At 61.8% G+C, this 110,520-nt stretch carries 113 protein-coding genes, 3 tRNA genes and 2 pseudogenes (1 of these 118 cut by a window edge); 42 read left to right on the top strand and 76 right to left on the bottom strand.

Annotated features, from left to right (window positions below):
- Positions 1 to 238: 238 nt before the first annotated feature.
- From minE to NKJ80_RS05470, 11 genes are all read right to left on the bottom strand, one after another.
- Positions 239 to 511, bottom strand: a complete 273-nt coding sequence (gene minE, locus NKJ80_RS05520; RefSeq protein WP_023684809.1) for a cell division topological specificity factor MinE — start codon at positions 509 to 511, stop codon at positions 239 to 241.
- Positions 508 to 1,323 carry a septum site-determining protein MinD gene (minD, locus tag NKJ80_RS05515; protein ID WP_023670342.1) on the bottom strand — a complete coding sequence of 272 codons (816 nt, stop codon included), beginning with the start codon at positions 1,321 to 1,323 and terminating at the stop codon, positions 508 to 510. Before minD ends, minE begins: the two co-directional genes overlap by 4 nt.
- Positions 1,324 to 1,372: 49 nt before the next feature.
- Entirely contained in the window at positions 1,373 to 2,212 is an 840-nt protein-coding gene (gene minC / locus NKJ80_RS05510; protein ID WP_352497204.1) for a septum site-determining protein MinC, read from the bottom strand.
- A 187-nt stretch (positions 2,213 to 2,399) separates the two neighbouring features.
- Complete coding sequence (locus NKJ80_RS05505) at positions 2,400 to 3,356, bottom strand: DNA-processing protein DprA (protein WP_352497203.1); 957 nt, start codon at positions 3,354 to 3,356, stop codon at positions 2,400 to 2,402.
- Between the two features lie 25 nt (positions 3,357 to 3,381).
- A complete protein-coding gene (locus NKJ80_RS05500; RefSeq protein WP_352497202.1) occupies positions 3,382 to 4,812 on the bottom strand; it encodes an HAD-IA family hydrolase in 1,431 nt (476 codons plus the stop codon).
- A gap of 16 nt (positions 4,813 to 4,828) precedes the next feature.
- Positions 4,829 to 5,572, bottom strand: a complete 744-nt coding sequence (locus tag NKJ80_RS05495; protein WP_352497201.1) for a PaeR7I family type II restriction endonuclease — start codon at positions 5,570 to 5,572, stop codon at positions 4,829 to 4,831.
- Positions 5,562 to 7,295 carry an Eco57I restriction-modification methylase domain-containing protein gene (locus tag NKJ80_RS05490; protein ID WP_352497200.1) on the bottom strand — a complete coding sequence of 578 codons (1,734 nt, stop codon included), beginning with the start codon at positions 7,293 to 7,295 and terminating at the stop codon, positions 5,562 to 5,564. Before NKJ80_RS05490 ends, NKJ80_RS05495 begins: the two co-directional genes overlap by 11 nt.
- A gap of 271 nt (positions 7,296 to 7,566) precedes the next feature.
- Positions 7,567 to 7,860: a DUF2934 domain-containing protein gene (locus NKJ80_RS05485; RefSeq protein WP_352497199.1), complete on the bottom strand. Its 294-nt coding sequence runs from the start codon at positions 7,858 to 7,860 to the stop codon at positions 7,567 to 7,569.
- A gap of 87 nt (positions 7,861 to 7,947) precedes the next feature.
- The gene (locus NKJ80_RS05480; RefSeq protein WP_352497198.1) at positions 7,948 to 8,538 is read right to left on the bottom strand and encodes a BA14K family protein; all 591 of its coding nucleotides are present in this window, start codon (positions 8,536 to 8,538) and stop codon (positions 7,948 to 7,950) included.
- Between the two features lie 191 nt (positions 8,539 to 8,729).
- Positions 8,730 to 12,539, bottom strand: coding sequence for a methionine synthase (metH, locus tag NKJ80_RS05475; protein ID WP_352497197.1), 3,810 nt, complete (start codon positions 12,537 to 12,539; stop codon positions 8,730 to 8,732).
- 150 nt (positions 12,540 to 12,689) lie between these two features.
- Positions 12,690 to 13,811, bottom strand: coding sequence for a KamA family radical SAM protein (locus NKJ80_RS05470; RefSeq protein WP_352497196.1), 1,122 nt, complete (start codon positions 13,809 to 13,811; stop codon positions 12,690 to 12,692).
- Positions 13,812 to 14,013: 202 nt separating this feature from the next.
- On the opposite strand from NKJ80_RS05470, the gene NKJ80_RS05465 reads away from it, so the two are divergent.
- The 3 genes from NKJ80_RS05465 (at position 14,014) to NKJ80_RS05455 (ending at position 19,682) form a co-directional block, all read left to right on the top strand.
- The gene (locus NKJ80_RS05465; RefSeq protein WP_352497195.1) at positions 14,014 to 15,660 is read left to right on the top strand and encodes an acyl-CoA synthetase; all 1,647 of its coding nucleotides are present in this window, start codon (positions 14,014 to 14,016) and stop codon (positions 15,658 to 15,660) included.
- A 244-nt stretch (positions 15,661 to 15,904) separates the two neighbouring features.
- Positions 15,905 to 16,798, top strand: coding sequence for a hypothetical protein (locus tag NKJ80_RS05460; RefSeq protein WP_352497194.1), 894 nt, complete (start codon positions 15,905 to 15,907; stop codon positions 16,796 to 16,798).
- 262 nt (positions 16,799 to 17,060) lie between these two features.
- Complete coding sequence (locus tag NKJ80_RS05455) at positions 17,061 to 19,682, top strand: bifunctional diguanylate cyclase/phosphodiesterase (RefSeq protein WP_023827696.1); 2,622 nt, start codon at positions 17,061 to 17,063, stop codon at positions 19,680 to 19,682.
- Between the two features lie 45 nt (positions 19,683 to 19,727).
- On the opposite strand, the gene NKJ80_RS05450 is transcribed toward NKJ80_RS05455, so the two are convergent.
- The gene (locus NKJ80_RS05450; protein WP_023670331.1) at positions 19,728 to 21,350 is read right to left on the bottom strand and encodes an ABC-F family ATP-binding cassette domain-containing protein; all 1,623 of its coding nucleotides are present in this window, start codon (positions 21,348 to 21,350) and stop codon (positions 19,728 to 19,730) included.
- A gap of 226 nt (positions 21,351 to 21,576) precedes the next feature.
- Between NKJ80_RS05450 and NKJ80_RS05445 the strand changes: the two genes are divergently transcribed.
- Positions 21,577 to 21,891, top strand: coding sequence for an EthD family reductase (locus NKJ80_RS05445; RefSeq protein ID WP_023814884.1), 315 nt, complete (start codon positions 21,577 to 21,579; stop codon positions 21,889 to 21,891).
- 52 nt (positions 21,892 to 21,943) lie between these two features.
- On the opposite strand, the gene NKJ80_RS05440 is transcribed toward NKJ80_RS05445, so the two are convergent.
- Positions 21,944 to 22,687, bottom strand: a complete 744-nt coding sequence (locus NKJ80_RS05440; protein ID WP_023705198.1) for a 2OG-Fe(II) oxygenase — start codon at positions 22,685 to 22,687, stop codon at positions 21,944 to 21,946.
- Positions 22,688 to 22,752: 65 nt separating this feature from the next.
- On the opposite strand from NKJ80_RS05440, the gene NKJ80_RS05435 reads away from it, so the two are divergent.
- Positions 22,753 to 23,211, top strand: a complete 459-nt coding sequence (locus NKJ80_RS05435) for a hypothetical protein (RefSeq protein WP_050586866.1) — start codon at positions 22,753 to 22,755, stop codon at positions 23,209 to 23,211.
- A gap of 46 nt (positions 23,212 to 23,257) precedes the next feature.
- Here NKJ80_RS05435 and NKJ80_RS05430 read toward each other — a convergent pair whose 3' ends face one another.
- Complete coding sequence (locus NKJ80_RS05430; protein WP_023695530.1) at positions 23,258 to 23,797, bottom strand: carboxymuconolactone decarboxylase family protein; 540 nt, start codon at positions 23,795 to 23,797, stop codon at positions 23,258 to 23,260.
- A 44-nt stretch (positions 23,798 to 23,841) separates the two neighbouring features.
- Positions 23,842 to 24,264 carry an OsmC family protein gene (locus NKJ80_RS05425; protein ID WP_023814886.1) on the bottom strand — a complete coding sequence of 141 codons (423 nt, stop codon included), beginning with the start codon at positions 24,262 to 24,264 and terminating at the stop codon, positions 23,842 to 23,844.
- A 201-nt stretch (positions 24,265 to 24,465) separates the two neighbouring features.
- On the opposite strand from NKJ80_RS05425, the gene NKJ80_RS05420 reads away from it, so the two are divergent.
- The 8 genes from NKJ80_RS05420 (at position 24,466) to NKJ80_RS05385 (ending at position 31,571) form a co-directional block, all read left to right on the top strand.
- A complete protein-coding gene (locus NKJ80_RS05420; RefSeq protein WP_352497193.1) occupies positions 24,466 to 25,191 on the top strand; it encodes a 3-keto-5-aminohexanoate cleavage protein in 726 nt (241 codons plus the stop codon).
- Positions 25,192 to 25,363: 172 nt separating this feature from the next.
- Positions 25,364 to 26,407 carry an acyltransferase family protein gene (locus NKJ80_RS05415; RefSeq protein WP_084558235.1) on the top strand — a complete coding sequence of 348 codons (1,044 nt, stop codon included), beginning with the start codon at positions 25,364 to 25,366 and terminating at the stop codon, positions 26,405 to 26,407.
- A gap of 318 nt (positions 26,408 to 26,725) precedes the next feature.
- Entirely contained in the window at positions 26,726 to 27,235 is a 510-nt protein-coding gene (locus NKJ80_RS05410; protein WP_023670324.1) for an Lrp/AsnC family transcriptional regulator, read from the top strand.
- Positions 27,232 to 28,395, top strand: a complete 1,164-nt coding sequence (locus NKJ80_RS05405) for a saccharopine dehydrogenase family protein (RefSeq protein ID WP_023695533.1) — start codon at positions 27,232 to 27,234, stop codon at positions 28,393 to 28,395. The genes NKJ80_RS05410 and NKJ80_RS05405 overlap by 4 nt, the downstream gene beginning before the upstream one ends.
- A gap of 109 nt (positions 28,396 to 28,504) precedes the next feature.
- Positions 28,505 to 29,293: an ABC transporter substrate-binding protein gene (locus NKJ80_RS05400; RefSeq protein WP_023670322.1), complete on the top strand. Its 789-nt coding sequence runs from the start codon at positions 28,505 to 28,507 to the stop codon at positions 29,291 to 29,293.
- 129 nt (positions 29,294 to 29,422) lie between these two features.
- Positions 29,423 to 30,100, top strand: coding sequence for an amino acid ABC transporter permease (locus tag NKJ80_RS05395; RefSeq protein ID WP_023695534.1), 678 nt, complete (start codon positions 29,423 to 29,425; stop codon positions 30,098 to 30,100).
- Positions 30,097 to 30,771, top strand: coding sequence for an amino acid ABC transporter permease (locus tag NKJ80_RS05390; protein WP_023684787.1), 675 nt, complete (start codon positions 30,097 to 30,099; stop codon positions 30,769 to 30,771). Before NKJ80_RS05395 ends, NKJ80_RS05390 begins: the two co-directional genes overlap by 4 nt.
- 71 nt (positions 30,772 to 30,842) lie before the next feature.
- The gene (locus tag NKJ80_RS05385; protein WP_023670319.1) at positions 30,843 to 31,571 is read left to right on the top strand and encodes an amino acid ABC transporter ATP-binding protein; all 729 of its coding nucleotides are present in this window, start codon (positions 30,843 to 30,845) and stop codon (positions 31,569 to 31,571) included.
- A gap of 208 nt (positions 31,572 to 31,779) precedes the next feature.
- Here the strand turns inward: NKJ80_RS05385 and NKJ80_RS05380 are convergent, their stop codons facing one another.
- From NKJ80_RS05380 to NKJ80_RS05340, 9 genes are all read right to left on the bottom strand, one after another.
- Positions 31,780 to 32,847 (bottom strand): cyclic nucleotide-gated potassium channel, encoded by a 1,068-nt coding sequence (locus NKJ80_RS05380; protein ID WP_352497192.1) that lies wholly within the window; start codon positions 32,845 to 32,847, stop codon positions 31,780 to 31,782.
- Between the two features lie 145 nt (positions 32,848 to 32,992).
- Positions 32,993 to 34,063, bottom strand: a complete 1,071-nt coding sequence (locus NKJ80_RS05375; protein WP_352497191.1) for an adenylate/guanylate cyclase domain-containing protein — start codon at positions 34,061 to 34,063, stop codon at positions 32,993 to 32,995.
- Positions 34,064 to 34,066: 3 nt separating this feature from the next.
- Complete coding sequence (locus NKJ80_RS05370) at positions 34,067 to 34,561, bottom strand: Rab family GTPase (RefSeq protein WP_023670316.1); 495 nt, start codon at positions 34,559 to 34,561, stop codon at positions 34,067 to 34,069.
- An 11-nt stretch (positions 34,562 to 34,572) separates the two neighbouring features.
- Positions 34,573 to 37,251, bottom strand: a complete 2,679-nt coding sequence (locus tag NKJ80_RS05365; protein ID WP_352497190.1) for an OmpA family protein — start codon at positions 37,249 to 37,251, stop codon at positions 34,573 to 34,575.
- 7 nt (positions 37,252 to 37,258) lie between these two features.
- Positions 37,259 to 37,924, bottom strand: a complete 666-nt coding sequence (locus NKJ80_RS05360) for a hypothetical protein (protein ID WP_023670314.1) — start codon at positions 37,922 to 37,924, stop codon at positions 37,259 to 37,261.
- A gap of 196 nt (positions 37,925 to 38,120) precedes the next feature.
- On the bottom strand, positions 38,121 to 38,522 hold the full coding sequence (locus NKJ80_RS05355; protein WP_352497189.1) for a GFA family protein: 402 nt from the start codon (positions 38,520 to 38,522) through the stop codon (positions 38,121 to 38,123).
- A gap of 21 nt (positions 38,523 to 38,543) precedes the next feature.
- Positions 38,544 to 39,602: a Gfo/Idh/MocA family protein gene (locus NKJ80_RS05350; protein WP_023684783.1), complete on the bottom strand. Its 1,059-nt coding sequence runs from the start codon at positions 39,600 to 39,602 to the stop codon at positions 38,544 to 38,546.
- 103 nt (positions 39,603 to 39,705) lie between these two features.
- Positions 39,706 to 40,491, bottom strand: coding sequence for a ThuA domain-containing protein (locus tag NKJ80_RS05345; RefSeq protein WP_352497188.1), 786 nt, complete (start codon positions 40,489 to 40,491; stop codon positions 39,706 to 39,708).
- Positions 40,492 to 40,643: 152 nt separating this feature from the next.
- The gene (locus NKJ80_RS05340) at positions 40,644 to 42,206 is read right to left on the bottom strand and encodes a DUF2778 domain-containing protein (RefSeq protein WP_502902183.1); all 1,563 of its coding nucleotides are present in this window, start codon (positions 42,204 to 42,206) and stop codon (positions 40,644 to 40,646) included.
- Positions 42,207 to 42,687: 481 nt separating this feature from the next.
- Between NKJ80_RS05340 and NKJ80_RS05335 the strand changes: the two genes are divergently transcribed.
- From NKJ80_RS05335 to NKJ80_RS05325, 3 genes are all read left to right on the top strand, one after another.
- Complete coding sequence (locus tag NKJ80_RS05335; protein ID WP_245271863.1) at positions 42,688 to 43,239, top strand: cytochrome c; 552 nt, start codon at positions 42,688 to 42,690, stop codon at positions 43,237 to 43,239.
- 129 nt (positions 43,240 to 43,368) lie between these two features.
- A complete protein-coding gene (locus NKJ80_RS05330; RefSeq protein ID WP_023670308.1) occupies positions 43,369 to 43,791 on the top strand; it encodes a hypothetical protein in 423 nt (140 codons plus the stop codon).
- Between the two features lie 212 nt (positions 43,792 to 44,003).
- Positions 44,004 to 44,189, top strand: a complete 186-nt coding sequence (locus NKJ80_RS05325) for an FCD domain-containing protein (protein ID WP_023834744.1) — start codon at positions 44,004 to 44,006, stop codon at positions 44,187 to 44,189.
- Between the two features lie 324 nt (positions 44,190 to 44,513).
- Here NKJ80_RS05325 and NKJ80_RS05320 read toward each other — a convergent pair whose 3' ends face one another.
- On the bottom strand, positions 44,514 to 45,446 hold the full coding sequence (locus NKJ80_RS05320) for a dimethylarginine dimethylaminohydrolase family protein (RefSeq protein ID WP_023711883.1): 933 nt from the start codon (positions 45,444 to 45,446) through the stop codon (positions 44,514 to 44,516).
- A gap of 37 nt (positions 45,447 to 45,483) precedes the next feature.
- Positions 45,484 to 47,067, bottom strand: coding sequence for a zinc-binding metallopeptidase family protein (locus tag NKJ80_RS05315; RefSeq protein ID WP_352497186.1), 1,584 nt, complete (start codon positions 47,065 to 47,067; stop codon positions 45,484 to 45,486).
- Positions 47,068 to 47,150: 83 nt separating this feature from the next.
- Between NKJ80_RS05315 and NKJ80_RS05310 the strand changes: the two genes are divergently transcribed.
- The 6 genes from NKJ80_RS05310 (at position 47,151) to NKJ80_RS05285 (ending at position 52,824) form a co-directional block, all read left to right on the top strand.
- Positions 47,151 to 48,047 carry a LysR substrate-binding domain-containing protein gene (locus NKJ80_RS05310; protein ID WP_023684774.1) on the top strand — a complete coding sequence of 299 codons (897 nt, stop codon included), beginning with the start codon at positions 47,151 to 47,153 and terminating at the stop codon, positions 48,045 to 48,047.
- Between the two features lie 103 nt (positions 48,048 to 48,150).
- A complete protein-coding gene (locus NKJ80_RS05305) occupies positions 48,151 to 49,242 on the top strand; it encodes an ABC transporter ATP-binding protein (RefSeq protein ID WP_352497185.1) in 1,092 nt (363 codons plus the stop codon).
- Between the two features lie 83 nt (positions 49,243 to 49,325).
- Entirely contained in the window at positions 49,326 to 50,441 is a 1,116-nt protein-coding gene (locus NKJ80_RS05300; RefSeq protein ID WP_023754686.1) for an ABC transporter substrate-binding protein, read from the top strand.
- A gap of 21 nt (positions 50,442 to 50,462) precedes the next feature.
- Positions 50,463 to 51,296 carry an ABC transporter permease gene (locus tag NKJ80_RS05295; RefSeq protein WP_023670301.1) on the top strand — a complete coding sequence of 278 codons (834 nt, stop codon included), beginning with the start codon at positions 50,463 to 50,465 and terminating at the stop codon, positions 51,294 to 51,296.
- Positions 51,296 to 52,102 carry an ABC transporter permease gene (locus NKJ80_RS05290; protein ID WP_352443694.1) on the top strand — a complete coding sequence of 269 codons (807 nt, stop codon included), beginning with the start codon at positions 51,296 to 51,298 and terminating at the stop codon, positions 52,100 to 52,102. Before NKJ80_RS05295 ends, NKJ80_RS05290 begins: the two co-directional genes overlap by 1 nt.
- Positions 52,103 to 52,209: 107 nt before the next feature.
- Positions 52,210 to 52,824: a LysE family translocator gene (locus NKJ80_RS05285; RefSeq protein WP_245261757.1), complete on the top strand. Its 615-nt coding sequence runs from the start codon at positions 52,210 to 52,212 to the stop codon at positions 52,822 to 52,824.
- A 46-nt stretch (positions 52,825 to 52,870) separates the two neighbouring features.
- Here the strand turns inward: NKJ80_RS05285 and NKJ80_RS05280 are convergent, their stop codons facing one another.
- Together NKJ80_RS05280 and NKJ80_RS05275 are read right to left on the bottom strand one after the other, a co-directional pair.
- Entirely contained in the window at positions 52,871 to 53,761 is an 891-nt protein-coding gene (locus NKJ80_RS05280) for an alpha/beta fold hydrolase (protein ID WP_023742343.1), read from the bottom strand.
- The gene (locus NKJ80_RS05275) at positions 53,761 to 54,096 is read right to left on the bottom strand and encodes an antibiotic biosynthesis monooxygenase family protein (RefSeq protein ID WP_023670297.1); all 336 of its coding nucleotides are present in this window, start codon (positions 54,094 to 54,096) and stop codon (positions 53,761 to 53,763) included. The genes NKJ80_RS05280 and NKJ80_RS05275 overlap by 1 nt, the downstream gene beginning before the upstream one ends.
- A 166-nt stretch (positions 54,097 to 54,262) precedes the next feature.
- Here NKJ80_RS05275 and NKJ80_RS05270 point away from each other — a divergent pair, with 166 nt between their 5' ends.
- The gene (locus tag NKJ80_RS05270; RefSeq protein WP_023743836.1) at positions 54,263 to 54,643 is read left to right on the top strand and encodes a hypothetical protein; all 381 of its coding nucleotides are present in this window, start codon (positions 54,263 to 54,265) and stop codon (positions 54,641 to 54,643) included.
- A 66-nt stretch (positions 54,644 to 54,709) separates the two neighbouring features.
- Here the strand turns inward: NKJ80_RS05270 and NKJ80_RS05265 are convergent.
- The 4 genes and pseudogenes from NKJ80_RS05265 to NKJ80_RS05250 all read right to left on the bottom strand — a co-directional run bounded on the left by NKJ80_RS05265 (position 54,710) and on the right by NKJ80_RS05250 (position 55,609).
- Positions 54,710 to 54,768, bottom strand: a tRNA-Arg gene (locus NKJ80_RS05265).
- 15 nt (positions 54,769 to 54,783) lie between these two features.
- A pseudogene (locus NKJ80_RS05260) lies at positions 54,784 to 55,107 on the bottom strand (HigA family addiction module antitoxin).
- Between the two features lie 59 nt (positions 55,108 to 55,166).
- Positions 55,167 to 55,243: transfer RNA gene (locus NKJ80_RS05255), tRNA-Arg, on the bottom strand.
- A gap of 60 nt (positions 55,244 to 55,303) precedes the next feature.
- Complete coding sequence (locus tag NKJ80_RS05250; RefSeq protein WP_023670294.1) at positions 55,304 to 55,609, bottom strand: ETC complex I subunit; 306 nt, start codon at positions 55,607 to 55,609, stop codon at positions 55,304 to 55,306.
- A 173-nt stretch (positions 55,610 to 55,782) separates the two neighbouring features.
- On the opposite strand from NKJ80_RS05250, the gene NKJ80_RS05245 reads away from it, so the two are divergent.
- The 4 genes from NKJ80_RS05245 (at position 55,783) to NKJ80_RS05230 (ending at position 58,205) form a co-directional block, all read left to right on the top strand.
- Positions 55,783 to 56,967, top strand: a complete 1,185-nt coding sequence (locus tag NKJ80_RS05245) for a flavin-containing monooxygenase (protein WP_352497184.1) — start codon at positions 55,783 to 55,785, stop codon at positions 56,965 to 56,967.
- Positions 56,968 to 57,018: 51 nt separating this feature from the next.
- Positions 57,019 to 57,095: transfer RNA gene (locus NKJ80_RS05240), tRNA-Pro, on the top strand.
- Positions 57,096 to 57,275: 180 nt separating this feature from the next.
- A complete protein-coding gene (locus NKJ80_RS05235) occupies positions 57,276 to 57,587 on the top strand; it encodes a hypothetical protein (protein ID WP_023670292.1) in 312 nt (103 codons plus the stop codon).
- Between the two features lie 375 nt (positions 57,588 to 57,962).
- Entirely contained in the window at positions 57,963 to 58,205 is a 243-nt protein-coding gene (locus NKJ80_RS05230; RefSeq protein ID WP_352497183.1) for a hypothetical protein, read from the top strand.
- Between the two features lie 307 nt (positions 58,206 to 58,512).
- Here NKJ80_RS05230 and NKJ80_RS05225 read toward each other — a convergent pair whose 3' ends face one another.
- The 5 genes and pseudogenes from NKJ80_RS05225 to NKJ80_RS05205 form a co-directional block, all read right to left on the bottom strand.
- A complete protein-coding gene (locus NKJ80_RS05225; RefSeq protein WP_023684763.1) occupies positions 58,513 to 58,929 on the bottom strand; it encodes a type II toxin-antitoxin system VapC family toxin in 417 nt (138 codons plus the stop codon).
- On the bottom strand, positions 58,926 to 59,180 hold the full coding sequence (locus NKJ80_RS05220) for a FitA-like ribbon-helix-helix domain-containing protein (protein ID WP_023670289.1): 255 nt from the start codon (positions 59,178 to 59,180) through the stop codon (positions 58,926 to 58,928). Before NKJ80_RS05220 ends, NKJ80_RS05225 begins: the two co-directional genes overlap by 4 nt.
- A gap of 123 nt (positions 59,181 to 59,303) precedes the next feature.
- On the bottom strand, positions 59,304 to 60,008 hold the full coding sequence (gene hdaA / locus NKJ80_RS05215) for a DnaA regulatory inactivator HdaA (protein ID WP_023670288.1): 705 nt from the start codon (positions 60,006 to 60,008) through the stop codon (positions 59,304 to 59,306).
- A 2-nt stretch (positions 60,009 to 60,010) separates the two neighbouring features.
- Positions 60,011 to 61,204, bottom strand: coding sequence for an AI-2E family transporter (locus NKJ80_RS05210; protein WP_023711891.1), 1,194 nt, complete (start codon positions 61,202 to 61,204; stop codon positions 60,011 to 60,013).
- Positions 61,176 to 61,731: pseudogene (locus NKJ80_RS05205) on the bottom strand (CDP-alcohol phosphatidyltransferase family protein). Before NKJ80_RS05205 ends, NKJ80_RS05210 begins: the two are co-directional and overlap by 29 nt.
- A 187-nt stretch (positions 61,732 to 61,918) precedes the next feature.
- Between NKJ80_RS05205 and purM the strand changes: the two are divergent.
- From purM to NKJ80_RS05190, 3 genes are read left to right on the top strand one after another with little or no spacing between them, the layout of a single operon-like run.
- Positions 61,919 to 62,998: a phosphoribosylformylglycinamidine cyclo-ligase gene (gene purM, locus NKJ80_RS05200; RefSeq protein WP_023689059.1), complete on the top strand. Its 1,080-nt coding sequence runs from the start codon at positions 61,919 to 61,921 to the stop codon at positions 62,996 to 62,998.
- Complete coding sequence (purN, locus tag NKJ80_RS05195; protein ID WP_023689060.1) at positions 62,995 to 63,702, top strand: phosphoribosylglycinamide formyltransferase; 708 nt, start codon at positions 62,995 to 62,997, stop codon at positions 63,700 to 63,702. Before purM ends, purN begins: the two co-directional genes overlap by 4 nt.
- A 6-nt stretch (positions 63,703 to 63,708) precedes the next feature.
- Positions 63,709 to 64,233, top strand: a complete 525-nt coding sequence (locus NKJ80_RS05190; RefSeq protein WP_023705321.1) for a SixA phosphatase family protein — start codon at positions 63,709 to 63,711, stop codon at positions 64,231 to 64,233.
- A gap of 193 nt (positions 64,234 to 64,426) precedes the next feature.
- On the opposite strand, the gene NKJ80_RS05185 is transcribed toward NKJ80_RS05190, so the two are convergent.
- The 6 genes from NKJ80_RS05185 to NKJ80_RS05160 all read right to left on the bottom strand — a co-directional run bounded on the left by NKJ80_RS05185 (position 64,427) and on the right by NKJ80_RS05160 (position 70,252).
- Positions 64,427 to 64,660, bottom strand: a complete 234-nt coding sequence (locus NKJ80_RS05185) for a DUF680 domain-containing protein (RefSeq protein WP_023689062.1) — start codon at positions 64,658 to 64,660, stop codon at positions 64,427 to 64,429.
- 237 nt (positions 64,661 to 64,897) lie between these two features.
- The gene (gene dapB, locus NKJ80_RS05180; protein ID WP_023689063.1) at positions 64,898 to 65,671 is read right to left on the bottom strand and encodes a 4-hydroxy-tetrahydrodipicolinate reductase; all 774 of its coding nucleotides are present in this window, start codon (positions 65,669 to 65,671) and stop codon (positions 64,898 to 64,900) included.
- A gap of 63 nt (positions 65,672 to 65,734) precedes the next feature.
- A complete protein-coding gene (speB, locus tag NKJ80_RS05175; protein ID WP_023689064.1) occupies positions 65,735 to 66,538 on the bottom strand; it encodes an agmatinase in 804 nt (267 codons plus the stop codon).
- Between the two features lie 96 nt (positions 66,539 to 66,634).
- Complete coding sequence (locus NKJ80_RS05170) at positions 66,635 to 67,807, bottom strand: amidohydrolase (RefSeq protein WP_023743827.1); 1,173 nt, start codon at positions 67,805 to 67,807, stop codon at positions 66,635 to 66,637.
- Positions 67,800 to 69,047: a Zn-dependent hydrolase gene (locus tag NKJ80_RS05165; RefSeq protein WP_031196559.1), complete on the bottom strand. Its 1,248-nt coding sequence runs from the start codon at positions 69,045 to 69,047 to the stop codon at positions 67,800 to 67,802. The genes NKJ80_RS05170 and NKJ80_RS05165 overlap by 8 nt, the downstream gene beginning before the upstream one ends.
- Positions 69,048 to 69,049: 2 nt before the next feature.
- Positions 69,050 to 70,252: a diaminopropionate ammonia-lyase gene (locus NKJ80_RS05160; protein WP_023752542.1), complete on the bottom strand. Its 1,203-nt coding sequence runs from the start codon at positions 70,250 to 70,252 to the stop codon at positions 69,050 to 69,052.
- Between the two features lie 103 nt (positions 70,253 to 70,355).
- Between NKJ80_RS05160 and NKJ80_RS05155 the strand changes: the two genes are divergently transcribed.
- Positions 70,356 to 70,832: an Lrp/AsnC family transcriptional regulator gene (locus NKJ80_RS05155; protein WP_023689068.1), complete on the top strand. Its 477-nt coding sequence runs from the start codon at positions 70,356 to 70,358 to the stop codon at positions 70,830 to 70,832.
- A gap of 57 nt (positions 70,833 to 70,889) precedes the next feature.
- On the opposite strand, the gene NKJ80_RS05150 is transcribed toward NKJ80_RS05155, so the two are convergent.
- From NKJ80_RS05150 to NKJ80_RS05140, 3 genes are all read right to left on the bottom strand, one after another.
- Positions 70,890 to 72,998: a molybdopterin-containing oxidoreductase family protein gene (locus NKJ80_RS05150; protein WP_023752541.1), complete on the bottom strand. Its 2,109-nt coding sequence runs from the start codon at positions 72,996 to 72,998 to the stop codon at positions 70,890 to 70,892.
- A gap of 159 nt (positions 72,999 to 73,157) precedes the next feature.
- On the bottom strand, positions 73,158 to 73,571 hold the full coding sequence (locus tag NKJ80_RS05145) for a GFA family protein (protein ID WP_023689070.1): 414 nt from the start codon (positions 73,569 to 73,571) through the stop codon (positions 73,158 to 73,160).
- Positions 73,564 to 74,478: an NAD(P)-dependent oxidoreductase gene (locus tag NKJ80_RS05140; protein WP_081730967.1), complete on the bottom strand. Its 915-nt coding sequence runs from the start codon at positions 74,476 to 74,478 to the stop codon at positions 73,564 to 73,566. The genes NKJ80_RS05145 and NKJ80_RS05140 overlap by 8 nt, the downstream gene beginning before the upstream one ends.
- 125 nt (positions 74,479 to 74,603) lie before the next feature.
- On the opposite strand from NKJ80_RS05140, the gene NKJ80_RS05135 reads away from it, so the two are divergent.
- A complete protein-coding gene (locus NKJ80_RS05135; protein WP_023689072.1) occupies positions 74,604 to 74,942 on the top strand; it encodes a winged helix-turn-helix transcriptional regulator in 339 nt (112 codons plus the stop codon).
- Between the two features lie 224 nt (positions 74,943 to 75,166).
- Here NKJ80_RS05135 and NKJ80_RS05130 read toward each other — a convergent pair whose 3' ends face one another.
- From NKJ80_RS05130 to NKJ80_RS05110, 5 genes are all read right to left on the bottom strand, one after another.
- On the bottom strand, positions 75,167 to 77,044 hold the full coding sequence (locus NKJ80_RS05130) for an ABC-F family ATP-binding cassette domain-containing protein (RefSeq protein ID WP_023689073.1): 1,878 nt from the start codon (positions 77,042 to 77,044) through the stop codon (positions 75,167 to 75,169).
- Between the two features lie 137 nt (positions 77,045 to 77,181).
- Positions 77,182 to 77,628 carry a Ros/MucR family transcriptional regulator gene (locus NKJ80_RS05125; RefSeq protein ID WP_023670270.1) on the bottom strand — a complete coding sequence of 149 codons (447 nt, stop codon included), beginning with the start codon at positions 77,626 to 77,628 and terminating at the stop codon, positions 77,182 to 77,184.
- Between the two features lie 166 nt (positions 77,629 to 77,794).
- Positions 77,795 to 78,028, bottom strand: a complete 234-nt coding sequence (locus NKJ80_RS05120; RefSeq protein WP_023733893.1) for a hypothetical protein — start codon at positions 78,026 to 78,028, stop codon at positions 77,795 to 77,797.
- A complete protein-coding gene (locus NKJ80_RS05115; RefSeq protein WP_352497182.1) occupies positions 78,021 to 78,989 on the bottom strand; it encodes a DMT family transporter in 969 nt (322 codons plus the stop codon). Before NKJ80_RS05115 ends, NKJ80_RS05120 begins: the two co-directional genes overlap by 8 nt.
- A gap of 13 nt (positions 78,990 to 79,002) precedes the next feature.
- A complete protein-coding gene (locus NKJ80_RS05110; protein WP_352497181.1) occupies positions 79,003 to 79,836 on the bottom strand; it encodes a hypothetical protein in 834 nt (277 codons plus the stop codon).
- A 111-nt stretch (positions 79,837 to 79,947) separates the two neighbouring features.
- Between NKJ80_RS05110 and NKJ80_RS05105 the strand changes: the two genes are divergently transcribed.
- Positions 79,948 to 80,916, top strand: coding sequence for a LysR substrate-binding domain-containing protein (locus NKJ80_RS05105; RefSeq protein WP_023670266.1), 969 nt, complete (start codon positions 79,948 to 79,950; stop codon positions 80,914 to 80,916).
- Between the two features lie 240 nt (positions 80,917 to 81,156).
- Here NKJ80_RS05105 and NKJ80_RS05100 read toward each other — a convergent pair whose 3' ends face one another.
- Positions 81,157 to 81,309: a hypothetical protein gene (locus tag NKJ80_RS05100; protein ID WP_023684746.1), complete on the bottom strand. Its 153-nt coding sequence runs from the start codon at positions 81,307 to 81,309 to the stop codon at positions 81,157 to 81,159.
- 136 nt (positions 81,310 to 81,445) lie between these two features.
- Between NKJ80_RS05100 and NKJ80_RS05095 the strand changes: the two genes are divergently transcribed.
- From NKJ80_RS05095 to NKJ80_RS05085, 3 genes are all read left to right on the top strand, one after another.
- Complete coding sequence (locus NKJ80_RS05095; protein ID WP_023684745.1) at positions 81,446 to 81,613, top strand: hypothetical protein; 168 nt, start codon at positions 81,446 to 81,448, stop codon at positions 81,611 to 81,613.
- Positions 81,614 to 81,663: 50 nt separating this feature from the next.
- Complete coding sequence (locus NKJ80_RS05090) at positions 81,664 to 83,745, top strand: ATP-dependent helicase (RefSeq protein WP_352497180.1); 2,082 nt, start codon at positions 81,664 to 81,666, stop codon at positions 83,743 to 83,745.
- Between the two features lie 158 nt (positions 83,746 to 83,903).
- Complete coding sequence (locus NKJ80_RS05085; protein WP_023670262.1) at positions 83,904 to 84,206, top strand: DUF982 domain-containing protein; 303 nt, start codon at positions 83,904 to 83,906, stop codon at positions 84,204 to 84,206.
- 34 nt (positions 84,207 to 84,240) lie between these two features.
- Here NKJ80_RS05085 and NKJ80_RS05080 read toward each other — a convergent pair whose 3' ends face one another.
- Both NKJ80_RS05080 and NKJ80_RS05075 read right to left on the bottom strand, forming a co-directional pair.
- Entirely contained in the window at positions 84,241 to 84,417 is a 177-nt protein-coding gene (locus tag NKJ80_RS05080) for a hypothetical protein (protein ID WP_245262694.1), read from the bottom strand.
- 192 nt (positions 84,418 to 84,609) lie between these two features.
- Entirely contained in the window at positions 84,610 to 85,017 is a 408-nt protein-coding gene (locus tag NKJ80_RS05075) for a sterol desaturase family protein (protein WP_245262697.1), read from the bottom strand.
- A 688-nt stretch (positions 85,018 to 85,705) separates the two neighbouring features.
- Here NKJ80_RS05075 and NKJ80_RS05070 point away from each other — a divergent pair.
- On the top strand, positions 85,706 to 88,738 hold the full coding sequence (locus tag NKJ80_RS05070; RefSeq protein WP_352497179.1) for a rhamnosyltransferase WsaF family glycosyltransferase: 3,033 nt from the start codon (positions 85,706 to 85,708) through the stop codon (positions 88,736 to 88,738).
- On the opposite strand, the gene NKJ80_RS05065 is transcribed toward NKJ80_RS05070, so the two are convergent.
- The 6 genes from NKJ80_RS05065 to NKJ80_RS05040 form a co-directional block, all read right to left on the bottom strand.
- A complete protein-coding gene (locus tag NKJ80_RS05065; protein WP_084624702.1) occupies positions 88,725 to 89,543 on the bottom strand; it encodes a class I SAM-dependent methyltransferase in 819 nt (272 codons plus the stop codon). The genes NKJ80_RS05070 and NKJ80_RS05065 overlap by 14 nt on opposite strands.
- A 272-nt stretch (positions 89,544 to 89,815) precedes the next feature.
- Complete coding sequence (locus NKJ80_RS05060) at positions 89,816 to 91,324, bottom strand: alginate O-acetyltransferase AlgX-related protein (protein ID WP_352497178.1); 1,509 nt, start codon at positions 91,322 to 91,324, stop codon at positions 89,816 to 89,818.
- Positions 91,324 to 92,745 (bottom strand): MBOAT family O-acyltransferase, encoded by a 1,422-nt coding sequence (locus NKJ80_RS05055; RefSeq protein ID WP_352497177.1) that lies wholly within the window; start codon positions 92,743 to 92,745, stop codon positions 91,324 to 91,326. The genes NKJ80_RS05060 and NKJ80_RS05055 overlap by 1 nt, the downstream gene beginning before the upstream one ends.
- A gap of 421 nt (positions 92,746 to 93,166) precedes the next feature.
- Positions 93,167 to 93,952: a GGDEF domain-containing protein gene (locus tag NKJ80_RS05050; RefSeq protein ID WP_352497176.1), complete on the bottom strand. Its 786-nt coding sequence runs from the start codon at positions 93,950 to 93,952 to the stop codon at positions 93,167 to 93,169.
- 393 nt (positions 93,953 to 94,345) lie between these two features.
- Positions 94,346 to 95,005 carry a hypothetical protein gene (locus NKJ80_RS05045; protein WP_352497175.1) on the bottom strand — a complete coding sequence of 220 codons (660 nt, stop codon included), beginning with the start codon at positions 95,003 to 95,005 and terminating at the stop codon, positions 94,346 to 94,348.
- 467 nt (positions 95,006 to 95,472) lie between these two features.
- Complete coding sequence (locus tag NKJ80_RS05040; RefSeq protein ID WP_023738632.1) at positions 95,473 to 95,985, bottom strand: DinB family protein; 513 nt, start codon at positions 95,983 to 95,985, stop codon at positions 95,473 to 95,475.
- 236 nt (positions 95,986 to 96,221) lie between these two features.
- On the opposite strand from NKJ80_RS05040, the gene bluB reads away from it, so the two are divergent.
- Entirely contained in the window at positions 96,222 to 96,857 is a 636-nt protein-coding gene (bluB, locus tag NKJ80_RS05035) for a 5,6-dimethylbenzimidazole synthase (protein ID WP_352497174.1), read from the top strand.
- Between the two features lie 12 nt (positions 96,858 to 96,869).
- On the opposite strand, the gene NKJ80_RS05030 is transcribed toward bluB, so the two are convergent.
- Positions 96,870 to 97,031, bottom strand: a complete 162-nt coding sequence (locus NKJ80_RS05030; protein WP_023727328.1) for a hypothetical protein — start codon at positions 97,029 to 97,031, stop codon at positions 96,870 to 96,872.
- Positions 97,032 to 97,330: 299 nt separating this feature from the next.
- On the opposite strand from NKJ80_RS05030, the gene ndk reads away from it, so the two are divergent.
- Complete coding sequence (gene ndk / locus NKJ80_RS05025; protein ID WP_023684731.1) at positions 97,331 to 97,753, top strand: nucleoside-diphosphate kinase; 423 nt, start codon at positions 97,331 to 97,333, stop codon at positions 97,751 to 97,753.
- Between the two features lie 67 nt (positions 97,754 to 97,820).
- Here the strand turns inward: ndk and NKJ80_RS05020 are convergent, their stop codons facing one another.
- Entirely contained in the window at positions 97,821 to 98,276 is a 456-nt protein-coding gene (locus NKJ80_RS05020; protein WP_023727329.1) for a MarR family winged helix-turn-helix transcriptional regulator, read from the bottom strand.
- A gap of 64 nt (positions 98,277 to 98,340) precedes the next feature.
- Between NKJ80_RS05020 and NKJ80_RS05015 the strand changes: the two genes are divergently transcribed.
- Positions 98,341 to 98,817, top strand: a complete 477-nt coding sequence (locus tag NKJ80_RS05015) for a cupin domain-containing protein (protein WP_023701902.1) — start codon at positions 98,341 to 98,343, stop codon at positions 98,815 to 98,817.
- Positions 98,818 to 98,820: 3 nt separating this feature from the next.
- Here the strand turns inward: NKJ80_RS05015 and NKJ80_RS05010 are convergent, their stop codons facing one another.
- The 6 genes from NKJ80_RS05010 to NKJ80_RS04985 all read right to left on the bottom strand — a co-directional run bounded on the left by NKJ80_RS05010 (position 98,821) and on the right by NKJ80_RS04985 (position 103,998).
- Positions 98,821 to 99,588: a YbaY family lipoprotein gene (locus NKJ80_RS05010; RefSeq protein WP_023814922.1), complete on the bottom strand. Its 768-nt coding sequence runs from the start codon at positions 99,586 to 99,588 to the stop codon at positions 98,821 to 98,823.
- Between the two features lie 69 nt (positions 99,589 to 99,657).
- Entirely contained in the window at positions 99,658 to 100,131 is a 474-nt protein-coding gene (locus NKJ80_RS05005) for a molybdenum cofactor biosynthesis protein MoaE (RefSeq protein WP_352497173.1), read from the bottom strand.
- A gap of 4 nt (positions 100,132 to 100,135) precedes the next feature.
- The gene (gene moaD / locus NKJ80_RS05000) at positions 100,136 to 100,393 is read right to left on the bottom strand and encodes a molybdopterin converting factor subunit 1 (RefSeq protein WP_023689089.1); all 258 of its coding nucleotides are present in this window, start codon (positions 100,391 to 100,393) and stop codon (positions 100,136 to 100,138) included.
- 1 nt (position 100,394) lies between these two features.
- Positions 100,395 to 100,991, bottom strand: a complete 597-nt coding sequence (pgsA, locus tag NKJ80_RS04995; protein ID WP_023673449.1) for a CDP-diacylglycerol--glycerol-3-phosphate 3-phosphatidyltransferase — start codon at positions 100,989 to 100,991, stop codon at positions 100,395 to 100,397.
- Positions 100,992 to 101,161: 170 nt separating this feature from the next.
- Positions 101,162 to 103,237, bottom strand: a complete 2,076-nt coding sequence (uvrC, locus tag NKJ80_RS04990; RefSeq protein WP_023715084.1) for an excinuclease ABC subunit UvrC — start codon at positions 103,235 to 103,237, stop codon at positions 101,162 to 101,164.
- The gene (locus tag NKJ80_RS04985; protein WP_023701905.1) at positions 103,234 to 103,998 is read right to left on the bottom strand and encodes an SDR family oxidoreductase; all 765 of its coding nucleotides are present in this window, start codon (positions 103,996 to 103,998) and stop codon (positions 103,234 to 103,236) included. The genes uvrC and NKJ80_RS04985 overlap by 4 nt, the downstream gene beginning before the upstream one ends.
- A 411-nt stretch (positions 103,999 to 104,409) precedes the next feature.
- Between NKJ80_RS04985 and NKJ80_RS04980 the strand changes: the two genes are divergently transcribed.
- Entirely contained in the window at positions 104,410 to 105,060 is a 651-nt protein-coding gene (locus NKJ80_RS04980) for an outer membrane protein (protein WP_023673452.1), read from the top strand.
- Positions 105,061 to 105,123: 63 nt separating this feature from the next.
- Here the strand turns inward: NKJ80_RS04980 and NKJ80_RS04975 are convergent, their stop codons facing one another.
- The 3 genes from NKJ80_RS04975 to NKJ80_RS04965 form a co-directional block, all read right to left on the bottom strand.
- The gene (locus NKJ80_RS04975) at positions 105,124 to 105,720 is read right to left on the bottom strand and encodes a glutathione S-transferase family protein (RefSeq protein ID WP_023814925.1); all 597 of its coding nucleotides are present in this window, start codon (positions 105,718 to 105,720) and stop codon (positions 105,124 to 105,126) included.
- A gap of 341 nt (positions 105,721 to 106,061) precedes the next feature.
- Positions 106,062 to 106,451 (bottom strand): hypothetical protein, encoded by a 390-nt coding sequence (locus NKJ80_RS04970; protein ID WP_023673454.1) that lies wholly within the window; start codon positions 106,449 to 106,451, stop codon positions 106,062 to 106,064.
- Positions 106,452 to 107,032: 581 nt separating this feature from the next.
- Entirely contained in the window at positions 107,033 to 107,635 is a 603-nt protein-coding gene (locus NKJ80_RS04965; RefSeq protein ID WP_352497172.1) for a DinB family protein, read from the bottom strand.
- On the opposite strand from NKJ80_RS04965, the gene NKJ80_RS04960 reads away from it, so the two are divergent.
- Positions 107,601 to 108,224 (top strand): TetR/AcrR family transcriptional regulator, encoded by a 624-nt coding sequence (locus NKJ80_RS04960; RefSeq protein ID WP_031202871.1) that lies wholly within the window; start codon positions 107,601 to 107,603, stop codon positions 108,222 to 108,224. The two genes, NKJ80_RS04965 and NKJ80_RS04960, sit on opposite strands and share 35 nt — an antisense overlap.
- A 96-nt stretch (positions 108,225 to 108,320) precedes the next feature.
- On the opposite strand, the gene NKJ80_RS04955 is transcribed toward NKJ80_RS04960, so the two are convergent.
- From NKJ80_RS04955 to NKJ80_RS04935, 5 genes are all read right to left on the bottom strand, one after another.
- A complete protein-coding gene (locus tag NKJ80_RS04955; protein ID WP_023673457.1) occupies positions 108,321 to 108,767 on the bottom strand; it encodes a hypothetical protein in 447 nt (148 codons plus the stop codon).
- A gap of 202 nt (positions 108,768 to 108,969) precedes the next feature.
- Positions 108,970 to 109,392, bottom strand: coding sequence for a VOC family protein (locus NKJ80_RS04950; RefSeq protein ID WP_023689094.1), 423 nt, complete (start codon positions 109,390 to 109,392; stop codon positions 108,970 to 108,972).
- Positions 109,393 to 109,462: 70 nt separating this feature from the next.
- A complete protein-coding gene (locus NKJ80_RS04945; RefSeq protein ID WP_023689095.1) occupies positions 109,463 to 109,723 on the bottom strand; it encodes a MarR family transcriptional regulator in 261 nt (86 codons plus the stop codon).
- On the bottom strand, positions 109,716 to 109,940 hold the full coding sequence (locus NKJ80_RS04940; protein ID WP_023689096.1) for a hypothetical protein: 225 nt from the start codon (positions 109,938 to 109,940) through the stop codon (positions 109,716 to 109,718). The genes NKJ80_RS04945 and NKJ80_RS04940 overlap by 8 nt, the downstream gene beginning before the upstream one ends.
- 192 nt (positions 109,941 to 110,132) lie before the next feature.
- A protein-coding gene (locus tag NKJ80_RS04935; RefSeq protein WP_023684716.1) for a 23S rRNA (adenine(2030)-N(6))-methyltransferase RlmJ crosses the window boundary here: on the bottom strand, positions 110,133 to 110,520 show its final stretch. The gene runs 461 nt beyond the window's last position; the window shows 388 of its 849 coding nt (coding positions 462-849); its start codon lies beyond the right edge, outside the window; it ends in the stop codon at positions 110,133 to 110,135.

Raw genomic sequence — 110,520 nt, 5'->3', positions numbered from 1 at the left:
GATAGTCAACTAGTTGGTTGAATGTTTTTTGGGGAGAGGCGCTGGCCCCCTACCTCCCCCTTGTGGGGAGGTCGGACCGTAGGTCCGGGCGGGGGTACTAGCGCTGACCGTGGGGGATGTGGATTTCCTCTTCCCTCACGAAAGTCTGGGAGAGGAACCCAAGATGGCGGAGGTCCGCGCAGACCCCCACCCCGATCCGCTTTGCGGATCGACCCTCCCCACAAGGGGGAGGGTAACCTCACCCAGCCATGGCCAGCGGCACCGCGCTCTTGTTGGGGATCTGGATGTCGATCTCCAGCGTCGACATGGTCTCGCCGCGGTCCATCGAAACTTGCAGATAATCCTGGTCGATCTGCACATGCTTGGCGATCACCGCCATGATCTCTTCGCGCAGGATGGAGACGAGATCGGGCTGGCTGCGGTTGCGGCGCTCATAGGCAAGCAGCACTTGCAGCCGTTCGCGCGCCACCGGCGCGCTGGTGCGCCGCTTGAAGATGTCGAGCAGGTTCATGCCGCCCTCCTTCCCAAAAGACGATCGAGGAAGCCCTTGCGTTCGAAGGGCACGATGACCGGCAGCTGTTCGCCCTCGAGGCGCTTGGCCGCGTCGATGTAAGCCTTGGCAGCGGCGTTCAGCGGCTCCGACAGCGTCACCGGCGAACCGAGGTTGGAGGCGCGCAGCACATCCTGGCTTTCCGGAATGATGCCGAGCAGCGGCACCGACAGGATCTCCAGCACATCGTCGATCGACAGCATTTCACCGCGCGCGGCGCGTCCCGCATCGTAGCGCGTGACCAGCACATGCTTGGCGATCTGCTCGCCCTCCTCGGCGCGCAAGGTGCGGGAATCGAGCAGGCCGATGATGCGGTCGGAATCGCGCACCGACGACACTTCCGGATTGGTGACGATGACCGCCTCGTCGGCAAAGCGCATGGCGAGCTGCGCGCCGCGCTCGATGCCGGCTGGGCTGTCGCAGAAGACATAGTCGAACACCGAGCGCAGCTTGCCGATGACCTCGGCCACGCCCTCCTCGGTCAGCGCATCCTTGTCGCGCGTCTGCGAGGCCGGCAGCAGGAACAGCGTCTCGACCCGCTTGTCGCGGATCAGCGCCTGCGACAGCTTTGCCGAGCCCTGGATGACGTTGACGAGATCGAACACCACGCGCCGTTCGGCGCCCATGATCAAATCGAGGTTGCGCAGTCCGACATCGAAATCGACCAGCGCCACCTTCTTGCCGGTCTTGGCGACCGCCGCCCCCAGAGCCGCGGTAGAGGTCGTCTTGCCGACGCCCCCCTTGCCCGAGGTGACCACCACTACCTTGCCCATCAATAAAGCCTCCGTTGTTGTTCGTTATGTCGTTGTCGGGCGAGACGCATTAGCTGAAAGGGGCGATGCGCAGCATGCCGTTGTCGAGAAATGCCTGCACAGGCTTGCCCCGGACTGACGGGTCCATCTCCTCGGCCGTGCAATACCAGCCATCGACCGAGAGAAGCTCGGCTTCGTTCCTGCGGCAGAAGACACGCGCCGCCGTGTTGCCTTGAGCGCCTGCCGAAGCGCGGCCGCGCAGCGTGCCATAGACATGGATCGAGCCGGTGGCGACGATCTCGGAGCCGGACGCGACCGAGCCCAGCACGATGACATCGCCATGCGGATGGAAGATCAGCTGCCCTGAACGGATCGGCGAGCGGATCATCAGCGTGCCGGCGTCCGGGGCCTTGGTGTCTCGAGGCTGCGTCTTGGCATCGCTCGCCGGTTTCAGATCGCCCGTCTTCAAATCGCCCGCCTTCAAATCGCCGGCCTCTGTCTTGATGTCACCGGCCGCCTTCGTATCGCCTGCCGGCGTGGCGTCCTCCGCCCTGCCCGCCTTGCGGCTCGGCTGCAGCAGACCGTCGGTGGTCGCCTCCTTGGCGCCGACCAGCACCGGCGGCAGATGCGCGCCAAGCTCGGCGCCGCCATCGAGCTCCATGGCATAAATGCGGATGCCGCGCTGGCCGAGTAGATCCACCAGCGCTTCGATGGCGACGACATCGGGCTTGAGCACGTTCAGGTCGAGCACCACCGGGCGCCCGGCAAAATAGCCCGGCGAATTGCCGACCCAGCGATCGAGGCTCTCCAGCCAAACATCCAAAGGCGCCTCCGGCGTCAGCGTGAAAGCGACGAAGGAGCGGGCGCGAAAGCGAATGGATTTGGCCTCGAGGGGAGCGGCAAAGGTCACGGCGGGCGATTCCTTACTGAGAGGTAAACGCTAGCGGTGGTATGGTTAATGAAAGGTTAACAGGAAGGAGGTTGAAGACCGACAATAAGTCGCTGGTTGCCTGCGAGAGCCTACCCAGGTTCGATTTTCGAAAATGCCTTTTACAGCCCGCCAGCCGCTCGCCGGAACAGGCGTTGCCGCCTCGATCCTAGATCAAAGAGCCCCTATGAGAACTAGGCAAACTCCCAGGATTCGAGAGGCTATCGATCATCCTTGGATAATCCTCCTTGCCTTGAAGAATGATAATTTTACCCAATGCCGATGGGGCGCAACGTAGAAGTTCTGCCCTCTGGTTGGACTCCCCTTCCGCAATCACCAAATTGGCTTGGATCTTTGGCTCCAAATTAGCTCTATCTAGTGCGGTAGGATAAGGGACAGCTAGCCAACGGTTGTATTCTAGCGCTGCCCGAGACGCATGGAGGCTTCCGCCTTTAACGTCGGATTGAATCATCACAACGCCCTGCGCCATGCCCGCCTGAGTTCGATCCCGCTTCACAAATTGTTGGGGTTGAGCATTTTGGCCAAAGCGATATTCGCTTACCAGTGCTCCACCCGAAGCTAGAATATCCTCAGCTAATTTGCGATGACGTGTGGGGGCTATCGTATGCAAACCGTGAGCTAAGACGGCGACGGTATGACCATTGGTATCCAGCGTAGCTTGATGGGCAATCGCATCGCACCCGATCGCCAAACCACTCACCACGCTCCATCTCTTTTCCGTGAAAAATTGCGCAATTCGCTGAGCGATCTTAACGCCATGCGCCGTTGGTTCCCGTGTCCCGATCACCGCAACGGACTTCTCAGGGTTCGAAGCCAATCGACCACATACGAAAATTAAAAATGGATCATCCCTTGTTGCGGCCAATAAGCTTGGGTACTCCTCATCCATCGGCGAAATAATTCTAGCATTTCTAGATCTAGCTTCTTCGATCTGCCTGTCAGTTCCTTCGATCGCTTTATCCCAAGCTGCGGTCTCTTGCAGTGCCTTTGAGATCGTCGGAAATTTAAATGCTATCTCATCAACAGATATTTCTTCAAAATTTCGCATGCTCGCAATTTTACGAAGTGTCGTAGGGCCGACACCTTTGAGCATCGAAAAATTCATAAGACTTCTTGTCTTTATTGATATCTCAATCATACAAGACGTTACTTATATTCATTGCGATTGAAAAGCATGTAACTTCCGTAGCTCCAGCTTCAGTCAAGTACTTTTTGGCGTATATCAAAGTGGCGCCCGTTGTCGAAACGTCATCAATGATTAGGAACTTCGGCCCCTTCTTCACAACGTCCTCACGCTTCACAAACAGGTGATCTCGAACGTTTTCGAACCTTTCGACAGGTCCTAGCTTGTCGTTGCTATTTGAGCGAACACCGTCCTTATACGCCAAGAGATCAGACACAAATGAGACCTTGCCCTTACCCTTGAGAGGTTCCTTGAGATAAGAAGCCGCGAGCTGGTCCAGGAAATTTTCTAGGCGCGGCTTTCTTCCAGGCCTGTGGGGGATAACTGAAACAATCAACTCCCCCCCAAGGAGAATCAAAAGAGGGAATTGCGTACGGATGAAAATCCGCACCGCCTCAATCCACGCATCCGGGAATTGATCAGCATCCTTTTGAGCGTGGATACCGGTTGTGAGGCGATGCCATTTTTTTCGCAACTTTAGAGACTCGTACCCGGAGAAAGACCTTCCACTTGCGAATATGGGATAGGCGGTTTTGCCGCCTCCGGCCCCCCTGTGAATAAACTTATTCACTTTGTCAAATCGCGAAGAACTTACTTTATCTACCCGATACAACAAACGCTCTAACTCAGGCAAATATGCTTTGTAATTTTCTATAACCTCGAAAATCTTTTCTGGATCGCTAATTATCACATCTGGTATGTGTCCTAAGGCGTTCCAATTGTCGTTGGTAAGCCTGTTTTCCCACGATGTCTTGTCTAGAACAGCAACGCAACCTGCATTGTATGCAGCGCGGATATCGTTGTCTCCATCACCAATGAGAACCACTTTGGCTGTGTTCTTACACCCTAAAGACAACATTGCCTTGTGGACGCCTTCTCCGTGAGGTTTTGTTCTGGCGACGTCCTCGTATGCCACGATGGCATCCCATTGTACGGATGGATAGGCAAGCGTCAATATCGTGGTAGCGTAACTTCGCGGAGATCGGGTGAAAATGCCGATCTTCATTTCTGGGAATTTCTTTCGCAATCTTACTATTAGATCTTCTGAGTAAATATGCCGTCCAATATCCGCTAGAAATTCGTTCTTTACGCTTTTAATGTATGCCGCATCATTTTTGTTTTTTCCGGATTCCCTCAAATCCTTCATGTCATCAGTTTCTACTAAGGTATTATCCAAATCAAATAAGCACAACTCAAACATCTCTTCCCCCATTCTGCCGCGATACACGACTCCCCGTTCAAACAAACAGAATATTTGATGGGAAATCAAGTTGGCGAATGAAGCCACGACTTTCAAAGTATTTTGAGCGTAGTGTGCATTGCCATATGACGGCGAAATCGTTTCAGGTGTCGATGGGGTTGTGAGGTAGTTGGTCAATGACCTTGATATCAGCCTACTCGCTGCGCGCCCCTTCGGCCGCCATGTGGGCAGCGAAAGCCGCCACGAATGACTTGAGGCTGGTAAGCTCGGACATATCGGAGAAAGCCCCGGTCGTCACAGCATCACGCGGAGAGGCAAGCGTGCAAGCCGCCGTGTACAGGTTTTCTCGGACCAGCTTTTGGCAGAGAAGATCGTACCGACCTAAATATGAAACGCCCTTGAATTCAGGGAAAATTGGATAGTGAAGTGACGTCTCTCGTTTCGACGGCCTGCGAGATGCAACCGCATCTTCGACCATAACGAGCCATCCAACAAACGGCCTCGCGTGAGGCCCGAATGCCCCGTCTCGATAAGCTGTCCAAAAATGATGGGCGGTGCCGATCGACTCTTCCGCGCGATTATTTGCATTGTTGCCAAAGGAAGGGCCGACTTGGCTTTTCATCTCCACAGCTGCCACTAGTCGGCCGTCAAGGATCACCAACACGTCCCAAAGCTTTGTCGGCCTGAAGTAGCCTGGCAAGGTAAGGGCAGCCCTGTTCCGGTAGATCGACGCATGTCCGAGCCCATTGGCATGAACCAGATCGATCATCAGCGCGGCGAAGCCGTCCATAGTGTTGCCTGCTGTAACTGCTCCTCGTTCGCCAGTGTCGCTTGTCCCGGCCTCGATCTTTGCCTGCATAGCCTTCTGTCTATTGCCCCAAAAAGCCATTGTGGCGTCGCGCGCCTTCCGTTCGTAGTCTGCCAGATCAAGCCCCATTTTTCCCCTTTCCTCCCAAAGCACTCCGCTCCTCTGTGCTTAGCCCATACAACTCAAAGGCGGCTTGATTACACGCCTCGATATCTTTCGATTCAGCTGCAGCGATTAGGCGCGCGCGAAGCTCCTTCGACACTGAAGACCAATCCGGGATGCGAATACGTCGAAGGTACTGGGCCTGGAAGCGTAAATAGCCCCCGCGCATTTTGGTCGAATAAACCGCGACGAAAAGCCGTGCGATACCAGATAGCAAAACAGCTTGCAGCGCTCGGAGATTCCAAATCTCCGAAACGATAAAATACAGATTGTGGTGTGGGTAGAGACCCTCATCCTCAAAAACGATATGAGCCTCGCCTTTGATGTCCGGTATTAGAAGTTTGGGCCGACCAGCGATATCAGGATAAATGCGATCAATCGTTCGATACCAATTAGCGGGCGTTTTTTGTGCGACGTGTCGGCCTGCGATCTGCCCACGCCGCGCTGTCAAATGGAGTTTCAGTTTCGGGAATTCTTCGAGCTCGACTAGCCTTCCATCTGACCCGAACGGATTGACGACGCCAAAACCTCGCCATTTCACAACGCCATCAAGGATGTCCTTGGTCATGACCAACGGAAGCTTTCGGTCATCCTCTACGTCGAGTTCGTCAAGGCGCCCAATGTAGGCATCGTCAGCGCCTGTAGCTACACCAATTCCAACCTTGCATCCTGCTTCCTCAAGTAGTGGAAAGCTACCCTCTAAGCGGCGGACTAGCGCAAGCTGGTCCGATGACTCTAGTATCCATGGCTCAGCCCCAACCGCAATGCCGTGCAGTTCCTTCACCCCACTATTCTGATCAGGCAGTTCGCTTGACATTAGCGCCGCGGAAAGGGCTAAGAGCGCTTTCCTCTCGATTGGCGGACGATGTGCGACACGCGTGCTGCCCGGTTTGTCGCGCTCAATGATGGTTATCGCCGGATAAGCAATCACGTCCGAGTGGAAGGCAGGTGTATCCACCATGTCCACGTAAATTTTGAGGTGAAAATCCTTCGCAACCATTTCACGCAACGGGCCGCCGTAGCGGTTTTTCATCCATCGATCAGCGCAGATAAAGCCAAGCCGACCACCCTCGCTCAGCAGACTGAGCGATCGTTCGATGAAGGGAACATACAAGTCGGCCCTATCATAGATGGTCCGATATCGACTCCGATACTCGGCCATCAATGCGTCAGCGATTAGTTCCTGGCGAACATAAGGAGGATTACCGACTACAAAATCAAAGCCGCCTCTAATCGTAGTCAGGAGAAAGTCGCCATATACAAGCCAATTGCCGGCCAACAAATTGGCGTCGAGTTCGCCAAATCCGTACTCTCTTAGTGTTTCGAGAAGCTTGGCCCGCGTTTCTTGATATGTTGCCGCGTGAAGCTCAACCGCACTAATCGCATTCAACAACGAGCTGGCGATCCCCGGGCGACCAACTTTCTCCCAACTAACAAGAAGTCGCTCAATCGCCGGAAATAAAAAGTCGCCACCCCCGAATGACGGCTCCAATAGGCGCATTTGACACAGCTGCTTGTCTGCGGTGTAGCCGCTCAGATCAAGGATGAACTCCACCACCTCGCGTCGGGTGAAAATGGCACCGCGTTGCTCGACGCTCGCGGAAGCAAGTGCACCCACAGCCGCAGTGATAGCGCAATCTCCAAAGAAGGTCGGCTGTGTGAGGCTGATCAGCGGAGCGATTTCATTCATGTATCGCAATGGCCTTTGCTGACCGCATTCGCGTTAGCAAGGCTGCAGTGAGTCGGCCTTCGTTGAGGGGGAAGCTAGAACCTCGCGCGACAGCGGGTCAAGCGCCATGCCCGATTGTCCCCACTCCATTGCTAAGCAGCAATTGAGCCCGAAAACTAGCTCGCGCTCTGGCCAATTCTCTGCTCACCCGGCGCGTCCGACAGACGCGTAAACCCTTGCTTGGCGTTGCACAGGGCCCTGATGGCATCCCGGCTAGGATTTCCGCCTCCCCTTACCTCCCCCTCACCGCCTGCTCAATCGCCGCGCGGTCGGTGCCGAGCCTGTCGATCAGCTCCTGCGCCTCGTCGCCCGATATGCCGGTGCGCACGGCGAGTTCCTCGACGGTCAGCACGTCGGTGCTGGCGATCTCGCGCGGCAGGGCGTCGTCGGCGGTCAGCGGCAAGGCGGCTTCGCGGTCGATTTCGGCCTCGGCCCGGTGCCAGTGATGCTCGGGGTCGCCAGTGCCTTCGCGCTCCCAGATCTGGTAGGCGCGCTGCTGTATCTTATGATGCCGGTCGTCTTCCATGGTGGTTCCTCCCCTGGGCTTTGAGGACGATCCGAACGACCCCAGAAATCGCGCGGTCGCAATCGTTCGCGGCGCCCTTCGCGCTGGCTATTCGCATTGCCGTCTCGGCCCGCCGGAATATGGCTGGTAGCTGTTGTCTTCCGGACGGTAGGAGCGATAGCGGCTGAAGCAGGAGGCGACATGGTCCGGTTCGCCGCCGGCGGCCGCGTAGGCGCCCGCGCCCTCGACATAGCTTGCCTCTCGCGGCGCGACGCGGTCGGCGGCGAGATAGGGCGAGACGCAGGTGCGCTGCTGTCCGCTATAGGACATGTAGCTGTTGTCGTCGGGATCGTAGGAGCGGTATCGGCTGGCGCACCAGGCGAGATGCGGCGGCGGCAGTTCGGTCCGCGCGATGGCGCCGGTGACTGTGGGATCGGGCTGCTGCCTGGCTGGGTCCTGGGCCGGCGCCTTGGCGGCGATGTCGGCAGGCGCGGACTGCTCGGGCGGCACACGTTCGAAGTCCTGCGCCGTCTTGTCCACCGGCCGCGCTTTCCGGGTCCACAGCTCCGCCACGCTGACGGTGGGCCTTGCCTCCCGCGCTGGCTTGGCGGCAAGCAGCCAGGCTGCGAAAACCAGCCCGCTGCCGAACACCGCAAGGGTCAGCACGAAGCCGCCGACCAGTCCCAAAATCGCTTTCACTCGACACTCCTTGTGTCCCTGCCAATAAAATGCGGGACATCACGGCTTGTTCCAGAAAAGCAGGCGCGAGGGACCTAAGTCTGACCGACCGACAACCGGCAGCTCGCCGAGAACCGGGTGCGGCGCGATTTTTTCGACGGTGAAAAATCAAGGGAGCGGTCGAGCAGCCATTGGGCAAGATCACGTCCCGGCTATTCCGCCGCCTCGGCATAAGCCACGGGCACATAGTTGAGGATCGGCCCAAGCCAGCGCTCGGCATCGGCCAGCGGCATGGCTTTACGCCGCGCATAGTCCTCGACCTGGTCGCGTTCGACCTTGGCGACACCGAAATAATAGCTTTCGGGATGGGCGAGATAGATGCCGGAGACCGAGGAGCCCGGCCACATCGCATAGCTCTCGGTCAGGCTGACGCCGGCATTGCGCTCGCCGTCGAGCAGCCGGAACAAGGTCGCCTTCTCGGTATGATCGGGCTGCGCGGGATAGCCGGGCGCCGGGCGGATGCCGCGATAAGGCTCGCCGATCAGTTCGTCCGGGGCCAGCTTCTCGTCTGATGCATAGCCCCAGAATTCCTTGCGCACCTTCTCGTGCATGCGCTCGGCAAAAGCTTCGGCGAAACGGTCGGCCAGCGCCTTGACCATGATCGAGGAATAATCGTCATTGGCGCGTTCGAAGCGCTCGGCGATCGCCATCTCCTCGATCCCCGCGGTGACGATGAAGCCGCCGATATAGTCCGGCTTGCCTATGTCCTGAGGCGCGACGAAATCCGACAACGCGACATTAGCCTTGCCGTCGCGCCTGGTCAGCTGCTGGCGCAGCGTGAAGAAGGTGGCCAGATCCCGCGAACGCGCCTCATCCGTGAACAGCCTGATGTCGTCGCCGACGGTGTTCGCCGGCCAGAAGCCGATGACGGCGCGCGGCGCGAACCATTTTTCCGCGATGATCTTTTTCAGCATCGCCTGCGCGTCCTCGAAAAGCTGGCGCGCGGCGGCTCCCTGCTTCTCGTCATCGAGGATCTTGGGGTAACGCCCTTTCAGCTCCCAGGTCTGGAAGAACGGCGTCCAGTCGATGTAGCGCGCGAGCTCCGTCAGGTCCCAGTTGCCGAAAACCTTGACGCCGGTGAAGGACGGCTTCGGCGGCTCATAGGTCGACCAGTCGACCTTGTGCGCATTGGCCCTGGCCTTGGCCAGCGGCAGCCGCTGCTTGTCGGCCTCGGAGCGGGCATGCGCGTCGGCGACCTTTTTGTACTCGGCCCGCACTGTGTCGACGTAGCCGCCCTTGGTCTCGTTCGACAGCAAGGATGACACGACGCCGACGGCGCGGCTGGCGTCATTGACATAGACCGTCTGTCCCTTGGAATAGCGCGGGTGGATCTTCACCGCCGTGTGCACGCGGCTGGTCGTGGCGCCGCCGATCAGCAGCGGAATGTCAAACCCTTCACGCTCCATCTCGGCGGCCATGTGCACCATCTCGTCCAGCGACGGGGTGATCAGGCCGGACAGGCCGATGATGTCGACATTTTGCTCGCGAGCCGTCTGCAGGATCTTCGCCGCCGGCACCATGACGCCGAGATCGATGATCTCGTAATTGTTGCAGGCCAGAACGACGCCGACGATGTTCTTGCCGATGTCGTGGACATCGCCCTTTACAGTCGCCATCAGGATTTTGCCGGCTGTCTGGCGCTCGCCATTGTCGATGCCATTGGCGGCGTTGGCCAGTTTTTCGGCCTCCATGTGCGGCAGCAATCCGGCCACCGCCTGCTTCATCACGCGCGCCGACTTCACCACTTGCGGCAGAAACATCTTTCCCGCGCCGAACAGATCGCCGACGACATTCATGCCGGCCATCAGCGGGCCTTCGATGACATGCAGCGGCCGCTCGGATGCGAGGCGCGCTTCCTCGGTGTCGGCGTCGATGAATTCGGTGATGCCGTTGACCAGCGCATGCGAAATCCGCCGCTCGACCGTCCAGTCGCGCCAGGCGAGATCGCGCTCCCTGGCTTCCTTGCCGGCGGTGCCCTTGAAGCGCTCGGCGATCTCCAGCATGCGTTCGGTGGCGGTGCCGCCGGCCCTGGGCACGCGGTTGAGCACGACATCCTCGCAGGCCTCGCGCAGCCCCGGCTCGATCGTGTCGTAGACGGCGAGCTGACCGGCATTGACGATGCCCATATCCATGCCGCGCTGGATGGCATGGTAGAGGAACACGGCGTGCATCGCCTCGCGGACAGGCTCGTTGCCGCGAAACGAGAAGGACAGGTTCGAGACGCCGCCCGAGATATGGACATGCGGCAGCGTGCCGGTGATCTCGCCGGTGGCCTCGATGAAGTCGACGCCGTAATTGTCGTGCTCCTCGATGCCGGTGGCGACCGCGAAGACATTGGGGTCGAAGACGATGTCTTCGGGCGGGAAACCGGCCTGTTCGGTGAGCAGCTTGTAGGCGCGGGTGCAGATCTCGACCTTGCGCGCCTTGGTATCGGCCTGGCCGGCCTCGTCGAAGGCCATGACGACCACGGCCGCGCCATAGGCGCGCACCAGCTTCGCGTGATGCAGAAAGGCTTCCTCGCCTTCCTTCATCGAGATGGAGTTGACCAGCGGCTTGCCCTGAACGCATTTCAGCCCGGCCTCGATGATCTCCCATTTCGAGGAGTCGACCATCACCGGGACACGGGCGATATCAGGCTCGGCGGCGATGAGGTTGAGATACTCGACCATCGCCTTTTTCGAATCGATCAGGCCTTCATCCATGTTGATGTCGATGATCTGTGCGCCATTGGCGACCTGGTCGCGCGCCACGTCGAGCGCCGGGACATAGTCGCCCGCCGTGATCAGCTTTCGGAACCTGGCCGAGCCGGTGACGTTGGTGCGTTCGCCGACATTGACGAAGGGAATCTCATCGGTCAGCGTGAACGGCTCCAGCCCCGACAGGCGCATCTTGCGCTCGATCTCGGGAATGGCGCGCGGTGGATACTTCTTGACAGCCTCGGCGATGGCGCGGATGTGGTCCGGCGTCGAGCCACAGCAGCCGCCGACGACATTGACCAGCCCTTCCCTGGCAAAATCCTCGATCTGCGCGGCCATGAAGTCCGGGCTCTCGTCATAGCGGCCGAATTCATTGGGCAGGCCGGCATTCGGATAGGCGCAGACGAAGGTGTCGGCGACACCTGAAATCTCGGCCAGATGCGCGCGCATGGCGTTGGCGCCGAGCGCGCAGTTGAGGCCGATGGTGAAGGGGTTGGCATGGCGCACCGAATGCCAGAAGGCGGTCGGCGTCTGGCCCGACAGCGTGCGGCCGGAGAGATCGGTGATGGTGCCCGAAATCATCACCGGCAGCCGCACGCCCTTTTCGAGGAAAATCTCGTTGCAGGCAAAGATCGCCGCCTTGGCGTTCAGCGTGTCGAAGATGGTCTCGATGAGAATGATGTCGGCGCCACCGTCGACCAGGCCGCGCAACTGCTCGCCATAAGCCCGGCGCAATTCGTCGAAGGTCACCGCGCGGTAGCCGGGATTGTTGACGTCGGGCGACATCGAGGCGGTGCGGTTGGTCGGCCCGAGCGCGCCGGCGACGAAGCGCCGCTTGCCGTCTTCCTGCTGTGCCCTCGCCGCTGCCCGACGCACCAGTCGCGCGCCGTCCCGGTTCAGCGCGTAGACGGCATCCTCCATGCCGTAATCGGCCTGGGCGATCGAGGTCGAGGAGAAGGTGTTGGTCTCGAGGATATCAGCGCCAGCGATGGCGTATTGATAATGGATCTCCTCGATCGCCTTCGGCTGCGTCAGGATCAAGAGGTCGTTGTTGCCCTGCTGGTGGCAGGTGCAGCCGGCAAAAGCCTCGCCACGGAAATGCTCTTCGTCGAAGCCGAGACCCTGGATTTGCGTACCCATGGCGCCGTCGAGAATGAGGATGCGCTCGCGTGCCGCTGCCGTCAGCGCCGCAAGCACTTCGGACCCATCGGGTCTGGCCGCGACGGGGCCGAACAATGCGTCCAGCGATGCAGAATTCTGCGACATTTTTTATCCTTGAGGCGACAACCATCACATAAGGATATCTTTATGTCAACATACGGAATGCAGGCGAACGCGTAGTGGCGGGAGTTTGGTGCGATGGTCATCCCGATCGACAATGTGACGGCGGCGGTCATCGTCGCCGCTGCGCCGTGCCTACACCACGACGTCCCGATACAGCCTCACCTCGCCGTCCTGGCCGCGGATGCGCCAGTCCTGCCCGTCCCGACCCTCGACATGGCATGGCCCGAGCGGCACCTTGCCACCACCTTCCGGCAGGTCCAGCACATAGACCGGATTGCAGATGCCCGACAGGCGGGCGCGCAGCGCGCCGGCCAGCGCCTGTCCCTGCGCAATCGTGGTGCGCCTGTGCGCCATGCCGCGCGCGAGGTCGCCATGGTGCAGGTAATAGGGTTTGACGCCGAGCCGGTACATCAGTTCGCGGCAGAGTTCCTCCAGCACCTCGACCGTGTCGTTGACGCCCTTGAGCAGGACGCTCTGGTTGAGCAGCACGAAGCCTGCCTGGCGCATCGCGCGACAGGCCAATTCGGTGGCCGGCGTGATCTCCCGCGCATGGTTGAAATGGGTGACGACGGTGACCATCAGCCGGCCCTGCAAGGCGCCAACCAGCCCCGGCGTGATGCGCGCGGGCAGTACGACAGGCACGCGCGTGTGGATGCGCAGCAGCCTGACATGCGCGATCGCCTCGATGCGGGCGCGGATTTCAGCCAGCGCCTTGTCCGGCAGCGAAAGCGGATCGCCGCCGGTCAGGATCACTTCGCGGATTTCGGTATGGCCTTCGATATAGGCAAAAGCCTCTTCGAGCGCCTCGCGCGTATAGCCGCGGCCGATCGAGGTCAGAGACTCCTTGCGGAAGCAGAAGCGGCAATAGACCGCGCATTGGTAGGTCGCAAACAACAGCACGCGGTCGGCGTGGCGATGCGTTAGTCGCGGCACCGGACTGAAGGCATGGTCGGCGATCGGATCGTCGAGCTCGCCTTCCGTTTCCGTCAGCTCATCCGGCGATGGAATGATTTGCGCGCGGATCGGGTCGGCGGGATCGTTCCAGTCGATCAGGTCGAGATAGGTTTTGGGGGCACGCACCTTGTGGCGTACGACCGCCTCCTGCGCCGCCGCGCGCTCGGCGGGTGACAGCGGCAGGGAGGCGAGATCGCGGACGCGGCGCACGCCCGCGCGGATGTCGTTTTGCCAGGCGGTGTCGGCATCGCGTTCTTCGTCGGCTGTGGCCGCGTCATCGAAAGTTGAGTCTGGGGTCATTGGGGCCTCGGGGCAATTCTGGCGGTGCTATCGGCCGGATGGACGGTTCGGTCAACTCCAGTGGCTGCGCGCGGATTGTCGCTGCGCTGCGATCCTTCGCATCCCCCGACTATCGCCGTAATCGACCAGCGCAGCAATTTCAGGCAATCTGACCGATAAGGCGCTCCAAGGGGAGATGGGCGCCGCCTAGGGGAGGACCGCCATGAGCAAAATGCCGCGCTATGAGGATGCCGCTCAGCGCTTTCGCATCGAAGATGAGATCGCGCGGTTGTATGGCAACCCTGGAACCGGCATCAATGCCTATGTCGAATGCTGCGGCCGCTACACCGGACAAAACCGGCTGGCGCTGCGCGCGATCTCGGCCGGCGGTGAGCTTCGCGAATTCAGCTTCGACGATCTCGCCGACATGTCGGGGCGCGCCGCCAATGTGCTCAAGGCCGCCGGCGTCGGTGCCGGCGATGTCGTCGCCGGCATGCTGCCGCGCGTCCCCGAACTGGTGGCGCTGATCCTCGGGACGTGGCGCATCGGCGCGGTCTACCAGCCGCTGTTCACCGCCTTCGGTCCGAAAGCCATCGAGCACCGCCTCGGCTATAGCGGCGCCAGGATCGTGGTGACCAACCCGGCCAATCGCGGCAAGCTCGACGAGGTCGAGACATCAGCGCAAATCGCCACCATTCTTGGCAATGGCGATGTGCTACCTGCAGGCGACATCGATTTCCGCGCCGCGCTTGCCGCCGCCTCGCCCGAGTGCCAGCCGGTGATGCGCAAGGGCGACGATTTGTTCATGATGATGTCGACGTCGGGAACGACCGGCCTGCCCAAGGGCGTCCCGGTGCCGCTCCGCGCCCTGCTCGCCTTCGGCGCCTATATGCGTGACGCGATCGGCTTGCTGCCCGACGACATCTTCTGGAATATCGCCGATCCCGGCTGGGCCTACGGCCTCTATTACGCCATCACCGGCCCGTTGCAGCTCGGCATCGCCACGACCTTCCATGAAGGCGCCTTCAACGCCAAGAGCACTTACGACATCATCGAGCGGCTCGGCGTCACCAGCCTTGCCGGCTCGCCGACCGCCTATCGCCTGCTGATGGCGGAAGGCGCGGAAGCTGCGGCCCGTGTCAAAGGCAGACTGCGCGTGGTGAGCAGCGCCGGCGAGCCGCTCAACCCGGAAGTCATCCGCTGGTTCGACGCAAATCTCGCCGCGCCCATTCACGACCATTACGGCCAGACCGAGAACGGCATGATGGTCAACAACCATCATGGGCTCTCGCATGTCGTGCGCGCGGGCTCGGCCGGCTTCGCCATGCCCGGATATCGCATGGTGGTACTGGACGAGGCCGGCAACGAGCTCGGCCCCAACCAGCCCGGCATCCTCGCCGTCGACATCGCGAAGTCGCCGCTGCGCTGGTTCGACGGCTATCACCAAGCCGAGACGCCGGCGACCACGGGCGGCTACTACCGCACCGGCGACACGGTGGAGTACGAGCCGGACGGTTCGGTTTCCTTCATCGGCCGCGCCGACGATGTCATCACCTCGGCCGGTTATCGCATCGGCCCGTTCGACGTCGAAAGCGCGTTGATCGAGCATCCGGCGGTCAACGAGGCGGCTGTCGTCGGCGTGCCCGATCCGCAGCGCACCGAGATCGTCAAGGCCTTCGTCGTTCTGGCGCCGGCTTACAAGGGCAATTCGGAGCTCGCCGAAGAGCTGGCCCAGCACGTCAAGAAACGGCTGTCGGCGCACGCCTACCCGCGCGAGGTCGAGTTCATCACGGAACTGCCGAAGACCCCAAGCGGCAAGATCCAGCGCTTCCTGCTGAGGAAGGCGGAGGTGGAGAAGCGCAAGGCGTGATTAGGCGCCAATCTCCCCCCTCGAGGGGGAGATGTCGCCGAAGGGTAGAGAGGGGGTCGTTGGGGGGCACGCGATAACGCCGTCGCGCGCGGAAATCGGCGGCCGCGCTGCAGGCGCGGCGACCCCCTCTGGCCTGCCGGCCATCTCCCCCTCATGTGGGGAGATCTGCAGCTCCAACGGCGTCTTTTTTCAGCCCAATGTTGTCATGTATCCTTGGAATCGAACGTAGAGCAGGGTTTATATCATGCGGTGGGTCTGGACGTTTCTGTTTGCACTGGTGAGCAGCGTGGCTTTCGCGGCCTCGCCGGAGGACGACTATGTGGCCGCGCGTGACAATGCGATTGCTGATATCGCAGCGCTGAACAGTGCGAACGCGGCAATCGAGACCATCGACGCTGAGAACGAGAAGGCGCTGGCCGACCTCCAGCAGCGTCTTGCCGGCATTATCGGGCCGCTGGCGGTCAAGGACTTTCCGCCAACCGGCACAATCAATATCGAAAGCCTCAGCGACTCCGATATCGGCTATGGCATGCTCGATGGGCTGCGATACACCAAGGGCGACGACGGCCCCAGCCTAGTGGCAACGACGCGAGGGCTGCTGGAGCGCTGGCTCCAGTCCAGAACCGCCGAGACCGACGAAAGTTTCAAACTGCCCGCCGGCATCGATGAGGCGCTTAAGCTGGATGCCTTCTATACCCAGGCGATCAACAGCGACGCCGCCTTCGAGGGAACGCTCGACTTTCCATTGAAGAAACCCGAAGGCGCCGACATCGCCTTCGCACGGCTCGGCGGCTGGACGCAGGACGTCGGGCCGATCTATGAGCAGGAAGTCATCGTTACGCTCGTCAAAGGCAACAGCGTGAGAATTATCGCAGCGCCGGCAGCCCCTGCCGTTCCGAAGATCGCCGCCTGCGACGCCGTGTGGGCTGCTGCGGACGCCGCCGCGCAGAAATTCCAGGAGGCCTACCAGGCATCGGACCTGAAGGACGAAAAAGCGTTCGAGTCCTCCAACGCCGCCTGGGACAAGGGCGACAGCGACTACCGGGCCTGCATGGCGCAGCGCCTGCCGGCTGACCCGGCTTTCCCGGCGCTGCTCGCCCAGGCGCAGGCGCTGGCCGATCAAATGGCTGGGAAGTAAGCCTCCCGCAAGGGCCCGCGCGGCAAGATCAGGCGGCTTGTTGCAATCTGAGGCGAATATGACTTCGCCGCTGGGTTGCAGAACGCTGCAACCTGGCGTCCTACTTTCGGACACTCATTCAGATTTCGGCTGGACCCTGGCAGCCAAAAGCTTACCGTTTGTTCTCGGATTCGTCTCGAAGCTCAAACTTAAGCTTTAGCTACTATGGTCGACCGAAGGACTACTGTCCTGGAAAGGTCTTCGGATCGAGTTGGCAGGTGCAATGCTCAATTCCGGCCGGTTGAAACGGGCCGTTTTTTCTTCCGCCAACTTGCCGGCGGCGATTGCCTTTGTCGTGCTTCTCGTCTGCGCCCTGGTTGCCGACCAGAGGAACAGAGAGGTCTCCGATCAGCTGGCGCGCGCCGACGTCCTGGCGAAGGTCAACATCATACGCGCCAAGCTCGAAGGCAACATAGGCGGCAATCTCCAGCTGGTTCAGGGTCTCGTTTCGACAATCGTTACCGAGCCTTATATGGGCCAGCAAAGATTTGCGGCACTCGCCCGTAATCTGTTCGAGCAAAAATCGCAGTTGCGCGATATTGCCGGCGCCCCCGACCTCGTCATCGCGCTGATGTATCCGCTGGAAGGCAATGAAAAAGCCATCGGGCTGGACTACCGCAAGAGCGATACGCAACGCATGGCCGCGCTTCGCGCCCGTGACCAGCGCGCGCTGGTGCTCGCCGGGCCGGTCAAACTGGCGCAAGGCGGACGTGGCTTCATCGGCCGTATCCCGGTCTTCGTGCCGACGGCGGGTGGCGGCGACCGTTTCTGGGGTATCGTCTCGGCCGTGATCGATGTCGATCGGCTCTACGCTGCCAGCGGACTGACCGACCCTGATCTGGATATCGATGTGGCGCTTATCGGCAAGGATGCGCTCGGCGGCGGCGGGGAACTGTTCTTCGGCGGCGATAATGTCGTGTCCGGCAATCCGGTGATGGCAGAGGTGCAATTGCCTTCAGGCTCCTGGCAAATTTCAGCCATACCGAAGGGCGGCTGGCCGACCGCTCCGAAAAATGAGTGGCTGTTGCGTCTGCTCATGGCGCTTGCCGGCGCGCTGGTGGTGCTGCCGATCCTCGTGGCAGGACGTCTTTTCGGTGAGCGGCAGAAAAGTGACGCCGAGTTGAGGCGCCTGTCCCGGCGGCTGGAGCTGGCGTTGGAAGCCTCTGCTATAGGCGTGTGGGAGCACGATACCGTCAGCAACGAACTCGTATGGGACGACCGCATCAACGAAATCTATGGCAAACCCGGCGGCGGCAAGACCCGTAGCTATGACGACTGGGCGCTGGCGATCCATCCCCAAGACTTCGAACGGGCTAAAGCAGATTTCGATTCGGCTGTTGCAACACAAGGCCCCTACTCTTCGCAGTATCGGCTCCTGCGGCCGGACGGCACCATTCGCCATGTGCGCACCCGCGCCAGTTTCTTCCGGGACATCGACGGCACGCCAAAAATGATCGGCGCCGAATGGGATGTGACAGGCGACGTGCTGCTCAACGAGAATCTCGTGCGTGAACGTCGCCTTTCAGAATCGAAAAATGCCGAACTGAACCTGGCCAAAGCCCGCATCGAGCATGTCGCGATGCATGATTCGCTGACCGGTCTGCCCAACCGTCGGTATCTGGACGAGATGCTTGCCGAAAACCGCGAAGCCGACGGCCGTGCGGCGTTGCTGCATCTCGACCTTGACCGGTTCAAGCAGATCAACGACACGCTCGGCCATGCAGCGGGCGATGCATTGCTGGTGCATGCTTCGAAAGTCATCAAGGCCAGCGTCGGCAGTGCCGATTTCGTTGCGCGCATCGGCGGCGACGAGTTTGTCGTGCTGAGCCATGGACGCGACGACAAGGAACTCGCCGCGCTGGCCGACCACATTATCGATGCGATGCGCCAGCCGGTCGACTATCTGGGTCACCAGTGCCGGTTCGGCGTCAGCATCGGCATTGCGGCCAATAGCGGCGTCGATGCAAGGCAGTTGCTTGTCAATGCCGATCTGGCGCTGTACCGGGCGAAAGGCCGCGGCCGCAACCGCTACGAGTTTTTCAACGAAGAGCTGCAGAGCGAGATCGTGCGGACCAAGCAGACCGCCGACGAGATTCTGGGCGGGCTCGAGCGGAACGAATTCATCGTCTACTATCAGCCGCAGTTCGACGCCAAGACGCTGGAGATCGTTGGCGTCGAGGCGCTGTCGCGTTGGGATCACCCGCAACGCGGCATGCTGACCCCCGACGCCTACATCAAGGTGGCTGAAGAACTCAATGTCGTGGCGCTTATCGACCGCACCGTCCTGGAGCAGGCGCTCGATAATTTCGAGCGTTGGTCGCGCAGCCACCTCAACATCCCGCGCGTCTCGGTCAACGTTTCCGCACGGCGCCTGGAAGACAGGGACCTGATCAAGGGTTTGCGCAAGCTTCCCATCAAGGAAGGGACCGTGTCGTTCGAACTGGTGGAGTCGATTTTCCTCGACGAAAACGACGAGCTGGTCAGCTGGAACATCGAACACATCAAGGGGCTCGGCATCGACGTCGAGATCGACGATTTCGGCACCGGGCATGCCTCGATCGTCTCGCTGTTGAAGTTGCGGCCCCGTCGCCTCAAGATCGACCGCCAACTGGTCACCCCCATCACCAGCTCAACCGCACAGCGGCAGCTTGTGTCGTCCATCATCGACATCGGCAAGTCGCTCGGGATCGAAGTGATCGCCGAGGGCGTCGAGACGATGGAGCACGCGCGCATCCTGAAAGAGCTTGGCTGCGACATCTTGCAAGGCTTCCTGTTCGGCTACCCGATGGACGCCAAAGCCTTCAAGGCCTTCGCGCAGTCGCGCAAATGGCTGGCGGCGAGCTGACAAATCCTGGCTTTGCTCGACGCAAATGCGGACGCAGGACCTGCGTCAGGTCCGCAGCCCCGGCGCCTCGTGCCCGGTCCTCTCCACATATTCGGTATAGCCGCCGCCATAGGTGTGGATGCCTTCGGGCGTCAGTTCCAGCACGCGGTTGGAGAGTGCGGCCAGGAAATGGCGGTCGTGCGAGACGAACAGCATGGTGCCTTCGTACTGCGACAGCGCCGTGATCAGCATCTCCTTCGTCGCGATGTCGAGGTGGTTGGTCGGCTCGTCGAGCACCAGAAGATTGGGCGGGTCGAACAGCATCAACGCCATCACCAGGCGCGCCTTTTCGCCGCCCGACAGCACCCGGCATTTCTTCTCGATCTCGTCGCCGGAAAAGCCGAAGCAGCCGGCGAGTGCCCTGAGCGGCGCCTGGCCGGCTTGCGGAAACGCGTCCTCCAGCGTCTGGAACACGGTGCGTTCGCCCTCCAGCACCTCCATGGCGTGCTGGGCGAAATAGCCCATTTTCACGCTCGGCCCCCGCGCGACCGTGCCGGTGTCGGGATCGGAAGCGCCTGCCACCAGCTTCAGCAGCGTTGACTTGCCGGCGCCGTTGACGCCCATGATGCACCAGCGCTCGCGGCGGCGGACCTGGAAATCCAGCCCCTCATAGATCGAGCGACTGCCATATCCCTTGTGGACGTTCTTCAGCGTCACGACATCCTCGCCGCAGCGCGGCGCCGGCTGAAAATCGAAATTCACGATCTGGCGGCGCTTGGGCGGCTCGACACGATCGATCTTGTCGAGCTTCTTCACCCGGCTCTGCACCTGGGCGGCGTGTGACGCCCGCGCCTTGAAGCGCTCGATAAAAGCGATCTCCTTGGCCAGCATGGCCTGCTGGCGCTCGAACTGCGCCTGCTGCTGCTTGTCGGCGATCGCCCGCTGCTGCTGGTAGAATTCGTAATTGCCGGAATAGGCGGTGAGCGAACCGGCGTCGATCTCGACCACCTTGTTGACGATGCGGTTCATGAACTCGCGGTCGTGCGAGGTCATCAGCAGCGCGCCCTCATAACCCTTCAGGAACTGCTCCAGCCAGATCAGGCTTTCGAGATCGAGATGGTTCGACGGTTCGTCGAGCAGCATGACGTCGGGCCGCATCAACAGGATGCGGGCGAGCGCCACGCGCATCTTCCAGCCGCCGGACAGTTTGCCGACGTCGCCATCCATCATCTCCTGGGAAAAGCCGAGGCCGTCGAGCACTTCGCGGGCGCGGCCATCGAGCGCATAGCCGTCGAGCTCCTCGAAACGATGCTGCGCCTCGCCGTACTTCTCGATGATCTCGTCCATCCGGTCGGCCTGCTCGGGATCGGCCATGGCCGCCTCGAGTTCGGCCATTTCGGCCGCCACGTCGCTGACCGGCCCGGCGCCGTTCATCACTTCGGCCACAGCACTATGGCCCGCCATGTCGCCGACATCCTGGCTGAAATAGCCGATGGTGACGCCGCGATCGACCTGCACCTGGCCCTCGTCGGGCTGCTCCTGGCCGGTGATCATGCGAAACAGCGTCGTCTTGCCGGCGCCGTTCGGCCCGACAAGGCCGACCTTCTCGCCCTTCTGTAGCGAGGCCGAGGCCTCGATGAAGACAAGCTGGCGGCCGTTCTGCTTGCTGATGCTTTCAAGACGGATCATGAGGCGGTCCGGGGGAGTTGGTGCAAAGTTGAGGGATTTGCCCGGGGCCATACGCGAATGAGCGCAAGGAGGAAAGAGGCAGAAGCGCCACAGATGGTGGCGAGGACCCGTCATCGCGCCCGAAACAAAAATCCAGCGATTGTCGAAAACCGCCCTCGCGGAACGACATTGGCACGGCGGCCTGCATGGCCCCCAAACAGCGACACCAACAGGCAGGAATATGACGATGGCCAAGATGCTCGTGATCTACAAAACCCCGGCTGATCCGGAGGCGTTCGACCGGCACTATTTCGAGGTTCATGTGCCGCTGGCCAAGAAGCTTCCCGGACTGCGGCGCTACGAAATCAGCAGGCGGCCCATCATCAAGCGCTCGGCGGGCGAGATTCCGTATCTGGTCGGGACACTCTATTTCGACAGCCTCGCCGATATGCAGAGCGCATTTGCCACCGAAATCGGCATTGCCTGCGCCGCTGACCGGCGTATACTCGCCCCAGGAGACGATGACTTGACGATGCTCCTGTTCGACGTCGACCAAGTGTGAATCTTAGCCGATCTCGGAGTGGAACGAAGGAGCCGCGCCGAAGCGGACGACGTTACTTCGCGTCGTGGAAGATGATTCCCACCGTATGCCGCCGTCCCGAGCGCAGGCGGCTGACGCCGTGCCGGAGATTGACGCGGTAGTGCCCTTTCGTACCTTGCACCGGGCGATTGTGGACAGCAAAGATCACTGCATCGCCCCGGGTCAGCGGCACCACTTCGGCACGGCTTTGCATGCGCGGGCGCTGCTCGGTCAGCACGAATTCGCCGCCGGTGAAATCCTCGCCCGGCTGCGACAACAGGATCGCGACCTGCAGGGGAAAAGCGAGGTCGCCATAGAGATCCTGGTGGAGGCAGTTGAAGTCGCCGGGGCCATATTGGAGGAGAAGCGGCGTCGGCCGCGTTTGGCCGCCTTCGTGGCAAAGCTGGAGGAAGGCGGCGTGGTCATCGGGATAGCGCCGTGCCGCGCCCATGCGATCGTTCCAGTCGTTCGCGACGCCGGCCAGCCTGGGATAGAGCGCGGTGCGCAGGCCACCGACCAGATCCGGCAGCGGATAGCGGAAATAGCGGTACTCGCCCTTGCCGAAGCCATGGCGGGCCATCACCACATGGCTGCGGAAATGGTCCTCATGCGGATAGAGACCGGCGATCTCGGCGCACTCCTCGGGTGCAAGCAACGCCGGCATGACGGCGCTGCCGTGGCTGTTCAGTTCGCCGATCAGAGCACTCCAGTCCTGCGCTGCGACGCGCGCTTCGGCCGAATGGGCTGCGCGTTTGGTGCTTATCGAATGGATGGTCATGGATGCCTCCTTTGCTTGCGGTCAAAGTGGGGCGAACGAGGCGCCTGGGCCACCCGATTCCTGCGATGAACATTGTCATCTGCTGCCGGCAGCGATTAACTGTGTACATGCATCTTTCGATCGAACCGCTAAATGGCGTCAAAGGGCTTCCTCTCGGATCGTCTAAGGCGACTGTCAGATCCTTCTTTTCAGGAGAGCTCAAGGTCTTTCGGCGGAGCCCAACCAGCGTTCCGGCCGACTATTGGCCGGACCTTGGAGTATTCGCCTATTACAAGGCCGATGGCGCACTCGAAGCGCTAGAATTCACCTCGCCTGCGATCTTGGAACTGGGTGGCGCGTCGCTGTTTCCGATTTCCATGGAGGTTGCGCTGAGGTTCTTGAGACAAACCGACCCCAATGTGAAGGTCGAGATCGATAGCGCGATTTCGAATGCTCTCGGCATCAGCATCTGGACAGCCATAGGAAAAGAAGCGGACTCCCAGGTGGAAACACTTTTGCTGTTTGGAGCCGGCTACTACGGCTGATCCTTCCGGGCGATATCCACTGCAGATCGACTGCGTATCGATCGCATCAGACCGGATCGGCACCCTTGCGGCGATACGCCTCCAACTCAGGGTCCAGATCGACCCTCACCGCGTTTGTGAACAGGCAGGTCGCCACCATGATGCCGGCGAAGGCGACGAGGTTGACCAGCAGTGTGTCGTCGTAGCTAGCCTTGAGTGCCGCCCAGACATCGTCGGGAACGGCGTTGGTATCGGCAGCGACTGCCTTGCCGAATTCGATCAGCAAAGCTTCTTCAGCGCTGGGCTCGATCGCCTCGGGATCAAGACCGCTGTCGATCAGCGCGCGGCGGAAGAAGGTAAGCGGTATCTCGGCGCGGCATCTCTCGGAGATCGCCAGCGACAACAGCCAGACAGCGCGGTCGTCGAGTGCGGGCTTGAGCAGATCGCGCAGGGTGAACCATTCGGCATAGATGCGGTGGGCGGCCGGTGAATGCAGCAGGATGCGCTTCATGTTGGTCATGCGTCCGCGCAGGCCAAGCTCCCTGTCGTGCTCGGCGCGGATGTCTTGCGATGCCGAGGCGTAGTCGATCGGCGGGATCATGGCCATGGGACGGTCCTTGGTTGGTGGTAGCGAGGCATTCTGCGACACCCTCACCCAAGCGTCGTATGCAATTGCGGCGCGGCGCGCAGCGTGTTGGACACCGTGCAGATCGCTTCGGCGTCCTCGACGATCCGCTGCTTGGTCGCAGCGTCGAGATCGCCTGAGATGTCGAGCCTGATGTTGAGCCTTTCGACGCGCGACGGCTCGTCCTTGGCCGTCTCGCCGCTGACCTCGGCGCGCACCTCGCCAAGCTCGGCGGCGACGCCGAGGCGTGAGGCGGCGATGCGCGCGCTCAGCACCATGCAGGCGGCGAGCGAGGCGTAGAGCAGGTCGAGCGGATTGAAGCCCGGCGCGCTGACGGCGGTGACGACATCGACTGCACCGCCGGTCGGAGTGGTGATGGAAGGCAAGCCGCCGGGCTGCAGCGTCGCCGTCGCGCCGGTGACGCGGGTTCTGACCTTCAACTCAGCCATCGCAAAAACCTTTCAGCCGGCAGTCCGGCAAAGGGGTAAGGATCGCCCGTGGCGTGTCCTGTCCCGCTATATGGTATGTCCTGGGCCGATACCGCAACCTCCGCAGAAGCGGCACCCTGTCAGCAATCTTCACCACGCCCGTTCCCTCTCCGCCCTGCCCTGCGGTAGGCTCGCGCGATCCGCAACAGGATCGCGAGAGCCATGATCGTCCAGGCCTGCATCAATGGCGCGCGCGCCGCCGATTTTCACCCCACGCTGCCGCTCGACGCCGAAGCCATGGCGCGCGATGGCGCGGCCTCTGTTGCCGCGGGCGCGGCCGAGCTGCATGTCCATGCGCGCGGAGCGGACCGCCGCGAAAGCCTTTCGCCGGCGGCGATGGACCCGACGATCGCAGCACTTCGCCGCGCATGCCCCGGTACGCTGATCGGCGTCTCCACCGGCGCCTGGATCGAGAACGACGACGTCAGCACGCTGGTCGCCATCGCCGCCTGGCGCGAACTGCCGGACTATGCCTCGGTCAATCTCAGCGAGGCGGCAGCACCCATCGTCACGGAAAGCCTGCGTCAGCGCGGCATCGGCATCGAAGCCGGTCTGGCTTCAGTCGCCGACGCCGAGCGTCTCGTCAGCCTCGACCATGGCGGGCGCGTGCTGCGCGTCCTGATCGAGATTTCCGAGCAGACGCTAGACGAGGCTTTTGCGGTCGCCGACGGCATCGAACAGGTCCTGGAGCGCGCCGGCATTCGCCGTGCCATCCTGCTGCATGGCGAGAACGCGACGGTGTGGCCGTTCGTGCGCCGTGCGGCGGATCGCAACTGGTCGACGCGCGTCGGGCTGGAGGATGGGAAGCATCTGCCGGATGGCACGGTTGCGGCCGGCAATGCCGCGCTGACGGCGGCAGCGGTGGCGATCTTCCAGGCCGGGCGATAGCGCATACAAGCAGCGCGCCAAGGCATCGCCGAGACGATGGCGATCGCAAGGCCCGGGCCGCGAAAGTCGGTGAAAGCTATTCAAATTTTATGTATTAATTAAACCGGCAGTTAATCGTCGCATCAACGATCTCATCTGTGTTAATATTCTCCGGCATCGGGGACATTTTTTAATGAACGTCATTCCGGATAATGATCACGCTGCGCCGCGTCGGATTCAACAATATACATCGATACAGACCCTGCGGGGGCTAGCAGCCCTTATGGTTGTTATCTATCATCTTCCGGCCGCACTAGGCGTGCTCGATTTGCCTATTCCCATTCTAAACAGCGGCGTCGACCTGTTTTTCGTCATCAGCGGTTTTGTCATGGTTCTCTCGACGGAGAACAGACATCGCGACCACCGTGCTTTTTTGATGCAGCGGTTCACGCGCGTCGTTCCGTTCTATTGGGTCATGACCTTCCTCATGGTCGCCGCACTTTGGCTGTTTGCCGGTCGTGGAGTGTCCTTTGAGCAGATTACCAATAGCCTGTTTTTCGTGCCCTATCTCGATACGGCCACAGGCTATGTCCAGCCAGTGCTTGGCGTGGGTTGGACGCTCAATCTGGAAATCCTGTTTTACATTCTGTTCGCGGCGACTATGGGTTTTGGTGCGCTGACGCAAATGGCCACGATTGGCGTTGTCTTTGCAATCGCCGTAGCCGCACGCATTATCTTCAAACCCGCCGCCGACACTGTGCTGTTTTTCTATACCACGCCAATCCTGTTTGAGTTCCTTGCCGGCATGGCTGTCGGCCGTCTGGTCGGCAGACTGCTGCGTTTGCCCGCTTTCCTGGGTGCCTCGGCTGTCGGGTTCGCTATTGTGTCCACACTGGTGATGGTACTTGGCTTCAACTTGCCGCGAACCCTTGCTCAAGGTATCCCGGCGCTGATCCTTGTCGCGGGTTGCATCAGCCTGGAGAGCTACTTCCGACTTTTTGCTCCTCGCGTGCTGGCAAGGCTGGGAGATGCTTCCTACTCTCTCTATCTGACCCATCCTATCGTGCTGCTCGCGATCGCTCCTGTCGTTGCAACCGCCAATGTGTCACCATGGCTTGCAGGCATAGCTATTGTCACCGCCTGCATCGCCGTGTCCCTGGCGAGTTATAGTTTTATTGAAAGGCCGCTTTTGGCCATGTCGCGAATGAGCCTCTCCGCTTATCAGGTGAAGGCGTGAGTTGCGGCTACGCCGCAACTTGGTCGGCCTGTTATGCGGGTGCGTTGCTCACTACGACCTCGCGTCGCGTTCAAGCGACCACGGCGGCGGCAAGATCGTCTTCGCACTCCGTCGCCTAGTGCTGTCGCGCACATCCTCGACTGCCCCAAAATGCGCAGCGGTTTTGGGACGACATGCATCCTGTCTTGCCCGAACGCACACGGAAGGGACACAGAGGGATGACATAGCTCTTGCTGCTGTTAAAAATTCCCCATAAGGTATTTTTCATATCCGAAAGAAAATCCGATCGTTTCTTTCCCTTTATGAAAGCCTTGCCTTTTGCGTGAGCATCTCGATCAAACCGATCGACGGCTGGTAAAGCTGTTGTCGCAGGATGCCCAGCCCGGCATCAACCGGCTCGCCGAGACGATGGCGATCTCGGTGCCGACGGTGCGCTCAAGGTTGCGCAATCTGCTCGACCGCAACCTCTTGAAGATCGTCGGGCTGCTCAATCTGACCGAACGCCCCGAGCTGATCTCGGCCATTGTCGGCATCAATGCGCAGGGACGTGGCCGCGCCCGGGAATTGGCGCAGCGCATTGCCGAACTGCCTTTCGTCAACTCGGCCTCGGTGGTTACCGGGCGCTTCGACATCATCGTCGACGTGACCGTCGCCGGCGATGTCGCCGACCTCTACCGCATCACCAGCGAGCTGATCCCCGGCGCCGGCATTCCCGGCGAAGTCGTGCGCAGCGAAACCTTCGTCGTCATGGCTTCATGCAACAAATGGGTCAGCCTTCCCGAAGGCTGCTGGTCGGAAGAAACACCGTCGCGCAAGGAGCCGGCATGAGAATAGCTGTTCTCGGCGGCCTCGGCCTGCAGGGACGGGCGGCCATCGCCGATCTCGTCGCCAGCGCCGGTGTCGAGGAAGTCGTCTGCGTCGATACGTCGGCCGACGGCCCTGCCCGGCTTGCCGGGCTGACCGACCTTTCCCGCGTGCGTTTCGTCGTGCCCGAGGGCCCCATCGGCCCGGCACTTGCCACCGTGCTGGCGGATGTCGACGCCGCCATCGATCTGTTGCCACAGCCATTGATGCGCGAGGCGGTGCAGGCCGCGATCGCAACGCGCACGCCGCTGGTCACCACCAATTACGGCAACGCGATTGCCGATCTGGCGGCGGAGGCTGAACAGGCCGGCGTTTCGATCATGACCGAATGCGGGCTCGATCCCGGCATCGACCTCGTGCTCTACGCGCGCGCCGCAAAGCAGTTCTCTAGGATCTCCTCGATCGATTCCTATTGCGGCGGCATCCCCGAACCGAAGGCGATGGCGAAGCCGCTCTGCTACAAGGTGAGCTGGAATTTCGACATGGTTCTGGTCAGCCAGAACCGCGACAGCGTGATGATCGAGCATGGCAAGCGCGTCGAAGTGCCGGCCGGGCGGCAGCACGACAATGCCTTCATCCACGAGATCGAGGTCGCGGGCCTCGGCCGGCTGGAAGCTTTCCCCAATGGCGACGCGCTGCACTATGTCGAGATGCTGGCGGCCGCCAAGGGATTGCAACGCTCGGGCCGCTATACACTGCGCTGGCCGGGATGGTCGGCGTTCTGGGCGCCGCTGAAGGAACTCGGCTTCCTCTCCGAAGACAAGGTGCCCGGCACCGGCGCCAGCCCCCGCGAATTTCTCGGCCGGCTGCTCGGCCCGCAATTGCAGTATGGCGCTGACGAGAAGGACCTTTGCGTGATGCGCAATGTCTTTTCCGGTCTCGAGGGCGGTCGCGCCAAAACGGTGACATCGGACCTGATCATCGAACGCGACCTGGCATCCGGCCTGTTCGGCATGAGCCTCGGCGTCGGCTATCCCGCCAGCATCGTGGCGCAGATGCTGGCGCGGCGCGAGATCGCCACACCTGGCCTGCTCAACCCGCTGCTGCATGTGCCGGACGAACCCTTCTTTGACGAGCTGGCGAGGCGTGGCATCAAGGTGACCGAAACGGTGGCCTGGGACTGACGATTTTCGAACGGTGGCTGCCGCCGGCAAACGGTGCCGCCGCTCAAAAAACACCCAAAAGGGTGGAATAACAAAGTGGAACAACAACGATAACAGGAGGAATGCCAAAATGAAGATTGCCAGACTTTTTATCGCCGGACTTGCGCTTGCGGGGCTCGCCACGGCGGCCAGTGCCGGAACGCTCGACGAGATCACCAAGCGCGGCGAACTGCGCGTCGCGGTACAGACGCAAGGACCTCCCTTCTCGCTGGTCGGCGCGGCCGGCGAGCGCACCGGCAGTTCGGTCGAACTCGCCGAGTTGATGGCCAAGGAAATGGGCGTCAAGATCACCTTCCTCGACTATGACTGGGACGGGCTGATCCCGGCGCTGCTTTCGGGCAAGGCCGACCTGCTCGTCGCCGACATGACGCCGACGCTGGCGCGCGGCATGAAGGTCGCCTTCACCACACCTTACATGTATACGGGCAGCACCGTCTTCACCAAGGCCGACAGCAAGTTCAAGACAACCGAGGACTGCAAGGCCAAGGGCACCAAGATCGCCGTGCTGTTGGGCGCCACCGGCGAAAAGGAAGCCAAGAACGCCTTCCCGGATGCCGACATCAAGAGCTACAAGGGCGGCGGCCCGCTGCTGCTCGACGCGGTCAACAACGGCCAAGCCGATTGCGGCGTCAACGACGTCTCGGCGGTCAAGGGTCAGTCGACAGCCTATCCCGCCGGCACCTTCACCATCATGCCGGACCTGTTGTCGAAGGAGCCGCTTGCCTTCGCCACCCGCTACGACGAGCCGGACCTGTTGATCTGGATGAACCTGTTCCTCAACCAGGTCAGCATCGACGGCCGCTTGCAGAAGAACCTCGACTACTGGGTCAATTCCGACGCCTGGAAGAAGGATCACTAAGCAGAGGTAAGCAGGGAGTAGTGAGTAGGAAGTAGTGAATGGTGAATGGTGAATGGCCATTCCGGACGCCCTTCACTGCTCACCACTCACTACTCACTACTGCCCATTCACCATTCACAATTCACCGCCATGCTCGAAAATTTCAGCTTCCGCACCATCGTCGAATATCTGCCGCTGTTCGGGCAGGGTCTGATCACGACCGTGTGGCTGTCGGCGCTGTCTTTTGCGGGCGCGCTGGCCGTCGGCATCGTGCTCGCCGCCATGAACCTGCAGCGCGGCCAGCTGTTTCGCGTGCTGGCCAAGGGCTATATCGATGCCGTGCGCGCCACGCCGTTGCTGGCGCAGCTCTACTTCCTCTATTTCGGCCTGCCGCGTCTCGGCTTCGTCCTGCCCGAGCTCGTCGTCGGCATCATCGCTTTGTCGCTGAACAGCGGCGCCTATGTCGCGGAAATCATCCGCGCCGGCATCCTGTCGATCCCGCGCGGCCAGGTCGAGGCCGGGGTTGCCTCGGGAATGACCTATGTCCAGCGCATGCGCCTGGTCATCCTGCCGCAAGCCTTCAAGGTGACGATCCCGCCGCTGCTCGGCCAGGCGATCGTGCTGGTCAAGGATTCCGCGCTTTTGTCGCTGATCTCGGTTTCCGAACTGACGCGCGCCGGCCAGTTGCTGGCGTCCGACCGCTTCATGCCGGCGGAAGGCTTTCTCACCATCGCCGCTTTCTATCTGCTGCTCTATTACTGCCTCAAAGGACTGGCGGGGCTGTCCAGTCGGTGGCTCGGTCTGCAGCCGGCAAGGAGCAGCACATGATCTGGCAACAGCTGCAAAGCCTGGCCGGCAGCTACCCCCTCGCCTTGCGCGGCCTTGGCATGACCGTGATGCTGTCGGCGATCAGCCTGGTGCTGGGCACGCTGCTTGGCTTCGGCCTCGGCATATTGCGCACCGGCGGCAACCGGCTGATCTCGAGCGTGATCGGGGCCTGGGTCGACCTGATCCGCGGCACGCCGTTCCTGGTGCAGATCTTCCTGATCTTCTTCATCCTGCCGGAATTCGGCATCGAGCTCGATGCCTTCACCGCCGGCATCATCGCGCTCACCAACCTCGCCGCGTGCTTCATCTGCGAGATCGTCGCCGCCGGCATCCGCTCGGTGCCGACCGGCCAGGTTGAGGCAGCTCTGGCGTCTGGCCTGTCGCGCTGGCAACGCATGCGCCAGGTGGTGCTGCCGCAGGCGATGCGCATCGTGCTGCCGCCGCTGGTCGGGCAATATGTACTCTTGATCAAGGATTCCTCCGTCGTCTCGGCGATCGGGCTGACCGACCTCACCCGCGTCGGCTGGCTTGTGGTGCAGCGTGTGCCCAACGGCCTGCTGGTCTTCTTCCTGGTCGGCGTCGGCTATTTCGTCGTCTGCTATCCGCTGATCATGCTCGCCCGCCGGTTGGAGCGACGCATGGGCGCGGCGCATGGCGAGGTGCAGCTGTGACATCGAACCCCAAAGGGCTGACCGCCATGACCAATCCGAGCCCGACCAAACCAAACCTGACCAAAACGGGCATGATCGACTTTCGCGGCGTCAACAAATGGTTCGGCTCGCTCAATGTGCTGAAGGACATCACGCTCAGCGTCGAGCCGCGCGAAGTGGTCGTCGTCTGCGGCCCAAGTGGTTCGGGCAAGTCGACGCTGATCCGCTGCATCAACGGCCTGGAAGCGATCAAGGATGGCGACCTCGTCGTCGACGGCCAGCGCCTCGGCGACCCCGCCACCAACATGACGCAGTTGCGCACCGAGATCGGCTTCGTCTTCCAGTCGTTCAACCTCTACCCGCACAAGACGGCGCTGGAAAACGTCACGCTGGCGCCGATCCATGTGCGCAAGATCCCCCGCGCCGAGGCCGAGCAGGCCGGGCGCGACTTGCTGGCCAAGGTCGGCCTCGCTGACAAGGTCAATGCATACCCGTCACAGTTGTCCGGCGGCCAGCAGCAGCGTGTGGCCATCGCGCGCTGCCTCGGCATGCGGCCCAAGATCATGCTGTTCGACGAGCCGACCTCCGCGCTCGATCCCGAGATGATCTCCGAAGTGCTCGACGTCATGGTCGCGGTGGCCGAGGAAGGCATGACCATGATGGTGGTGACGCACGAAATGGGCTTTGCCCGCAAGGTGGCGCAGCGCGTGGTGTTCATGGACGCCGGCGCCATCGTCGAAAGCGGCACGCCGGAGGCGTTTTTCTCCGACCCGAAGACCGACCGCAGCCGGGCTTTTCTAAGCAAGATTCTAAGGCATTAGAGTTTAGCCAAAGCCGGTCGTCCGAAAGGCCGCGGGGCAGGAACTGTCGACGCACAGCGCCAAACAACGAGCCGCCGGTAGAGTGGATCGGCTACGTTTAGGTCTCCGGCTACGCCTCTGGGAACTTCCACGTGCCGTCCATAACCTCCGCGCGTGGTCGATAGAGCCGTACCATCCAGTTCCAGCCGGGCCACCATCGGCTGTACGGTCAAGCCACCGGCGCCGCGCCGCGCCGCTCGAGCGCGGTCCTGCGGATGATTTCCGCGATTTCCGGGCTGCTGCTGCACAGCATCTGGAAATCCGCCGCGTGCAGCGACAGGAGTGAGACAGAAGTTGCGGCAGTGACGGTCGCCATACGCGGTTCGCCGCTGATCAGCGCCATCTCGCCGAAGAAGGCGCCAGGGCCAAGCTCCACCGGGTTCGGCGTCGCGACGCTGACGCGGCCTTCCACGACGAAGAACATCCGATCGCCGGTCTCGCCGCTGCGGCAGATCACGGCGCCCGCCGGCACCGTGCGAGGTCTCAACGCGCGCACGATCTCGACCAGCGTGGCCGGGCCAAGCTTCTGAAACAACGGAACGCCGGCAATCAATTGCCAATTGCGGACGAAATCCTCGCGACGGACTTCTTGAAAGAAGCCCGTGGCAAGAATGCCGGCCCACAGCCCGAAGATGCCGATGCCACACATCATGACCGCCCCGGCAAGGACGCGGCCGGCGAAGCTTTGCGGAATGTCGTCGCCATAGCCGGTAGTGGACAGCGTGACCACCGCCCACCACATTGCCTCGGGAATGCTGCCGAATTTTTCCGGTTGGACGTCGCGCTCGATGACATAGGCCGCGAGTGCGACACCGAACAGAACCAGGCCGAAGACCGTGGTGACGCCGACCAGGTTGCGCGCTTCGTTGGCCAGAACCCTGCCAAGCAGCGGGAAGAAGGTCGAGTCGCGCAGCGGTTTCAGCAGCCAGACAGCACAGTAGAGGCTCCGGTCGGGCGTGCCGTCGAGCAGAAATGCGGCGAGTGGAACCAAAACCGCGAGCACATCGATTGCGATTGCCGGGGTCCTGTCCCTGAGGTCGCCCGCCCAGCGCTTGAGCAGGGTCTCGGCCATCTGCAGAAGATAGGCGGCCCAAATGACAGCGAGCACGGCAGCCAGAGCCAGTCTGCTTCGTCCGGACATGTTCGGCATCGTGAGCGCAGCCACCGCGAGAAGCCCAGGCGCAGCCAGCACCGCGTTTAGCGGTGCATAAATTCTCAGGAAAGGCAGTACCGACATTCTATGCCCACCAGCGGCCACTGTCCTCCAGAATAGATGCCTTCCGGGCAAGCGCAAAGGGTGCTTTGCGATCGCAAGATCAGGTCACGCCAACGCCTGTCGGGCGCCGCTATCGGCGCTCCAGGGTCGCACCGCAGGCGACGGATCAACTCGGGAGCCGCCACATTCGCACGCGACCCGCACCACGCAATTCCGTTTCCTCGAGTGGATCGCAAGCAAATTTTCGTCCAAGCAATTCGTGCGTTGCATCGGAAATACGGATTTCATCGGGCTCCGCGGACGTTTGAATACGTGAGGCGAGATTAACGGTCTCACCCCACAGGTCGTAGGCGAACCGCCTCTTGCCTATGACGCCGGCGACGATCGGTCCTGAGTGAATTCCAATTCTCAGCCTTATCGGCTCTCCTGCGAAGCGTTCCCGCCTTACCGCCTTGCGCAGTTCAACTGCATAGCGCGCGAGGGCTTTTGCATGATCGGATCGCGCCGTGGGCAGTCCAGAGACCACCATCACACAATCGCCTATTGTCTTGATTTTTTCGCAGCCGTATCGTTCCGAAAGCCGATCCGCCGCCCTGAAGAAGTAATTCAAGATAGCGAGGGTCGTCACGGCTCCGACGCTTCGCGCTCTTTCGGTAAAACCGACGATGTCGGCAAAAAGCACACTCACCTCCGCGTGGTTGTCGGCAATTTTCTTTTGCGCTTTCAACCGCTCGGCGATCGATGCCGGAAGAATGTTGAGGAGCAGGGTTTCGGCGCGCTGGTATTCACGCGCCAATCCCTCCTGGCTCTTCCTCAATGCCTCGTTCGTCGATTGCAATTTCTCATTGAGTTGACGCTCCCTCTCCTGCAGGAGCGTCATTTCATAGGCCTTCTGTTGGAGCCGCTGCCTGTTGTCGCGTTCGGCAGTGGCGTCTAGAAAGAGCAGCCACACGCACGCATTGTCAGCAAAAAAATGAAGGTCGGCGACACGCCCGCCGGGCAGTTCGATCATGTCCATGCGAAACGGAAGCTCCGGGCAAGGCAGCAAACCTTCCATGAATTCAAGCTGCTCCGCAACAGGCTTGCCGATGCGAAGCGATGACAGTCCGTAATGTTCAACATTGCCGCCCTTGGCAGCTATACAAAGCTGGGCGTCGATTTTCAGATAAGCGACAGCGTGCCCGTCGAAGAAGAAATTGAAAAACCAATTTCTGACTTCTTTTGGCAATTCATGCATGGTCTATTTGGTGACCATCAAGGCCAGTTGACGAAACGCGTCATCGACCTGCTCGCCCGAGAGCGCACTTGTTAGATAGATTTGCCATCCACGTTGCCTCAACTCGTTGATCTCACCATCCGATATCGCCCACCGATCGGCCAGATCGGACTTGTTGAACAGCAATACGAACGGCATGGCGCCGAATTCGGCCTCGACCCGTTCGCGCAGCGTGAGTGCCACGGCAAGAGTAGCAGCGCGGGTTCCATCGACGACTAGCACGAGCCCGGTTGCACCTCGAACATAGCTGACGCGGAATGAGCCGATATCGTCCTCGCCGGCCAAATCCCACAAAATCAGATCCACGGTTTTGTCCGGGAGCGCGACGCTTTTCTTGTCGATTTTCACTCCGACGGTGGTCAAGTAGGTTTCTGAGAAGATGCTCTGCACAAACCTGCGGACCAGACTCGTCTTTCCGACAGCGAAGCCGCCCAGCATGCAGATCTTTTTTTGCAACATGTTGGGCTCCGCTAGTCCAGGTTTACCGTAATCGAAACCCGGCGATTGGTGGAGCTACCGGTTAGACTGTTTTCAGGTACAGCCGGCTCAAAAGTGCCCGCGCCCCGAACCAGCAGCAGTTCGGGAGCAACGCCGCGCTTGTTGAGAAGCGCACGAACTGTCTCGGCGCGGGCGGCGCTGATCGACGCGTTGGCCGTCTCACGGCCCGTGGTGTCCGAATGCCCGGTCAACATGAACCGCGCCGTTACGCCGGAATTGCGGGCACTCTGGGCGAATTCCTTTATTTGATCCGCCAACCTGTCGAGAACCGGCGTCTGCTCCGGTCCCGGCACAACCTTGCCGGAAGAGAAGAAAATATCGGTCGTCTGGATCGCCTGCCTCAAATGATTAAGTTCTGCGAGGTTCAGCTCACGCAGCTGCGAGACATCCAGAACCACTCCGTCCGCCGAAAGTTGTTCAGCGGCGGCCCGCGCGCGGTTGATCCAGCCGGCAGGAGCTTCACCCACGGCCACGATGCGACCCTGGATGATCGAGAGCTGAACGGTTTTCGGCGGGGACAGCGCCGCCGTCAGCCGCTTCACCACAAACTTCGGATCAAGGCTCTGATAGAATTGCCACTGTGCATGAACGCGGGCAGGATCAACGTCCGTTCCGGACAGCAGGGCTTGCGGGTCGGCGGCAAGCGGGTCTCTCAAGCCGGAAATATAGAAATGTCCGCCCCTCGCCGTTTGTTGGGCGACGATGATTCCCGGTTGGGCCTCCAGTCGCGACACATAATACTGCCAGTGCTCCGCCGCGCGTGCTTCGGGGCTCACGTCACGAACCTTGGAGATGTCGAATTCGGGTCCGCCTGCCGAAAGCTGCCGGGCCGCCGCGCGCGCGCGATCGATCCAGGTGTCGGGAGCCTCACCCTCGGCAACGATGCGATCATCGACGATCGAAAGTCGTACTGTATCCGGCGGATACAGTGACGCCGTCAGCCGCTTCAGCACGAACTCCGGCTCAAGGCTCTGATAGAACTGCCACTGCGCATGAACCCGGGCGGGATCGACCTCTGTTCCCGACAACAGCGACTGCGGATCGGCGCCAAGCGGGTCTCGCAGGCCGGCAATATAGAATTGGCCGTCGCTTATCTTTTGGTCTGCAACGATGATGCCCGGCTGGGTCTCCAGTCGCGACACATAGGCGTGCCAGCGCTCCGCCTCGCGCACTTGGGGACTTACGTCACGAACCCCCGAGATATCGAAGACCGGCCCGCCTGCCGAAAGCTGCTGGGCCGCCGCGCGCGCCCGGCTGATCCAGGTGTCGGGAGCCTCACCCTCGGCGACGATGCGGCCATCGACAATCGAAAGTCGCACTGAATCCGGCGGAGCCAGCGACGCCGTCAGCCGCTTCAGCACGAACTCCGGCTCAAGGCTCTGATAAAATTGCCATTGCGAATGAACCCCGGCCGGATCGACTCCCGTGCCTGACAACAGCGACTGCGGGTCGACGGCAAGCGGGTCCCTCAGGCCGGCAATATAGAACTGGCCATCGCGTACCTGCTGTTCGGCAACGATGATGCCCGGCTGGGCCTCCACTCGCGACACGTAAGCCTGCCAGCGCGACACGTAAGCCTGCCAGCGCTGCGCTGATTGCCAGGAAAGAAAGTACCAACCGCCTGCCAGACTCAAAAGCAGCAGGGCAACGGCCGCCACCAGCCACGGAAATCCGTCGTTTGATTCCTCCTGCTTCAGCTCGACGCAGGTCTGCAACTGCGCCTCTACGCTGGCCAGCTGCGAACCGTCGCCGTCAAACTGCTCTAAGGCCTGTGAGCTTTCCTCATGGATGCGAAGCAACACATCGCGAACGATTTCATGCAATTCCTCCGGCGGATTTCCCCGGATCACCGAAACCAGGGTCGCAAACGGTCCAACTTCCGACCAGAGACGAAGCTCGCCGAAACGGATTGTGTCCAGGCCGCTCTGCTCTTTCTCGTTAAATGAGTCTTTTACAAAATCCTGAATCGCACTGAGCATCGAAGAAATGAGCTGAGGATCTTCGCTCGTTGCATTGTCGGCCGTTACATGCGCTATCAAAAGGCCGGAATTCCGATGAATGAGAAACGCATGTTCCACACGGTAGACAAGGGAATGCTTCAGAACAACTGCCGAGAAGCTTGCCCCTGTTCTCCAGGCTTCAAGTCTCCACTTGAGCCCGTGCCAGGTGAATATGTGCCTTAGAGTTTCATTCAGCGACTGAAAGGTCTGGTCGATCTTTTCGCCGATCGACTTGCGAATTGCCGGCAGAAACACCGGGTACAATATGTCCGTCAGCGTGCGCGGGCTCTTCTGGATCGACCGTTGCACAGCCCGTTCGACAGCTGGCGCAAGCGCCTCGCCGAGTTGCGCGTAAGGCGCTCGTCCGGCAGCACTGGGAAGAACGTCGCCCACGGCCGCCGCAAGCTGCTCGGGTTCGTCGAGCAGATGCGTGACGCGTGAAAGCTCGGAGATTTCGCGGCTGACCAGCAACTGCCGCAGCGTTTCCATGCGCGGATCGGCGGTTGGAACCGCCTCGAACTGCGCACGGTAGTCCGGATCAACGTTCCGGGCAATTTCGATCAAAAGACGAGCCAGAGCCTCGCGATCAATCTCTGTATCGTTCGAGGCTGTTCTTTGCGGAAGGTTGAATGGGTCGACGGTGGACGTCAAGGTCCCATCAACTCACTTTCCAGCTACGGTCCGAGTTGCTCTTGCTCCCGACGGGATCCTGATTGAGACACTTTGCAACCTCGACAAACAGGCCAGCCAAAAGATTTCGGTCGGTCTTGACGTTGCTGAGGTCGGCAAACATCTTCTCGATCAGCATCTGAACGCCTTCATTCTTCTGCTTGATTTCCTCACGCAGCAAATGATCGTTTCGATTTATCCGGTCCGAAACATCGCGCTCGAGCGCGCTTAACTGATCCGACAACGTGCGCACCTGCTTTTCAAGAGCCTGGTTTTGCTCGCGAAGATTCCGGTCGATCTCCTTGTCGGCATCGGCTCGTGAATCTTTTTCGCTCCGCAATTGCCCTGCAAGCGAATCGATCTGCTTCTTTGCATTCGACTCGTACATTTCGAGATTGCGCTTGGCCTCGGATTCAACATCCTTGAAGCGCTGCAACACCCGTTCTTCAAGCTTGGAAAAACGGCGGTCATAGTCCTGCATCTGGTTGCCGAACAGCAGGTCACGGATCTTGTCGACACCGACGGCGTCGCCGGCGGTTCCGTTTTCGCGGGCCTGAACTCCCATGAAGTTCAGCCCGTTTCCTTCTGTGTTACCTATCAGATTTACATCCGCCTTCTTTTCTGAAGAAGCGGAATTCGAAGATTCCTTAGCCATCCATATACCCCCATTGAACACATGCCGTCAGGTAAGCATGTCAGCAATCGGGCCGCAAGCCGGATTCGTCTTGACTTATGCCTATTCATGGGGCAGCCGAGCGCGGTGGCTAACGGCTCGGCAATGGCAATCAGGGGCGATGCCCTCTTAAAGGCGCGGAGCGTGCGGACGGTTCCGGGTATTCAAAAAGCGGCCTTCAGTCGAACGTCGCCAGCGGCTCGGCATTGATCTCGACCCACTCACAGCGACGGCTTTCGTGGTAAAAAGACTGGAAGGGCGGCGGGAACGACGGGTCGGCGAAGGCGCCGACGGGAATGGCGATCAAACCGGGCTGCGTGTCGATGCGATAGTGGACGGCGGCGCCGCACTCCGGACAGAAATTGTAGATGACGCGGCCGCCCTCGTCGCCGGCGCGCGTGAACTGCTTCGCCCGCCCCTCGATCGATACATCAGCTTGCGCAAACCGGACATTGTAGCTGAAGGCGCTGCCGGTGCGGCGCTTGCAGTCGAGGCAATGGCAGACCGAGATGCGCACCGGCTCGCCCGAACAGACGGCTGAAAGCTGGCCGCAGAGACATTGCGCGCGGCGCGTGACCATTGTTTCTTCCTCCTCTTCACATCACTGCGTATCGGCGCTGGCCCTCAGTTCCGTCCGCTTCTGTTCCGAAACCATGGCTAGATCCAGCACCTTCTGCAGTTCGGCGGCATGGTGGAATGAAGGCTCGGCCTGCACGCCGCTGCGAACCGCATCGACGAAGCGCTGGTAATTGGTCGGCACCGTGCCGGCGTCGAGCACCTGCCATTTGGCGTTCTCGATATCCTCGCCGACACACGCCTTCAGTTCCGAACCCTCGAGATTGTGCACGACTTCGATGCCGCCCTTGTCGCCATAGATGCGCAGGCGCAATTCGTTGATGTGGCCGGTCGCCCAGCGGCTGGCGTGAACGACGCCAAAGGCGCCGTTGGAGAAATCCAGCGTCATGGCGAAGCTGTCATTGGCGTCGAGGTCGTATTCGCCGATACGGTTGCCTGGCGCCTTGTCGAAGGTGCGCAGCCGGCAAAACACGTGGTCGACGTCGAGTGCGGCGCCATAGCTGGCGAAATCGAGGATGTGGATGCCGACATCGCCGAGCACGCCGTTGGAGCCGTGGTCGCGCGACAGCCGCCACAGCCATTTCGGGTCGGTGCGCCAGTCGCCCCAGAATTTCGAGACCAGCCAGCTCTGTAGATAGGAGGACTCGACGTGGCGGACGGTGCCGATCTCGCCGGCCAGCACCATCTGCCGCGCCTTCTGCAAGGCAGCGACATTGCGATAGGTGAGATTGACCATGTTGACGATGCCGGCGGCCTCAGCCGCTTTGGCCATCTCGCTTGCCTTGCCGAAGTCTTCGGCCAGCGGCTTTTCGCACAGCACCGGCTTGCCGGCCGCGATCAGCGCCATGGTGGTCGGGTGGTGAATGCGGTCGGGCGTGACGTTGGCGACCGCATCGAACTCGCCCCACGCCAGCGCGTCTTCCAGCGATGTGAATCGCTTCGGTATCTTGAACCCGTCGGCAAATTCGCCAACGCGCTTTTCATCGACGTCGACAGCACCGACGATCTCGACGCCGTCGATACCGCCGAAGCGGCGGGCATGCTCCTGCGCCATCCAGCCGGTACCCAGTATCAAAAGCCGCATTCTCTGCACTCCGAGCGAATTGGTTCGATTCAATCATATGGCGCAGATACGGTCTAGAAAACCCATGCGGAAAACCGCTACGCCTTTTTTCCTGGATTTTGCTTTAGCGGAAGCCGGCCTCGCCCGAAGCGTGCAGCTTGCCGCCGCGCTCGACGATCGGCTCCAGCGCCTTCTCGACCGGCACGTTCGGCGCCTCGAGGATCGCCGACTTGGTGCCCTGCGGATTGTGCGCCCACTTCACCGCATTGCGCAGCACCTTGTGCACATTGGCGTCGTGATAGGTCGGATAGGTCTCGTGGCCCGGGCGGAAGTAGAAGACATTGCCGGCGCCGCGGCGATAGGTCAGCCCAGAACGGAACACCTCGCCGCCCTGGAACCAGGAGATGAAGACGGTCTCCAGAGGTTCGGGCACGGCGAACTGCTCGCCATACATTTCTTCATTCTCGAGCTCGAAATATTCGCCGACGCCCTCGGCGATCGGATGGCTGGGACTGGTCACCCAGAGCCGCTCGCGCTCGCCCGCCTCGCGCCATTTCAGCGTGCAGGGCGTGCCCATCAGCCGCTTGAAGATTTTCGAGAAATGGCCGGAATGGAGAACGATCAGCCCCATCCCCTCCCAAACGCGGCGGGCGACGCGCTCGACGATCTCGTCGGCGACGGCGCCATGGTCCTTGTGGCCCCACCAGACCAGCACGTCGGTCTCGGCCAAGCGCGCCTTGGGCAGGCCATGCTCGGGCTGTTCGAGCGTGGCGGTCGAGGCGGAGATCGCCTCGTCGGCATTCAGCGCCTTGGCGATGGTCGTGTGCATGCCCTCGGGATAGAGGGCTGCGACCACCTCATTGGTCCGCTCATGGATGTTCTCGCCCCAAACGACAGCGCGTATTATCATGATGTCCTCGTGGTGAAGCCGACCCGCAGGGGTCAGTCATAATCTGCCTGGGGGTCAAAAGGGAATAGGCAGTGGGGAATAGGCAATAGGGGCAGAAAAACAAGGAACAGGCGATGGACGCTCCTGGGCCCTACTGCCTATTGCCTACTGCCTTACGCTCCCCGGCCTTCCTGAGCGACCCGCGTCAGCGGCTTGGTCAGGCGCGGCACGACGACGAGGCGCTTGATCTTGCCCTTCTTGTAGGCAGCAAGGAAGCGGGCATAGTCCTTGAAGACGACGCAGCCATTGGACTCCGCACGGCCGCCGCGCAGCATGTAGGTGTGGGCGAGCAGGCCGTCGCGACCGTATTTGTTGCCGCCGCTGACGGGAGTGAGACGGAGCGCCTCGACGCCATGGAAGCGGGATTCGCGCAGCCGCAGATCATAGGTGTTGGGCGGCGTCGGGCCGACATTCTTCTTGTGCACGAAGCGCGGCTGGTCGACCATCGAGCCCAGCCCCGAATGGGCCTCCAGCCGCGAGCCGTCCGGCATGTAGACGGTCTTGGCCGAGATATCGTAGACGGCGACGCCGCCGCCCATTCCGGGCGTGGCGAACAGATCCTTGAAGGCGCGACCGACACCGCCCGCCGGGACGTCCGGCTTGGCATAGGCCAGCATCTCGCCGGCCTGTGTCTTCGACCGTTTGCCAGGCTTGATCCGGCTTGATCGGATGCTCTGGCTGTCTGGCACGCCAGGCAGTGCGGCAACCTCCGAAGTACTGCGTGGCGACCGCGGCGACGAATTGCCCGGCAACTGGGGTGCGGGGTTCTCGGCCGTCCTGTCGGTCTGTGGCTTGGCTGCCCTGGGCTTGCTGGCTTGCCGAGCCTCGGCAGGCTGAGCGGTTTCGGCGCGTGGACGCCAACCGGGCAACGCAATGTTGTCGGGCAGATCGTCCTGCGGCGGCAGCGAAGCGACCTGAACCTCGGCCTGCTCAGGATCCTGCCCTCCGGCGATTGCTTCAACGGCCGGCGGCGGGGCCAGCATGTCAGCGTCTTCCGGCAAGCTGTTGGCCAGCGCCAGCGCTAGGCGCGATGAGCGTTCGATCTCAGCCACCTCCAGCCCAAAGCGTTCCGAAGCGGGGCCATGCTGATCGGGCAGCCGGACTTCGGCGAAACGGGCAGCGACCGGAAGGCTGGCAAGCATGAACGGCGCATTCGAGGCCTTGGCGAAGGCGGCAGCCAGCTTTTGCGGCGACAGCTCTGCCTTGGCCACCACGCCGTCGAAGCGCATGCCGCGCGAAGTGGCGAGAGCGACGCTGGTGTTTGGCGCAATGTTTGAGGCGACACTGCTCGGGGCCACAGCGTGCGTGGCCGGCTTCAGCCGCGCCATCTTGCCGTCATGCGCGAAGTTCGCGGCGGCATGCGCGCAGCCGGCGTCGCATTGGCTGAGCAGCGAGGCCTGTGATTTTTGCGCCGAAAGCCGAGGCGCCCACGAATTGGCGAGGCTGCGGCGCGAATCGGCAAGTGCTGCGTTCGGCAGAAGCAGACTGTGCGGAAGGCTGTTGGAGGCTGCGGTGAGCGAGGTACCGAGCGAATAGAGGCCGGCCATGGTTGCCACCGACCACAGCGCCAAGGCCGCGCCGACAACCGGCACCACCACCCAGCGCTGGCCGGATCTCTTCGAAGTCAAACCCCGTTCAGGAGTATCGCCCCGGTCTTTCAAACGCAAAAACGCCATACAACCACTCTCAATCGGCATGCAGGCTTGCGACCCTCGCATCCGTGACATCCACAGTTCGCTGGTGCCCCCTGCACCTTTCGCGTCTGTTGCCGATTGAATCAAAAGATGGACAAAGTTGGTTAACCAATCCCTCCATCAGCCACCGATTATGCGGCGCCTGATACGAAAAAAGAGCACTCCATGGTCTGCGCCACGGTAGAATGCTCTCCCTCACCCCCGCCTTGCTGCCCGTTTTTGCGATCCAAGTCAAGGAAACGCTGCGTCAGCTTGCTGCAAGCCTGTGCTGATTGCCCGCTGATCGGCCTTCTCAATCAGTTGACCTTCCGGTGGCTGGAAGGTCTATCTGCTCAGAGACGGAGACCTCCGGCGACGGAAATTTACCGATGAGAACCGGCATCACGACTGAAGAATCCGACTGCAGGTCGAACCCCTGCTGCGGCTGGCTGAGCACGGATGGATGGGGCAAGGACATGGCGCCGTGAGATGGACTGTGAAAGCGGCGCCGCTGTGGCTGGTCTGTGCCCTTACGATGGGCGCCTCCGTCGGCAGCGGACCGATCGTCGCGGCCCGCCAGGCGTCGATGAAGGAGATGGCGGCGGCTGCGAAAACCATTGCCGGCATGTTCGACCGCAGGCAAGCCTATGACGCGGCAGCCTTCAAGGCGGCAGCGGACACGCTGCGCGCGCGCACCGGCCCTGCCCTGATTGCCGAATTTCCGAGCGGCTCGCTTGGACCGCCTTCGCAGGCCAGGCTGGAGATCGATCAGTCACGGGCGGAATTCGAGGCCCTGGCAAATCATATCGGAACGCTGGCCGACGCTCTGGCCGCCAAGGCCGAAAGCGCGCCGGCCGTCATCACCGATGACATGCGCATGGGCACCGGCCTGGCGATGGGCGGCGGCAGCCTGCTCGGCAAGCGCTCGATTCCAGAGGAAGCCGATCCGACCAAACTGCCGGCGGAGCATATCCTGCATCTCATCCTGCAGGATTGCTCGACCTGTCATTCGAAATTCCGGCAAAAGGTACAGTGAAGCGACATTATCCGGCGGAGCATTTCTTGCTGGCCTTCGCCACAGTCACTTTGCATACAAGTAAATTCGTTTGTGCTAATATATCGCCGGTCGTGCATATCCATGCATGACGAGCATCGGGAGGATGCAATGAAAACCATGAATCGCAGGTCTGCAATTGCCCTCGGTCTGACGACCGCCGCGGTAGCGCCTTTGTTCCCCTTGGCGGCATCGGCAAAAATCAAGAAATACGGCCCGAAAGAGGGCAAGGAGATTGCGCCCGGTGTCAGGGTGGTGGAGGTCGGCACCGGCAATGCAGACATTCCCGCCTACAAGAGCATCGCAATTATCGACGTTGTGTTTCAGCCCGGAGCACATGCTCCTCAAACCGTGATGGACAACGACATGGTGTGCACCATTACCTCAGGTGCATTCACGATCAAGAAAGCGGACAAGGAATTCAAGCTCAAGACGGGTGATATGTACACCTGCTCCAAGGGCAAGACCGATGAAGCGACGAATACAAGCAAGGAGGTCGGCGTGCATCGCATCGCCGTATTGATACCCGCATAGCAGATGGAATTCCGGCCGGACCACGCCGTCGCGAGTCCGGCCGGCCAGACGAGGCGATCTCGTTCCGTCGTCAGCGCGGCCATCTCACGCCAGCCACTCCCTGATCGCCGGGCGGGCGGGAACGGCGCGCATGTGGTCTTCGCGCTATGGCTTTGTTTGGGCATGATCTTTTGGGGAAGCTGGCTTGGTTTCAAAATCAACGGCTAGGTCGAATGGCTGATCAATCAGCGCATCCACGTGGCCAATACGGAGATCGAAACCGCACGAGTTTTGCCGGCCACCAGGCGGTGTTCGAGGCGATCGAGCGCCGCGACCCGGAAGCGGCCGGCCAAGCGATGCGGGCGCATCTGGAAAACGCCCGGAGCAAGTTCAATTCAGGTTCGGGCAGATTGGACTAGCCGGCAGACGCGGCAGCGCTCTGGCGCAAAGCAAAAAGCCCGCCGTTCAAAGCCGGCGGGCTCCCTTCAATCATACAGCGCGATCCGGTCGCCGATAACCAGGACGACCGAATTTCGGCCTTCAGCGGCTGGTTGCGCTCAGGGGGCGGGCTTCGACGGGTTTGAAGCGACCAGCGATCCGAGTTTGCCGGCTTTGGCCAGACTCGGCTTTTCGTAAGTTTTCTTCACAGAATCCCTCCTCTAATGGCATCAATTTCCTCTGCCAGGCCTGTTTTGTCAAATCTGGCAGCAGTCCGTCACAGGTCCCGGCGGCAATTCGTGCCCTTACGCCGGCTCGCGCTTGAGCGCCTGCGCCATGCAGTGAATGCCGCCGCCGGTCTTGGAAATCTCGCTCATGTCGACGGCAGCAACCTCGAAGCCGCGCGCCTTGAGTTGGCCGATCAGCGACTGGCTCGACGTCGGCGCGATCACCCTGTCCTTGCCGAGCGACATGAAGTTGCAGCCGAGCGCCATCGTGTCCTGGAAGGGCACGTCGATGATCTCGTGGCCCTTGCCCTTCAGCCAGTCGACGATGCCGGGCTCGGTGCAGGCGAGGCACACCGCGGTGAGCTTCTCGGCGATCGGCACCACCATCAGGTCGATATGGACGTAATATTCGTCGATGAAGGCGAGGCGCGTTTCCCAGCCTTCCTTTTCGAACCAGTCCTGCACCTGGCGGGCGCCCTCTTCCTGCGTCCGGGCGCCGCCGCAGCCGATCAGCACCACGCCCTCCTCGATGACGTTGAAGTCGCCGCCTTCGAAGGTGCCAGCCGTGACCATGTCGTAGATGGGGATGCCGAGCTTTTCATAGGTGCGGATGGCGGCATAGTTCTCGCCGCGCCGCCACCAATTGGCCATGGCGGTGATGAAGGCGCCGTAGGGCGTCATGACGCTGGAGTCTCTGGAATAGACCTGCATCGGCAGTTCCGGCGTCGGCTCGTGCCAGTGGATGTTGACGCCGAAATGCTCATAGGCGGCGACGAGGTCCTTGTGCTGCGCCTGGGCGATTTGGACGTTGCAGGGCGCTTCGCGCAAATGCTTGCGCGAGAGCGAGCTGGTCGAGAGGTGGCGCAGGAAGTTTGGCGAGCCGAGCAACACGTCTGTCAGCACGTCGGTCTCGTTGGCAAAGCCCCATGATGTCAGCGGCTTGGTGCCGCCGGCGGGATTGCGGCGCTGCAGCGAGAACGGTTCGGCGATGATGCGATCATGGACGGTCATAAGGTTCTCCTCGATTTGACTATGCAGCTTGATTGGATTAGCTGCTCGGAATCCACCAATCGCGTCCGCGCGCGGTGGTGACATATTCCGGCCAGCGGAAATTGATCGGCGGGTCATAGTCGCAAAGCGGCGCGATCCAGTTGGAGCCACCAATGCCGCCGCCGGTGCGGGTGACGAATTCGTCCATGGCTGCATCGCGCGCGGACTTGTCCTCGAGCAGGCGGAGGGCTGCAAGCGCAACCGTCTTGGCGGCGCAAATGACCATCGGGTCGATGGTGGCCGAGATACCGCCCAGCGCGTTCATCGCCCAGGATGGATAGGCATGGCCATTCGCCGAGCGCAGCGCCGGGCGGGCGACATAGAAGCGTGCGGTCGGCGTGTGCCACGACATGTCGGTGTAGTCGTCGGAGGTCGAGTTGATCTGCGACGGAGGCAAATCGCGGCGCAGGATTGCCTCGGCCTCTTGCGGCGCAACCAGCCGCTCCATCTCGTCGATGAAAGGGTTGTCGGTCGCGGTGCCGCCGGCATTGACCTGGACCTCGCGACCGATCGCTTTCGCCGCCTCGTCCCAGCTCGGAGCGCCAACGGTGGACAGCGCCTCATAGGCAATCCCCGCCATGGCGTGATTGGCGAGGCCCGGCCTCGACTTCGACACCCAATGGCGCTCATGGCGACAACCGCTGATCGCCGCGGCCGCGGCCGCATTACGGTCGAGCACCGCGGTGACCTGCTCTGCCATGGCAATGGTCGGCACGCGGATCATGTACTGGATCTCGGCCAGCCCCGCCGGCAGATTGTCGGCGGTCGCCTGCCCGGCGGTGAGGATCGCCTCGCTGATCGACCAGCCGCCCTGGTGGGGTAGCATGGAATCGCGCAGCGCCTTGGAGGCCATGTACATCGTCATCAGCGCGTCATTGGCGCCGGGCGCCCGCACCGCCGAATGCGCCTGCGGGATCGGCGCGCCATCGCTTGCGCGAACCCAGTTTTCGGGTTCGTCGCAGACAAAACGGTAGATCATCGCGTAGGCCGCGCCGCAATGCGTGTCCCAACGCGCCGTGTTGCAGAGCGGCAGCATATAGAAGGGATGGAACGAGATCATGCCGGCAAGGCCGTCATAATAGCCTTTGGCTGCATGGATCGGCTTCGAGCCCCTGACCTTCTCGGCCGGCTCGCCGGTGAAGCGCAGCGTCCCCTTGATGCCGTGGCGTTGCATTGCCGCCTTGGTGGCGAGAAGTCCGCCGAGGCCGGCAATGCCAAGCCCGGAATGCGGATCGGTGTGGCCGCCGGCCTCGCTGCCGAGGCCCGGCCGCGATCGCTTCACCGTTGCCGCGTCCTGGCAGTTGCCGGGCACGGCGTCGTATTCGCCGTACATGCCGATGGTCGGCCCCGGGCCATTCGTCCAGTGGGCGCAAAAGGCGGTCGGCATGCCGGCCGACCCTTCCTCGACCGAAAAGCCCTCATGCTTCAGCCGCGCGACATACCAGGCCGCCGACTGGTATTCGCGCCAGGCTGTTTCGCCGAAATCGAAAATGGTGCGCGTCGACGCCGACAGCGACGGCTGGATGCTATCGAGACAGGCAAGCGCGGTGGCTTGCGCCGAGGTCGTCACCGGTTTCTCCATGCGGCCCAAGAAAGCAGTGAAGCGGCATTACAAAAAGTGATATGTTTTTCCGGTTCATGCAAATTCGGTTCACCTGAGGCCTCTTGCGAATACCTTCCACACAGGCGCTGCGCGCCCTCGACAGTTTTGCCCGTCACGGCAGCGTCTGGCGCGCCGCCGACGAACTGCACCTCACCCGCAGCGCCGTCAGCCATCAGTTGCGGCTCCTCGAACGCGACCTCGGCTTCGACCTGCTGGAGCGCATCGGCAAGGGCGTGGCGCTGACACCGCGCGGCCAGCGCTATGCCGCCGATGTGAGGAAGGCGCTGACCGTGCTCGGCGATGCGGTAACGCGCCAGGCCGGCACGGGCGTCGGCGGTTCGTTCGCCGTTTCCTGCACGCCGGGCTTCGCCTCTCTGTTTTTATGCACCCACATCGGCGAGTTCCGGCAAATGTATCCGGACGTGGCGCTGTCGATCCTGACGCCCAGGCGGCTGGACGATGTCAGCAATCCGGACGCCGATGCCTTCATTGCCTTTGGCGTCGGCAACTGGCCGAACCGCTCGGTGGAGTTGCTGTGCGAAATCTCGTTCACGCCACTTTGCAGCCCGACACTGCTCAACAAGGTCGGCGGCTTTTCAAAACCGGCCGACGTGCTGCGCGCCAATCTCCTGCATCTCGGCGACACCGAGGACTGGGCGCGCTGGCTGGCGCTGTCCAAGGTGGAAAACCCCGACACCGAAGGCGGCATCTTCTTCTCGGACATGAACCTCGTTTTTTCCGCGGCGATCGCCGGCCAGGGCATCGCCATGGGCGACGAGCTGACCAGCCGCCGGGCGCTGAGCGAAGGCCGTCTGGTGCGCCCCTTCGACATCGCGATCCCCTCGCCGCGCTCGTATTTCCTGGTGTCGGAACATGCCAAGGCCAGCCACCCGGTGCTGGAAGCATTCAATGGGTGGTTGAGGTCGAAGCTGTCGGAGAACCGGATCAGCCCGTACTAGCCTCCCATCCGTGAATCAAATTTGCCGATCAGGCGAAAACTATTCGGTTGCGGTGAGCCGGCGCACTGCCCTACGCTCAAGCCACGATCAAGGAAGAGGCAGGATGCAGCAACCCGGCCGGGCCGCAGAGATCAAGGCAATCGGGATCGGCAAGAGCTTCGGCTCGTTCCAGGCGCTGGACGATCTGACGCTCAATATCGGCCGCGGCGAGTTTTTGACGCTGCTCGGCCCCTCGGGTTCCGGCAAGACCACCTTCCTGATGATTCTGGCCGGCTTCGTGCAGCCCACCGTCGGCAGGCTTTTCAGCGACGGCGTCGATATCACCGAACGGCCGGCCGAGCAGCGTGCCGCCGGCATGGTGTTCCAAGGTTATGCGCTGTTTCCGCATATGTCGGTCGAAGCCAACATCGCTTTCCCGCTCAAGGTACGCAAGAAATCGGCTGCCGAGATCAAGCGCCGCGTTGCCGAGATGATCGAGCGCGTCGGGCTGAAGGGCCATGAGACGAAACTGCCGGCGCAGCTTTCCGGCGGCCAGCAGCAGCGCGTGGCACTGGCGCGCGCGCTGGTGTTCGAACCCGGCGTGCTGCTCCTCGACGAACCCTTCTCGGCACTGGACAAGGGCCTGCGCGGCCAGATGCAGGCCGAAATGAAGCGGCTGCATCAGGAGACCGGCACCACCTTCGTCTTCGTCACCCACGACCAGAGCGAGGCGCTGGCGCTGTCGTCGCGCGTCGCCATCTTCAACCATGGCAAATTGCTGCAGGTCGGAGCGCCGGACGAGGTGTATGACCGGCCGGCCAACCGCTTCGTCGCCGAGTTCCTGGGCGAGATCAACATGCTGCCGTTGAAGGGGGTCAAGCCCGCCGACAATGGCTCGACGGGCCTCTGCGAGGACCGCGCGGTCAACATGCTCTGCAAGGCCGAGAAAGTCCGTGGCGATGCGATCCTGGCGATCCGGCCCGAGCATATGTCGATCGCGCGCGAAGCCGCCGCCGGCGAGAATGGCATCGCCGCCACCGCCATCGGCTCGACCTATCTGGGTGCGGCGACCAAACTCGATCTGACGACGCGCCAGGGCGCCAAGGTGACCGTCTCGGTGCCGAACGAGGTCGCGGCGGCGGCGCTGAGCAAAGGCAATTCCGTCTGGCTGACCTGGCCGGCGGAAAAGGGTTTCCTCCTTCCGGACGGAGGATGACGACGAGAACGGCGAAGTCTTCCAGCAAAGAATCTGGAGCGCGCCATAACCACCGGAACCAACAACGAAAAAGGGGAACTAAAATGACAGACCAAAGCAAAAAACAAGCCATGGACGCGCTATCCGCCCGGGCTGTGCGCGGCGAGATTTCGCGCCGGCAATTCACCCAGCTTGCAGCCTTCGTGCTGGCCGGCACGCCGATGCTGCTGCGCTCGACCGGCGCGTTTGCGCAGGCCAAGGAACTGGTGCTGGTCAACTGGGGTGGCGATGCCCTCACCGCTTATGACGCCGCCTATGGCCAGGCCTTCACTAAGGAGACCGGCATCGCCGTCAAGATGGACGGTTCGGGCCCGACCGAAGGCGCGATTGCCGCACAGTTCAAGAGCGGCGCGCCGACCTGGGATCTCGTCGACGTCGACCCGTTCTCGGCCATCACGCTCGGCGCGCAGGGTGCGCTCGAGCCGATCGACTACGCCATCGTCGACAAGAAGAAGATGCGCGAGGGGTTCGGCTGGGAATACGCGGCGTCGACCTATTTCTTCTCCTATGTCATCGCCTATGATTCGGAGAAATACGGCAAGGACGCGCCGACCGGCATGGCCGACTTCTTCGACGTGAAGAAGTTTCCGGGCAAGCGCTCGCTCTACAAATGGGGCGTGTCGAGTTGGGAAGCCGCACTTCTCGCAGACGGCATCGCGCCGGCCTCGCTCTACCCGCTCGACCTGAAGCGCGCGCATGACAAGATCGCCGCCTTCAAGGAAAACGTCGTGGCTTACTGGGGCGGCGGCGCCGAGAGCCAGAGCGTGCTGCTCAACGGCGAAGCCTCGATGGCGATCGTGTGGTCGACCCGCGCCTCGCTGATCGAGCAGGACTCGGGCGGCAAGATCAAGTTCATCTGGGATCAGGGCCTGATTTCGCCCGGCGCGCTGGCCGTGCTCAAGGGCAACCCCGGCGGCAAGGACGCAGCGATGAAGTTCATCGCCAGCGCCCAGGATCCGCAAAAGCAACTGGTGATGTTCGACAAGCTCGGACAGGGTCCGGCCAATCCGGCCGCCGATGCGCTGATCCCCGCCGACAAGAAGCGCATCAACCCGGTCGATCCCGAAAACATGAAGAAGCAGATCGCGCTCGACATGGACTGGTACGCCAAGAATTACGGGGCAGCACTCGACGAATACACCAAGATCATCTCGGCCTGACCAGGCCGGGCACGAGCTTCGATGAGAGGCACCCTCTCCGACAGGATGGGCGCGGCGGTGCTGATGGCGCCGCTGCTCCTGTTCCTTGTGCTGGCCTACGCCTGGCCGTTCCTCGGCGTCGTCAAGTGGAGCGTCACCTTGCCGACACCGGGACTCGGCCAGTATGGCGCGCTCGCCACCGATGCCCTGGTGCAGTCTGTGTTCATCCGCACGCTGCGCATCGCGCTGATCGTCACCGTGGTTTCCGTGGCGGCGGCATACGCCATCACCATGGTGTGGGTGCGCGGCAGCCCGGCACAGCGCATAATCGCTGAATTCTGCATTCTCGTCCCCTTCTGGATCTCGGTGCTGACCCGCGCCTTCGGCTGGGTGGCGCTTTTGTCCAACCGCGGCCTGATCAACACCTGGCTGCAATCGATCGGCTTCATCTCCGAGCCGCTGGCGCTGGTGCGCAACGAGTTCGGCGTCATCGTCGGCATGACGCATTTCCTCATTCCCTTCGCGGTGTTCCCGCTGGCCTCCGCCATGCGCAGCCTCGACGAGCGCGTGCTGCTCGCGGCGCGCGGGCTCGGCTCCAGCCGTATGCGCACCTTCTGGACCGTGTTCGTGCCGATGACGCGCTCCGGCATCATCGGTTCGGCGATGATCGTGTTCGTCTTCTCGCTCGGCTTCTTCGTCACGCCGGCGATCCTCGGCGGCGGCCGCAGCGTGATGATCGCCGAGCTGATCTATCTCCGCATCTTCCAGAGTCCCGACTGGGGACTGGGTGCGGCGATCAGCGTCGTGCTGGTGCTGTTCGTCGGCGCGCTCATGGCGCTGCTGTTCCGCTATGTCAGACCGAAGCAACTGATCTGATGCCGACCTATCGCCCCGGTCCCGTCTCGCTGATCCTCGCCGTGCTGGTGGCACTGTTCCTGCTGCTGCCGCTGCTGGCGGTCATCCCGGTGTCGCTGACGCCAAGCCGCATGCTGGCTATGCCGACGGGCGAACTGTCGCTGCGCCACTACCGCGCGCTGATCGAGGATCCGCGCTGGCTCGACGCCATCCTGCTGTCGATCCGCATCGGCATCGTCAGCAGCGTCATCTCCACCGTGCTGGCGCTGTGCTTCAGCCTTGGCGTCTGGATGTTCCAGCCGCGCTTCACGGCCACCCTTGTCGGCTTCGTGGTGTTGCCGATGGTGGTGCCGCCGGTGGTCTCGGCGATCACGCTCTACTTCCTGCTGACGTCGATCTCGGGCATGAGCTCGTTCTTCGGCTACGACACCTGGCTTGGCGTCGCCATGGCGCATTCGGTGATGACGGTGCCTTTCGCCACGGTGCTGATCCTGGTCTCGCTCAGCCAGCTCGACCGCCGCATCGACCTTGCCGCGCGCGGCCTTGGCGCCGGCGTGTGGGAGCGCGCCACGCGCATCATCATGCCCAACATCATGTTCGGCATCGTCACCGCCGCGCTGCTGTCCTTCGTGCTGTCCTGGGAAGAGATAGGCGTCACCCTGTTCATCACCTCGGTCAACGCCATCACGCTGCCGCGGCTGATGTGGATGGGCCTGCGCGACAACATCGACCCGGCGATCGCCGCGCTCTCGGTGATCCTGATCATCATCACCGTGCTGGTGCTGGCGGTGAGGACTGTGGTGGTGAAGATGCGCGGCGGGCACTGAGCCAAGGTGGCCAAAAACAATCGGCGATAGCCAAGCCGCTGTGTGAAGGGCGTTACGGACGGTGAGCGCCGGGTACATTACGCGGCGTCATGGGAAACCTGCCGCTGGTGACATTTGCCTTCGTGTCGGTTCTCGGAATGGCGGTTCCGGGACCGGACGTCGTGCTCGCCATTACCAACGGCTCCCGCTACGGTTTTCGACGCGCGTTTCTCGGCATGGCCGGCGTCGTACTGTCTGATTTCGTTCTTATCAGCATCGTCGCGCTGGGCTTCGGCGCTCTTCTGCTGGCTTCGGAATTCTATCTCTCGGCTCTCAGGATGTTCGGCGCGGGCTATCTGCTTTTCGTCGCCATCGGTACCCTGCGCACCGCATCCCGACCTTCGTTCAACCCTAACCTTCCCGAAACACGCCATTCAGCCAAGGCACTCATTGGGCGCTGCTTCCTGGTGGCGGTCACAAATCCGGCGGCCTGGCTGCTTTTCCCCGCGATCCTGCCGCATTTTGTCCGCGTGGATGAGCCGATCGCGATCCAGTATGGCATCCTGGCCATTATCGCCGCGCTTGCCGATGTGTTTGTGCTGACGTTTTACGCAGCCCTTGGCGCGCGGGCTGCAAGGCTTCTGGCTGGGCCGAACGCCGTGTGGATCGACCGGTTTTACGGTATCGCCCTGCTTGGTCTTTCGAGCACTTTGATCCTGCAATCCCTCGGCCATCTGAGATAGTCGACACAGGAACACACAGGCCCGGATTTTAGCAATCGGCCCGTAGTCAGCTTGCGAAGAATCTCGACAGCCTTGCAGCCGTGTCTTCGGGGTGCTCTTCCGGGAAGAAATGCCCACCCTTGACCGAGCCGCCTCCGACGTTATCAGCCCATTGCCGCCAGATCGCCAACGGGCCGCCCTCCTCCGCATACCAGTTCTCCAACCCGCCCTCGCCGCTCCAGAGCGCAAGCAGCGGGCATCTGATGCGACAGCCATCAGCCTGGTCCTGCGCGTCGTGCTCGCGGTCGATGCCTGCGGCGGCGCGATATTCCTCGCAGATGGCGTGGGCATGGGCGGGATCACGCAGCGCCTCGATATAGGCGGCCCTGACCTCAGCGGGAAAAGCATCTGGAGCCGAGCCCCAGCCGGCGATCGCATTGTCGACAACTGCGTCGGGTGCTGCGGACAACAGGCGCTCAGGCAGCGGTTCCGGCTGGGCGAGCAGGCTCCACGGCCAGAAGGCCAGCGCCAACCTGGCATCGGCCCGATCCCAGGCGGAGGCCGTGGGGACGATGTCGAGAACGGCGACCTTCGATACGATTTCACGGTGGTCGAGCGCCATGCGGTAGGCGACGCGGCCGCCACGGTCGTGGCCGGCAACCATGAAGCGGTCGAAACCGAGTGCGTCCATAACCTGCACCATGTCGCGCGCCATCGCTCGTTTGGAATAGGCGGCATGATCGGCTCCGGAAGCCGGACAACCACTTTGGCCGTAGCCCCTGAGATCGGCGGCAACCACGCTGAAGTTCGGCGCCAATGCCACGGCAATGTCCCGCCACATAACATGCGTTTCGGGAAAGCCATGCAGGAGCAGCAGCGGCGGCCCTGAGCCACCGGCCCTGACGAAGATCGATGTCTCCTCCATTTGAACGGTCCTGGCGTCAAAGCCCGCAAACATCAGCTGCCGCCAACCATTCCGTGGCTGGAAAGGATGCGCAACACCTGGACACCCTTCGGCAATTCGATCAGGAACTCCTTATCGCGGTCGAGATGGTGGATGCTTTGCGGATCGCCGCCGGTAAAGGCGGCCATTGCCTCGACGCTCTCCCAATAGGAGATGGTGATGAATTCCGAATGTGTCGGCGTGTCCTCGCGAAAAGTCTGCACGCCAAGCGCTTTCTCGATCAGCGGCTTGATACCAGCCTCGTAATTGTAGCGCTCATAGGCGTCGGCCCTGTCGGGCGAGGTCCTGCCGCGCCAGATGCGCGCAATGGTCGGGGTTTTCGGTGCCATCTCCTATAACACCCGAAGGCGCGCCGCGTTCCGACTATCCTGACTGGCCGCACAACTGGCTGATAGTCGACGTATGGCAAAGGTTCCGTACAGTAACTTGCACTGGACACGCGGCTATCCTGTCAAGTCCAAACGTGCTCTCTTGTGTTCAACTTGGGAGGGCACAATGAAACTACGTCTAGCTTTCGCTGTATTCACCGCAGGAATTTTCTTCGCATTGTCGGCTGCCTCGGCCGGACAAGGGGAACAGCAAAACATCAACTTCCTGGCTCGGATGTCCGATGCAAGGTTAAATTTGGCCGCCAGAATGGCCGGTGACCTCGTTGGCGTAAGGCAAAGATGTCCGGCGTTGAGGCCAACGGAAGACGGAAAAGCAATTTTCGCCGTCCCGGTCCTTTTGTATGATGGGCGGGACAAACACCTGACCCCAGACCCCCGAAAGTTCAACATGGCCATCCATACCTATGAGAGGGCTTTCGCAATGGCGGCCCAGAGATCGGCAAGTTGCCAAAGCGAGAGGGCCAAATACCCGAAACTTTACCGGTAGATGGCTAACAAGGACGACCTTCAGTCTCCGGCGCCGCGACGCCTCACCTAACGTATTGAAATTATTGGCAGGATTCGAACCTGTGACCATCGGCTTAGAAGGCCGGTGCTCTATCCGGCGGAGCTACGGGACCGCTGCCGTCAGCGAACGCGCCCTGCCTTCAGGCAGCATGCAGGGTCGGGGATGGCGCTAACGTCAACTTCGCGCTCCGCATGCCAGGCACGCGGCCTGCATCCTGAGCCAGATCGCGGCCATCGCCGAACATCTTGCCAAGGCGGGCGGCCACGGCAGGCGATACCGGCTTCTTCTCACGGATGATATCGTAGAGCTGCTGGGCGCGAGATTCCGAGCAGATTGGCGATTTCCACCTTGGTCTTGCCGGTGGCGGGAACGATGTCGTCGAGCAACGCGCCAGGATGGGAAGGGCAGCGCTCGGTCGTTCTGTTTCGTTCGTACACCTTCAGAGTGCTACCATGCCAGGTACAAACCGTAACCTATGTGTCCGGAATGGACCCGGCAAAATTGGCGATCCCGACAGGATTCGAACCTGTGACCATCGGCTTAGAAGGCCGGTGCTCTATCCAGCTGAGCTACGGGACCGCTGGCCGGCATTTGATATCTTGGCCGGCTGGTGTCTATGTGCCAGGCGCTGACCGCCGGTCAATGCGTCCAGGGTATCCTGCGGTCATAGCGGAAATTTTCCGCGTAGGAAATCTGCCGGCGCTTGGTCTCTTTCGGCTCCTCGACACGGAAGGCCAGCCCCTGCTTTTCGGCATAGGCCACCGCTTCTTCCCTGGTGTCGAAGGTCAGCCTGATCTGGCTCAGCATGTCGCCCGATGTGGTGTAGCCCATCAGCGGGTCGATCTTCTTGCGTTGGGCGGGATCGAATTCCAGCACCCAATGGCCGGTCTTGGCCTTGCCGGACTGCATCGCGGTTTTGGCTGGGCTGAAAATACGCGCGGACATGGGCACCTCGTAGCTGCGTTGGCGGTAGCGCCGCCTTATTTCAGTCAATACTGTGCAACACTGCCGACGGCAAGGCCGAAGCGGCCTGCAACCAGGCCGCTTCGGCAGCGGCATCGACTGGATACACTGGCGTAGCATCAAAAGTCATGGTCATGATGGCGACACAAAGAGGCATGGACGCAGGGATTTTGCACGCCGAGGCCGGCAGCCAAGCGATTTTCGACGGCGCGATCGTGATCGGCGCCGGGGCAGCCGGCTTGACCGCAGCCCATGCGCTGCTCAAGACCGGCGTGCCTGTGATGGTGTTGGAAAAGGAAGCCCGGCTGGCCGAGCCATGGCACGGCCGGCACGAGCGACTGCATCTCAACACGCATCGCGACCTTTCGGCGCTGCCGGGCGTTTCCTTTCCTGCCGGCACCCCTGCCTTTCCGCACCGAAACACCATCATCGGCCATTTGAACGAATTCCACGCCATGCACCGGCTGCCGGTCGAGTTCGGCATCGCGGTCGAGGAGATAGGCTTCGAGGGCGACCACTGGCTTGTGCGGACCAGTGCCGGGCCGCGGCTGGCGCGCCATGTCGTCATCGCCACCGGGCGCGACCGGCAGCCCTTCATTCCGGCCTGGAAAGGCATGAAGGCCTTTGCCGGACACATCATCCATTCGGCCGCATTCGGCGACGCCAAGGCCTATGCGGGCAAGAAAGTGCTGGTCGTCGGCGCCGGCAATTCCGGCTTCGACGTGCTCAATCACCTGGCGGCGGCCGGCACGGGACAGATCTGGCTGTCGGCGCGCAACGGTCCGGCACTGCTGCCCAAGCGCCTCGGCCAGATCGCCGTCCACCGGTTTTCGCCGATCCTGGCGCGGCTGCCGTTCAAGCTCGCCGATGCGGTGATGGCGGCGACGCAGCGATGGGCCTTCGGCGACCTCACGGCCTACGGCCTGCCGCCGACGCCTTCGGGCGGCGCAAGCCGGCTGGCGTCGGATTATACCGCCATCGCCACCGATGACGGCGCCGTCGATGCCATCAAGGACCGCAGGATCATCGTGCTGCCAACCGTGCGGGAATTTACCGGCGACACGGTCGTTTTCGACGATGGCGCGACGATCCAGCCCGATATCGTCATCGCCGCGACCGGCTACCGCACCGGGCTCGAGGCCATGCTGGGCAAGCTCGGCGTGCTCGACGAAAAGGGCGTGCCGCTGTTCAACGGCGCCGACAGCGACCCGCGACTGCCGGGCCTGTGGTTCACCGGCATGCGGCCAAGCATCCGCGGCTGCTTCGCCAATGCCCGCATCCAGGCCAAAGCGATCGCAGCCAGGATTGCACGGGAGCGCAGACCGCCAAGCCCCGTTTGACGATTTAGGGGTTGCGCGACAGGGTTCGGAACCGTATACGCCGCAGGGCCTCGGAGTGTAGCGCAGCCTGGTAGCGCATCTGGTTTGGGACCAGAGGGTCGGGAGTTCGAATCTCTCCACTCCGACCATTTCTTCCCACAAAGCCCATCCTTGCCCAGGTCACCCCCAAGGTCGCCAATGGCTGCCTCGCCGGTTGCGCCTGGCGGCACACATTGCCCAGCAGCAGCCGCTCGCCGATCGACCTACAATTTGTATTGGAACGGCAGTTCGCTCCGAGAGTTGTGTATGTTCAATGCAAGGAGCCAACAATGAAAACCCTTCTCGTCGCCTCGATGATCGCGTTCGCCGGAACGGCGGCTTTGATCGCACCGGCGCAAGCCGCCAGTCTGACTATCCAGTCCGATGACGACGATCAATATTCGTCCGACGATGGCGATATACAGATTCTTCGCCATCACCAGCGCCACAAAGACTATAGCGACGACTATGGCGACGACTACAGCGACAACCAGGATGGCCAATGGCGGCGCCACCATCGCCATCACCGCTGCCATATCGAACTGGTCAGGCACTGGCGCCATCACCACAGGGTCGTCGAAGAGGTCAGGGTCTGCGGCTGATCCGATCGCTTTAGACCTGCTACGGCCGAGTTTGGCGACCGGAGCACCAATCTGACCTAAAGCGCGTCTCATTTGAACGGACTCACGCGACGCGCTTGAGGTCTTGTTGATGCATGTGGTTCTCTCAAAACCGGGGCCACTTGAGCGACATGCATCAGGCGCCCGTATCATCGAACAGCATCCCTTCGGCGGGTTTGGCTGAAAATCCGACGCAGGGATAATCCCCTCGCTTCCACCTCTATCGCCGGTCTAAAAGCGCGTCGCGCTGAAACGTATCCAGGTGATGCATGTCGTTCTCTCAAAACCGGGACCACTTTGAGCGACATGCATTAGACTTCGGGCAAAGGGGAGATTCTGGATGCTTGGTCTCGAGGCATGGCTTTCGCTGATTGGCCTGCGTACTTCGCTTACATCGGCATCACGGTTCCGTTCGTCGTCGTCTGGGCCATTATCTGTGCGGCCCTGTGGATCTGGAACAACCGGCCGAGCAAGAGGCAAGGCCCTCCCCGCTCGTGGCCCGCCAGCGTGCTGTTCTTTGTCGTCGTCGCCGCGTGCTACGTGGCAGCGCATACGGTGGTCTATCTGCTGGTCCGGTATCTGGCGGCGTTGTGGCTATAGGGCACCCTCCCGGACACTCCGGTGACTGCTCTACGAAGGTAAGCTCGCCGGGCGAGAACCCCAATCATCACTCCCGGCGAGCCTACAACCCGATCAGGAACGCGACCAGGACCGGGGTCAGCCGGCAAGTTCCCAGGTGCAAGACGGATGCCAAATAATGTTTCCCGAAATGGGACAGCGGCCCTCATGCGGCGGTGGGCACGGAGAGATCGAGTGTATTCATTCGAACACGCTGTCGTCGCTGAAGAGGAAATCCTGCCGAAACGCATGTTCGCAGCTCGCGCTCTGGTCGGGCTGCCGTACCTGGTTACGGCTGCCAAGGATCGATGACAGGCACGCCGGCCGCATGGAATGGCGCCGTGTCACGCGAGGCGACATGAAAGCCGTTTGCGGAGGCGATTGCCGCGATGTAGCCGTCGGGCACAGGAAACCCCTTGCCGGCTGCCCTCGCCTTCACTGCAAGTCGGGCATAGTGCCGGGCCGCCTCGGTATCGAAAGGCAGGATGCGGCGCTCAAACACGGCGCACACACCGGCGAAGGTTTCAGCGAGCGCAGCCTTGCGACGACCCGCCGGCATGGCCTCGATGCCGAACAGCACTTCGGCGAGCGTCACACTGGAGAGGTAAAGCGTTTCCTCGGCCTGGTCATCAAGCCAGGCCAACACAGCTTGATGCGGTTCGGGCTTCATGGCCTCCGAAACGACATTGGTATCGAGGAGGATCATTCGAACCCCAGCGGTTCGGCCGGCGCCTTGTCGCGAGCCTGCTCCAGGACCTCCACGTCTTCATTGGTCAGCCCGGCGCGTCGGGCAATGTCTGCCAGAACGGAGCCGAGTTTCACACGGCCGTCCGGCCGCACCGCGTTTTCCAGAATGTCGCGTATCTCGGCCTCGGTGCTGCGACCGTGCAAGGCCGCCCGTACACGCAGAGCTCGGTGGGTCGCTTCCGGAAGATTTCGGACGGTCACTGCAGGCATTGATATCGCTCCGATGTCATTGATTGAAAGTATCATATTATTTCAGGTGATGTCACCATGCATGTTTTGAAAACGTCGCACGGGCGGGATCGACAATCGCCGTCCAGGGAATTGCAGCAGGATCTAAACCTCGAACTCGCCCTGCCCTTCGTCCATTGCGCTGACGGTTTCGGCGGCGAGCGCCCTGGTGATCGGCGTCTTGCGCTCGAGCGCGGTGCGGTCGAGGCGTTCGACCACGCGCATGGCGGTGGCCAGTGAGCGCTCGATGCGGCGCACCAGATATTGCACGACATGCGGCTCGACCTCGACCTGGCGGTCGGCGAAGAGTTTGGTGATGACACCAGCCAGAAGCAAATCGTCCGGCTCATGGATCTCGACCGTTGCCGCCGCCTTCAGCCGCGAGGCGAGATCGGGCAACGTCACCCTCCAGGCGGCGGGGAAGCGCCGCGCCGTCAACAGCAAGGTGGCCCCGGCGCCGCGCACTTCATTGATGAGATGGAACAGGCCCGCCTCGTCGATGGCTGTCTTGTCGACATCGTCGATCAGCGCCGGCCTGCCGCCAAGCCCGGTGATGGCATTGCCGATGCGCTGGGTATCGACCGCCACAGCGTTGGCCCGCGCTTGCCAGATCGAACCCAGATGTGTCTTGCCGGAACCGGCCGGGCCGGCGAGCACGATTACCGGCGACGGCCAGTCCGGCCAGCGGTCGACAAGGGCTGCCGCCTCGCGGTTGGTGGCCGACACCACCAGTTCGTCGCGCGAGTAGCCGGTGCCGTGGCCAAGGTCGAGCGGCAGCTGGCGCGGCGGTTCGGTCTTATGATCCGTCACGTTCAGCCGCGCGGCGACCGGTGGCCCCCGCCGCGAGCGGCGGGCAGCGGCGGGACGGGCTCGGTGGAGTGTCCCTTGTAGAGAGGCGATTCGAGATAGCGGGCAATGGCAAACCGCACCAGCACGGCAACCGCCGCCGAAGCAGGAACGGCGATCAAAAGGCCGACGAAGCCGAACAGGGCGCCGAAAGCGAACAGCGCAAACATCAGCCAGACCGGGTGTAGGCCGACGCTTTTTCCGACCAGCCTCGGCTGGAGGATGTTGCCCTCGATGAACTGGCCGATGAAGAAGACCACCGCGACAGCAACGATCATGGTCCAGTCCGGCCAGAACTGGACGAAGGCGACCCCGACGGCCAGGACCAGTCCGGTCAGCGAGCCGACATAAGGGATAAACGAGATCAGCCCGGCGAAGAGGCCGATGAGGATGGCGAAATTCAGCCCGGTCAGCGTCAGGCCGGTGGCATACATGCCGCCGAGCACCAGGCACAGCGTGCCCTGGCCGCGCACGAAGCCGGCGGTCGCGGTGTTGATGTCCCTGGAGATCGCCCTGACCGTCCCGACATAATCACGCGGCACCCAGCTGTCGACGACCGCCACCATGCGATCCCAGTCGAGCAGCATGTAGAAAGCGACAACCGGAGTGACCACGAACAGGCTGACCACCGACACCAGAGCAACGCCGGAACTCCAGATCGAGGTGAAGACGGTGCTCAGCAGGCCGAAACCGGAAGTGAGCAGCGAATTCAGCCCGTCGCGCAGGCCATTGGCATTGACGCCGAATTTCTGCTCCAGCCATTTCGGATCGAAGCTGGTGATCAGCGACTGCAGCCGGGTCAGATATTCCGGCAGCTTGCTGGCGAAATCGGCCATCTGCGTGGCCAGTACCGGAACCAGGATGACGAAGGCCAGCACCAAAAGGACGATGAAGGCAATCAGGATGACCACCGTCGCCATCAGCCGGGAGAGGCCGAGGCGTTGCAGCCGGTCGGCGACCGGGTCGAGAAAATAGGCCAGCACCATGCCGGCAACGAACGGCAACAGGATGCTGGAAAAAATGTAGAGGAACAGCGCCAGGAAGATTGCCGTGCCCAGCCAGAAGAAAATCTGGCGGCGAAACGCCAGGGACGCAGCCGCGTCTGCTAACGCGGCAGTCGCGGCATTCTTGTCAACTACCCGGGGTGGAGCCTTCGCCATAGCCGCTCATATGCCTCAGCCAAGCCACGAGATAGGCCGCGGCCGAAGCCACGGTCAAGACCCCGGACAGCAATATGAGCGCAGGCCTGAGCGGGTCGAGGCGGAGGCCAAGGGCAAGTTCGCCCAGCACACGGCGCCAGCACGATCTGGGCGGCGGTGTTGGCCTTCGACACATAGAGCGGCTTCATCTCGACCGGATGCGCCATGACCGTGGACAAGAGCACGGCGCAGATGATCAGCGCATCGCGTGACACCATGGTCACCACCAGCCACAGCGGCAATTTCCCGATGAAGCCCATGACCACGAACACCGAGACCAGAAGCACCTTGTCGGCCATCGGATCGAGATAGGCGCCTAGTCTCGATTGCTGGTTGAAGCGGCGGGCGATGAAGCCGTCGACGCCATCGGAAATGCCTGCAACGAGAAAGCCGGCAAAGGCCCAGTCCCAGCGCATGTTCAGCATCGCCAGTACGACGGCCGGAACCAGCACGAAGCGCAGGATGGTGATGAGGTTGGGAATGGTCAAAGGCATGTCCCGCCATGCTTATTCTGCAGATAGATGATGGAGTTGGATTGTGGGTGCAAGGACCAGCGGTGAAGGGGCGACTGTCCACGTATTTATCTTGGGCAAAAGCCCGGTATCCTGTCGTCATCCTTGCCCCCCGAAACCATTCATGCGAAGAGCCGCCGAGGGAAACAGGGATGCGCCGACGATGAGCAAGGGCGACCGGGCCAAGCGCAAGAACGGGCTCACCTATGCCGAGGCGGGCGTCGACATCGATGCCGGCAACCTCATGGTCGAGAAGATCAAGCCGCTGGTGCGCGCGACGCGCCGGCCGGGCGCCGATGGCGAGATCGGCGGTTTTGGCGGCCTGTTCGACCTCAAGGCGGCGGGTTTCACGGATCCGGTGCTGGTTGCCGCCAATGACGGCGTCGGCACCAAGCTGAAGATCGCCATCGATGCCGGCAAGCACGACACGATCGGCATCGACCTCGTCGCCATGTGCGTCAACGACATCGTCGTGCAGGGCGCCGAGCCACTGTTCTTCCTCGACTATTTCGCCACCGGCAAGCTCGACCCCGACCAGGGGGCGGCAATCGTCGGCGGCATAGCAATCGGCTGCCGACAGGCCGGCTGCGCGCTGATCGGCGGCGAGACGGCCGAAATGCCCGGCATGTATCACGACAAGGATTACGACCTGGCCGGTTTCGCCGTCGGTGCTGCCGAACGCGGCCAGTTGCTGCCGACCGACGATATCGTCGAAGGCGACGTGCTGCTTGGCCTGGCTTCCTCGGGCCTGCATTCGAATGGCTTTTCGCTGGTGCGCCGCATCGTTGGCGTCAGCGGTCTTGCCTGGGGCGATCCGGCGCCGTTCAACGATGAGGCGACGCTGGCAGAGGCGCTGCTCGAGCCGACCCGCATCTATGTGAAGTCGGTCCTCAAAGCGATCCGTGGCACGCACGGCATCAAGGCGCTGGCCCACATCACCGGCGGCGGTTTCCCCGAAAACATCCCGCGCGTCCTGCCAAAGGACTTTTCCGCAGAGCTCGATCTCAATGCCATCGATGTGCCGCAGGTGTTTTCCTGGCTGGCGAAGACTGGCGGCGTGGCGCCGGAGGAGATGATGCGCACCTTCAACTGCGGTATCGGCATGATCCTCGTCGTCGCCTCCGGCCAGGCCGCACAGGTCGCAGCCGTGCTGCAGGAGGCCGGCGAGACGGTGACGCCGATCGGCCGCATCGTGCCGCGCCGCGACGCCGGCGTTATCTATCGGGGCTCGATCGGCCTATGAGCAGGAAACGCACGGTTGTTTTGATCTCGGGACGCGGCTCGAACATGACGGCGCTAATCGCGGCGGCGAGCGACCCGGCCTATCCCGCCGAGATCGTTGGCGTCATTTCCGACCGGGCCAACGCCGCCGGCCTCGGCATCGCGGCCGCGCGCGGTATCCCGACCAAGGTCATCGTGCGCGCCGACCATGCCAGCAAGGAAGCCCATGATGCGGCGATCGACGCCGCGCTGATTGCGTTCAATGCCGAGATCGTGGCGCTGGCCGGCTATCTGCGCATTCTCTCCCGCGGCCTGGTCGAGAAGTGGCAAGGGCGCATGCTCAACATCCACCCTGCCCTGCTGCCGGCCTTCAAAGGGCTCGATACGCATGCGCGCGCCCTGCGCGCCGGCATTCGCATTCATGGCTGCACGGTGCATTTCGTCACATCAGAGATGGATGACGGCCCGATCATCGCGCAGGCAGCGGTGCCGGTGATGGTCGGCGACAACGAAGACACGCTGGCCGCCAGAGTGCTGAAGGCCGAGCACCGGCTTTATGCGCTGGCACTCGGGCTGGTCGCCGACGGCAAGGCGCACATGGAAGGCGGCCGCACCGTGCTGGCGCATTTCGCCGACGATGCCGAAAACGGAACTTCCGTGGTGATGGCGCCCGACCCGCTGCGCGAAGAACGCGATCTCGAACATCTGGCGCGGATCACGCCGTAGGCCGACATGGCGACACCGAGACAATTGCTCCTGCTGCGCCACGCCAAGTCGAGCTGGGACGACCCGGCGCTTGCTGATTTCGACCGGCCGCTCGGGCCGCGCGGGCTGAAGACGGCGCCGCTGATGGGGCGCGAACTGGCCCGGCGCAGTTGGCTGCCTGACCTGGCGCTGGTGTCGCCGGCGCTGCGTACGCGCGAGACATGGCGGCTGGTCTCGGCGGAACTGTCGGCGAGCGTAACGGTGGAGTTCGCCGAGGCGCTTTTCGAAGCCACGGCTGGCGACATTCTGGCCGAGCTGCAGCAGGCAGTCGCATCGGCTAGCTGTCTCCTGGTGCTCGGCCATAATCCCGGCCTGGAGGACTTTGCCCGCCGGCTCGCCGGTCCGCGATCGGGTGTGGCTGCTCTCAGGAAACTTGAAGAGAAATTCCCGACCGGCGCCCTTGCCCGCTTTGTCATCGACGGCGACTGGGCGGATCTCGGCTTCGGCGCGGCCCGGTTGACGCATTGCATCAAGCCGAAGGATCTAAGCTAGACCAAGCTGCCTAACGGGCTAGCCGCAGGTGACAGCCGCAAACCGTGTTTTGAAAAGACCACGGTCAAACAAGGAGATAGGACCAATTGCTGGCGGATTGATTCAAGATCTTTGCGGCCCCGAGTCGATTGCATAAAAACAAGAGCGGTGGGCCGGGCCCACCGCTCTTTGTGGTCGTAGATTTCTCAGAAAATCAACGACCCCAGATGCCCTGGCCGGATTCCGGCTGGTTCGAGTCGCCCTTGATCGTGAAATCGCCGAGGCTGGCCGGCTTGCGGATCGAGGCGGTATAATTGTGATCGATGTTGCCGGCGGGCGCTGTTACAGCAGGCTGGTTGACGCTGTCGGAGCCGTAGTGGTCGCTGCCTGCGAAAGCGGTGCCGGTGGCAAGGAGGATGGCAGCAGCGGTAAGTGCGATCTTGGTCATTTCAGGTAATCCAGATTTTTCAGTTCTGTCCGTCAAGTGGCGTGCCTTGGGAGGAATTCGCGTCGCTCGGACCACCCCGAAATGGGTGTGCGTTGCTGCCATTGCCAATCACAAAAATGTGCGAACCGAACCGTTCGGTTCGGTCTAGGAAGGCGCGAAATGGCGTAGTTGTTGCTATATTCTATTCTCTATACGGCTCCGACCTCGCAACGCCCCTCGTTGCGTTACGCTTGCATCTCAAAAGGTCGTGAAGCCCAGTACGTCGCGCATGTCGTATTCGCGGGGCGGCCGGACGGCGACCCAGCGTGCTGCCGCAATGGCGCCGCGCGCGAACATCGAGCGGTCGGCGGCCGAATGGGAAAGCGTGAGCGTCTCGCCCTCGGCCAGCAAGCTCACGCTGTGCTCGCCGACGATGCTGCCGCCGCGCAGCACGGCAAAGCCGATCTCGCCGGCAGGGCGTGGACCTGTAACGCCGTCGCGGATGCGTTTCGCCACATCGTCCAGCCTGACGCCATGTCCGCGAGCGGCCGCCTCGCCCAGTATCAGCGCCGTGCCCGACGGTGCGTCGACCTTCATGCGGTGATGCGCTTCCAGGATTTCGATGTCGGTGTCGGGACCAAGTGCTCGCGCCGCCTGCTCGACCAGCCCGGTCAGCATGCTGAGCCCGAGCGAGTAGCTGCCGGAGCGAACGATGGCGACGGAGTTCGAAGCAGTAGCGATGGCGGCGAGATCGGCCGGCTCGAAGCCGGTCGAGCCGATGACCAGCGCCGGGCCGCCGCGGGCCGCGCAAGCTTGTGCAAGATCGACGGAGGCCGCAGGCGTGGTGAAATCGATGACGACATCCGCAAGCGCCAGTGCTTCGTCGCGCTCGACCAGCCCCTCACCGATGCTGCCCGGCCTGTGAAAGCGGGCGACGAGCGCCAGCCTGGGATCGGTCTCGACGGCCAGCGCCATCTCCCTGCCCATGCGGCCGAGCGCACCGGCTATGGCTATTTTCAATGGATGCGGCATGGCGGCTTTCACTGGAAATGCGAGTCGCAACAATGATCTACTATGCCGCCCTGCCAGATTGATTCAGCCGGCGCCATGCGTCTTGAGCATCATGCCGGCGATCTCCTTGACCAGCTTGGCGGCAACCAGCGCGGTGAGATTGGAGACGTCCTGGCTTGCATTGTATTCGACGACATCGGCGCCGACGATGGGCTGGTCGATCCGCTGGATCAGGTTGATCACTTGCCGGGTTGTAAGACCACCGGGTTCGCGGTGCGACACGCCGGGCGCACAAGCCGGGTCGAGGCCGTCGAGATCGATCGAGAGATAGACCGGCGTCTTGAGATCGAGCTGCAGATCCTCGCTGAAATGCCGCGCCTCGATCATTTCGACGCCGAAGCGCTTGAGCTGGTCACGAAGCTCATCATTGAGGGTGCGCAAGCCGATCTGGATCAGCCGGTCAGCCAGCCCCTCCTCCAGGATGCGCGCGAAGGACGAGGTGTGGGACCGCCTGTTGCCCTGATAGGCATCGTAGATGTCGGGATGGGCGTCGATCTGGACGATCGTTAGCCTGGCATGGCGGCGGCGCACGGCACGCAGCACCGGCCAGGCGATGGCATGATCGCCGCCGAGGCTGATCAACGGGTGGCCGGCATCCAGCGCGCGGCCGACCTCGGCCTCGATTCGCTCCCACGGATCGCCGGCGCCTGAAAAGTCGATGTCGCCGTGGTCGACGAAACTGTCCGCCACATCGAAGCCGGTTTCGCTCCACGAGCTGTGCGCGTCGCTTTTGAGTTCGCGCCGGATCAGGGCCGGCGCTGCAGCCGCGCCCTTGAGATAGGACGAGTTCTCGTCATGTGGTATTCCCAGAAGCGAAACCCTGGTCATCGGCGTGCGATCTCCGGCAACAGGCAATCTCGCTAAACCCGGCATCTGGCTGGCGATAGCAGTGCCGCTTGGGCCAGTTGCGAAGGCGATCAGGCGTCACTTCCCGATCGCGCCGCCCAGTCTTTGCCTGACGATCGCGATATGGAAATCCGTGCCGTGCAACAGCCCGTCATCGTTGAAGTCGTAGCTGGAATTGTGCAGCGGCGGCGAGGTCTCGCCATTGCCGAGAAAGACGAAGCAGCCCGGTACGTGATCGAGGAAGCGGGCGAAATCCTCCGAGGCGGTCATCGGCTCCGCCGCGATGCTGGCGGCGCCATAGGCCAGCACGCGCCTTGCGGCGACAAAGGCCGCGTCCACCAGGTCGGCATCGTTCTGCAGCGGCACGAATTCCCTGCTATAGGTCACGTCGGCGGTGACATTGTAGGCGGCGGCGGTACCCGCTGTGATGACCCGCATCTGGCGCTCGATCTCGGCGCTGACCTCGGGACGAAAACTGCGGGCGTCACCGAGGATGCGGGCGAGGCCGGGCAATGCGTTGCGGGTGCCGTCGGTGATCAGTTCGGTCACCGAAACCACCGAAATGTCGGCCGGGCTCAGCCGGCGCGAGACGATGGTCTGCAGATTGGTGACCAGCGCGCAGGCGGCGACCAGCGTCTCGTTCCCGGAATGTGGCCGCGCCGCATGGCCGCCGATCCCCTTGAGCACGATCTCGAAATTGTCCTCCGCCGACATGAACGGGCCGGCACGGGTCTCGAAATGTCCAATGGGCAGGCCCGGCATGTTGTGCAGGCCAAAGATCTCGTCGAAGGGGAAGCGCTGCAGCAGCCCGTCATCGAGCATTGCCAGCGCGCCCTTGCCCCACTCCTCGGCCGGCTGGAAAACGAAACGCACGGTGCCGTCGAAACCGCCCTCGGCGGCGAGCAGCTTTGCCGCGCCGAGCAGCATGGTGGTGTGGCCGTCATGGCCGCAGGCATGCATGATGCCGGGGTTCTGCGAGCCATAGGCTGTCGCGGACTGCTCGGTGATCCGCAGCGCATCCATGTCGGCCCTGAGCGCAATCGCCCGGTTGCCGCTGCCGCGCTTCAACGTGCCGACGATGCCGGTGCCGCCGACCCCCTCTGCAACGTCGTCCAGCCCGAATTCGCGCAGCTTCGCGGCGACAAAGCCAGCGGTGCGCTTTTCCTCGAAACCGAACTCGGGGTGCGCGTGCAAATCGCGCCGCCAGCCCGTCATCTCCCGCTTCAGCGCATCACGATCGAGTTCAGCCATTTTTCTCCCCGACCTCTTTTGCAAGCTCACTGGCGACATCAAGCAGGATGTTGGCGCCGGCGACAAGCTCGGCATCTTCAGTGTGTTCGCGCGAATTGTGGCTGATGCCACCGGCGCTCGGCACGAAGATCATTGCCGCCGGCGCGAGGCGGGCCATCATCTGCGCGTCATGGCCGGCGCCCGATGTCATGCGCCTGACGCCGAGACCGCGGTTCTTCGCGGCCGCCTCGATCAGTTCGACGATGCCGATGTCGAACAGCACCGGTTCGAAGCGGGCGAGCCGCTCGACCGAGATCGATACGTTCTCCGAAACCTCAAGCTCCTCGAGATAGGCAGCAAGGGCCGCCTCATGCGCCTGCAGGCGCTGTTCGTCGGGATCGCGCAGGTCGATGGTGAAGACGGCGCGCGCGGGAATGACGTTGATGGCGTTGGGTTCGAAGCGCATCGTGCCGACCGTGGCCACGGTTGGCCCATTTGAAGCCCTGGCCCGATCGTGCAGGAAGGTGATGATGCGGGCGGCGGCGTGGCCGGCGTCGCTGCGCATCGACATCGGCGTGGTGCCGGCATGGTTGGCGGCGCCGTCGATGGTGATGCGCTGCCAGGAAATGCCTTGCAAATTCTCGACCGCGCCGATCGGCACGCCTTCACGCTCCAGCACCGGCCCTTGCTCGATATGAAGTTCGAGATAGGCATGCGGCTTGAGGAAGCCGGGTTCGCGGTCGCCGGCATAGCCGATGCGGGCGAGCTCCTGGCCGAGCACGCTGCCATCCGTGCCGATGGCGGCCAGCACGGCCTCGGCGCTGACGCCACCGGCATGGCATAGCGAGCCCATCATGTCAGGCGTGTAGCGCACGCCTTCCTCATTGGTGAAAGCGGCGACCGCGACCGGGCGCGACGGCGAAAAGCCCGAAGCCTGCAGCGTCTCGATCACCTCCAGCCCGGCCAGCACGCCGTAGCATCCATCATAGATGCCGGCATCGATAACGGTGTCGATATGCGAACCGATGAGCAGCGGCGCCTGCCCGGCATTGTCGGGGCTTTGCCAGATGCCGAAGATATTACCGACCCGGTCGATGGCGACTTCCAGCCCGGCCTGCCTGAGCCAGCCGACAAAGAGGTCACGGCCCTGTCTGTCTGTGTCGGAGGCGGCGAGCCGGATCAGCCTATCCTCACTGTCGCGGCCAACGGCGCCGAGTTCCCGGATGCGGCCAAGCAGACGCTGTGCATCGATCCCGATCATGGCTATGCCTCGGCCTTCAGCTTGCCGGCCAGCACATCGGCGGGGCTCTGCCCGACCAGCTCGGTATAGCGATGCGGGTCTGTGGCGCCTTCGGTGTTGATCAGCAGCACGCGGGATTTGTCGTCGAGCCCGAGCGCGGCCTTGTGGTCGGCCACCGCCCGGATCAGCCCGGCCAGACCGACGCCGCCGCTTTCGCCGGCGACGATCACTGGATCATTGCCAGCCGGCCGTGCCAGCCGCCGCATCACCGCGACCGCCTCCTCCTCATCCACTGTCATGAAGGCATCGGCAACCCGCGCCAGAACGCGCCAGGCAACTTGCGAGGCCTCGTAGCATTCGAGCATCGCCATCACCGTCGGCTGATCGTGTGCGACCTTGACCACGTGGCCCGCCCGGGCGGCTGCGACAACGCAGGCGGCGCGGGCCGGCTCGACGACGATGAAGGTCGGCCTGGCGTCACCGAGCACGATGGCGAGATGGCCGGCCAGGGCGGCGGCAATACCGCCGACACCGGCCTGCACGAAGACATGGGTCGGCGGCTGCGGCAACTGGCCCAACGCTTCGCGCACGATCGCCGTATAGCCCTGCATGACCAGACCGGGGATGCGCTCGTAGCCCGGCCAGGAGGTGTCGGACACCACGGTCCAGCCTTGCTCCGCTGAAACCTCGGCGGCCTGCCTGACCGAGTCGTCATAATTGCCGTCGACGCGGATCATCTCGGCGCCATAGCGGGCTATTGCTGCAATGCGCGCCTCGCTGACGCCGGCGTGAACGAAGATTGCCGCTTTCGCGCCAACCAACTGTGCACCTTGCGCGACCGAGCGGCCATGATTGCCGTCGGTGGCGCAGGCAACCGTCATGCCGGCAGCGACCGCCCGGACGTCGAACCGGTTGAGATCGGCCACGTCAACGGGCCGATGAAGCGATCGGCTCGCCTCCTCCAGCACCAGTCGAAAAACGGCATAGGCGCCGCCGAGCGCCTTGAAACTGCCGAGACCGAGGCGAAAGCCTTCATCCTTGATGTGGACGGCGCCGAGGCCGAGTTCGCCGGCCAGCGTCGGCAATGCATGCAACGGAGTTGCGAGGTGATTGTCGCGATGGGCAAGAAAGCGCTCGACCGTATCGGCACCGGCATTCCCCAGCGTTTCGGCATCGACCGGATCGAGCGGCCGGCGGTGCAAGGCATTGCTGTTGAGCAGGAACACGGGTGGCCTCCTTTGGGTGTGACGAAATCATATTGCAGCCGAGGCGCAAATAGCGCTGTTATTGGCGCTTCGAAATGCAAGTTTGTTTCGCCAGGATAGCGCTTTGCCTCGATCGCCTTCGCTCGACAGTTTCGACCTCGCCATCCTTGCCATCCTGCAGCGGGACAACACGACGCCGCAGCGGCTGATCGGCGAAGCCGTCAACCTGTCGGCGCCGGCGGTGCAGCGGCGCATCAAGCGCATGGAACAGTCCGGCGTCATTGCGGGCAATGTCGCCGTGGTCGACCCGGCGGCGGTCGGCCATCCCATCACCATCTTCGTCGAAGTGGAACTGGAGAGCGAACGCTCGGACCTGATCGACGCGGCCAAGCGGCAATTCTCGGCAGAGCCCGAAGTGCAGCAATGCTACTACGTCACCGGCGAGGCCGACTTCATCCTAGTCATCACCGCGGCCGACATGGGCGCCTATGAAGCGCTGACGCGCAGACTGTTCTTCGACAGCAAGAATGTCCGAAAATTCCGCACCTTCGTTGCCATGGACCGTGTCAAGGTGGGGCTGACGGTGCCTCTGCCGGGATAGCCAGTCACTTCTATGCAATTCCGGACGGAAACCGCTCACACTTTTCCTGGAATTGCTTCAGCCCGCCGGCCGCAGCCAGACCTTGTTGTCGTGGAAGGCCGCACCGCCATAGGGCGCTGGTGCGTCGGCGCCGGTGAGCACATTGATGCCTTCGCCACGCTCATGGGCGCTGTTTGGCCAGATGCCCTCGGCGATCACCACGCCGCGCTTGATGCCATCGAACAGCTTTGCGTGCAGCACCACCTCGCCGCGCCGGTTGCCGACCTCGATACGGTCGCCGTCGTCCAAGCCAAGCGCGGCAGCGTCGTCCGGATGCAACAGGAGTTCCGGCCGGCCTTCCTTGGCTCTCGACACCGGTGTCTCGGCGAATGTCGAATTGAGAAAATTGCGCGCCGGTGATGTCGTCAGCCGGAACGGATGCTCGGCATTCGCGACCTCGATCAGGTCGACATGGTCGGGGAATTCGGGGAGTTCCGCCACCGGCCCGAACAGGCCCATGCTTTTCGGCGGCCGGTTGGGCGCCGCCTGCCCGCTCCAGTTGGCGCGGAAGTGAAATTTCTTGTCGGCATGGCCGAAACCATCGATGAAATGCGCCGCCTCGAAATCCGGCTGCAGGTCGACCCATTTGTCTTCCTTGAGGCTGGCGAAGGAGCCCAGCCCGCGCTTGCCGAGGATGATGTCGATATGCTGCTGCTCGGTCAGGCCAAAGCCCGGCCGGTCGGAGACGCCGAGACGCTGCGCCAATTGCTCGATGACGAAGTGGTTGGTGCGCGGCCCTTCCGGCGGTTCGATCAGCTTGGGACCGAGCGTGATGTGCTGGTTGCCACCGCCCTTGTAGACGTCATCATGCTCGAGGAACATCGTTGCCGGTAGCACGACATCGGCAAGCTTTGCCGTGTCGGTCATGAACTGTTCGTGCACGCAGGTGAACAGGTCATCACGGAGAAAACCATGTTTCACCAGCCGCTGCTCGGGTGCGACATTCACCGGGTTGGTGTTCTGGATCAGCATCGCCGTCACCGGCGGGCCACCGTAAAGCGCGTCCGCTGCGCCGGTCAGCACCGGACCGATGCGCGACTGGTCGAGATGGCGAATATTGGGATCGCGCATCGCGGTGCCTTCCAGCACATCCTGGTTGAGCTTGAAGATGCCGGAATTGGAATGGAAGGCGCCGCCACCCTCATATTGCCAGGCGCCGGTGACGGCGGCGATGCAGGATGCCGCGTGCATGTTGACCGCGCCGTTGCGCTGGCGGGCAAAGCCATAGCCGAGGCGGAAATAGGTTTTCCTCGTCGTGCCGACGAGGCGTGCGAAAGCCTCGATCTCGGTGACGGCAAGACCGGTGATGGCGGACGCCCATTCCGGCGTGCGCGTCTCCAGATGCGCTTCCAGCCCCTTCGGATCGTCGGTGTATCTTTCGAGATAGGCGCGGTCGGCCATGCCTTCCCTGAACAGCACATGCATGACCGCGCAAGCCAGCGCGCCATCGGTGCCGGGCTTCAGCACAAGGCCCATATCGGCCTGCTTCATCGTCGCGTTCTCGTAGACGTCGATAACGACGACCCTGGCGCCACGCTCCTTCCGCGCCTTGATGGCGTGGGTCATGACATTGACCTGCGTGACCACGGCATTGGTGCCCCAGATCACCACGCAGTCGGACTTCGCCATCTCGCGCGGATCGGGACCGCGCAAGGCGCCCGCTCCCATCATCCAGCCGGTCCAGGCCAGATTGGTGCAGATCGAGCCGAAGAAGCCGGAGTATTTTTTCGCATGGCGCAGCCGGTCGATGCCGTCGCGCTGCACTAGCCCCATCGTGCCGGCATAGAAATAAGGCCAGACGGTCTCGGAGCCGTATTTTTTCTCGGCCGCGATGAATTTCTCGGCGACGAGGTCGAGTGCCGCTTCCCAGCTGGATTCCTTCCAGACGCCGGCGCCCTTGGCCCCGGCGCGAACAAGCGGCTTCAGCAGCCGGTCGGGATGGTGGACACGGTCGGCATAGCGCGCGACCTTGGCGCAGACCACACCAGCCGTATACGTATTGGACTTGGCGCCATGGACACGGCCGATGCGGTTGCCATCGAGCAGTTCGACCTCGAGCGCGCAGGTCGAAGGGCAATCATGCGGACAGGTGGAGTGGCCGATTCTGAGCTTGGCGTGCTGGTTCATGCGGGGTTTTTAGCGGGTTTCGCGGGCGGCGTGTAGGGCCAGAAGTGGCGCACCGCTTTGCCTCTGCGAGCAATGCCCCTTGCCTTCTCCCCTGGGGAAGAAGGCAAGGACACTGCCAAGCCGATCGCCACCCAAGACTGGGCCGGTCAGCTATCTGCCTCAGGAGGCTTCTGCCTGGGGCACGCCTTCCAGGCAGAGCCATTTGTGCTTCCTGTTGGGCCAATGAAGAATTGCCGGAGGCAGAAATTCCAGGTCCTCCAGACAGCCGACAGATACCGACAGCGCTTCCGTCAGGCCTTCGGCACGCATGAAGACGATCGATCCGCATGTGGTGCAAAATGTCTGCTCCAGCCATTGCCCTGACGAGCCGTTTCGTCGCCAGGATTTCGTCTCGCCTTTTCGGTCGACTATGGCGGAGTCGTCATAAATGGCTCGGTATGAGAACGCTGCGCCCGTGCATCTCTGGCATTCCAGGCAGCTGCAGGCATAGACGCGCCGAGGCTCCCCGGCGAGCACCAGTTCCACCCCGCGACACGAGCAGGTCGCCCGTCGCCTGGTCTTGCCATCACGCATTCGCAGGCTCCCTGCCATGATGCGGCGAACTATTTCCGAACAGGGGCGAGAGAGATGCAAAATCATCATCTGCGCGCCCGCCAGAAAGCGCCTGCTGGAAAATTGCGTCCATGGCGCGCGGCATGGCAGCGTCGAGACCTCGTTCCTGGCATGCTTCGAGCAGATGCCGGAAGGCGCTGTAGTGGGCGCCCAATGACGCGAGCGTTGCGTCGTCGCCGGCAAAACGGCGCGCCTTCGTCCGGTCAACCACATCGAACAAGGCGGCATCGACAACCGGCTTGAATGCAGTCAGATGGCTCCTGAACGTCTCCAGATCGAGACCTTCGGCCTCGGCGACAGCCATGCCCTGGAGCGCGCCAAAGAGCCCGCCCCACATCTGCGTGAGCAGCGCGGTATCAAGCGCGGAGGCCTGGCCCGGCACCTCGCCGACATAACTTGTGCCGCCGCCAAGCGCAAAGAGCAGGGTCTTGTTCGTTTCGTAGACGGCGCGGGAGCCTGAATAAAGCAATGCTGTGTCGGGTTTGCCGATAAAATCCGGGGTCGCCAGGATCGCCCCGTCCAGATAGCTGGCGCCATGCGCTTCTATCCAGCGCGCTTCCTCCCGTGCCAAGCGCGCGGAGCCGGAGGTGAGTTGCACGATGGCTTTGCCGGCCAGTGCCGAAGCAACACTGCGCTGCTTGAGCAGCGCATCGCTAGCGGCATAATCCAGAACATTTATGATCACGACATCGGCCGACCGGATTCCATCCTCGACTGAAGAGGCTACCCTCGCACCAAGAATACCTAGGGGCTGGCACCTGGCCGCAGTACGATTCCACACCGATGTTGGATAATTTCGGTCGAGCAACGTTCGAACAATGGACGAGCCCATGCGGCCCGCGCCGAGCACGCAGACATTGGATTTCATGACGATTTCTCCGATAGCGATAGCTGGTTTGTCTTTGGCGCGCTAATCTGAAGATATATATTCTTCCTGCGTTGAGAAGTACGCACCTTGAGGTAAGTTATTGGAATCATGTCAGGAGTAGTCACATGAGGAGCAAGGAAACAGACAGCTGCGGCTTTGCTGCCGCGATGCAGGCAATCGGCGGAAAGTGGAAAACCTCGTTGTTGTGGGAATTGCACCTGCGGCCTCACCGCTTCGCCGAATTGCACCGGCGGTTGTCGGGGATCAGTGAGAAGATGCTCGCGCAACAATTGCGACAGATGGAGGCCGACGGGCTTGTCAGCCGACGCGCCTATGACCAGGTACCGCCGCGCGTGGAATATTCGGTGACGCCACTGGGCTTCAGCCTGAACGATGCCGTGACCGCAATGTCGGCATGGGGGAAGCGGCACGAGACGTGGAAAGTTCAGCGGAAAGCCGCCTGAAAGCAGGAGCTCGTTTGGTGATCCGCGCGAGCCAAATTACGGTCCGCTTCTCGACGCCGAAGACGGCAATAAACACCGGGCCGCGTCGCCCGGGTGCGTAAGAGAAGCCGTAGCAAGAGCCTCGGTGCCGAAGGCTTTTCAGCCCCCTGTTGGATCCCCCGCTGCTTTGCAGCGTCCCGGCGTTCGCTGGCCTTTCATCATGCGACTGGGCGCAACCGGCCGCTTTACTCCGCCGTGCCCTCTTCATACTCCGCCGACATGGTCAGCCACTTTTCCTCGTGACCGGCAAGCTGCTGGGCCAGTTGCGAGCGCTCCTTGGCGAGCCGGGTCGCCGTCGACGGATCCTTTTCGTAGACGGCCGGATTGGCGAGTTCGTCCTCGATCAGGTCGATGCGCTTGCGGATGCGGTCCATCAGCGCTTCGGTGGCGCGGATTTCCTTGGCCAGCGGCTCGAAGGCGGCGCGGCGCGCCGCGGCATCGCGGCGGCGATCGGCCTTGGATGCCTTCTCGGCCTCGCGCTTGCCGCGTCGATCGCCGGACACGCCGGTGACCAGCGTCTTGTAGTCCTCAAGGTCGCCGTCATACGGGTTGACCGCACCATCCTTGACCAGCCACAGCCGGTCGGCGGTCGCTTCCAGCAGATGGCGGTCATGCGAGATCAGGATGACGGCGCCGGGAAACTCGTTCAGCGCATGGATCAAGGACTCGCGGCTGTCGATGTCCAAATGGTTGGTCGGTTCGTCGAGGATGAACAAGTTTGGCCCCTCAAAGGCCGACAGGCCCATCAGCAGGCGCGCCTTCTCGCCGCCGGACAGGTCCTTGGCGGCGGTGTTCATCTTCTCGGTGGTGAGACCGAACTGGGCGACGCGGCCACGTACCTTGGATTCCGGCGCCTCCGGCATCAGCCGGCGGACATGCTCGTAGGCGTTTTCATCAGGCCTGAGATCGTCGAGCTGATGCTGTGCAAAGATCGCCACCTTCAGGCCCGGCGCCACCGTCATGGTGCCGGTTTCCTGCTTCAGCCGGCCGGACAGGAGCTTGGCGAAGGTCGACTTGCCGTTGCCGTTGGCGCCGAGCAGCGCGATGCGGTCGTCGGCATCGATGCGCAGCGTCATCTTCTTCAGGATCGGCTGGCCCTCGGTGTAGCCGACATTGACGTTGTTCAAGGCAATGATCGGCGACGCCACCGTTTTCACCGGTTCGGGGAAAGAGAACGGCCGCACCGTGTCGTTCACGATCGCCGCGATCGGCTTCATCTTCTCCAGCGCCTTGATGCGCGACTGCGCCTGTCTCGCCTTCGAAGCCTTGGCGCGGAAGCGTTCGACGAAGGACTCCATGTGTTTGCGCGCGGCTTCCTGCTTGACACGGCCCTTCTCCTGCAACTCCTTCTGCTCGGTGTACTGGCGCTCGAACTGGTCGTAGCCGCCGCGCCAGAAGGTCAGCTTCTTCTGGTCGAGATGAACGATGGAATTGACGGCGCGGTTGAGCAGGTCGCGATCGTGCGAGATCAGAAGCACCGTGTGCGGATATTTCGACACGTAGTTTTCCAACCAAAGCGTTCCTTCGAGATCGAGATAGTTGGTCGGCTCGTCGAGCAGCAGAAGGTCGGGCTCGGCAAACAGCACCGCGGCAAGCGCGACGCGCATGCGCCAGCCGCCGGAGAAGGACGAGGCCGGCCGTCTCTGCGCGGCGTCGTCGAAGCCGAGGCCGGCGAGGATGGTGGCCGCGCGGGATTCCGCCGAATGCGCATCGATATCCGCCAGCCGCATATGGATATCGGCAATGCGGTGCGCGTCGGTGGCGGTCTTTTCCTCCTCGAGCAGCGCGGTGCGCTCAAGATCGGCCTTGAGCACGATCTCGATCAGCGGCTCCTCGGTGCCGGGTGCTTCCTGCGCCACCTGGCCGATGCGGGTGTTTTTGGGCAGGCTGATCGAGCCGGTCTCGGAGGGAAAGTCGCCGGTGATGGCCTTGAACAGCGTGGTCTTGCCGGTGCCGTTGCGGCCGACGAGGCCGGCCTTGGTGCCGGCCGGCAAGGTCAGCGAGGCATGATCGAGAAGCAAGCGTCCGGCCATGCGGAGCGAAAGATCGTTGATGATAAGCATGCCGGGGCTTTTGCACGGGAGGGCGGCGCTTCGCAAGGGCCTGGGCGCTGGCGGGGGCATAAGGCATGAAGACGGCGCGCCCAAAGCGCGCCGTCCATCACTGCTAACTGCAGACTGACTTTAAGAGGCTGCCTGGTTCAGGCTTTGGGTTTGCGCTTCGTCACCTTGGCCGCGGCAGCCGGAACGGCCGGCTTGCGGCCGAGGCCCGAAGACTTGGCCAGTGCCGAACGGGTCGCGGAGTAGTTCGGCGCCACCATCGGATAGTCCGACGGCAAGCCCCATTTGCCACGATATTCCTCCGGGCTGAGACCATGGTCAGTCATCAAGTGGCGCTTCAGCGACTTGAATTTCTTGCCATCTTCCAGACAGACGATGTGGTCGGGAAACACCGACCGCTTCGGATTGACAGCGGGGTTCAGCGCGGGGCTTTCCACGGCGGCAATGCTGCCCAGCTTGCGCACCGATGCGCTGACGCTGGCGATCAGATCCGGCAGGCCGGACGCAGGGAGAGGATTGTTGCCGACATAGGCTGAGACGATGTCAGCAGTCAGTTCAATAGCGGTCTTGCTGTCGATGGTGTGCAATTCTGTTTCTCCCGCCGGTCATGAAGTTGCCGGCTTTTTTTAAGACTTCTCTTGATGTATCGACCTAGCTGCACCCCCCAACGGGTCGCTAAGTCTCAATAAACGATCAAGAATCGGAACAGGAGGATGTTTCCACAACAGGTTGCAACGTTGCAAATTAGAAAATCTAATACTTGGAAACGGCCGACTTCGCGCCAGCAGATTTCAACTGCACGGACCCGGCAGGTTTGGAGTCGGCCAGTATCTCCAGAATGCGCTTCCAGCGGGCGCACCGGCCGAAATCTTTTTGCTCTATCGCCTTTTCGGCCTTCATGGCGGCATAGAGCGGCGCCTCGGCGCCGAACTCCTTGAGCAGCCAGAATGCTTCCTGTCTGGCGAGGCGTTCATCGTCGTCAAGCATGTTCAGCCTCCGAGCGTTCTATGCCCACCGCAATACAGCTGCCGATGACGAGGACCGCACCGGCTATCGCGGTCAGCGTCAGCCTTTCGCCCGACAGTGTCAGCAGCAGCGTCGACGCGATCGGCGTCAGATAGGCGATGACCGCAACCTTGCCGCCGCCTTCAAGCTTCAAGGCGCGCGACCAGAAATAATATCCCAGCCCCATCGGACCGGCACCGAGATAGAGGCCAAGCAGGAGGTGCTCACTGGATGGCCAGGCTGCGCCGTCGTGAATACACCACAGTAAGGTCAGGCCGACGCCGACCAACGCCGAAGGCAAAAGCAAACGCTCCGACGGTGTGGCCAGGCGGGCGACCGCAATCGAATAGAAGGCCATGCACAGCGCCGAGCCGAAGGCAGCGAGATAGCCTACGATGCTGCCCTGGAGAAAAGGCTGGCCGCGACCACCCGAGATCACCAGCGCCACGCCGACAAAGCCAAGCACGGCAGTCAAACCCAGCAGCGCGGGGCGTTGCCGCTTGCCCAGCACGATGACCGCCGCCGCGACCATCAGCGGCCAGGTGTAGGCGACGAGATTGGCCTCGATCACCGGCATGGACGCAAAGGCGATGTATTGCAGCACCATAGTGCCGACCAGGCCAATAAAGCCGACCGCGACCGGCGCCAGGGTGCCGTCAGCACCCTTGGAAAAGGCTGCGTCTTGCAGGCCCCTCTTCCGGCTCGCCAGATGGATGACGGCGAACACCAGAGCCGCTCCACAAAATTGCAGCAACTGCACGAGCGACACCGGATGGCTGGCCAGCAGGGATTTGCCGACCAGCGCGTTGGTCGACCACAGGGCGACCGCGCCGGCGGCGAAGACCAGGGCCGATGGCGAGCCGGATCCATCCCGGAATCGGCGCGACGGTGCCTTGTCCTTATCGCCGACCATGATGTTACCGACGGCCAAACCGGCGTCCACTTCTATGCTCTGGCTACCATGATTCCCTTGATCCGCCCGGGACCGGCGCATCGGTCGCCGCCGCAACCGGACGCTCTTCCTCGAAGCGGCGATAGGCCGGCAGCTGGTTCGTCCAGACGTCTTCGGCCAGTTCGTTGACCCATTCGCGATCTTGATCATTGTCGGCTGCGAGATAGAACATGCGATTGTCGTCGACATAAGGCTTGGCCACCGAGCGCTGGTTGAGGACCAGCGTGACGCGCGAGCCGAGCTGGATCGGCGCGGTGCGGTGCAGGACGCCGAGAAACTGGCCGAGCGTGGCGTAGTTCATCTTGTGGTCGATGCGCATGACCTGGTTGCGCGGAATCTCGCGGCCGGATTCAAGGATGGCGCGGCCGGTCTCGGAATCGTCGCAGTAGATTTCGAGATGGCCGCCGACCAGCGGATTGCTGATCGACAGCGGAATGAGTTCGGTGACCGGGACACCGTCGCAATGCCAATCGACGGCGCCGTCCTTGGGATTCATGAAAGTGACGGTCGAGCCGACGATCGACAGCGGATAGGGCTCGAGCTTGGTGCCCATCATGTCGGACAGACGTTCCAGGCGCAGCTTGTCATGCAGCAACTCCTTGATCTCCGGGATAAAACGGTCGGCGCCGGTGATGAAGGTAAGGTCGAGGTGCTTGTGCACGGCGTGGCTGGCCTTGAGCTTCAACGCCGCCTCTTCGATCGCCGCCAGCAGCGCCGGGTCGTAGCCATGCAGATACTGCGCAACGCCGAAACCCGACACTTTCCAGGCCGTCTCATGGCCGATAATGGCTTCTCGGCTCATCGCGTAGCGCAGTTCAGGTATGGTATGGGCGTTCATTCTACTTCTCCAGGATGGGGGCATCACTTGGTAAACTGTCGATTAATTTCCCCACCCCTGTAAAATTAGGAATGCTGGTGCTAGTGTAAGCCCAGCTTAAGGTCGAAACGCGTGCGTCTGCTCAGTCAGGTCAACCTCAATTCGCTGAAGATTGTCGAAAGTGCCGCCCGGCACCGTAACTTCACGCGCGCCGGCGAAGAGCAGTTTATTACTGCTTCCGCCGTCAGCCAGCGCGTCAAAAGCCTCGAGGAACAGCTGCGCTTCAAGATCTTCCAGCGCGGCGGCAATGCGGTGTCGCTGACGCCCGAGGGCGAGACCTATGTCTCGCGCGTTCGCGAGGCGCTGGAGCGCATCGTGGCGGCCAGCATGGAGGCGACCGGACAGTCGCAGGCGCATGTGCTGAAGATTTCGGTGCTGCCGACGTTCGCGGCGCGCTGGCTGTTTGCCCGCCTGCCGCTGTTCCAGCGGCAATATCCCGAAATCGAAATGCGGGTCTCGACCTCCTACGCCACCAATGAGTTCGCCACCTCCGAGTTCGACCTCGAGATCCGCTATGGCGACGGCAGCTTTCCCGACCTCAAGGCGGACCTGCTGTTCAAGGAGGATTTGACGCCGGTGTGCAGCAGGAAGCTGTTCCACGAGGTTCTCGGCGATAGGCCGCCGTCAAAGGTGACGCCCGACGACCTCAGGCATTTCACGCTGCTGCATTCCGACACCTGCACGCAGAACTGGCAGTCGTGGCTGGGTTTTGCCGGCGCGAGTTCCGTGCTCGGCGAGACCAAGAGCATCTATTTCGATTCCTGCATGATGTCCTATGAGGCGGCCAATGCCGGCATGGGCTTTGCAGTCGCCAACCGCGCCTATATGGCGAGCGAGATCCGCGCAGAGCGGCTGGTGGCGCCGTTTGCCGTGCATCACCCCAACACCGCCGGCTGGTATTTCGTCTGCCCGGTCACCGCGCCCTACACGCGCAAGGTGGAACTGTTCAAGCAGTGGATCATGGCCGAGGCGGCGCTGACGCAGTGCCAGCTGGACGCCGGGATTGCCGGCGGCCCGGTGCTGCGCAAGGCCATTGCCTGAGGTCCTCCCGTCGAGTTTCGTTCCGCACGCCATCTGACATCGAAGTTGTTTTGTGCAGAAGCGCCGTCATGAAGCAGGTCGATGCGGCCCACCTCATGACGCAGGCGAGAGACTCAGCTATCTTCGGTTGTTGCGGCGGACCTGATATCCGCCTGGCCGGCGCTATCAGCTCACCTCCCAAGCGGCGCCGGCCTTCTTCTCCCGAAGGCTACCTTCAGCCTTGTCGTCCCGCTAAAACGATCATTGCGCGGGCTGATCGCCGCCGGCCGCCGGCTTTGGCGCCGAATCCGACTGCGGGGCATGGTCGAGCAAGGGTGCTTTGGTCGGCTGGATATTGTTGTCGCAGGCGGCGAGCGCCAAGCCGACGGCCAACAGAACAGGGAGCTTCTTCATGGCAACCTCCTTCGTTTGCCCTCCCCTCGTGAAGGCAACGAGAGGATTCAGCTTTGGTTGCACGCTCGCAAACGACACCGCGTCGGCTGGAACCAAACGGCGGCTCTGAGGTTGGTTGCCTAAAGGAGATCGCGCCATGATCCGTCTGCTCATAACCGGCCTTTTCGCTTACGCGACCTATCGCATCGCCAAGGAGATCATCAAGGACGTGCCTGACAATTTCGATCCGTTGCCGGTGCCTGGCGACGAACGCGCCGCCTTGCGGCGCCAGTCGGCGGCAACGGGTGTCGCGCCACGGCGGTAAGGGCGACTTCCGCCCGTTGCGAACAAAGCGGAAACGATGCTTGATAGGCGATGACCATCGCCATCAATGATTCGTCCTTGCGGCCCGCCTATCTGGCGAAGCTCAACGCCGAGCAGCGGCTCGCTGTCGAACATGGCGACGGCCAGATCGCCGGGCCGCTGCTGGTGATCGCCGGCGCCGGCTCCGGCAAGACCAACACGCTCGCCCACCGGGTTGCGCATCTGATCGTCAAGGGCGCTGATCCCAGACGCATTCTGCTTATGACATTCTCGCGCCGCGCCGCCACCGAAATGGCCAGGCGGGTCGAACGCATCGCCGGCGAGGTCCTGGGCCGAGACGCGTCCGTCATCGCCGACGCGCTGGCCTGGGCCGGTACGTTTCACGGCATCGGCGCCAGGCTGCTGCGCGACTATGCGCTGACGATCGGCCTTGACCCCGCCTTTACCATCCATGACCGCGAGGATTCCGCCGACCTGATGAATCTTGCCCGGCATGAGCTTGGATTCTCGAAGACCGAAAGCCGGTTTCCGACCAAGGGCACCTGCCTGGCGATCTATTCGCGCGCCGTCAACGCTCAGGCGCCGCTCGGCGAGGTGCTGGGTTCGGCCTTTCCCTGGTGTGCCGGCTGGGCCGAACAGCTGAAGGCGCTGTTCGCCCGATATGTCGAGGCCAAGCAGGCGCAGAACGTGCTCGATTACGACGACCTCCTGCTCTACTGGGCGCAAATGGCCGCCGAGCCGGAGATCGCGGCGCATCTGGGCTCGCGCTTCGACCATGTGCTGGTCGACGAATACCAGGACACCAACCGGCTGCAGGCCTCGATCCTTTCGGCGCTGAAGCCGGACGGCGCCGGACTGACGGTGGTGGGCGACGACGCGCAGTCGATCTATTCGTTTCGCGCCGCGGAAGTGCGCAACATCCTCGATTTCCCGCAACAATTCGCGCGAGCCGCCGATGTCATCATGCTGGAGCGCAACTACCGCTCGACCGTGACTATTTTGGCGGCAGCCAACGCGGTCATCTCGGAGGCGTCGGAGCGCTTCACCAAGAACCTCTGGTCGGAGCGCAAATCCTCGCAAAGGCCGAAACTGGTCAGCGTGCGCGACGAGGCCGAGCAGGCGAACTATGTCTGCCAGGCCATCCTGGCCGAGCGCGAGGCCGGCACGGTGCTGAAATCGCAGGCGGTGCTGTTTCGCGCCTCGCACCACAGCGGCCCGCTGGAGATCGAACTGACGCGCCGCAACATCCCCTTCGTCAAGTTCGGCGGGCTCAAATTCCTCGACGCCGCCCATGTCAAGGACGTGCTTTCGGTGCTGCGTTTTGCCGAGAACCCGCGCGACCGCGTCGCCGGCTTCCGCGTGCTGCAGCTCCTGCCCGGCATCGGCCCTTCGGCGGCGAGCACCATCGTCGAGACCATGGCGACATCGCTCGACGAGGAAATGGGGCTGGCCCGCTACCGGCCGCCGCAACGCGCGGCTGAGGACTGGCCAGCCTTCGTTGCGCTTTATTCCGGCCTGCGCGCCCGGTCGGGGAAATGGCCGGCCGATCTCGAACAGGTCAGGCTGTGGTACGAGCCGCATCTCGAGCGCATGCACGATGATGCAACGACGCGGCGGGCCGACCTCATGCAGCTCGAGCAGATCGGTTCCGGCTATGCTTCGCGCGAGCGCTTCCTGACCGAGCTGACGCTGGATCCACCGGATGCGACCAGCGACCAGGCCGGGCCGCCGCACCGCGACGAGGACTATCTGATCCTGTCGACCATCCATTCGGCCAAGGGCCAGGAATGGAAGAACGTCTTCGTGCTCAACACCGTCGATGGCTGCATCCCGGCCGATCTCGGCGTCGGCACCAAGGAGGAAATCGAGGAGGAGCGCCGGCTGCTTTACGTCGCGATGACGCGGGCCAAGGACGGCCTGCATCTGGTGACGCCGCAGCGCTTCTTCACTCACGGCCAGGCAGCGCGCGGCGACCGCCACGTCTATGCCTCGCGAACCCGTTTCATCCCGGCCTCGATCCTCGGCGCCTTCGAGCAGACGTCGTGGGCGAGCGTCCACGCCAAGGACGATCCGCGCCACAGACCTGAAGTCCGCGTCGACCTCGGCGCCCGCATGCGCGGCATGTGGAAATAGCCGCAACCGCGAATGCCGGCAGGGAGCGACCTCAAGAGCAAATCGTCCTGTCATGGCATCTCTCAGGGAACCTCGGGCCGCCAGCCGCGTTTTCTGGCGTCCAACCCGCGATCGGAGGGCGGCGGCCGCCGCCCTTCCGCCCATCCAGAGAGGCCAGAATGCACGACGCGATGTTCTTCACCCCGGTTGCCGTTAGCGTTGGCGCCGGCCACAAACGCATGCTCGCCTCGCTGTTCGAGATGCATGATTTCCTGACCGAATTTCCGCCGTCACGCCGGCGCCTGAGCTATGGCGCGGCCGTGAGGGCTTGCGAGGCGGCGCGCGCCGGCGAAATCTCGACCGAGGCCGCACGCGATGCCCTGATCACCTTTGCAGTCACGGCAGGCATCCTCTGGCCCGCGGTCCAGCCGGCCGTCTCGGTCAAGCCGGTCGCACACGGTTATGGCGGCTACGCCGTCTGAGACGGCCGGGACCAGGCCTGCCCAGCAAAAAAGATCACTCGGACTTGCCGGCCGACGTCGGCGAGGCCTCTGCCAGCCTTGCCGGCGGGGCGGTCTGTTCGGTGTTGCCGACAAAGAGTTGATCGCCGACAAAGGGATAGGCAAGCTGCCGATGATAGAGCGAGGGAACCGGGTCATCGGTGCCGTATTTCTGCGGCATCCTGTCGGGCATGAACAATGTGCCTCCCAGCATGTCGAGCAAAGGGCAGCCTGCCCGGCGAAATTCTTGTCCCAGGCTTCGCGCTCATTGGCATGATGCCAGTGATGAAATCGCGGTGACGCCAGCAGCCATTTCAAAGGTCCGAACCTGATACGCGTGTCGAATGGATGAACAGCGACTGCCACTGATAGACCAATGTGAAGATCAGTATGGCGGGGGTCGAAAATCGAGCGCGAAGACCGGCAGGAACGACGCCGATTTGGTCAGGATCTGTTCGACAGGATGGACGCGGTGCGCTGCCAGCCAATCCATCTCCTCGACGCCGTGGTGGATCGAATGGAAGCGCCACAGGAGCGGGACGGCGTGAAAGGCGCAATGCGCCAGGTAGAAGCCGGTATCGGCCAGCACCAGAACCTCCACCGCCTGCAGCCAGACCGGCTGCGGCCGCAGCGCCTGCGTAAGTCCGGCCGGAACAAGCTGGTGCAGCTCCAGCATGGCTGTGCCGACGACGATGATCAGACCGATCTTGATGATGATGCCGTTGAACAAGAGGTAGACGACGTCGTTCGGCCAATGGCCGCGCGCCGACGATCGCTCCGCATGCAGCGGCAACAGCCGCTCCAGCGGAATGAAATAAGCGCGATGACCAGCACCGCCTTGAGGTCTACGAGATTGGACACCCTGCCGTCGTTGTGGCCGAAGATCAGCTCGCCAGAGATTAACGCCAATTGCTGACGGCGGCTGGCCACGGATTGCTGCCATTTGCCGGCACGGGCCGAATGTCTGGCCAAATCAGGTCTCAGGTTTGGCGAACCGCCAGTCCATCCGACAGCGCAGGGGCAGGCAGCGGCACGACGGCGACTGGAGTGCTTGCCGCCATCGGCCCGGATCGCGTCGGCCCTTTGAACAGGTTTCGAGAAGGACATGCCATCGCGCCTCGTCCCCCACTCCGCATGCCTACCTCTAGGAAAAACGATATTTTCCGCCAAACAAATTGAATTTCGCGGTTGTTCGTGTTCTTTCGCCCAGGATCTACATTGCCAGACATAAACGACAAAATATAACTTTTCACAGTGGAAGCCAATTTATGTGCAAATTTCTGCGATTTGAAAGCTGAGATCGGTATTCTGTTAAAAGTATAAGATAAAACATGAAGACAAGCTTCGAATTCATGTTGTGAAATTGAGCTCTCATGGCTACCCTGCCATCACAGCACGAGGAACGTCACGATATTTTTTCTAGATCCTCATGTCATAGACCGGTATGGAAAAACAATATCGGCGCGCAGATGGGTGGACACTTGGCGAATACACGCGATGTATTATCAACCACGACAAGTAACCGGTGGAATAGCGCCAATGTCGGCGCCCTGTTCGCTGCGGTAAGACAACTCGGCATCCAGCAGTTTTTTGAATTCCGCAAAGAACCTGTCGCCGACAAAGACAACTCACTACCTGCCAAAATTCCGGTCGCCGGAATCCCTATAACCGGGCAGCCAGATTTAAGAGAAAATACGCCTCAGCATCCCAAGCTTATGTGCGGACTCGACGTTCCGTCGAGCCGCTCGTTTCACGTCGGCAAGGGGCTTGCTTTGTATCTGCAGGGTTGGGCTTTCTGTCCCGGCAATCCGATCAGGCGGCTCTATGTCCTGGACGGAACCAGGCAGCACGAAATCAAGAACCATTCCTGGGCTCGGCCCGATGTCGTGCACTACTTCCATCCCGCACAGGATCCGACCGGCGGCAGCCTGTTTTCCGAATTCATCACGATATTGCCGATCGAGGAGATTGCCGAGCCGGAGAGCCGCGAACTGCGACTGCTCGCCGAGCTTAAATCGGGAGAGATGATCGAGCAGTCGCTTGCTGTCTTCGAGTTCCAGCCTGGGGCCAACCGTCGTCCGGTGAAGGTGAAGTGGCCTGCCAAAGGGGCCAAGGTTGCCATCTGCATGGCGGCTTACAATCCGCCGCTTGAGCTTCTGAAACGGCAAATCGGATCGATTCGGGAGCAAAACCATAGGAACTGGATCTGCATCATCACCGACGACAGTTCCAGCGCAGCCTCCCGCAACGACATTCTGGACCTGATCGAAAACGACAGCCGGTTCGTCTATGTCAAAAACAAGGAGCGCAAAGGCTTCTACAACAATTTCGAGGAATGCCTTTCGCTGGTGCCCGTCAACGCCGAGTTCGTCGCACTGGCGGATCAGGACGACTATTGGCACTCCGACAAACTGACGAAGCTCATCCATGCTTTGCCGGAAAGCAAGAAACTTGCATTCAGCGATTGTCGCATCGTGACCGGCCGCGAGGTTATCTCCGACACATATTGGACCGACCGCAAAAACGAATATACGGATTTTCTTTCGCTGTTCCTTGCCAATAGCGTGACCGGCGCCGCGAGCCTTTTTCGCAGCGACATCCTAGACCGTATCCTGCCGTTTCCGCAGCGGCTGATGGACGCCTACCACGACCAATGGATCGCGCTTGCCGCCGAGGTTGCCGGCGGGATTTCCTATATCGAGGAGCCTCTGTACGATTACCATCAGCACGGTGCTAACGTTATCGGGCAGGTTATCAAGCGCTACCGCGGGGTCTCCTATTCAATAGGAGCCATCCTGAAAGGCGCAAAAAACAAGCGCGCCCTGCTCGACGCAGGCAGGACCTTGCTGCAGCAAGCACGCGCGGATTTTTCGGGGGCGCTGGAAAAGGCGGTATTCGCCGAAACACTTCGGCTGCGAAACCCTGGAATGTCGAGCACCCTCAAGAAGACGGCCAACCGAATCCCGCGTTTGACGACCGGTATCTTCGAACCGATACGTCTGAAAATTTCAAGAATATTGCGGCGTCATTCGACATTGAACGTCGAGGGCCTGCTGATGAACGCCGCCTTGGGGGCCAGAGCAAGAAATCTCGCCTATCGATTAAGGAAAACCAAATACTTGCGATATGTCCGCAAGATCAAGACAGGGTCCGAAGTTCTACCGATGGCCGTCGCCGCCGGCGGGATACTGAGCATCGAAGATATGGAGAACAACTGGATTTTTCGCAATATCCAGCCGTTGACGTTGCACGTATCGCGCCGCGAGCCAAAGCGCGTCAACATCCTTCTGGCCACGATCGACTTCAAATACATTTTCGGCGGCTATATCGGCATGTTCAGCTTGGCGCTTCGCTTGCGCCGGGAAGGTTTTCTCGTCCGGATCGTGACTATGGAACGTACGGAGTTGGACATGACGCTCGCCCGCGAGCGCATCAAGGGCTATCCAGGCATCGAGCGATTGTTCGACGACATCGAAATCGAGCATCGGCATGACCGCAAAGAGGAATTGTTCGTCAGCCCCGACGATCGCTTCATCGCGACCAATGGCTGGGGGGCTCATGTCGCGCACCGCGCCAGCCGAGAATTGGGACAGGACCGTTTCATGTTCATGGTCCAGGAATATGAACCCTATTTCCTGCCTATGAACACAATCGCCGCGCTTTTCCAGCAGTCTTACCGCTTTCCGCAATTCCAGCTTTTTTCGACGCCCTTGCTGCGCGATTTTTTCAAGCTGAACAGGATCGGCGTCTTCTCGAAGCCCGGCGCGGACAAGAACCACGCCGTATTCCGCAATGCCATTCAGAAATTCAAACCATCGATAAACGACATGCGTGATCGCGAGCGGCGCATTCTTTTCTACGCCCGCCCGGAGGCCCACGCCGCGCGCAATATGTTTGAGCTCGGAATGATGGCGCTTGCAGAGCTAGCTCGTTCTCCTGATTTTGACGCCGACAAGTGGAAATTCTACGGCATGGGCTCGATCGGCGGCGCCAGCAAGATCAGGCTGACGCGCGACGTGGTTCTGGAGATGATGCCCAAGACCGACCTGCAGACGTATACTCAACGTCTGCCGCACCACGATGTCGGCCTCTCGTTGATGCTGACGCCGCATCCCAGCCTGGTGCCGCTCGAGATGGCCTCGGCCGGTATGTGGACCGTGACCAACACGTTCGAAAACAAGACGGCGGAGAGCCTGCGGGATATCTCGACCAATCTGATCCCGGTGGAACCGACACTGGAGGGCGTGGTCGCCGGGCTCAAGGACGCCATCTCGCGCGTCGATCAATACGACAAGCGGCTGCAGGGCTCGCGCTTCAATTGGCCGACAGACTGGGACGACGCGTTCTCGCCAGCAGCGATGAAGAAGATCGTCGACTTCCTGTCTGATCGGCCGACCCTGTCCGTTCCGATCCGCTCGCCTCCGAATGGACTGGACTCAGTTCGCGCTGCGGCGGCCGGTCATCACCGCCCCGCTGCCTTATATCACCGGAGGAAGCCGGTCAGGGAACCCTAACGACCCACTCATCCTGCAAGCCCCACCATCCGGCTGGCTTGAACGATACGATGCGTGCATTCGTGGCATCGTAGATCGCCTTGATGACATACGGTGGCAACACGACGGTGGAGCCATAGATAGACGGATCTAGATCCTTCTGATCAGACCCGTCAAGATAGCCATATTGTTGGCCATTGCTGATGACTTCGGCAAGTTGTGGAACAACGCTTGCAGCATGCGCGCCGTGCGTGGAGAACATCAGGTACCCGCCCGGTTTGAGAGCGGCGCACACCGCAGACAGCCAGCGCTGAAACAAGCCGTCCGGAAGATGCGACCATAGCGAAATGGCGAAGATGAAATCGAACTTTTCGCCAGGTTTCCAGTGTTCGGGAATGCTGGCCGAAGGAATAGCCGCAACACTCAGCACCTCAGTGCAAAAGGACACCGCTTCGGGATGAATGTCGCAGGCAACTAAATTCAGGTCCTTCAAATGTCGCGTCACGCGACCATAGCCGCTTGCAAATTCCAGCGCCCTGGCATCCCTCGGCAAGCCCAATGATGTCATAAGCTCTCGCACCTGTTGCGCATTGGCGGCGCCATTCTCAAAGTAGTGCTTCAGTGCTTCGAATAACTTTATTTCCTCGCCTGTCGACAATCGAGCGACCAGATGGCCGAAAATGTGATCATATTCATGAAGTTCCGGAGTGACCGAGTATCTGTCCGCCCATACTTTGGCGAGGGAGCGCAGAAAATCGTTGGCTTCAAACGCCTTTGACGACCGGACCGGCGGGCTGTTGTGACTCGGTTCCTTCATTGGCAACATCGTTGACTCCTTCCTTTTGCCTTTAATTCACCGAGTGCGGCGGAGGCCTCAAGCAGTTCTTGGACAATTACTGATCCTGATATCTCCACCGGGCCTCACAGAATATATTAGGCTCGCTCCCCAGCATACTGCTGATCTGAATGCCCGCGGTCCTTCTTCCTATTATCCCCCTGGCTTTCAACATTGATGTTTCTCTCTTTCTGCGTCGTAGCCATCACTTCACCGTCAAGGGTTCCGGCATTGTCGCGAAAATGACCTGCCCAGGAACAGGATCATGGAGTCGCTTCGCTCCAATGCCAACCAAACTGTACATCCCTCATGATCGTTTGCTGCCCTGAATCTCCTGGGTCGATACGAATGGAGCGTCCGGCAAGATAGTTGGGCAGAACCAGCGCAATCGCGTGGTCGCCAGCACCGAGGGGTAGTTGAATCGACCGGCCGGCCACAAAAGCTCCATCCTCGCCTCCGTGTGGTGAAAAAAAGATCTCGAACACATCTGGGCTGTTCAGCGTAAGCTGCAGGCGAACACAGGGGGTTGTGCGGCTGCTATCCGAGACGGGCACGGTGGCTATCATTTGTGGATCAGGGGCGGTCGCAAGAAAACCACTCGCGCCAACAACCATAGCTTGAAGCTTCGGCTCACCGGTGGCAGGGGCAAAATCTCTGCATTCCCTAGCAGCCAACTCGTCGCGCGCGACCAGAGCCTGACCCAGCGTGCTGGACCACGAAAGAGGGCCGATCAACACCGAATCGACGACCGCTCGCTCGACGCGGCTGACGATCAGCCGCTGGCTGGCGAGCACCGCGTTCGTGATCCCCTGTGGATCGGAAAGGTCCATAAAGTATTCGACGGCGTGTCGGAATGGCTGCGTCAAGCCTATGACTTTATTGTAGAACGAATCATGCAAGATTACGGTGGAGACCGCTTGGTCGACCTGCTTGAACGAAGAAAGCGCCTCTATTTCCGCCGGGGTGTCTATCTCACTTTCGGGTTCGCCGTTACCTACCAGCAGCATACGCGTCTCGAGATCTGTCGGATTCTGAGCCATTTTCCCGGCTAGTACTGGCGGCCGCACCCCGTTGCCATCGGGGAAGATCGCTACGAGCAATTGGCGAAAGGCGATGGCCGCACCAAAGTAGCTCCAGTGGGTGTCTGTCTTGCGATACAGATCGGTGCCGTTTGAACGTCCTTTTGCCTCCTGCAGTGCGCTTAAGTGATCAACAATCCGAGGTGCTTTGGCTCTGATCGTCGATCGCAGAAGGTCGGCACTCTGCTGTTTGCAGGCCCAGTATTTTTCAAAGTGGGGGTCGAGAAATTCTGGATATACTGTCGACTTATCAGGCGCTATCGTAAAATACATCTCAATGCCGGAAGCACCGGCGACGTCAATCATGGCATCCATACGTGAGACAGCCAATTCCACGTTATACCGTTCCTGACATTTCCCCTCGAACCAGTCGCCTTTCCAGTATATCCAGCCGTCTCTTCCAGTAGCGATGTTGTTGTGGTCGTATTGGCGAACGACTTTGAGTAATACGGTATTTCGAATGGAAATGGCGGACCGCTTTAACCAGGAACGCTCCAGAAGGGCGGAAGCCAGCTGATCGAAAGCGCCGCTTGAACTTGCCCGCAGAGATTCCGGCGCAGGAAAAGCGGTAAAGTCCTTCTGACCATAAGGTTCAACGGCGCCGCGAACAGCCAGCACCAACAGCGGCGACGCGATGATGACCACGAAGGCCGCGGTGACTATTGCGCTGCATATTTTTCTGGCTGTTTTCATCAGAATTGGAAATACAGGAACGGAGTGTAGCCGCCGCTCAGCGCCAACACCTGACATACCATCAGGGCAACAACCGTGTAGCAGGCGCCAGTGACATACAGCCTATCGCCTCTGGTCTCGCTTGTCAGCAACTGGCCGAACGAAAGCCGGCCGGGCAAAACGTAAATTGCTGCACCTACCACAAGGGCGATCAAGCTGGTCGTGGCTATTGGCGCAGCCGCATCGAGGCTGAATGCACCAGCGGCGCCGGGCGAAGCCATCGCCTTCCACAAAGACATTGCCTGTTCAAGCGACGTCGAGCGGAACAGCGGCCAGCTCAGCGTCACGACCGGCAGGAAATAGGCATATCGCAGCCACCCCTTCTCCAGCACTTTCGGCCAAGTGCCGGTGGCCACGCGCTCGACCAGGATGAAAAGCCCGTGGAACATACCCCAGCAGAAAAACGTCCAGGAGGCGCCATGCCAGAGGCCGGTTACCGCGAAGACGATCAACAGGTTTCGATAGGTCGCGATCCTGCCATGCCGGCTTCCTCCCAGCGGGATGTAGAGATAGTCGCGAAACCAGCTTGAAAGCGAGATGTGCCAGCGTCGCCAGAATTCGGTGATCGAACGGCTGGCGTAGGGCCTCTGAAAATTCTCGGCAAAGCGGATGCCGAACATGCGGGCAAGCCCGATGGCCATGTCGGAATAACCGGAGAAGTCGAAATACAACTGGATGCCATACGTCGCGGCCGCCAGCCATGCCGTGGCAAAACCTATGGTGTCGTGGGGTGCGGCGAAAATGGCATCGGGGATCGGCGCAATGCCATCGGCTATGATCACCTTTTTCACTAGGCCGTGAGCGAAGCGGGTGGCCCCGGTGGAGAAGTTCTCGAGAGATATTCTCGGCGCTCGAAAATCATCCACGACGTCCCGGAACCGCACAATCGGGCCGGCAATCAGGTGCGGAAAAAATGTGAAGTACGTACTGAAGAGCACGACATTGCGCTCTGCAGGAATTTCACGACGGTAGACGTCGATCAGGTAAGACAATGCCTGAAAGGTAAAAAAGGATATGCCGATCGGGAGGATTATGCCGGCGAATGTCGCCGACAGATTGCTGCCTGAAGTGAGGTCAACGTTCACCGCTATGAAATCGAGATATTTGAAGAACACGAGAATGCCGACCAGCAGCACGATTGCCGCCCCGACAACTGCATTTCTCAATTTCGCGCTTTTGCAAAGGTCGACAGCCAGCGCGCCGAAATAGGCGATGACTACATCCGCAATGAGTATGATTACATAGGACCCTGACGACCAGTAGTAGAATGCCAGGCTCAGAACGAGCAGGCTTGGCCGAAAGGCAGAGGGCTTGGCAAAAAGAGCTATGGCAAGTGCGATAGGCAGGAAGAAGAAAAGAAAATTACTTGCCGAAAATACCATCCTGCCTCCAACCACGCCCACGCTCGGTGACCACCTCAGCTCTAAGAGCCAAATTTGCCACCCAAGACCTCACCATCTATATCGAATATAGAGCGCAAGGATCGGCCAAAATACAAAAACATGTCCCAATGGCGAAAATATCGACAAAATGAATGAGCATTCGGCAATTCTCTCTGAATCATCCCTGCTGAGATAGTAGACGCCTCGCCTGATCTGTAAATGCTTATCTCTATGCACAGGTTGTTGATAACGCGCCCAAGCCGCTAGAGCGTTTCATCGTTTAGGGAAACGGCGAAACACTCTATCTCTTGTTCTGACGCAATTCCGAAGGAAAGCGCTAAGCGCTTTCCTGGGAACACACACTTTTCTTGGAATTGCTCTAAGGCGCTACGCCGAGCTGTCGGCGCACCGGTCCCAGCCCTCAATGCAACGTCGGATCACCGGCCAGCAGGCTGCGCGGCCCGGTCGTTTCGAAACTGACCTGGTCGCGGCCGTTGGACTTGGCCTTGTAGAGGTGCCGGTCGGCCGTCAGGAACATGTCGGCATAGGTGGTGGGTCCGCTGAAGGCGACGCCACCGATGCTCACCGAGAGCGGACAGGGCCGTCCATCCGGGGCAAACTCGACCTCGCGGATGCGCCGCCGGATCCCCTCGGCAACCAGCCAGGACTGCGACGGGTCGGCGCCAGGCAGGAAGATGGCGAACTCCTCGCCGCCGATGCGCCCGACAATGTCGGCGCCGCGCAGCTGGGCCTTGATCGTCTGCGCAATCAGCTTGAGCGCCTGATCGCCGCAATCGTGGCCCAACCGATCGTTGATGGTCTTGAAATGGTCGGCGTCGACGATCAGCAGGGCGCCGGCATCGACGACAGACTGGCTGCGCGCCTGTTCGAGATAGGCCTCGACCAGCATCGAAAACGCGCCGCGGTTGAACACCGCGGTCAGGCTGTCGGTCGCCGCGACAATGCTCAGATTCTTCTGGGCGATCGCCAGCTGGCGCATCTTGTACATCAGGAAAGAGAAGAACGATCCACCCAGCACAAGCGGCAGTAGCAGGTCGGTGAGCTGCGCCCAGCGCAATGCTTCGGGCGACAGCGACGGAAAATTGTAGGAATCGACAAGGAAGGCCGCCGCGATACAGATCGCCGTGCCGACAACCGTGACTGCTATGACCCTGCCCAAGCTCGTGGGCGAAAGATCGACCCGCATGCCATTTCTCCCACTGTGTTCGCCATTTTGCAGCGGGAACACAAATGAAACCCTAAAATCTTACCTGCAATTCGAATGTGGTTAACCAGAACAATTCCAGGAAAGTGTGAGCAGCTTTCCCGGGAGAAGCGCGTGGGCGCTTTCCCTGAGAATTACCAAGACAAAGGGATAGCGCGTTTCACCGTTTCCGTTAAACGATAAAACGCTCCGGCAGTCGAAAGGCGCGATCGGTTGCCTTGTGAGTGGCGACAAAAAGCCCGCCACTTGCGCGGCGGGCTTTCCGACTGGCCGGAGGCTTCTCGTCAGCGCATGTCCCTCGCGAAGTCTGGGCCATGCGGTAGGAGAGTGCCGTAAAGCCTCACGGCTGGTTCGACACTCCCGGCGAAACCTGTCTCAGCGACGCGAGATCATAAGGCATAGCTGCCGCAGATCGCTGTCGTAGGTGCCCTCGCTGGCGAGCACATCGACGCAGCGCTTCTTCATACGTGTCAGCTGGCTGTTCGACATGCTGGCGACGACACCGGGTGTCCCAGGGGTGCCTGGTGTTCCAGGAGTTCCTGGCGTGCCGGGGGTACCGGGCGTACCGGGCGTGCCCGGCGTTCCGCCAATGCCGACGCCGACCCCGACGTTGATGCCGCTGCCGACGTTGACGCCGACACCGGCCTTGATACCTCCGCTGCCGCCGACCGTGGCCCCAACACCGGCCTTGATGCCACCGGCTCCGCCGACCGTCGCGCCAGCGCCGGCCTTGATGCCGCTGCTACCGCCGACTGAGGCGCCGAGGCCCGCAGTAACGCCGCTATTGCCGCCGACCGTTGCGCCAGCACCCGCCTTGATACCGCCGCTGCCGCCGACCGAGGCGCCGGCACCGGCCTTGACCCCGCCGCTTCCGCCGATCGAAGCGCCAACACCTGCATTGATGCCGCCAGCACCGCCGATAGATGCGCCGACACCGACGCCAATTCCGCCTCCTGCATTCGCGGGAGCGGCAAAAATAACGATAATTGCACCCGCCGCCAGTGCTCTAGCGATTTTCTGAGTGATATTAACCATGACACTCTCCTTGTTGCCGTTCTGCTTTGTGCATTGCAACATGCCAGCAAACCAAAGCAGACATATGCTTATGCACTCACAGCTACGCACGAGTCTTCCTTATAGTTTCTTTATTTTTTTCGACATAGGCCGTTGTAGTTCTCAATCAGTGTACTCGGTTTCTAAAAAAAAATATGTTTTTGCTTCAATATTTAAACTTTGTTGAATTTATTAAATAGAAACTCTACTGAAAATGGAGCAGGTTGTAGCGGCCGGCCGAGCAAGGGGCGGCGCCAAAGGGCGGCACAAGCCACCTGGCAGCGTCGTGCAACCACGGGCTTCAAAAACCCGGCTTGGGATTCTTTGGCGCTGTCCGTCGCGTCCAGAGGCGTTTCACTGGTATCGGCGGCCAGGTCGCAGACGGATGGCACAAAGGCACCGAGGGATGTCGCCTCCGGCGTCTTCAAACGCAAACCGCGGTCAAGAAATCAGGCGTAGGCGCGGCCTTCGTCGGTGCGCTGGAAAAAGGCCAGATCGAGCGACACGGAAGGCCGGCCGAGAATGGTCAGGATGGTATGCGCCTGGCCGCGGTGATGGGTCTGGTGGTTGAAGACGTGTCCCAGCGCCGGCGCCAGCCGCTGCGAGACGGTGCGCATGTCGGAGACGGTCATGTAGGAGAAGCGGCCGGACAAAGCCTTTTCGGTCAAACCGCCGACCCAGTCGACGATCCGCCTGTCCTCGGCCTCACGCGCCAGCCTGAGGCCAAGCAGCGCCCGGTGCAGGATGGCGTCGAGCTTCGTCGGCGCGTCACCCTCGCCGGTGAAGCGTTTCATCCAGATGCGGTCGGTGGCCAGCAGATGGTTGAGCGTGCCCATCATCGAGCCGAAAAATGCGCCGACATCGCGGTTGAACTCTTCTTCGTCAAGTGCGGCGACGGCATCGTAGATGCGGCCATTGGCCCATTGATTGTAGGCCGCGAACATCATGAAATGCTGTTTCATCTTTTCTTCCCGCCGACGAGTTCCGCTTCAGCCGCACGCGCCTAATTAGACCGCGAGGACGCAGCCGCCAATGACCATTCTGTTCCATGAACTCGCCGGACACGACGCGACCCGTCCGTTCAACCGGCATTGCTGGAAGGAGGCGGCGGCAGCAGCTTAGGCAGTAGGCAATAGGGTCCGAGCGCTGTACTGCCTACTGCCTACTGCCTATTCCTCACACAAGTCTCCTGATCGCCATGCCACCACCCCCCGATTTCACCGATGATTTTCGCGCCGGGCTGGTCACGCTGCTGCGCTGGCGCCGGGATGTGCGGCGCTTCGAGCGGACGGCTTTGCCCGAGGGTACGCTGGAGCGGCTGCTGGAGCTTGCCAGCATCGCGCCGTCCGTCGGTCTCAGCCAGCCGTGGCGCTTCGTGGTGGTCGAGAGCGCCGAGCGGCGGGGCGCGGTGAGAGACTGTTTCGAGCGGTGCAATGCCGAAGCTCTTGAATGCTTTTCAGGCGAGCGCGCCGCTCTCTATGCCCGGCTGAAGCTCGCCGGTCTCAATGAAGCGCCCTGCCAGTTCGCGGTTTTCGCCGACCGCACGACGCAACAGGGCCATGGGCTCGGCCGCATGACGATGCCGGCAACCATCGACTATTCGGCCGTCATGGCGGTGCACACGCTGTGGCTGGCGGCGCGGGCGGAAGGCATCGGCATGGGCTGGGTGTCGATCCTCGACGCCGCCGAGATGGCCGTAATCCTGGACACCCCGCCTGAGTGGACGCTGATCGGCTATTTCTGCCTCGGCTATCCCAGCGAGGAGCATGAGATGCCGACGCTGGAGCGCGAGGGCTGGGAGCGCCGGCGGCCGCCCGTTGTTATCAGGCGGTAGTGATACTGACAGTCACTTCGCGCCGTCTTTGCCGACCAGCTTCACGCAGATCGGGTCGCCCTTCGGCATCGGCGTGCATTGCCATTCGGGGCCGAAGCCGAAGTTCGTATCTGTGCGGCGACCCAGAAAGAGCAGCAGAACAAGGCCCACGGCAGCAAAAATGCCGATAATCAATAGGCTCCCTTTTATGTCGCCCGGCCTGGGGTGGTGGTAGGCCAGCGCGTCCCGTCAAACATGGTCCGATGTCTTTCCGTTCCGCTGATTTCCCTTCGAAACCGTGCGTGCCTGCGCAATCGCCATTTTCCCGCAAAGCCTTGCCTTTGACCAGGGCGTTGCGAACAGCCATGCGGGCGGTCGCGGCCGAATAACGCTGCCGGGGCGCGTCCCCTTGGCAATGGGCCGGGCGGCTTGTATAGAGCCCGCCACTCCACATTCCGATCTCAAGACTTTCATCTCAAGACAAGGACGACCCCATGGCGCTCGAACGCACCTTTTCCATGATCAAGCCGGACGCGACCCGGCGCAATCTTACCGGCGCCATCACCAGGATGCTGGAAGAGGCCGGCCTGCGCGTCGTCGCCTCACGTCGCGTGTGGATGAGCCGCCGCGAGGCCGAAGGCTTCTATGCCGTGCACAAGGATCGTCCGTTCTTTGGCGAACTGGTGGAATTCATGTCGTCGGCGCCGACCATCGTGCAGGTGCTGGAAGGCGAAAACGCCATTGCCAGGAACCGCGAAGTGATGGGCGCGACCAATCCAGCCAACGCCGCCGAAGGAACCATCCGCAAAGTCCACGCGCTGTCGATCGGCGAGAATTCCGTGCACGGCTCCGACGCGCCGGAAACCGCTGCTGAAGAGATCAAGTACTGGTTCTCGGACACCGAGATCGTCGGCTGAGCCGATAGACAGGTTTGACTATGAAAGCCGGGGCAAAACCCCGGCTTTTTGTTTTTGGCCCGCTCCCTTAGCGGATCAGCGGCGTGTCCCAGAGGTCGCCGAGCAGCGTTTTCAGCTCGGTGAAGCGCTTCTGCCCAAGCTCCTGCGCCCATTCCCGCTCGACGTCGAGCAGGATGTCGGCCATCTTCTGGTATGCGGCGCGCCCGCGGTCGGTGAAGTGGACGACGGTCCCGCCGCTCTCATCGGGCGCCGCCGAGCGAGTGATATAACCCATCGCTTCCAGCGTCTTCAGCAGTTGATTCATGGCCTGCTTGCTCATCGCGGCGCGCTCGGCGAGCGCGCTCGGCCGAAGGCCATCCGGGCCGGGATATTGGATCACCGCCATATGCGGCGGGCTGAGGTCCTCGAAACCCGACGCCCTGAGATCCCTGATCAGCTTGCGGTGAATGGCCATGGCCGGAACGCGCAGCAGTGCACCGATCAGCGGTGGCTTCTTTGGCGGTTCTTCCGCGGATAATGGCATTGACACTCTGGTAAATCGAGTTTACTCATTTCGGTAAATTCAATTTACCACGTGGGAGGATGAAATGCTAGACAGAGCTAGCCAGATCAGCGTCAATCCGGCCGACGAGACAATCAGCCATGGCGGCCTTGCCGTGCGCTTCCTGCTTACCGGCGACCAGTCGAACGGCAGCATCGCCGCCTTCGAACTGACGGTCGCCGGCTCGCAGCGCCTGCCCGCCCCGGCGCACAGCCACGATCACTATGAAGAGACGATGTACGGGATCGAAGGCGTGCTGACGCTGACCGTCGACGGACACCGGCACGATATCGGGCCTAGGCAGGCGCTGTGCATTCCGCGCGGCGCGGTCCATCGCTTCGACAACGACACCGCCGCGACCGCCAAGGTGCTGTGCGTGGTGACACCGGCGGCGATCGGCCCGGAATATTTTCGCGAGGCCTTCGCCATCTTCAGCACTGGCGGCCCGCCAGACCGCACCAGGCTGATGGACCTGATGCGCCGGTTCGGCCTGACGCCGGCGCCCCCGCCGCCGCAGTCTTGATTCTTAGCTCGCTGCGTTGAAGCGCAAGATGTCGTGGCCGTCCTTGTCGGCGATGATCAGCTTGCCGCCATCGACACGGTATGACGCCGCCTTGGCGAGCGCCTCGAACAGCGCCTTTTCCTCGGCCATGATCTCCGGCGCGCAGGCCTTGTAGGTCGAGCCGATGTCGCTGATGACGATGGTCTCGCCATCGACCTTGGCGGTGGCGAAATAGGCGTTGCACGGGCCGCTGCCGCCCGCCTTGCCGGCTTCGCTGACCCGGAACGTCGCCTGCGGCTCCGAAATCACGCCGATACCGTCGATATATTCGACTAGCCAGCTCTGGCCGAACAGCGAGGCCGAGGTCGGCTTGTCGCTCGGCGCCACCATTTTCAGCACAATGGCCTGCGGCGCCTCGCTGAGCGGATCGACCTGATAGCGCGAGTCCGTGACGAACAGCAGCTTGTCGTCGGCGGTGATGCGCGCCTGCAGCGCATAGGTCATGTTGGGCCGGATCACCGTTGGATCGAAGCTGATCTCGAACTTGATCGGCACCTGGCCGGCCGGCGCTACCTTGCGCTCGCCGACAATGGCGGCCGGCGCGTCGGCCAGCGATACATCGGCAAGTTGAACCGACAGCACGGCGTTGGGCGGCAGCGCGATGCGCTCGCGATACATCACCTCGCCCTTCAGGGTTTTCTCGGCGGCGACGGAAGGCTCGGGAACGGCCAGAACGCCGATAACCAGCGGCACAAAACCGAAGACGAAGAATTCGGCGATCCTGTCCAGCATGCCCTTGCTCCCTTTTTGCCGATGCGATTTGGCCAAGGGAATGCGGTCAATACATGGCTGCGCCGAGATTTATTCGGGCCGCGCCTTCCAGCGCGCCGCAGCCTGGTCGTCGGCGTGCTTGGCCTCGACCCAGCCGCCATCGGTGCCGTCCACGCGGTGCTCCTTCTTCCAGAAGGGTGCACGCGATTTCAGGAAATCCATCAGGAAATTGGCCGCTTCGAACGCCGCCTGCCGGTGCGAGGACGCCGCCACCACCAGCACGATGTTTTCGCCCGGTGCGATCTTGCCGTGGCGATGGATGACGGTCAGGCCTTGCAACGGCCAGCGCTGAAGCGCCTCGCCGGCGATCCGGCTGATTTCGGCCTCGGCCATGCCTGGATAGTGCTCGAGTTCCAGCGCCGACAGCTGGCCCTGCTCGTCGCGGCAAAGTCCTGAGAAGGACACCACGGCGCCGATGTCGGCGCGACCCCCGGTCAGTTTCGCGATCTCGGCGGCAACGTCGAAATCGTCGCGCTGGATGCGCACCGTCGGCGCGCCGGACATGGTGTCAGCCCCCGGTCATCGGCGGAAACAGCGCGATCTCGCGCGCGCCGGCTATCTTCTCGCGATGCTCGACATGTTCCTGGTTGATGGCGACGCGGATCACATCAGGATATTGCAGCGCGTGCTCATATTCCTCGCCACGCGATTTCAGCCAGCGCAGGAGGTCGGCCACCGTCTCGATACCGGCGGGCAGTTCGACATCCTCTTCCGGCTTGCCGATCCGTTCGCGCACCCAGGCGAAATAAATGAGCCTGGTCGACATCTCACTCGTCCATGATGTGCTTGAGGCCGGCGCGGAAATAGTCGTAGCCGGTGTAGAGCGTGACGAGGGCTGCGATCCACAGCAGCACCAGTCCGGTCTGCGTGGTCAGCGGGAAGATCTTGTCGCCGGCAGGCCCGGCCAGCAGGAAGGCGATGGCGACCATCTGGATGGCGGTCTTCCATTTGGCGAGCTGCGTCACCGGCACCGAGACTTTCAATGCCGCCAAATATTCGCGCAGCCCCGAAACCAGGATTTCGCGGCACAGGATGATGATTGCCGCCCACAGCGACCAGCCTGCGATGCCGGCATGGCGGTCAGTGTCGGCGGCGAGCAGCAGCAGGCAGGTGGCGACCAGCAGTTTATCGGCGATCGGGTCCAGCATCTTGCCGATGTTTGACGTCTGCTGCCAGGCGCGCGCCAGATAGCCGTCGAGATAGTCGGTGATCGAAGCCAGCAGGAAGATGATCAACGCCGACCAGCGGGCGAAGTCGCTCGATTTCAGATGCCCCTCGAGAAAAAAGCACAGCACCACCAGCGGCACCGCGACGATGCGGGCATAGGTAAGCATGTTAGGCAGGTTGAACGCGCGCTTGGCCATATCTCAGGGACTCTTTCTGCCTGCGTACTCAAATCAGAACCGGATGTAGGGGGTCAACAGGCGAGATTCGATTGGCCAGACGAAAATAGCGCGCGATTGCCGGGATTCGAGTGGCCTGCGAGAAAAGAACGGCTGCTGCCATTTCATCGGGACAGCGGCGTCACCGGCGCTCAGCTCTCATGGAAATGATTGTAGACGAGCTTGGCGACCTGCTCTGAAATACCGTCGACCTTGACCAGATCCTCGACTGCCGCGCGGCTGACCGCCTTGGCAGTGCCGAAGGCCAGCAGCAGCGCGCGCTTGCGACCGGGACCGATGCCGGCGATCTCGTCGAGCGGGCTCTTGACCAATTCCTTCTTGCGCCGCGCGCGGTGCGAACCGATAGCGAAGCGATGGACCTCGTCGCGCAGCCGCTGGACGAAATAGAGCACGGGGTCCCGCACGGGGAGCGAAAACGAGTCCCTGCCTCTGACGAAAAAACGCTCGCGGCCGGCATCGCGGTCCTGGCCCTTGGCGATGCCGATGGCCGCCACGCGATCCTCGATGCCGAGGTCGGCGAGGATCTTGCGCACCGCGCTCATCTGGCCCTGGCCGCCATCGATCAGGATGACGTCCGGCCAGGCCGGGAAGCTGCCGGAGATGTCTTCCTCGATGTCGTCGCCTGCTCCACCGGCTGCCGCGTCGTCGGGAACGACATCGCCATGTTCCTTCAGCAGCCGCGAAAAGCGCCGTTCCATCACCTCGCGCATCATGCCGAAATCGTCACCGGGCGTGATCTCGGTCGAGCGGATGTTGAATTTGCGGTACTGGTTCTTCACAAACCCTTCCGGCCCGGCGACGACCATGGCGCCAACGGCGTTGGTGCCCATAATGTGCGAATTGTCGTAGACCTCGATGCGCACCGGTGGCTTCGGCAGGCCGAAGGTCTCGGCAAAGCCGGCGAGCAGCCGGCCTTGCGTGGAGGTTTCGGCCAGCCGGCGGCCGAGCGCCTCGCGGGCATTCTGCAGCGCGTTGTCGGTCAAATCCTTCTTCTCGCCGCGCTGCGGCACCGAGATCGACACTTTACGGCCGGCGCGGGTGGACAGCGCTTCGGCCAGCAGTTCCTGATCCTGGACGCCTCGCGACAGAAGGATGTTCCGTGGCGTCGGCTTGTCGTCATAGAACTGCGCCAGGAACGAGCCCAGCACTTCCGCCCCCTCCAGTGCCGGATCGGCCTTGGGGAAATAGGCGCGGTTGCCCCAGTTCTGGCCGGTGCGGAAGAAAAACACCTGGATACAGACCTGGCCGCCCTCCTGATGGATGGCAAAGACATCGGCCTCGTCGACGGTGGCCGGGTTGATGCCCTGATGGCTCTGCACATGCGACAGCGCTGCCAGCCGGTCGCGATAAATGGCGGCGCGCTCGAAATCGAGCTCCTGCGAGGCCTGCTGCATGGCGGCAGAGATTTCGGTCTTCACCTTCTGGCTGCGGCCCGACAGAAAATCCTTCGCCTCGCTGACCAGCTCGGCATAGTCGCCATGCGAGATTTCGCCGGTGCAGGGACCGGCACAGCGCTTGATCTGGTAGAGCAGGCACGGCCGGGTGCGGTTTTCGTAGAAGGAGTTGGTGCAGCTCCTGAGCAGGAAGGCGCGCTGCAGCGAATTGATGGTGCGCCCGACCGCGCCGGCCGACGCAAAAGGTCCGAAATAGTCCCCCTTGCGCGAGCGCGCACCGCGATGCTTGTAGATGCCGGGCGAGACGTGATCGCCGGTCAACAGGATGTAAGGGAACGACTTGTCGTCCCGCATCAGCACATTGAAACGCGGCCGCAAGCGCTTGATGAGATTGGCCTCGAGCAGCAGCGCTTCGATTTCGGTGCGGGTGACGACGAACTCCATCGTCGATGTCTCGCGCACCATGCGGCCGATGCGGGCGGTGTGGAACCGGCCTTGCGCGTAGTTGGTCACCCGCTTCTTTAGGCTGCGCGCCTTGCCGACATAAAGCACGTCGCCGGCAGCGTTCATCATGCGGTAGACGCCGGGCGCATTGGGCAGCCGCTTGACCAATGTCTGGATGACCTCCGCGCCGACCATGCCGTCGGCGTCGCCGGCATGCGGCGCCCAGTCTATCGCTGTGAAGGCGACATCGGGCCCGGTGGCCTCGGGCTCGACGATCTCCTCGACCGCTTCATCCTCAAGCTCGATGTCGGGCGGCATATCGTCGGCGGCGCCGGCGCGCGTCTTGTGTTTCTGGTCTGCGGGACTCATTCCACCATGCCTGTCACATCCGGCGTCTGCCATGCAAGATGCTGGCCGCCGTCGAGCGCGATCATCTGGCCGGTCACCGAGCGCGCCTCCCAGAGATAGCGGATGGTGGCGCCGAATTCGGCCAATTGCGGGCCGCGCTTCAGAATCAGGCCATCGACCTGCTTTTGGAAATCATCATCGTCCTGGCGGGCATTCTTCAGCGCCGGACCGGGACCGATGGCGTTGACGCGGATGCGCGGACCGAGCGCCTGTGCCAGCATTTCGGTCTGCGTCCACAGGGCCGACTTCGACAGCGCATAGGAGAAATAGCGCGGCGTCGGCCGCCAGACGCGCTGGTCGATGATGTTGACGATCAGCCCCTCCTGCCCTTGCGGCAAGGCGCGGGCGAAGTTTTGCGCCAACAGCGCCGGCGTCTTCACATGGATGGCGAAGTGAAGGTCCCATGCCGCCCAGTCGAAGTCCTCGACGCTATCGTCGACGAACAGCGACGCATTGTTGACAAGAAGCGTGACCGGGCCGAGCGCTGCCGCGGCGCGGCCGACGAGATCGCCAACCGCATCCATGTCGGTCAGATCGGCGGCTACCACGCCGGCGCGGCCGCCTCCGTCCCTGATGCTCGCAGCCAGCGCGTCGGCCTCGGCGGTCGAGCGGTTGGCGTGGATGGCGACGGCAAAACCGTGCGCGGCCAGATCCTCGACGATCGCCTTGCCGATCCGCTTCCCCCCGCCCGTCACCAGCGCCGTTCCGGCGGCTTCGATCATCTGTCAATCCTCAATCTGCGCCTCAATTCGGCTGGCGGCACATTGTGACGCGTCCAGGGGTTAAATGCCGTTTCCACCTGGGGCAGGAATGTGGCGAAACGGCTTTTTCGCCGCCGGCACCGCCCCGGATTCGGGTCGGCAGGACCGCAATATAGGACGCTGAACCCGTTGCACCAAGCCGAGTGCAGTGCAGCATCGCCTGCGTACTGACATTTCGCTGTTGCGAAGATGCAACGTCAAGCTTCGGCCTCATTCGTGCCGGGGAATGACCCATTTTCAGGTTCGCTGCCGCCGCATTTTGACACGACATTCGGAACCGTTGAGTGCCAGATCCGTTTCACCCCCCGGACGGGTTGATGGCGCTCAGGACAAACAAGCCTACGTGTCTTGTGGCTTAAGGAGTAAACAACAATGCAAACCAATCTCAAATTCGCGCCGCTCGCGGTTGCGCTCGGGCTCTTCGCCCTCAGCGGTACCGCTTTTGCTGCCGATGTCGTCTCGGAAGAGCCCCCGGCGCCGGCCCCGATCGCCGAGCTCCCCGTCGCTTCCTGGGCCGGCCCGTATGCCGGTCTCAGCGCCGGCTACGGCTTCAGCGGTCATGCCAAAGTCCAGGACGGCGGCCCCGACATCAAGACCAAGGGCTTTGTCGGAGGCGTTTTCGGCGGCTACCAGTGGCAGCAGGAAAACTTCGTGTACGGTGCTGAAGCCGATCTCGGCTACAACGGCGTCAAGGGTGACAGCGGCGGCGTCAATTCCAAGGGCGGCTTCGAAGGCTCGCTGCGCGCCCGTCTGGGTTACGCCGTGACCCCGGAAATCCTGCTCTACGGCACCGGCGGCGGCGCCCTGAAGAACCAGAAGGTCTCGGTCCCCGGCGACAGCGACAGCAACACCATGCTCGGCTGGACGGCCGGCGTCGGCACCGACATCAAGATCACCGACAATGTGTTCGGCCGTGTCGAGTACCGCTACACCGACTTCGGTTCCAAGAGCTTCGACAGTGTCGGCACCAAGGTCAAAGAGAGCGACAACCGCGTCACCTTCGGCGTCGGTATGAAGTTCTAACTGTCGTTCAAGCCACGACACAAGAAAGCCGGGCCTCGCGCCCGGCTTTTTTTGTTTCGCCCGTCAGGCCGGCACAGCCACCTTCAGCCCCGGAAACTTCTCATCGAAACGCGCTGCCCAGCGGGTCAGGCGGCCGCGGCCCTTTTCCCATTTGCCGGCGAAGCGCAGAGAGAGGTAGCCGAGGCAGGCACGCAACGCCAGCTGGCCAAGCGTGATCTTCTTCGGCAGCTTCGGCGGATTGGCGTTGAGGAAATCGAGTGCGGCGGTGATCTTGGTCCACTGGCGATCGAGCCAGGGTTGATAGACCATCTCCTCCGGACGCGTGCGCCGCTCATAGACCATCGACAGCGCGCAGTCGCATATGCCGTCGGCCAGCGCCTCCAGCACTTCGGCCTTGAGGCGCTTGTCGGCATTGCGCGGCAACAACAGGCTCTTGGAAGCGCGGTTGAGATGCTGAGTGATCGCGCGGCTGTCGTGGATCGAGCGGCCGTCGTCGAGCACCAGCACCGGAATCTTGCCGAGGGGATTGGCTGACATCAGTTCAGCAGGCTTGTCCTCGGTCTTGACCAGCACCAGCTCGACGGCAATGCCGGCATGGAGTGCTGCCATGCGCACCTTGGAACTGTAGGGGGATGAGGACGCGTAGAGCAGCTTCGGCATGATCGGTTCCCTGTTTTCGGACGGCCAGTGCATGTCGCTCAACAATGCGGCTCCGGTCTTGAGAACGACGCGCGTAAAACAAAGGTCTAGAGCGCGTCGCCTGAACCCCATCGGATGCGACCGCCTTAGTGTTGGCCGATCTTCCCTGAGGGAGCAACTGCCAGAAGGGCAAAACCAGGCGGCCAATCCGCCGACAATGAAATCGCCAATGCATGTCTCACAGAAGTGGCGTCAATTTCGAGAGAACGACATGCATCAAAACAAGACCTAAATCACCGCAAAAAAGCTCCCGGGAATCTGCCAGTCGGCAAAGTTCCCGGGAGCTTTGAGATGGTCCGCTGTTACTTCTTCTTGGCGGCTGGCTTTTTGGCCGGTGCAGCCTTCTTCACAGCTGCCGTCGACTTGGCGGCGGCGGCCTTCATCGGAGCCTTGGCGGCGGGTTTTGCCGCTGCCTTGGCTGCCGGCTTCTTGGCGGCGGGCTTGGCTGCTGCCTTCGCAGCAGGCTTCGCCACAGCCTTGGCGGCCGGCTTCTTGGCGGCGGGTTTCGCTGCTGCCTTGGCGGCGGGTTTTGCTACTGCCTTAGCTGCCGGCTTTGCCGCTGCCTTGGCGGCCGGCTTTGCCGCTGCCTTCGGTGCTGCCTTCTTTACTGCTGCAGGTTTCGCGGCAGCTTTCGGTGCCGCTTTCTTTGCCGGCGCTTTCGCCGCCGGCGCCTTCGTCGTGGTCTTTGCCATGCGATGCCCCTTGCGTTTGTGCCGATGGCCGTGAGTGACCCGGCGAGCTAATGCATATCTGACTCGTGCGTATCTAGCCAGCGAAGCATTACATAGAATTTCGCAAATTAAGTTTCGGTTACGCTGAGAGCATTATCGCAATGATCGGCACAGAAATCGCCAAAGAATCTTCCCGCTTCGCAGCGAACTGTTGCGAGAGAAATCTCTGATATCGAGACTCACACGATCTTCTCGTCAAGCTCACATTCTCTTGCAACGCCGTTGATCTCACGCGGTCATCGGCGACCTATCGGATGGCAACAATCATCGCACCGCAGAGGCTGATCTTGCTTCATCCCAGCGGTCGCAGGAACAGCACTAAAGTGAACGCGAGCTTTTTACTCGTATATTGCGAGTGGGTGGACGGAAGCCAGGAAAGACAGCACTTGAAGGGACAGCCTGTTGTGTCGGACGTCTCCCCGACGAGAAGGGAGATCGCCAGCTTCGGCGCAAGAGATGCCAAACGGAAATGGGAAACGAAAGATCGGGGAATCCTCCTCCCGGGAAGCCGCGATCCCTTGGAAGCCAAGGGGGGCAGGCCCCTAAGCGCCAACCCGCTCGCGCACCTGCAGCCGGCGCAAGGCTCGGCGTGGTGGAGGTGGACGGCAAACGCATCCCACGGCGGCGCAATGCCGGATCTGCATCAGGATCCGCCCGATCTCGCCGCGGTGATAGCCGCCATGCGTGACGACATGGGTCAGCATTTCCTGGCGTGACATCATCGCCCTGTCGCCGTCGGTGAAGGTGAAAGGCACAGGCTCTGACATGAGCTTTGGCGAGACGGCTTCGATATAGTCGAGATACCAACGATCCATCGCAGCGACATCAGCGCTCAATTCATCGAGTGCTGTCGTGTCCACGGTGTTGTCGGACGCATAGCCATGACGCGTGCCGGAAAGATGCGCGGCGAATATCTTCGATACGACGAGGTTGTGGTTGATGAGACGGGTCGCCGTGTGGCGCTGATCGACATGCTCCTGCTGGTCGAGGCCCGCAAGCTTCTGCAGCAATTCACCATTCGCCCAGGCTTGATAAACGAAGAGGCTGCGGTCTGTATCCTTTGCAAAAAATGTGAGTATATTATCTATATTCTTGGCTGCTGGAGCAGACATGTCTACTCGCATTGCAAAGCCGCGCTCACGCATGCGCAAGCAGCCGCGCCAGGCGCGTTCGAGAGCGACGGTCGAGGCGATCATCGAAGCCGGTGCTCATGTTCTAAGCGCGCTCGGCTGGGCCGGCTTCACCACCAACAAGGTGGCCGATGCGGCCGGCGTCAGCATCGGCTCGCTCTATCAATATTTTCCCGACAAGCTGTCGCTGGTCGAAGCAATTCGCCGGCGACATTTCGATCAGGTGCTGTCGGTGATCGCCGAATCAGCAGAAGGCGACAAGCCGCTCAAGCGATTCGCGCAGGAGCTGGTGCGCGGCATGATCGATGCGCACAGCATCCATCCGACGCTGCATCAGGTGCTGCTCGACGAGGCGCCGGGCGATCGCGGCTCACGCGCCGCCCATGCCTCGTTCCAATCGCGCTATCTCGATCACTACACGACGGCGGTGGCGCAATATCGCAGGCGCAGAAAGGACAATGAGGCCGTGGCCCGTGTGCTGTCCTCGGCGGTCGAGGGCGTCATCCACAATGCCGCGCGGCGAGACATGCTCGACGCGCCGGAGCTGCAGAAGCAGTTGGTCGAGCTGATCTGCGCTTACGTGTCTGGTGGGAAGGCGGTGTGAGGCAGCGGCAGCAGTTCGGAGATTGGCGAAACCGGAGCGACATCAGATCTCCCCCTTGCGGGAGATGGCAGGTTCAACGGCGGTTCTTATCCGACCTTAGCGCAGGACGCGGCAGCGGCCGTTGTAGACCATCCAGCGGTCGAAGCCCGAGACGCAGAATTCGACATTGTCGCCGATCGAGGCAAAACCCTGGCCTTCCTCGATCAAGTACCAGATGGTGCGGGCGCGGCCATCGGAAAGGCTGACGGTGGCGCCGCAATAGCGGCGGCCGATCGGCCATTCTTCGCTGGCCGGGAGATAGCGATGCTGGTGGATGCGCTGGAAATCTGTGATCGAAACATCCGGCAGATGCGGCACGTGATGCACCTGGTAGGAGAAGCGGCTGGAGATCTTGCTTAGCACCCAGGCCTCGCCGCAAACGCCGCTGTCCTCGTCGGAATAGACGGAAAGGTCGGCGGCCTGTGCTGGCTGGCCGAGGGGTGCGGCCAGCGGCGTGCAAAGCGAAATCAGGGCAGCAAGAGCGGATTTGGCAAAGCGAGTCATGGCAGCCTCTCAAAGGTCGACTGCGCCCACTTTGCGGATTCGGCGGCGCGCGGTCAAGCGGTCGCCCTGACGATGGTTTCCCGCTCCGCAACCGGTTTTGCCGGTGCGAAGCTGCGAAACCACGTCCTGACCTTCGAAAAAGCTCGCCTTGCCCATTAGGAAAAGCGGCCTGCCCATGGCCGGCGGGCCGCCGAAACCCGGTTCAGCCTTGCTTGGCGTCGCCCTGCGGTATGGCGGCCGGGTCCATCCACATCGCTTCCCAGACGTGGCCGTCAGGATCGGCCAGGCTGCGATTGTACATGAAGCCATAATCCTGTTGGGCGTTGATGTCGGCGGCGCCGCCATTTTTCGCCGCCGCCTCGTTCATCGCATCGACCGCCGCGCGGCTGTCGCAGGACACGGCAAGCATGACCTCGCTCGAGGTGGCCGGCGGGATGGGGCGATCGGTGAACTGACGCCATTTGGCGTGGGTGAGCAGCATGACGTTGATCGTTTCGCTCAGCACCATGCAGGCTGCGGTGTCGTCGGTGAAGTGCGGGTTGTTGTCGAAGCCGAGGGCTTTGTAGAATGCCATCGACGCAGCGAGATCGGCGACGGGCAGGTTGACGAAGATCATGGGGGGCATAGGGTCTCCTTGACAGTACACACTTGAAACCGGACCGGCGTTTCGCCGGACCATCCTCCGATGCCTTCTCTCAACGCACCGGTTTTGCTTTGCCGCGCACCCTCTCGGTCTGCGCCTCCTGCATCGCTTCGACCTCTTGATAAGCCGAGCAAAAACTGCATCTCGGCCGCCGAATATTCTCCAGCAATGCGGCGCCCGCCTCGAGGATCGGATGGTAGCAGCGCCGGACGAGTTCCTCGGTCTTCTTGCCCGCCGCGACCATGACCTTGCGCCTGTCATCGGGATCCGGCTGGCGGCTGACGAAGCCGCGCTTTTCCAGCCGGTCAATCAACGTCGTGACCGCCGCCGGCGTGAGATTTGTCTCCCTCGCTACGAGGTTTGCCGGCCCCGCCGGCCGTGATTGATCGCACCGAGACACAGCGGCGCTCGGCAGCGCTCAGCACATAGATTTCGGCGACGGTCCCATCGAACGTTTCGACGGCATCCTGCCAGCGCGACATCGCGAAGCCTATCGCGTTGACCAGTTCCTCTTCTGTCGATCTTGGCATTCGATTCGAAATCTAATAATTAGATATCTATCTCTCGGATTCTGGGATTAGCGTCAACGCCGAGCCGATTAGATGTGCATCTCCATGGTTTCGGTTCGTTGAACACAGCTGAGCATTCGCGGATGGCGCCACCGTCAAAACCTCTAGCGACTTTGTGTCTTTGCCGCGGGCGTCGCCCGCTGCGAAGCGTCGCTACTCCCCGGCCAGCCATTCCAGCGACCAGTGCGCCGGCTTTTCGACCGCCAGCAATCTGTGCAGGACCGGCAGCACGATGCGCAGTTCGCGCTCCAGCGTGAAGGGCGGGTTGACCACCACCATGCCGCTGCCGTCGAGGCTTGGTTCACGCGATGCCGGCCGGATCTCGAACTCGATGTCGAGCAATTTTGGGACGCCGGATTGCTTGAGCGCCTTGCGGAAGGCGATGATCGCTTTGCGATCCTTGATCGGATACCACAGCGCGTAGATGCCACCCGGCCAGCGCCTGTGCGCTTTCTGCATGCCGTCGACGAGGCGGTCGAATTCGCCGGCTTCCTCGAACGGCGGATCGATCAGCACCAGGCCGCGCTTTTCCTTTGGCGGC

Origin of the sequence: Mesorhizobium sp. M0030, from assembly GCF_040323695.1 — a bacterium.
GTDB lineage: Bacteria > Pseudomonadota > Alphaproteobacteria > Rhizobiales > Rhizobiaceae > Mesorhizobium.
This window is presented reverse-complemented; position numbering and strand designations above follow the sequence as displayed.

Excerpts from the sequence above, each read along its gene's own strand:
- minE (WP_023684809.1), bottom strand. The coding sequence starts at position 511 with ATGAACCTGCTCGACATCTTCAAGCGGCGCACCAGCGCGCCGGTGGCG.
- minD (WP_023670342.1), bottom strand. The coding sequence starts at position 1,323 with ATGGGCAAGGTAGTGGTGGTCACCTCGGGCAAGGGGGGCGTCGGCAAG.
- NKJ80_RS05505 (WP_352497203.1), bottom strand. The coding sequence starts at position 3,356 with ATGAATTTTTCGATGCTCAAAGGTGTCGGCCCTACGACACTTCGTAAA.
- NKJ80_RS05495 (WP_352497201.1), bottom strand. The coding sequence starts at position 5,572 with ATGGGGCTTGATCTGGCAGACTACGAACGGAAGGCGCGCGACGCCACA.
- NKJ80_RS05490 (WP_352497200.1), bottom strand. The coding sequence starts at position 7,295 with ATGAATGAAATCGCTCCGCTGATCAGCCTCACACAGCCGACCTTCTTT.
- NKJ80_RS05485 (WP_352497199.1), bottom strand. The coding sequence starts at position 7,860 with ATGGAAGACGACCGGCATCATAAGATACAGCAGCGCGCCTACCAGATC.
- metH (WP_352497197.1), bottom strand. The coding sequence starts at position 12,539 with ATGTCGCAGAATTCTGCATCGCTGGACGCATTGTTCGGCCCCGTCGCG.
- NKJ80_RS05470 (WP_352497196.1), bottom strand. The coding sequence starts at position 13,811 with ATGACCCCAGACTCAACTTTCGATGACGCGGCCACAGCCGACGAAGAA.
- NKJ80_RS05465 (WP_352497195.1), top strand. The coding sequence starts at position 14,014 with ATGAGCAAAATGCCGCGCTATGAGGATGCCGCTCAGCGCTTTCGCATC.
- NKJ80_RS05460 (WP_352497194.1), top strand. The coding sequence starts at position 15,905 with ATGCGGTGGGTCTGGACGTTTCTGTTTGCACTGGTGAGCAGCGTGGCT.
- NKJ80_RS05455 (WP_023827696.1), top strand. The coding sequence starts at position 17,061 with ATGCTCAATTCCGGCCGGTTGAAACGGGCCGTTTTTTCTTCCGCCAAC.
- NKJ80_RS05450 (WP_023670331.1), bottom strand. The coding sequence starts at position 21,350 with ATGATCCGTCTTGAAAGCATCAGCAAGCAGAACGGCCGCCAGCTTGTC.
- NKJ80_RS05445 (WP_023814884.1), top strand. The coding sequence starts at position 21,577 with ATGGCCAAGATGCTCGTGATCTACAAAACCCCGGCTGATCCGGAGGCG.
- NKJ80_RS05440 (WP_023705198.1), bottom strand. The coding sequence starts at position 22,687 with ATGACCATCCATTCGATAAGCACCAAACGCGCAGCCCATTCGGCCGAA.
- NKJ80_RS05435 (WP_050586866.1), top strand. The coding sequence starts at position 22,753 with ATGAACATTGTCATCTGCTGCCGGCAGCGATTAACTGTGTACATGCAT.
- NKJ80_RS05430 (WP_023695530.1), bottom strand. The coding sequence starts at position 23,797 with ATGGCCATGATCCCGCCGATCGACTACGCCTCGGCATCGCAAGACATC.
- NKJ80_RS05425 (WP_023814886.1), bottom strand. The coding sequence starts at position 24,264 with ATGGCTGAGTTGAAGGTCAGAACCCGCGTCACCGGCGCGACGGCGACG.
- NKJ80_RS05420 (WP_352497193.1), top strand. The coding sequence starts at position 24,466 with ATGATCGTCCAGGCCTGCATCAATGGCGCGCGCGCCGCCGATTTTCAC.
- NKJ80_RS05415 (WP_084558235.1), top strand. The coding sequence starts at position 25,364 with ATGAACGTCATTCCGGATAATGATCACGCTGCGCCGCGTCGGATTCAA.
- NKJ80_RS05405 (WP_023695533.1), top strand. The coding sequence starts at position 27,232 with ATGAGAATAGCTGTTCTCGGCGGCCTCGGCCTGCAGGGACGGGCGGCC.
- NKJ80_RS05400 (WP_023670322.1), top strand. The coding sequence starts at position 28,505 with ATGAAGATTGCCAGACTTTTTATCGCCGGACTTGCGCTTGCGGGGCTC.
- NKJ80_RS05395 (WP_023695534.1), top strand. The coding sequence starts at position 29,423 with ATGCTCGAAAATTTCAGCTTCCGCACCATCGTCGAATATCTGCCGCTG.
- NKJ80_RS05390 (WP_023684787.1), top strand. The coding sequence starts at position 30,097 with ATGATCTGGCAACAGCTGCAAAGCCTGGCCGGCAGCTACCCCCTCGCC.
- NKJ80_RS05385 (WP_023670319.1), top strand. The coding sequence starts at position 30,843 with ATGATCGACTTTCGCGGCGTCAACAAATGGTTCGGCTCGCTCAATGTG.
- NKJ80_RS05380 (WP_352497192.1), bottom strand. The coding sequence starts at position 32,847 with ATGTCGGTACTGCCTTTCCTGAGAATTTATGCACCGCTAAACGCGGTG.
- NKJ80_RS05375 (WP_352497191.1), bottom strand. The coding sequence starts at position 34,063 with ATGCATGAATTGCCAAAAGAAGTCAGAAATTGGTTTTTCAATTTCTTC.
- NKJ80_RS05370 (WP_023670316.1), bottom strand. The coding sequence starts at position 34,561 with ATGTTGCAAAAAAAGATCTGCATGCTGGGCGGCTTCGCTGTCGGAAAG.
- NKJ80_RS05360 (WP_023670314.1), bottom strand. The coding sequence starts at position 37,924 with ATGGCTAAGGAATCTTCGAATTCCGCTTCTTCAGAAAAGAAGGCGGAT.
- NKJ80_RS05355 (WP_352497189.1), bottom strand. The coding sequence starts at position 38,522 with ATGGTCACGCGCCGCGCGCAATGTCTCTGCGGCCAGCTTTCAGCCGTC.
- NKJ80_RS05350 (WP_023684783.1), bottom strand. The coding sequence starts at position 39,602 with ATGCGGCTTTTGATACTGGGTACCGGCTGGATGGCGCAGGAGCATGCC.
- NKJ80_RS05345 (WP_352497188.1), bottom strand. The coding sequence starts at position 40,491 with ATGATAATACGCGCTGTCGTTTGGGGCGAGAACATCCATGAGCGGACC.
- NKJ80_RS05340 (WP_502902183.1), bottom strand. The coding sequence starts at position 42,206 with ATGGCGTTTTTGCGTTTGAAAGACCGGGGCGATACTCCTGAACGGGGT.
- NKJ80_RS05330 (WP_023670308.1), top strand. The coding sequence starts at position 43,369 with ATGAAAACCATGAATCGCAGGTCTGCAATTGCCCTCGGTCTGACGACC.
- NKJ80_RS05325 (WP_023834744.1), top strand. The coding sequence starts at position 44,004 with ATGGCTGATCAATCAGCGCATCCACGTGGCCAATACGGAGATCGAAAC.
- NKJ80_RS05320 (WP_023711883.1), bottom strand. The coding sequence starts at position 45,446 with ATGACCGTCCATGATCGCATCATCGCCGAACCGTTCTCGCTGCAGCGC.
- NKJ80_RS05315 (WP_352497186.1), bottom strand. The coding sequence starts at position 47,067 with ATGGAGAAACCGGTGACGACCTCGGCGCAAGCCACCGCGCTTGCCTGT.
- NKJ80_RS05305 (WP_352497185.1), top strand. The coding sequence starts at position 48,151 with ATGCAGCAACCCGGCCGGGCCGCAGAGATCAAGGCAATCGGGATCGGC.
- NKJ80_RS05300 (WP_023754686.1), top strand. The coding sequence starts at position 49,326 with ATGACAGACCAAAGCAAAAAACAAGCCATGGACGCGCTATCCGCCCGG.
- NKJ80_RS05295 (WP_023670301.1), top strand. The coding sequence starts at position 50,463 with ATGAGAGGCACCCTCTCCGACAGGATGGGCGCGGCGGTGCTGATGGCG.
- NKJ80_RS05290 (WP_352443694.1), top strand. The coding sequence starts at position 51,296 with ATGCCGACCTATCGCCCCGGTCCCGTCTCGCTGATCCTCGCCGTGCTG.
- NKJ80_RS05280 (WP_023742343.1), bottom strand. The coding sequence starts at position 53,761 with ATGTTTGCGGGCTTTGACGCCAGGACCGTTCAAATGGAGGAGACATCG.
- NKJ80_RS05275 (WP_023670297.1), bottom strand. The coding sequence starts at position 54,096 with ATGGCACCGAAAACCCCGACCATTGCGCGCATCTGGCGCGGCAGGACC.
- NKJ80_RS05270 (WP_023743836.1), top strand. The coding sequence starts at position 54,263 with ATGAAACTACGTCTAGCTTTCGCTGTATTCACCGCAGGAATTTTCTTC.
- NKJ80_RS05250 (WP_023670294.1), bottom strand. The coding sequence starts at position 55,609 with ATGTCCGCGCGTATTTTCAGCCCAGCCAAAACCGCGATGCAGTCCGGC.
- NKJ80_RS05245 (WP_352497184.1), top strand. The coding sequence starts at position 55,783 with ATGGACGCAGGGATTTTGCACGCCGAGGCCGGCAGCCAAGCGATTTTC.
- NKJ80_RS05235 (WP_023670292.1), top strand. The coding sequence starts at position 57,276 with ATGAAAACCCTTCTCGTCGCCTCGATGATCGCGTTCGCCGGAACGGCG.
- NKJ80_RS05230 (WP_352497183.1), top strand. The coding sequence starts at position 57,963 with ATGGCTTTCGCTGATTGGCCTGCGTACTTCGCTTACATCGGCATCACG.
- NKJ80_RS05225 (WP_023684763.1), bottom strand. The coding sequence starts at position 58,929 with ATGATCCTCCTCGATACCAATGTCGTTTCGGAGGCCATGAAGCCCGAA.
- NKJ80_RS05220 (WP_023670289.1), bottom strand. The coding sequence starts at position 59,180 with ATGCCTGCAGTGACCGTCCGAAATCTTCCGGAAGCGACCCACCGAGCT.
- NKJ80_RS05210 (WP_023711891.1), bottom strand. The coding sequence starts at position 61,204 with ATGGCGAAGGCTCCACCCCGGGTAGTTGACAAGAATGCCGCGACTGCC.
- purM (WP_023689059.1), top strand. The coding sequence starts at position 61,919 with ATGAGCAAGGGCGACCGGGCCAAGCGCAAGAACGGGCTCACCTATGCC.
- purN (WP_023689060.1), top strand. The coding sequence starts at position 62,995 with ATGAGCAGGAAACGCACGGTTGTTTTGATCTCGGGACGCGGCTCGAAC.
- NKJ80_RS05190 (WP_023705321.1), top strand. The coding sequence starts at position 63,709 with ATGGCGACACCGAGACAATTGCTCCTGCTGCGCCACGCCAAGTCGAGC.
- NKJ80_RS05185 (WP_023689062.1), bottom strand. The coding sequence starts at position 64,660 with ATGACCAAGATCGCACTTACCGCTGCTGCCATCCTCCTTGCCACCGGC.
- dapB (WP_023689063.1), bottom strand. The coding sequence starts at position 65,671 with ATGCCGCATCCATTGAAAATAGCCATAGCCGGTGCGCTCGGCCGCATG.
- speB (WP_023689064.1), bottom strand. The coding sequence starts at position 66,538 with ATGACCAGGGTTTCGCTTCTGGGAATACCACATGACGAGAACTCGTCC.
- NKJ80_RS05170 (WP_023743827.1), bottom strand. The coding sequence starts at position 67,807 with ATGGCTGAACTCGATCGTGATGCGCTGAAGCGGGAGATGACGGGCTGG.
- NKJ80_RS05165 (WP_031196559.1), bottom strand. The coding sequence starts at position 69,047 with ATGATCGGGATCGATGCACAGCGTCTGCTTGGCCGCATCCGGGAACTC.
- NKJ80_RS05150 (WP_023752541.1), bottom strand. The coding sequence starts at position 72,998 with ATGAACCAGCACGCCAAGCTCAGAATCGGCCACTCCACCTGTCCGCAT.
- NKJ80_RS05145 (WP_023689070.1), bottom strand. The coding sequence starts at position 73,571 with ATGCGTGATGGCAAGACCAGGCGACGGGCGACCTGCTCGTGTCGCGGG.
- NKJ80_RS05140 (WP_081730967.1), bottom strand. The coding sequence starts at position 74,478 with ATGAAATCCAATGTCTGCGTGCTCGGCGCGGGCCGCATGGGCTCGTCC.
- NKJ80_RS05135 (WP_023689072.1), top strand. The coding sequence starts at position 74,604 with ATGAGGAGCAAGGAAACAGACAGCTGCGGCTTTGCTGCCGCGATGCAG.
- NKJ80_RS05130 (WP_023689073.1), bottom strand. The coding sequence starts at position 77,044 with ATGCTTATCATCAACGATCTTTCGCTCCGCATGGCCGGACGCTTGCTT.
- NKJ80_RS05120 (WP_023733893.1), bottom strand. The coding sequence starts at position 78,028 with ATGCTTGACGACGATGAACGCCTCGCCAGACAGGAAGCATTCTGGCTG.
- NKJ80_RS05110 (WP_352497181.1), bottom strand. The coding sequence starts at position 79,836 with ATGAACGCCCATACCATACCTGAACTGCGCTACGCGATGAGCCGAGAA.
- NKJ80_RS05100 (WP_023684746.1), bottom strand. The coding sequence starts at position 81,309 with ATGAAGAAGCTCCCTGTTCTGTTGGCCGTCGGCTTGGCGCTCGCCGCC.
- NKJ80_RS05095 (WP_023684745.1), top strand. The coding sequence starts at position 81,446 with ATGATCCGTCTGCTCATAACCGGCCTTTTCGCTTACGCGACCTATCGC.
- NKJ80_RS05090 (WP_352497180.1), top strand. The coding sequence starts at position 81,664 with ATGACCATCGCCATCAATGATTCGTCCTTGCGGCCCGCCTATCTGGCG.
- NKJ80_RS05085 (WP_023670262.1), top strand. The coding sequence starts at position 83,904 with ATGCACGACGCGATGTTCTTCACCCCGGTTGCCGTTAGCGTTGGCGCC.
- NKJ80_RS05080 (WP_245262694.1), bottom strand. The coding sequence starts at position 84,417 with ATGCCCGACAGGATGCCGCAGAAATACGGCACCGATGACCCGGTTCCC.
- NKJ80_RS05065 (WP_084624702.1), bottom strand. The coding sequence starts at position 89,543 with ATGTTGCCAATGAAGGAACCGAGTCACAACAGCCCGCCGGTCCGGTCG.
- NKJ80_RS05060 (WP_352497178.1), bottom strand. The coding sequence starts at position 91,324 with ATGAAAACAGCCAGAAAAATATGCAGCGCAATAGTCACCGCGGCCTTC.
- NKJ80_RS05055 (WP_352497177.1), bottom strand. The coding sequence starts at position 92,745 with ATGGTATTTTCGGCAAGTAATTTTCTTTTCTTCTTCCTGCCTATCGCA.
- NKJ80_RS05050 (WP_352497176.1), bottom strand. The coding sequence starts at position 93,952 with ATGCGGGTCGATCTTTCGCCCACGAGCTTGGGCAGGGTCATAGCAGTC.
- NKJ80_RS05045 (WP_352497175.1), bottom strand. The coding sequence starts at position 95,005 with ATGGTTAATATCACTCAGAAAATCGCTAGAGCACTGGCGGCGGGTGCA.
- NKJ80_RS05040 (WP_023738632.1), bottom strand. The coding sequence starts at position 95,985 with ATGAAACAGCATTTCATGATGTTCGCGGCCTACAATCAATGGGCCAAT.
- bluB (WP_352497174.1), top strand. The coding sequence starts at position 96,222 with ATGCCACCACCCCCCGATTTCACCGATGATTTTCGCGCCGGGCTGGTC.
- ndk (WP_023684731.1), top strand. The coding sequence starts at position 97,331 with ATGGCGCTCGAACGCACCTTTTCCATGATCAAGCCGGACGCGACCCGG.
- NKJ80_RS05020 (WP_023727329.1), bottom strand. The coding sequence starts at position 98,276 with ATGCCATTATCCGCGGAAGAACCGCCAAAGAAGCCACCGCTGATCGGT.
- NKJ80_RS05015 (WP_023701902.1), top strand. The coding sequence starts at position 98,341 with ATGCTAGACAGAGCTAGCCAGATCAGCGTCAATCCGGCCGACGAGACA.
- NKJ80_RS05010 (WP_023814922.1), bottom strand. The coding sequence starts at position 99,588 with ATGCTGGACAGGATCGCCGAATTCTTCGTCTTCGGTTTTGTGCCGCTG.
- NKJ80_RS05005 (WP_352497173.1), bottom strand. The coding sequence starts at position 100,131 with ATGTCCGGCGCGCCGACGGTGCGCATCCAGCGCGACGATTTCGACGTT.
- moaD (WP_023689089.1), bottom strand. The coding sequence starts at position 100,393 with ATGTCGACCAGGCTCATTTATTTCGCCTGGGTGCGCGAACGGATCGGC.
- pgsA (WP_023673449.1), bottom strand. The coding sequence starts at position 100,991 with ATGGCCAAGCGCGCGTTCAACCTGCCTAACATGCTTACCTATGCCCGC.
- uvrC (WP_023715084.1), bottom strand. The coding sequence starts at position 103,237 with ATGAGTCCCGCAGACCAGAAACACAAGACGCGCGCCGGCGCCGCCGAC.
- NKJ80_RS04985 (WP_023701905.1), bottom strand. The coding sequence starts at position 103,998 with ATGATCGAAGCCGCCGGAACGGCGCTGGTGACGGGCGGGGGGAAGCGG.
- NKJ80_RS04980 (WP_023673452.1), top strand. The coding sequence starts at position 104,410 with ATGCAAACCAATCTCAAATTCGCGCCGCTCGCGGTTGCGCTCGGGCTC.
- NKJ80_RS04975 (WP_023814925.1), bottom strand. The coding sequence starts at position 105,720 with ATGCCGAAGCTGCTCTACGCGTCCTCATCCCCCTACAGTTCCAAGGTG.
- NKJ80_RS04970 (WP_023673454.1), bottom strand. The coding sequence starts at position 106,451 with ATGGCAAAGACCACGACGAAGGCGCCGGCGGCGAAAGCGCCGGCAAAG.
- NKJ80_RS04960 (WP_031202871.1), top strand. The coding sequence starts at position 107,601 with ATGTCTACTCGCATTGCAAAGCCGCGCTCACGCATGCGCAAGCAGCCG.
- NKJ80_RS04965 (WP_352497172.1), bottom strand. The coding sequence starts at position 107,635 with ATGCGTGAGCGCGGCTTTGCAATGCGAGTAGACATGTCTGCTCCAGCA.
- NKJ80_RS04955 (WP_023673457.1), bottom strand. The coding sequence starts at position 108,767 with ATGACTCGCTTTGCCAAATCCGCTCTTGCTGCCCTGATTTCGCTTTGC.
- NKJ80_RS04950 (WP_023689094.1), bottom strand. The coding sequence starts at position 109,392 with ATGCCCCCCATGATCTTCGTCAACCTGCCCGTCGCCGATCTCGCTGCG.
- NKJ80_RS04940 (WP_023689096.1), bottom strand. The coding sequence starts at position 109,940 with ATGCCAAGATCGACAGAAGAGGAACTGGTCAACGCGATAGGCTTCGCG.